Source organism: Mycoplasma sp. 3392, assembly GCF_053851755.1.
On the sequence record NZ_JBSQBF010000003.1, the window covers coordinates 1 to 115,343 of the forward strand.

General features: G+C 31.1%; 103 protein-coding genes, 15 tRNA genes and 1 other RNA gene. 107 read left to right on the forward strand and 12 right to left on the reverse strand.

The window, feature by feature from the left end:
- Positions 1-223 precede the first annotated feature (223 nt).
- The 5 genes from ACWXVV_RS02130 to ACWXVV_RS02150 all read left to right on the forward strand — a co-directional run bounded on the left by ACWXVV_RS02130 (position 224) and on the right by ACWXVV_RS02150 (position 8,685).
- Positions 224-472 carry a hypothetical protein gene (locus tag ACWXVV_RS02130; RefSeq protein WP_456012474.1) on the forward strand — a complete coding sequence of 83 codons (249 nt, stop codon included), beginning with the start codon at positions 224-226 and terminating at the stop codon, positions 470-472.
- A 100-nt stretch (positions 473-572) separates the two neighbouring features.
- Positions 573-3,209 (forward strand): MnuA family membrane nuclease, encoded by a 2,637-nt coding sequence (locus tag ACWXVV_RS02135; protein WP_455984660.1) that lies wholly within the window; start codon positions 573-575, stop codon positions 3,207-3,209.
- Between the two features lie 86 nt (positions 3,210-3,295).
- A complete protein-coding gene (topA, locus tag ACWXVV_RS02140; RefSeq protein WP_455984661.1) occupies positions 3,296-5,137 on the forward strand; it encodes a type I DNA topoisomerase in 1,842 nt (613 codons plus the stop codon).
- A complete protein-coding gene (locus ACWXVV_RS02145) occupies positions 5,121-6,038 on the forward strand; it encodes a hypothetical protein (RefSeq protein ID WP_455984662.1) in 918 nt (305 codons plus the stop codon). Before topA ends, ACWXVV_RS02145 begins: the two co-directional genes overlap by 17 nt.
- Before the next feature lie 139 nt (positions 6,039-6,177).
- Positions 6,178-8,685: a hypothetical protein gene (locus ACWXVV_RS02150; protein ID WP_455984663.1), complete on the forward strand. Its 2,508-nt coding sequence runs from the start codon at positions 6,178-6,180 to the stop codon at positions 8,683-8,685.
- Between the two features lie 84 nt (positions 8,686-8,769).
- On the opposite strand, the gene ACWXVV_RS02155 is transcribed toward ACWXVV_RS02150, so the two are convergent.
- Positions 8,770-9,510 carry a YebC/PmpR family DNA-binding transcriptional regulator gene (locus ACWXVV_RS02155; protein ID WP_455984664.1) on the reverse strand — a complete coding sequence of 247 codons (741 nt, stop codon included), beginning with the start codon at positions 9,508-9,510 and terminating at the stop codon, positions 8,770-8,772.
- A gap of 66 nt (positions 9,511-9,576) precedes the next feature.
- Between ACWXVV_RS02155 and nadE the strand changes: the two genes are divergently transcribed.
- Positions 9,577-10,413, forward strand: coding sequence for an NAD(+) synthase (nadE, locus tag ACWXVV_RS02160; protein ID WP_438341651.1), 837 nt, complete (start codon positions 9,577-9,579; stop codon positions 10,411-10,413).
- On the forward strand, positions 10,392-11,081 hold the full coding sequence (locus ACWXVV_RS02165; protein WP_438341652.1) for a pseudouridine synthase: 690 nt from the start codon (positions 10,392-10,394) through the stop codon (positions 11,079-11,081). Before nadE ends, ACWXVV_RS02165 begins: the two co-directional genes overlap by 22 nt.
- A gap of 125 nt (positions 11,082-11,206) precedes the next feature.
- Here the strand turns inward: ACWXVV_RS02165 and ACWXVV_RS02170 are convergent, their stop codons facing one another.
- The 4 genes from ACWXVV_RS02170 to rpsT form a co-directional block, all read right to left on the reverse strand.
- Positions 11,207-11,926, reverse strand: a complete 720-nt coding sequence (locus ACWXVV_RS02170; protein WP_455984665.1) for a phosphotransferase family protein — start codon at positions 11,924-11,926, stop codon at positions 11,207-11,209.
- 1 nt (position 11,927) lies between these two features.
- A complete protein-coding gene (locus ACWXVV_RS02175; RefSeq protein WP_455984666.1) occupies positions 11,928-13,016 on the reverse strand; it encodes a M20/M25/M40 family metallo-hydrolase in 1,089 nt (362 codons plus the stop codon).
- A gap of 47 nt (positions 13,017-13,063) precedes the next feature.
- Positions 13,064-13,612: an inorganic diphosphatase gene (locus ACWXVV_RS02180; RefSeq protein ID WP_438341655.1), complete on the reverse strand. Its 549-nt coding sequence runs from the start codon at positions 13,610-13,612 to the stop codon at positions 13,064-13,066.
- 67 nt (positions 13,613-13,679) lie between these two features.
- Positions 13,680-13,949: a 30S ribosomal protein S20 gene (gene rpsT, locus ACWXVV_RS02185; protein ID WP_438341656.1), complete on the reverse strand. Its 270-nt coding sequence runs from the start codon at positions 13,947-13,949 to the stop codon at positions 13,680-13,682.
- 82 nt (positions 13,950-14,031) lie between these two features.
- Between rpsT and ACWXVV_RS02190 the strand changes: the two genes are divergently transcribed.
- The 36 genes from ACWXVV_RS02190 (at position 14,032) to ACWXVV_RS02365 (ending at position 50,776) form a co-directional block, all read left to right on the forward strand.
- Positions 14,032-14,757, forward strand: a complete 726-nt coding sequence (locus ACWXVV_RS02190) for a YgjP-like metallopeptidase domain-containing protein (RefSeq protein WP_455984667.1) — start codon at positions 14,032-14,034, stop codon at positions 14,755-14,757.
- Positions 14,750-15,493: a nuclease-related domain-containing protein gene (locus ACWXVV_RS02195; RefSeq protein WP_455984668.1), complete on the forward strand. Its 744-nt coding sequence runs from the start codon at positions 14,750-14,752 to the stop codon at positions 15,491-15,493. The genes ACWXVV_RS02190 and ACWXVV_RS02195 overlap by 8 nt, the downstream gene beginning before the upstream one ends.
- Positions 15,494-15,647: 154 nt before the next feature.
- Positions 15,648-16,166, forward strand: a complete 519-nt coding sequence (locus tag ACWXVV_RS02200) for a hypothetical protein (protein WP_438341659.1) — start codon at positions 15,648-15,650, stop codon at positions 16,164-16,166.
- A 105-nt stretch (positions 16,167-16,271) separates the two neighbouring features.
- Positions 16,272-17,474, forward strand: coding sequence for an AAA family ATPase (locus ACWXVV_RS02205; RefSeq protein WP_438341660.1), 1,203 nt, complete (start codon positions 16,272-16,274; stop codon positions 17,472-17,474).
- A gap of 1 nt (position 17,475) precedes the next feature.
- Positions 17,476-18,420: a phenylalanine--tRNA ligase subunit alpha gene (gene pheS / locus ACWXVV_RS02210; RefSeq protein ID WP_438341661.1), complete on the forward strand. Its 945-nt coding sequence runs from the start codon at positions 17,476-17,478 to the stop codon at positions 18,418-18,420.
- 11 nt (positions 18,421-18,431) lie between these two features.
- Positions 18,432-20,600, forward strand: a complete 2,169-nt coding sequence (locus ACWXVV_RS02215; protein ID WP_438341662.1) for a phenylalanine--tRNA ligase subunit beta — start codon at positions 18,432-18,434, stop codon at positions 20,598-20,600.
- 90 nt (positions 20,601-20,690) lie between these two features.
- Positions 20,691-21,662, forward strand: a complete 972-nt coding sequence (gene recA, locus ACWXVV_RS02220; RefSeq protein ID WP_438341805.1) for a recombinase RecA — start codon at positions 20,691-20,693, stop codon at positions 21,660-21,662.
- 77 nt (positions 21,663-21,739) lie between these two features.
- Positions 21,740-22,552: a TIGR00282 family metallophosphoesterase gene (locus ACWXVV_RS02225; protein ID WP_438341663.1), complete on the forward strand. Its 813-nt coding sequence runs from the start codon at positions 21,740-21,742 to the stop codon at positions 22,550-22,552.
- 13 nt (positions 22,553-22,565) lie between these two features.
- Positions 22,566-22,991, forward strand: a complete 426-nt coding sequence (locus ACWXVV_RS02230) for a transcription antitermination factor NusB (protein WP_438341664.1) — start codon at positions 22,566-22,568, stop codon at positions 22,989-22,991.
- Positions 22,978-23,469: a hypothetical protein gene (locus ACWXVV_RS02235; protein ID WP_438341665.1), complete on the forward strand. Its 492-nt coding sequence runs from the start codon at positions 22,978-22,980 to the stop codon at positions 23,467-23,469. Before ACWXVV_RS02230 ends, ACWXVV_RS02235 begins: the two co-directional genes overlap by 14 nt.
- Positions 23,457-24,194, forward strand: coding sequence for a TlyA family RNA methyltransferase (locus tag ACWXVV_RS02240; protein WP_455968015.1), 738 nt, complete (start codon positions 23,457-23,459; stop codon positions 24,192-24,194). The genes ACWXVV_RS02235 and ACWXVV_RS02240 overlap by 13 nt, the downstream gene beginning before the upstream one ends.
- Positions 24,195-24,197: 3 nt before the next feature.
- The gene (locus ACWXVV_RS02245) at positions 24,198-25,355 is read left to right on the forward strand and encodes an aminotransferase class V-fold PLP-dependent enzyme (protein WP_438341667.1); all 1,158 of its coding nucleotides are present in this window, start codon (positions 24,198-24,200) and stop codon (positions 25,353-25,355) included.
- A complete protein-coding gene (locus ACWXVV_RS02250) occupies positions 25,342-25,770 on the forward strand; it encodes an iron-sulfur cluster assembly scaffold protein (RefSeq protein ID WP_455984669.1) in 429 nt (142 codons plus the stop codon). The genes ACWXVV_RS02245 and ACWXVV_RS02250 overlap by 14 nt, the downstream gene beginning before the upstream one ends.
- Positions 25,763-27,025 (forward strand): Y-family DNA polymerase, encoded by a 1,263-nt coding sequence (locus ACWXVV_RS02255; RefSeq protein WP_438341669.1) that lies wholly within the window; start codon positions 25,763-25,765, stop codon positions 27,023-27,025. The genes ACWXVV_RS02250 and ACWXVV_RS02255 overlap by 8 nt, the downstream gene beginning before the upstream one ends.
- Before the next feature lie 148 nt (positions 27,026-27,173).
- Complete coding sequence (locus tag ACWXVV_RS02260; protein WP_438341670.1) at positions 27,174-28,265, forward strand: nicotinate-nucleotide adenylyltransferase; 1,092 nt, start codon at positions 27,174-27,176, stop codon at positions 28,263-28,265.
- A gap of 121 nt (positions 28,266-28,386) precedes the next feature.
- Positions 28,387-28,686, forward strand: coding sequence for a 50S ribosomal protein L21 (gene rplU / locus ACWXVV_RS02265; protein WP_438341671.1), 300 nt, complete (start codon positions 28,387-28,389; stop codon positions 28,684-28,686).
- 7 nt (positions 28,687-28,693) lie between these two features.
- A complete protein-coding gene (gene rpmA / locus ACWXVV_RS02270) occupies positions 28,694-28,954 on the forward strand; it encodes a 50S ribosomal protein L27 (protein WP_438341672.1) in 261 nt (86 codons plus the stop codon).
- Positions 28,955-29,308: 354 nt separating this feature from the next.
- Positions 29,309-34,153 (forward strand): hypothetical protein, encoded by a 4,845-nt coding sequence (locus ACWXVV_RS02275; RefSeq protein WP_456012475.1) that lies wholly within the window; start codon positions 29,309-29,311, stop codon positions 34,151-34,153.
- A 108-nt stretch (positions 34,154-34,261) separates the two neighbouring features.
- Positions 34,262-34,720 carry a hypothetical protein gene (locus ACWXVV_RS02280; RefSeq protein WP_455984672.1) on the forward strand — a complete coding sequence of 153 codons (459 nt, stop codon included), beginning with the start codon at positions 34,262-34,264 and terminating at the stop codon, positions 34,718-34,720.
- Positions 34,704-35,495 carry a F0F1 ATP synthase subunit A gene (locus ACWXVV_RS02285; RefSeq protein ID WP_438341675.1) on the forward strand — a complete coding sequence of 264 codons (792 nt, stop codon included), beginning with the start codon at positions 34,704-34,706 and terminating at the stop codon, positions 35,493-35,495. The genes ACWXVV_RS02280 and ACWXVV_RS02285 overlap by 17 nt, the downstream gene beginning before the upstream one ends.
- 11 nt (positions 35,496-35,506) lie before the next feature.
- Positions 35,507-35,806, forward strand: a complete 300-nt coding sequence (gene atpE, locus ACWXVV_RS02290) for an ATP synthase F0 subunit C (protein ID WP_438341676.1) — start codon at positions 35,507-35,509, stop codon at positions 35,804-35,806.
- Positions 35,807-35,834: 28 nt separating this feature from the next.
- Positions 35,835-36,368: a F0F1 ATP synthase subunit B family protein gene (locus tag ACWXVV_RS02295; RefSeq protein WP_455968004.1), complete on the forward strand. Its 534-nt coding sequence runs from the start codon at positions 35,835-35,837 to the stop codon at positions 36,366-36,368.
- The gene (locus ACWXVV_RS02300; RefSeq protein ID WP_455984673.1) at positions 36,358-36,891 is read left to right on the forward strand and encodes a F0F1 ATP synthase subunit delta; all 534 of its coding nucleotides are present in this window, start codon (positions 36,358-36,360) and stop codon (positions 36,889-36,891) included. The genes ACWXVV_RS02295 and ACWXVV_RS02300 overlap by 11 nt, the downstream gene beginning before the upstream one ends.
- A 12-nt stretch (positions 36,892-36,903) precedes the next feature.
- Positions 36,904-38,466 (forward strand): F0F1 ATP synthase subunit alpha, encoded by a 1,563-nt coding sequence (gene atpA / locus ACWXVV_RS02305; RefSeq protein WP_438341679.1) that lies wholly within the window; start codon positions 36,904-36,906, stop codon positions 38,464-38,466.
- Positions 38,466-39,320, forward strand: a complete 855-nt coding sequence (gene atpG, locus ACWXVV_RS02310; protein ID WP_438341680.1) for an ATP synthase F1 subunit gamma — start codon at positions 38,466-38,468, stop codon at positions 39,318-39,320. Before atpA ends, atpG begins: the two co-directional genes overlap by 1 nt.
- A 12-nt stretch (positions 39,321-39,332) precedes the next feature.
- The gene (gene atpD / locus ACWXVV_RS02315) at positions 39,333-40,751 is read left to right on the forward strand and encodes a F0F1 ATP synthase subunit beta (protein WP_438341681.1); all 1,419 of its coding nucleotides are present in this window, start codon (positions 39,333-39,335) and stop codon (positions 40,749-40,751) included.
- Complete coding sequence (locus ACWXVV_RS02320) at positions 40,741-41,115, forward strand: hypothetical protein (protein WP_438341682.1); 375 nt, start codon at positions 40,741-40,743, stop codon at positions 41,113-41,115. Before atpD ends, ACWXVV_RS02320 begins: the two co-directional genes overlap by 11 nt.
- A gap of 174 nt (positions 41,116-41,289) precedes the next feature.
- Positions 41,290-42,027 (forward strand): DNA-processing protein DprA, encoded by a 738-nt coding sequence (locus ACWXVV_RS02325; RefSeq protein WP_438341683.1) that lies wholly within the window; start codon positions 41,290-41,292, stop codon positions 42,025-42,027.
- A 46-nt stretch (positions 42,028-42,073) separates the two neighbouring features.
- Positions 42,074-42,820, forward strand: coding sequence for a purine-nucleoside phosphorylase (gene deoD, locus ACWXVV_RS02330; RefSeq protein WP_455967998.1), 747 nt, complete (start codon positions 42,074-42,076; stop codon positions 42,818-42,820).
- 8 nt (positions 42,821-42,828) lie between these two features.
- Complete coding sequence (locus ACWXVV_RS02335; protein WP_438341685.1) at positions 42,829-44,118, forward strand: thymidine phosphorylase; 1,290 nt, start codon at positions 42,829-42,831, stop codon at positions 44,116-44,118.
- A gap of 7 nt (positions 44,119-44,125) precedes the next feature.
- Positions 44,126-44,770 (forward strand): deoxyribose-phosphate aldolase, encoded by a 645-nt coding sequence (gene deoC, locus ACWXVV_RS02340; protein WP_438341686.1) that lies wholly within the window; start codon positions 44,126-44,128, stop codon positions 44,768-44,770.
- Positions 44,771-44,774: 4 nt separating this feature from the next.
- Complete coding sequence (upp, locus tag ACWXVV_RS02345; protein WP_455978741.1) at positions 44,775-45,410, forward strand: uracil phosphoribosyltransferase; 636 nt, start codon at positions 44,775-44,777, stop codon at positions 45,408-45,410.
- A gap of 89 nt (positions 45,411-45,499) precedes the next feature.
- The gene (gene lon / locus ACWXVV_RS02350) at positions 45,500-47,950 is read left to right on the forward strand and encodes an endopeptidase La (RefSeq protein WP_455978740.1); all 2,451 of its coding nucleotides are present in this window, start codon (positions 45,500-45,502) and stop codon (positions 47,948-47,950) included.
- Positions 47,951-48,144: 194 nt separating this feature from the next.
- Positions 48,145-48,996: a 30S ribosomal protein S2 gene (gene rpsB / locus ACWXVV_RS02355; protein ID WP_455984674.1), complete on the forward strand. Its 852-nt coding sequence runs from the start codon at positions 48,145-48,147 to the stop codon at positions 48,994-48,996.
- Positions 48,997-48,998: 2 nt separating this feature from the next.
- The gene (gene tsf, locus ACWXVV_RS02360; RefSeq protein WP_438341689.1) at positions 48,999-49,892 is read left to right on the forward strand and encodes a translation elongation factor Ts; all 894 of its coding nucleotides are present in this window, start codon (positions 48,999-49,001) and stop codon (positions 49,890-49,892) included.
- A gap of 101 nt (positions 49,893-49,993) precedes the next feature.
- Positions 49,994-50,776, forward strand: a complete 783-nt coding sequence (locus ACWXVV_RS02365; protein WP_438341690.1) for a methyltransferase — start codon at positions 49,994-49,996, stop codon at positions 50,774-50,776.
- Between the two features lie 41 nt (positions 50,777-50,817).
- On the opposite strand, the gene ACWXVV_RS02370 is transcribed toward ACWXVV_RS02365, so the two are convergent.
- Both ACWXVV_RS02370 and cdd read right to left on the reverse strand, forming a co-directional pair.
- Positions 50,818-52,209, reverse strand: a complete 1,392-nt coding sequence (locus ACWXVV_RS02370; RefSeq protein ID WP_455984675.1) for a hypothetical protein — start codon at positions 52,207-52,209, stop codon at positions 50,818-50,820.
- A gap of 10 nt (positions 52,210-52,219) precedes the next feature.
- Positions 52,220-52,624, reverse strand: coding sequence for a cytidine deaminase (gene cdd, locus ACWXVV_RS02375; RefSeq protein ID WP_455967986.1), 405 nt, complete (start codon positions 52,622-52,624; stop codon positions 52,220-52,222).
- 191 nt (positions 52,625-52,815) lie between these two features.
- On the opposite strand from cdd, the gene infC reads away from it, so the two are divergent.
- The 8 genes from infC to ACWXVV_RS02415 all read left to right on the forward strand — a co-directional run bounded on the left by infC (position 52,816) and on the right by ACWXVV_RS02415 (position 56,055).
- Positions 52,816-53,463 carry a translation initiation factor IF-3 gene (gene infC, locus ACWXVV_RS02380; protein WP_455967985.1) on the forward strand — a complete coding sequence of 216 codons (648 nt, stop codon included), beginning with the start codon at positions 52,816-52,818 and terminating at the stop codon, positions 53,461-53,463.
- Positions 53,444-53,632, forward strand: coding sequence for a 50S ribosomal protein L35 (gene rpmI / locus ACWXVV_RS02385; RefSeq protein WP_438341694.1), 189 nt, complete (start codon positions 53,444-53,446; stop codon positions 53,630-53,632). The genes infC and rpmI overlap by 20 nt, the downstream gene beginning before the upstream one ends.
- Before the next feature lie 10 nt (positions 53,633-53,642).
- A complete protein-coding gene (rplT, locus tag ACWXVV_RS02390; protein WP_438341806.1) occupies positions 53,643-53,999 on the forward strand; it encodes a 50S ribosomal protein L20 in 357 nt (118 codons plus the stop codon).
- 65 nt (positions 54,000-54,064) lie between these two features.
- Positions 54,065-54,730, forward strand: coding sequence for a 16S rRNA (uracil(1498)-N(3))-methyltransferase (locus tag ACWXVV_RS02395; protein ID WP_455967983.1), 666 nt, complete (start codon positions 54,065-54,067; stop codon positions 54,728-54,730).
- A gap of 266 nt (positions 54,731-54,996) precedes the next feature.
- Complete coding sequence (gene rplM, locus ACWXVV_RS02400; RefSeq protein ID WP_438341696.1) at positions 54,997-55,431, forward strand: 50S ribosomal protein L13; 435 nt, start codon at positions 54,997-54,999, stop codon at positions 55,429-55,431.
- On the forward strand, positions 55,431-55,823 hold the full coding sequence (rpsI, locus tag ACWXVV_RS02405; RefSeq protein WP_438341697.1) for a 30S ribosomal protein S9: 393 nt from the start codon (positions 55,431-55,433) through the stop codon (positions 55,821-55,823). The genes rplM and rpsI overlap by 1 nt, the downstream gene beginning before the upstream one ends.
- Positions 55,824-55,853: 30 nt before the next feature.
- Positions 55,854-55,930, forward strand: a tRNA-Ile gene (locus ACWXVV_RS02410).
- A gap of 50 nt (positions 55,931-55,980) precedes the next feature.
- A tRNA-Thr gene (locus ACWXVV_RS02415) sits at positions 55,981-56,055 on the forward strand.
- A gap of 64 nt (positions 56,056-56,119) precedes the next feature.
- Here ACWXVV_RS02415 and ACWXVV_RS02420 read toward each other — a convergent pair.
- The gene (locus ACWXVV_RS02420) at positions 56,120-56,602 is read right to left on the reverse strand and encodes a dUTP diphosphatase (RefSeq protein WP_438341698.1); all 483 of its coding nucleotides are present in this window, start codon (positions 56,600-56,602) and stop codon (positions 56,120-56,122) included.
- A gap of 50 nt (positions 56,603-56,652) precedes the next feature.
- Between ACWXVV_RS02420 and ACWXVV_RS02425 the strand changes: the two genes are divergently transcribed.
- From ACWXVV_RS02425 to ssrA, 12 genes are all read left to right on the forward strand, one after another.
- Positions 56,653-56,736: transfer RNA gene (locus ACWXVV_RS02425), tRNA-Leu, on the forward strand.
- An 88-nt stretch (positions 56,737-56,824) separates the two neighbouring features.
- Positions 56,825-56,911 (forward strand) — tRNA-Leu (locus ACWXVV_RS02430).
- A gap of 6 nt (positions 56,912-56,917) precedes the next feature.
- Positions 56,918-56,993, forward strand: a tRNA-Lys gene (locus ACWXVV_RS02435).
- Between the two features lie 129 nt (positions 56,994-57,122).
- A complete protein-coding gene (gene ruvA, locus ACWXVV_RS02440; RefSeq protein WP_438341699.1) occupies positions 57,123-57,767 on the forward strand; it encodes a Holliday junction branch migration protein RuvA in 645 nt (214 codons plus the stop codon).
- Positions 57,748-58,689 carry a Holliday junction branch migration DNA helicase RuvB gene (gene ruvB / locus ACWXVV_RS02445; RefSeq protein ID WP_455984676.1) on the forward strand — a complete coding sequence of 314 codons (942 nt, stop codon included), beginning with the start codon at positions 57,748-57,750 and terminating at the stop codon, positions 58,687-58,689. Before ruvA ends, ruvB begins: the two co-directional genes overlap by 20 nt.
- 66 nt (positions 58,690-58,755) lie before the next feature.
- Entirely contained in the window at positions 58,756-61,272 is a 2,517-nt protein-coding gene (secDF, locus tag ACWXVV_RS02450; RefSeq protein WP_438341701.1) for a protein translocase subunit SecDF, read from the forward strand.
- A 9-nt stretch (positions 61,273-61,281) separates the two neighbouring features.
- Complete coding sequence (hisS, locus tag ACWXVV_RS02455) at positions 61,282-62,553, forward strand: histidine--tRNA ligase (RefSeq protein WP_455984677.1); 1,272 nt, start codon at positions 61,282-61,284, stop codon at positions 62,551-62,553.
- A gap of 1 nt (position 62,554) precedes the next feature.
- Positions 62,555-64,252: an aspartate--tRNA ligase gene (gene aspS / locus ACWXVV_RS02460; protein WP_455984678.1), complete on the forward strand. Its 1,698-nt coding sequence runs from the start codon at positions 62,555-62,557 to the stop codon at positions 64,250-64,252.
- Positions 64,253-64,255: 3 nt separating this feature from the next.
- Positions 64,256-64,498 carry a preprotein translocase subunit SecG gene (secG, locus tag ACWXVV_RS02465; protein ID WP_438341704.1) on the forward strand — a complete coding sequence of 81 codons (243 nt, stop codon included), beginning with the start codon at positions 64,256-64,258 and terminating at the stop codon, positions 64,496-64,498.
- A complete protein-coding gene (gene rnr, locus ACWXVV_RS02470; protein WP_456012476.1) occupies positions 64,488-66,647 on the forward strand; it encodes a ribonuclease R in 2,160 nt (719 codons plus the stop codon). Before secG ends, rnr begins: the two co-directional genes overlap by 11 nt.
- Positions 66,625-67,059: an SsrA-binding protein gene (gene smpB, locus ACWXVV_RS02475; RefSeq protein ID WP_438341706.1), complete on the forward strand. Its 435-nt coding sequence runs from the start codon at positions 66,625-66,627 to the stop codon at positions 67,057-67,059. The genes rnr and smpB overlap by 23 nt, the downstream gene beginning before the upstream one ends.
- A gap of 30 nt (positions 67,060-67,089) precedes the next feature.
- Positions 67,090-67,471: a transfer-messenger RNA gene (gene ssrA / locus ACWXVV_RS02480) on the forward strand.
- Between the two features lie 90 nt (positions 67,472-67,561).
- Here the strand turns inward: ssrA and ACWXVV_RS02485 are convergent.
- Positions 67,562-68,293 (reverse strand): nitroreductase family protein, encoded by a 732-nt coding sequence (locus tag ACWXVV_RS02485; protein WP_456012477.1) that lies wholly within the window; start codon positions 68,291-68,293, stop codon positions 67,562-67,564.
- 99 nt (positions 68,294-68,392) lie between these two features.
- On the opposite strand from ACWXVV_RS02485, the gene prfA reads away from it, so the two are divergent.
- From prfA to ACWXVV_RS02525, 8 genes are read left to right on the forward strand one after another with little or no spacing between them, the layout of a single operon-like run.
- Complete coding sequence (gene prfA / locus ACWXVV_RS02490; protein WP_455967970.1) at positions 68,393-69,475, forward strand: peptide chain release factor 1; 1,083 nt, start codon at positions 68,393-68,395, stop codon at positions 69,473-69,475.
- 5 nt (positions 69,476-69,480) lie between these two features.
- A complete protein-coding gene (locus ACWXVV_RS02495; RefSeq protein WP_438341709.1) occupies positions 69,481-70,194 on the forward strand; it encodes a peptide chain release factor N(5)-glutamine methyltransferase in 714 nt (237 codons plus the stop codon).
- Between the two features lie 27 nt (positions 70,195-70,221).
- The gene (gene dnaJ, locus ACWXVV_RS02500; RefSeq protein ID WP_438341710.1) at positions 70,222-71,358 is read left to right on the forward strand and encodes a molecular chaperone DnaJ; all 1,137 of its coding nucleotides are present in this window, start codon (positions 70,222-70,224) and stop codon (positions 71,356-71,358) included.
- A gap of 46 nt (positions 71,359-71,404) precedes the next feature.
- Entirely contained in the window at positions 71,405-71,809 is a 405-nt protein-coding gene (locus tag ACWXVV_RS02505; RefSeq protein WP_438341711.1) for a hypothetical protein, read from the forward strand.
- A gap of 2 nt (positions 71,810-71,811) precedes the next feature.
- Positions 71,812-72,483, forward strand: coding sequence for a (d)CMP kinase (gene cmk / locus ACWXVV_RS02510; RefSeq protein WP_455967963.1), 672 nt, complete (start codon positions 71,812-71,814; stop codon positions 72,481-72,483).
- A gap of 4 nt (positions 72,484-72,487) precedes the next feature.
- Positions 72,488-73,804 carry a ribosome biogenesis GTPase Der gene (gene der / locus ACWXVV_RS02515; RefSeq protein WP_455984681.1) on the forward strand — a complete coding sequence of 439 codons (1,317 nt, stop codon included), beginning with the start codon at positions 72,488-72,490 and terminating at the stop codon, positions 73,802-73,804.
- A complete protein-coding gene (locus ACWXVV_RS02520) occupies positions 73,797-74,792 on the forward strand; it encodes an NAD(P)H-dependent glycerol-3-phosphate dehydrogenase (RefSeq protein WP_455984682.1) in 996 nt (331 codons plus the stop codon). The genes der and ACWXVV_RS02520 overlap by 8 nt, the downstream gene beginning before the upstream one ends.
- 2 nt (positions 74,793-74,794) lie before the next feature.
- Positions 74,795-75,070 carry an HU family DNA-binding protein gene (locus ACWXVV_RS02525; protein ID WP_455984683.1) on the forward strand — a complete coding sequence of 92 codons (276 nt, stop codon included), beginning with the start codon at positions 74,795-74,797 and terminating at the stop codon, positions 75,068-75,070.
- Here the strand turns inward: ACWXVV_RS02525 and recU are convergent.
- A complete protein-coding gene (gene recU, locus ACWXVV_RS02530; RefSeq protein WP_438341716.1) occupies positions 75,060-75,551 on the reverse strand; it encodes a Holliday junction resolvase RecU in 492 nt (163 codons plus the stop codon). The two genes, ACWXVV_RS02525 and recU, sit on opposite strands and share 11 nt — an antisense overlap.
- A gap of 93 nt (positions 75,552-75,644) precedes the next feature.
- On the opposite strand from recU, the gene ACWXVV_RS02535 reads away from it, so the two are divergent.
- The 34 genes from ACWXVV_RS02535 (at position 75,645) to ACWXVV_RS02700 (ending at position 104,490) form a co-directional block, all read left to right on the forward strand.
- Positions 75,645-75,941, forward strand: a complete 297-nt coding sequence (locus ACWXVV_RS02535) for a 4'-phosphopantetheinyl transferase superfamily protein (RefSeq protein ID WP_438341717.1) — start codon at positions 75,645-75,647, stop codon at positions 75,939-75,941.
- A gap of 9 nt (positions 75,942-75,950) precedes the next feature.
- Positions 75,951-76,814: a lysophospholipid acyltransferase family protein gene (locus ACWXVV_RS02540; protein WP_455984684.1), complete on the forward strand. Its 864-nt coding sequence runs from the start codon at positions 75,951-75,953 to the stop codon at positions 76,812-76,814.
- Between the two features lie 5 nt (positions 76,815-76,819).
- Positions 76,820-77,584: a segregation/condensation protein A gene (locus ACWXVV_RS02545; protein WP_455984685.1), complete on the forward strand. Its 765-nt coding sequence runs from the start codon at positions 76,820-76,822 to the stop codon at positions 77,582-77,584.
- Positions 77,571-78,191, forward strand: coding sequence for an SMC-Scp complex subunit ScpB (gene scpB / locus ACWXVV_RS02550; protein WP_438341720.1), 621 nt, complete (start codon positions 77,571-77,573; stop codon positions 78,189-78,191). The genes ACWXVV_RS02545 and scpB overlap by 14 nt, the downstream gene beginning before the upstream one ends.
- Positions 78,184-79,023, forward strand: a complete 840-nt coding sequence (locus ACWXVV_RS02555) for a pseudouridine synthase (protein WP_438341721.1) — start codon at positions 78,184-78,186, stop codon at positions 79,021-79,023. The genes scpB and ACWXVV_RS02555 overlap by 8 nt, the downstream gene beginning before the upstream one ends.
- Positions 79,024-79,032: 9 nt before the next feature.
- A complete protein-coding gene (locus ACWXVV_RS02560; protein ID WP_455967951.1) occupies positions 79,033-79,326 on the forward strand; it encodes an Asp-tRNA(Asn)/Glu-tRNA(Gln) amidotransferase subunit GatC in 294 nt (97 codons plus the stop codon).
- Complete coding sequence (locus tag ACWXVV_RS02565) at positions 79,319-80,638, forward strand: amidase family protein (RefSeq protein ID WP_455984686.1); 1,320 nt, start codon at positions 79,319-79,321, stop codon at positions 80,636-80,638. Before ACWXVV_RS02560 ends, ACWXVV_RS02565 begins: the two co-directional genes overlap by 8 nt.
- On the forward strand, positions 80,638-82,044 hold the full coding sequence (gene gatB / locus ACWXVV_RS02570) for an Asp-tRNA(Asn)/Glu-tRNA(Gln) amidotransferase subunit GatB (protein ID WP_438341724.1): 1,407 nt from the start codon (positions 80,638-80,640) through the stop codon (positions 82,042-82,044). The genes ACWXVV_RS02565 and gatB overlap by 1 nt, the downstream gene beginning before the upstream one ends.
- A 76-nt stretch (positions 82,045-82,120) precedes the next feature.
- Positions 82,121-83,065, forward strand: coding sequence for a YhjD/YihY/BrkB family envelope integrity protein (locus ACWXVV_RS02575; protein WP_438341725.1), 945 nt, complete (start codon positions 82,121-82,123; stop codon positions 83,063-83,065).
- A 37-nt stretch (positions 83,066-83,102) separates the two neighbouring features.
- Positions 83,103-84,107: a hypothetical protein gene (locus ACWXVV_RS02580; RefSeq protein ID WP_456012478.1), complete on the forward strand. Its 1,005-nt coding sequence runs from the start codon at positions 83,103-83,105 to the stop codon at positions 84,105-84,107.
- Between the two features lies 1 nt (position 84,108).
- Positions 84,109-88,896, forward strand: coding sequence for a valine--tRNA ligase (locus tag ACWXVV_RS02585; protein ID WP_455984687.1), 4,788 nt, complete (start codon positions 84,109-84,111; stop codon positions 88,894-88,896).
- Positions 88,897-89,715: 819 nt separating this feature from the next.
- Positions 89,716-89,931 (forward strand): DUF2188 domain-containing protein, encoded by a 216-nt coding sequence (locus ACWXVV_RS02590; RefSeq protein ID WP_455967942.1) that lies wholly within the window; start codon positions 89,716-89,718, stop codon positions 89,929-89,931.
- A complete protein-coding gene (locus tag ACWXVV_RS02595; RefSeq protein ID WP_455984688.1) occupies positions 89,931-90,806 on the forward strand; it encodes a bifunctional 5,10-methylenetetrahydrofolate dehydrogenase/5,10-methenyltetrahydrofolate cyclohydrolase in 876 nt (291 codons plus the stop codon). The genes ACWXVV_RS02590 and ACWXVV_RS02595 overlap by 1 nt, the downstream gene beginning before the upstream one ends.
- 85 nt (positions 90,807-90,891) lie before the next feature.
- Positions 90,892-92,268, forward strand: a complete 1,377-nt coding sequence (locus ACWXVV_RS02600) for a glycine--tRNA ligase (protein WP_438341730.1) — start codon at positions 90,892-90,894, stop codon at positions 92,266-92,268.
- The gene (dnaG, locus tag ACWXVV_RS02605; protein ID WP_455984689.1) at positions 92,255-94,183 is read left to right on the forward strand and encodes a DNA primase; all 1,929 of its coding nucleotides are present in this window, start codon (positions 92,255-92,257) and stop codon (positions 94,181-94,183) included. Before ACWXVV_RS02600 ends, dnaG begins: the two co-directional genes overlap by 14 nt.
- Positions 94,170-95,708, forward strand: a complete 1,539-nt coding sequence (locus ACWXVV_RS02610) for an RNA polymerase sigma factor (protein WP_455984690.1) — start codon at positions 94,170-94,172, stop codon at positions 95,706-95,708. The genes dnaG and ACWXVV_RS02610 overlap by 14 nt, the downstream gene beginning before the upstream one ends.
- A 1-nt stretch (position 95,709) precedes the next feature.
- The gene (locus ACWXVV_RS02615; protein WP_455978717.1) at positions 95,710-96,489 is read left to right on the forward strand and encodes a Nif3-like dinuclear metal center hexameric protein; all 780 of its coding nucleotides are present in this window, start codon (positions 95,710-95,712) and stop codon (positions 96,487-96,489) included.
- Positions 96,490-96,542: 53 nt separating this feature from the next.
- Complete coding sequence (locus ACWXVV_RS02620; protein WP_455984691.1) at positions 96,543-97,700, forward strand: potassium channel family protein; 1,158 nt, start codon at positions 96,543-96,545, stop codon at positions 97,698-97,700.
- Entirely contained in the window at positions 97,693-98,523 is an 831-nt protein-coding gene (locus ACWXVV_RS02625) for a deoxyribonuclease IV (protein ID WP_438341735.1), read from the forward strand. Before ACWXVV_RS02620 ends, ACWXVV_RS02625 begins: the two co-directional genes overlap by 8 nt.
- A 79-nt stretch (positions 98,524-98,602) precedes the next feature.
- Positions 98,603-98,755 carry a 50S ribosomal protein L33 gene (gene rpmG / locus ACWXVV_RS02630; protein ID WP_438341736.1) on the forward strand — a complete coding sequence of 51 codons (153 nt, stop codon included), beginning with the start codon at positions 98,603-98,605 and terminating at the stop codon, positions 98,753-98,755.
- A 25-nt stretch (positions 98,756-98,780) separates the two neighbouring features.
- Complete coding sequence (locus ACWXVV_RS02635; protein WP_438341737.1) at positions 98,781-99,821, forward strand: M24 family metallopeptidase; 1,041 nt, start codon at positions 98,781-98,783, stop codon at positions 99,819-99,821.
- A gap of 71 nt (positions 99,822-99,892) precedes the next feature.
- The gene (obgE, locus tag ACWXVV_RS02640; RefSeq protein WP_455984692.1) at positions 99,893-101,158 is read left to right on the forward strand and encodes a GTPase ObgE; all 1,266 of its coding nucleotides are present in this window, start codon (positions 99,893-99,895) and stop codon (positions 101,156-101,158) included.
- 90 nt (positions 101,159-101,248) lie between these two features.
- Positions 101,249-101,325 (forward strand) — tRNA-Pro (locus tag ACWXVV_RS02645).
- Positions 101,326-101,333: 8 nt separating this feature from the next.
- Positions 101,334-101,410, forward strand: a tRNA-Ala gene (locus ACWXVV_RS02650).
- 4 nt (positions 101,411-101,414) lie between these two features.
- Positions 101,415-101,491 (forward strand) — tRNA-Met (locus tag ACWXVV_RS02655).
- A 23-nt stretch (positions 101,492-101,514) separates the two neighbouring features.
- Positions 101,515-101,591 (forward strand) — tRNA-Ile (locus ACWXVV_RS02660).
- A gap of 2 nt (positions 101,592-101,593) precedes the next feature.
- Positions 101,594-101,684, forward strand: a tRNA-Ser gene (locus ACWXVV_RS02665).
- Between the two features lie 42 nt (positions 101,685-101,726).
- Positions 101,727-101,802, forward strand: a tRNA-Met gene (locus tag ACWXVV_RS02670).
- Between the two features lie 5 nt (positions 101,803-101,807).
- Positions 101,808-101,883: transfer RNA gene (locus ACWXVV_RS02675), tRNA-Asp, on the forward strand.
- Positions 101,884-101,887: 4 nt separating this feature from the next.
- Positions 101,888-101,963 (forward strand) — tRNA-Phe (locus ACWXVV_RS02680).
- A gap of 521 nt (positions 101,964-102,484) precedes the next feature.
- Positions 102,485-103,657 carry an MHO_1580 family protein gene (locus ACWXVV_RS02685; protein WP_455984693.1) on the forward strand — a complete coding sequence of 391 codons (1,173 nt, stop codon included), beginning with the start codon at positions 102,485-102,487 and terminating at the stop codon, positions 103,655-103,657.
- Positions 103,632-104,153: an MHO_1590 family protein gene (locus tag ACWXVV_RS02690; protein WP_438341740.1), complete on the forward strand. Its 522-nt coding sequence runs from the start codon at positions 103,632-103,634 to the stop codon at positions 104,151-104,153. The genes ACWXVV_RS02685 and ACWXVV_RS02690 overlap by 26 nt, the downstream gene beginning before the upstream one ends.
- Before the next feature lie 8 nt (positions 104,154-104,161).
- Complete coding sequence (locus ACWXVV_RS02695) at positions 104,162-104,389, forward strand: phosphopantetheine-binding protein (RefSeq protein ID WP_438341741.1); 228 nt, start codon at positions 104,162-104,164, stop codon at positions 104,387-104,389.
- 26 nt (positions 104,390-104,415) lie between these two features.
- A tRNA-Trp gene (locus tag ACWXVV_RS02700) sits at positions 104,416-104,490 on the forward strand.
- Between the two features lie 104 nt (positions 104,491-104,594).
- Here ACWXVV_RS02700 and ACWXVV_RS02705 read toward each other — a convergent pair.
- A tRNA-Thr gene (locus ACWXVV_RS02705) sits at positions 104,595-104,669 on the reverse strand.
- A 79-nt stretch (positions 104,670-104,748) separates the two neighbouring features.
- Between ACWXVV_RS02705 and ACWXVV_RS02710 the strand changes: the two genes are divergently transcribed.
- Positions 104,749-105,465 carry a pseudouridine synthase gene (locus tag ACWXVV_RS02710; protein WP_438341742.1) on the forward strand — a complete coding sequence of 239 codons (717 nt, stop codon included), beginning with the start codon at positions 104,749-104,751 and terminating at the stop codon, positions 105,463-105,465.
- A 50-nt stretch (positions 105,466-105,515) separates the two neighbouring features.
- Here the strand turns inward: ACWXVV_RS02710 and ACWXVV_RS02715 are convergent, their stop codons facing one another.
- Positions 105,516-106,889 carry an FAD-dependent oxidoreductase gene (locus ACWXVV_RS02715; RefSeq protein ID WP_455984694.1) on the reverse strand — a complete coding sequence of 458 codons (1,374 nt, stop codon included), beginning with the start codon at positions 106,887-106,889 and terminating at the stop codon, positions 105,516-105,518.
- Between the two features lie 412 nt (positions 106,890-107,301).
- On the opposite strand from ACWXVV_RS02715, the gene ACWXVV_RS02720 reads away from it, so the two are divergent.
- On the forward strand, positions 107,302-115,272 hold the full coding sequence (locus ACWXVV_RS02720; RefSeq protein WP_456012479.1) for a hypothetical protein: 7,971 nt from the start codon (positions 107,302-107,304) through the stop codon (positions 115,270-115,272).
- Positions 115,273-115,343: the final 71 nt, after the last annotated feature.

Below are 115,343 nucleotides of genomic sequence, written 5' to 3' on the forward strand. Positions count from 1 at the left end.
TAAAAACACACACTCTTTTTCCGTTTGTGTTATACTTTAGATACCAAGGGTAAAGTTATTACCCATAAAATTCCAACAGTTCAAAAAATTCATTTTACTTACTTTAAAAAACAATTGAACATTTTTCTATGATTATCACAACTCAACAGTTATCGCATATGAAACAAATGATTGACAAAAAGCTAAAGAAGCAAATAATGTAATTTTCAAATGAAGTGACAGTGTGGTGCGTCCAGATGATGGAAATAGATCAAAATACTTCCAAATAACAAGCAATTCAACTCCTTTAGTTGATAACAGCTACAACGGGACCACAACAAAATCTTCAAACAACGTTTTAAATGTAGTTGTAGATGGAAACAATGTTACAGTTTACTATCTAGCTTCAAAATTCGTTGCTTACCATGATGCAATTGTTGCAGGAAATTATTGAAAACAACCTTTGAAATCGACAATCTACAAGATCAACTAAAATAATTCAACATTAATTTGCCCTAGAAGGCAAATTTTTGTTTGCCTTGCTTTCAAAAAGCAAGAAGGCGATTTGTTAAAATTAAAGTATCGGAGAAAAGATGAAAAAGTTCAAGAAGAAAAAACTATTAATGGCATGTTTTGCGCTTGCTGGTGTTTTAATTAGTCCCACTGCGATAGCAAGTTGCAAAAATACTACCACAGATCCAAAACAACCTGAAAAAGATTACAATCTTGACTTAACAAAAGTCAATGACAGTTTAGATTTCAATTTAGTTGATGAAAATCAAGATAATGAAATGCTGTGAGAAGAATTAAGTAAACAAAAAATATTGCTTTTTGACTCAACATCTAATTGTTTAGTAGATGCTGAAAGTAAACAAAAAATATTGCAACTAAACAATAATGAATATCAATTAGCAACTCTCGAAAAAGACACTTTGTCAAATCAAGGTTTGGATTCAAACAATGTAAATAATGACATAAAATATTCATTTGATCCAATAAACGGAATTCTACGAATCAAATACTGATTGGTTGAAAAAAGTTTTGTTAATAATCGACATCGTTTTGACAAGAGACCTTTCGAGAAACATTTTAATTTATCTCGTCACTTTAAAAGATTTAATGATTTTTTTGCTTCAAAAACTCAGAATCATGTTTTGTTAAATAAAAGTAACATTTCTTTATTAGTTAACTTGATAAAAAATCAAAATTCATTGATTTTTGACACTCAAAATAAAACAATTAATACTGAAAATAACCCACTTTTTGTCTTTGATGATGAAATAAAATCATTATGAAAACAAGATTGAATTTTAGTTAACAAGTTATCAGAACAATGAAAAAATCCTAATTTTTTACTAGATTACAAAGTTGAAAACAATACTTTCAAAATATTTTTCAAAGCTGCAATTTACAAAAATAATCAAGTAATTTTTTTAACAAATCAAGATCTAAATTTAAGTGTTGAAATTGACAATTTAGCTAACGTAATTGACACACAAAAACATGGCGATCTTAAACCAATAGATAACAGCAAAAATGAAAATCAAAATACCGACCAAAACACTCCAAAAGATAAAACTGTCGACAATAACGAACAAGATATAAAACAAGTTGATGATCAAGAAAACAAAAAAGAAGATAATCTAACTTCTCCTGACGATAATAAACAGCAAAATGTCAGCAAATTTGATGCAGTTTATAACAAAATTAAAGATTCTAAACTACAAGTTATAAACAACAAAGATGGTAAATTGCAATCACGTCTTCAAGATAGAAGATGTAGACTATTTTTTAGTGATGAATTAAGAACAATATCTTGAACTTTCAGTCGTTCTCAAACTCCAAGTACTTCCACTTTAGAAAACAATGTCTTTATAAATCTTTCTGAAATATTGCCTAAAGATTTTGCTCTAGGCAATGTGTCTAATTCAGAATCTACACAAATTGATTTTGCTTTCAATAATAAGTCAAACAATTTAACTTTGAATTTCAAAATTTTAGAATTCAAAGATGAAGGTAATGTAGAAAGTCCAAAGCAATACTTATTAACCATTAATATTGACAATAAAGAAGTTTCTAATAACGAGTCAGGAAACAGTCAAAACTCCGACAATAAAACAGAAAATCCCATACCACCAAAAGTAGAACCTATTGATAACGAAAATACACAAGTAGACACAAAAACTTCATTCTTGTCGTGAGACAAGTACGAAATTTTAAACATAATGCACTGAAATATAAAAAACTATGGTAATTCTTGAATGAGTGAAAATTCCTTCAAAGTGCAAGCGATTGCTAAAATAATTTCTCAACAAAAACCAGACATTTTCGGTTTGACCGAAATCAATGATGGTAGAAGTGACCAAGTCCAATACATTGTTGATGTTTTAAACAAACTAACCAACAAAAACTACAAATACATTGCTCAACCTGAAAATGAAAGTGTTTCAACCGATCCACGTTACGAAAAAAGCAGAGAATCTATTGCAATAATTTACGATAGCAACAAAGTTGAACCAATTCCATTTTCGACAAATAAAATAGGTTTTTCATTTTTAGAACAAATCGCAAATAAGCGTTACTATGTTCGTCCACCATTTGCCTTGCAATTTAAATTGAAAGCTAATCCAAAAAGAAGCATATCGACCATTTTTGCTCATTTTGATTCGCCAGGAGCAGGAAGAAGAGAAATTGAGAAACCTTCACAATTTTATAAAGGACAAGGAGAGCAAGAAGTTGCTGAAGCACTTTTTATTCCATATTTATTAAATATAGTAAAAAGAATTTCCAACCCAGATTCAGCTATTATTTTTGGTGCTGACACAAATATTATTGAAGATACTATTTTTCAAAAAATCGATCGTGACAATAATGGAGTAAAAGTGTACAATTTCAGAACGGACAATTCCGATTTGACGACTTTAAAAAATAGTGAAAGAGCATGGTCATCTAAATATGATCGTTTCTTATTTATTGAAAGTAAAGATATAGATGTCATAGATAAAAAAGAAAAACATAGTTTAGAAGATAAATACCTTCCTTTTGCTTATCCTTATCGTTACAACATGTGAGATCTTTTTAAAAAGGATTTTGACTACAAAAATGTAAAAACTTGAATTGCAAATGAGAATCCAAACAAATTAAAAGAAGACATTACAAGAATTTATGCTGTTAATTATGTAAGTGATCATGCACCAGTTCAAATCAGTGCTGTAATTAATTTAAGTTAGTCTTATGACTAGCTTTTTTATATTGCCAACTAAAAAAAGTATTTTTTTAACCTATTTAACCCTTTTTGCTATAAACTTTATACATTATGAGTAAATTACTAATTGTTGAGTCACCTAATAAAGAAAAAACTATTCAAAAATATCTAGGTTCTGATTACAAAGTACTTGCTTCAAAAGGACATATTTTAGAATTAAAAACAACAGGAAAAGATCAATTAGGAATTGATTTAGACAACTGAGAACCACTATATGCCGAAGAAAAAGGTAAAAAAGAAATAATCAAAAAGTTAAGAGCTGAAGCAAAAAATGCTTCGGTTGTTTATATTGCAACTGACCCTGACCGTGAAGGTGAAGCGATTGCTCAAAATTTAGTTGATTATTTAGGTGTAGAAGATAAATATCGTCGTGTAAGATATAACGAAATTACTGCTCGTGCTATCAAAGAAGCAATTGAAAATAGTCATGACATTGACAAAAACTTAGTTTCAGCCCAAAAAGCAAGAAGAATGCTAGACCGGATTATTGGTTTTAAGTTGTCAAAACTAATGAAGAAAACAACAAAAAACACTCCAACTTTACCATCGGCCGGAAGAGTGCAATCAATTGCTTTAAAACTAGTTTGTGATCGTGAAAAAGAAATTAATGATTTTGTTCCGGTTAAATACGAAACAATTCAAGCAAAACTTGAAAATGGAGTTGTTGCTGATTTATACTTAAAACCAAGTATTTTTGACAAAAACACTTGATTAAGTTCAGAAATCGCTGCTCAAGCGCTCAAAACAAAAACCCATTACCTAGAAGTAGTTGATTTCAAAGTTAGTCAACGAAAAGACACAGATGTTACCCCTTATAAACAAGCAGTTTTGTATCGTGAAGCCAAATATGACTCAAAAGTTGTACAAAATGCAGCACAAAAATTATTTGAACTCGGACTTATTACTTATCCAAGAACTGATTCAACTAGAATGTCAGATCGGTTTGTTGTTGAAGCTAAAGAATTTGTTGCTAAAAAATACGGTCAAGATTATGTAACAGAAACAGTTAAAGGCTTCAGTGGAGAGCAAGATGCCCATGAAGCGATTCGTCCTACATCACTTGATTTAGATCCAGCAAGTGCTAAGAAAATTAATAATTTATCACCTCAGCAAGCATACATTTACAAATTAGTTTATGACAAAACTTTGATGTCTTTAATGAAGGCACCAGTTCGCGAATTCTATCAATATGATTTAAGAGATGGTTCTTTTAGCTACAAAACATCATTTTCGAAAATAATTTTTCCTGGTTATAGCTTAGTTAAAAAAGATGATGAGGAAAAAAGCATTGACATTCCAAGTTTTGAAGTTGGTCAAAAACTAAAAGTTAGTGAATATATTCATGAATTAAAACAAACTAATCCACCTGCAAGATACACCGAAGGTTCATTAATTCAAATGCTGGATGATATTAAAGTTGGACGTCCCTCAACTTTTGCAACTACTATTAGCGTTATTAAGAAAAGAATGTTTGTTGAAAGACAAGCAACTAGTCTAGTACCAACCAATTTTGGACAAGTAATCAATGAAAAACTAGTTAATAATTTCAGTACTATTATCAATGAAGAATATACATCGCAAGTTGAAGAACAATTAGATAGAATCGCTGAAGGTCAAGAGCAACTAAAAGAAGTAATGGATAATTTTTGAACAAGTTTTAACAAGGTTTATGATAGTGCTTCAAAAACAATGGAAGTCAGTCAACTAGAGCGAGAGTATGTTGGTGAAAAATGTCCTCTATGTGATCATGAATTAGTTTATCGTTATAACAAGTCAAATCGTCAACGTTTCATCGGATGCAAACAATTTCCTAAATGTAAATTTACTAAACCAGATCCAAATGCTAAACCAAGATTTTTCAAACGTAAGGTAGCAAATGAAGAAGAAAATTAGTATTTCACCGCGCATTTTATGACCAATTATTGGAGTTTTTTCAGTTCTTTCACTAGCAGGTATTATTTATTTTGTGTACTACAACTTGCAAACAGTGCATGAAAAAAAATATACTAAAGAACAATATGAAAAAGATGCCAATTCTATTAAATTAACACAAATGGATAAAATTGGTTTAGATAATGCTAAAGAAATTTATCAAAGATATTTAGCTAATGTTAATCCAGATTTAGCGCCTAAATTTACACCGCAAGAAATTAGAGCACAAAAAGAAACACAATCCGAAATTGCTAATGATGCAACAACAGAAGAAAAAGCTCAACCAATTGTTGAAGATGTAACTAAGCAGAGTCCAAATGAATTTATTCGCACAATAATTTCTTTTAATGCTAATTTCACTCAAAATAAAAACATAGATGTAACTTTCACTGCGCTCAACTGGGATGAAAATGAACCTGATTATTTAAAAATTTCTTATTGAGTAAGTGCAAGTCAGGATAAATACTCAAATTTTCCTACATACAAATTCCAAGATGTAAAAGTTAAAATTTTGCAAACTAAAATTAACATCCAGTCTTCCGATTTCATTCTGGCCTTTAACAAAAAATTACCAAGTTTAAAAGCAATCATCAATGATCCAAGTAGTTCAGATTCAACTTACTTTGAGTCACAAGAATTTAAACAACGAATTTTTGATTGATTTAAAGAGTTAATTGATAGTCAAAGACCAAATGTATATCCAGTGAGTGACTATGATTTCAGTAAGCTAGGCAACACAAATTTTGTTACTTATGATGCCAAAAAGGCTAAAAATAATTTGACCGTAAGTTTTTATTTTCGGTCAAAAACTGACCCGAAATTTGATTCGGAAGGTCAAAAGATTGCCTTTTACATTGAATAATCGTTTTCAAGCAAAAACTGTAAGTTTCTTGCTTTTTTATATTTGATTCAAAGCGAAAAACACCTTTTATATAGTGCTAAAAAACTCACATAGGCCTTTTTTGCAGTACAATTTAGTTTAAAAAGAAAAAAGGAGTAATATGAAAAAAACTACCAAATTGAGTGCTTTGTTAGTTCTTTTAACAGCGGTAGCAACAGGTATGTCTATTTCTTATTTGGCGCAAAGCAATCTGGCTAAGAAACAAGAACCAAAAGCAGACCAAGGCGAAATAAGAAAAACTCTTGATGAAATTAAGAGTCTTTTGGAACAGAATAAAGAAAATGAAGCATTCAAAGATGCATTCAATAGTATCAACGAAATAATTGCTAAAACAGAAGAAAGTCTAAATTCATCAACTCAGGATCAACTAGATAAAAATAATGAGAATTTAAAAAGTCTCCTACAAAGATTAAAAGAAGAAATTGAGAAATATAAACAATTAGCTAATCAAAAGGCCATTTTTGATTCAAAAACAAACGACAATAAGAATTTAATAGAAGAAATAAATCAGTGAATTCAAACAAACAAAGTAGATATTGCAAACGACAATAATTATGAAACTTTGAATGCTTCACTTTCTAAAAATAATGAATTAATTACCCAAGCGACAAATGATAATGATTTAGTTAAAATTTCTTCTCAAAATGATGAGCTTAAAACAAATTTTGATAATGCTAAAAACACATACAATCAAATTAACGAACAACTTAAAAAAGAAAATTCAGACTTAATAAATAGAGCAAATGAATTATTAACAAAAACGAGTGAAAATGCTGATAAATATAGTCAAGAAATCACTCAAAATACTCAAGCTTTAGAAGATAAAAATAGCGATTTGGTTGCTAAAAATGATTCATTGAAAACATTAATTAGTGATTTAGAAAATCAAATTACCAAAGAAACACAAGATGCAGAAAACAACAACCAAAACAATCAAAACACTGATTTAGTGACAAAATTAACTGAACTAAAAAAAGCATTAGACTCAGTAAACACTGAAAGTTCACTGAAAGCTTCACAAGATGCCCAAAATGCCTTGGATAAAAATGCAACAGATTTTAAAGAGAATCTACCAATTGAACAAAAACAAGAAATTAACAAGAACCTTGAAACAGCTATAGAAAAAGCGCAAGAAGCTCTTGCTTGAGAACAATATAATCTAGCAGTTCAAAAAGCTAGTGAATTAATGCAAAAACTAAATAATTCAGTTGATGATGTTACCGAACATAAACAACAATTGCAAAAAGTACTAAACGACAATACAAAAAACACTTTAAGCACAACCAGTCAAATTACAAGAGCAACAAACAATATTAATCAAGTTGTTGAAAACATTACCATATTACGTAGAAATGAACTCATTAAAATTAAAAATGAATACTATGCTCTACAAGTTAGTTCAAATGATTTAGTTTTAGAATTTAATGAAATTCAAAAACGTGAAGACAAAAATGAAAAACAACAACAAATTGACACAATTGCTAAAAACTTGTTAGCAACAAACGTTGTGATTTCAGAAGATGTGACACCTTATAAACAAGCAATTCAAACAATTAATGAAACTAATTCAATGATTGAAGAACTTAACTTGTATTTTAAAAATAAAGATGCAAAAGCTTGATATGATCAAAATAAAGGTGAACAACCAAGCCAAACAATGATTGAATTAAATAATCAAATCACTGCTGTTACAAATGCGTTGGAAACTAACGAAAATCTTGATGTTAAAACCTTGTATGATTCGCTAGTAAAAGCTTGAAATAATGCAATGTTAGAACAAATAGTTCAAAAGAGTGATGAATTAATTGCTAATAATACAAAACGTCAAAGCTACATATATACAGATGAATATAAAACAAGAGAAAAAATTAATGAAATAACAGAAAACACAAAGGCAACGAAACAAAAAGCAGTTGAATTGCAAAGCGAAAACTCAGTTCAAGACTTTGAAAAAATCCAAGAAATGTGAAAAGATGCCAGCAGTGGCGACAGTGACGAGTTATCACAAAAATGACTAGTCTTTTGATTGATATATTACTACTACAATAAGCTAGTCGATTTTAATAATGATAACTTTAAATATGACTGAAAAACAGAAGCAACAAGCGAACTTTTTGGTGATCCAAATCAGAAAATAACCGATTATTTTATGAGCGGATTAGGTTGGTACCTACAACAATTACTTGAGCTAAAAGATAAATTTTTTACTGAAAAGGGATTGTTTAAAAAATTAGAATACAAACGCATGGGCTTTGGTCCACTTGAATCTTATTATTTTGAAGTGTATATGTATCTTGATTACTTTACTCAATGACTGATAAAAGTGGCGCCAGAAAATGTAAAACAAAGCCAAGAATATAAGGAATTTTTACCTGATGATAGAGCAGAATTTGCATTTTTACATGAATCTATGGATTGAATGTCAACACATTTTTTCGATAACGGCACATATCTAGACAAAGCAAAAAGCGATGATGAAGTAATAAGTAGAGCATTCCAATACATTGATAAACTTACAAAAATGCTTGCAGAAAATGGAATAGTTGCAAGTCCAGGTGAAGAAATGCCACACTATGAAAGAGTAACAGACGAGTCTTTCTTTGCTTAAAATATAGAATAAATAAAAGTCGCAAACCTAATTGCGACTTTTTTCTTGCACAAAAAAAGATAAGTTTTACCTATCTTTGACAAATTATTCTTCATTCGGGAATTTTGCATTGTGGTAAACTTCTTGTACATCTTCGTCGTCTTCTAGTATGTCTAAAAAGTTTTCAAATTTTTCAACTTTATCAGCAGGAATTTCTACTTCCATGTTTGGAATATAACTGATTTCTGCTGTCAAGAAGTTTTCAATGTTAAATTGTTGTTCAATATTTTTCTTTAGTTCACTAAAATCTTCAGGATTTGAATAAATTACATATTGTTCGTCTTCAGTAATGAAATCAATTGCTCCACCATCTAAAGCAGCCATCATTAAATCTTCTTCATTTAAGTTGTCAGCCTTAGCAATTACTAAAACTCCTCTTTCATCGAAGGTGTAAGGCACTTTACCATTACCCATTTGCCCATTTACTTTGTTGAAGTAGTGTTGAATGTTTGAAGCTAAACGGTTGAAATTATCAGTTAGACAACTTACGATGAAATTGGTTCCACCAAAAGCTGTGGCGGTATAAATATATGATTTAAAGTTAGATCCTTCTCTTGAACCACCTGAACCTTTTTGAACAGCTTTTTCAATATTTGACTTAGGCATTGAACGTGCTTTAGCCTTAGCAATAGCCATTCTTAAAGCAGGGTTAGCATCTGGATCAGGTCCTCCCAATGCAGCAGCAACCATAATTTCTTTTGAGAATTTTTGAAACATTTTACTTCTTTTAGCATCTTGAGCAGCCTTATGGTGTTTTGTTGTTGCTCATTTTGAGTGTCCTGACATTATTTCTCCTTTAAATTAAGCATAAATATAAAAATAATTATAAGTCTTTTTGATTAAAATTAGAGCATGAAAATTCAAGAAAAAACATTAAAAGAGATACAACAAAGCAATTCTTATTCACAATTAGTTGACTCAATTGATAAATTGCAAGAATGATTAGTCCAAAATTTAAAACATTCAAATCAAAAAGGCTATGTTTTAGGACTTAGTGGTGGTATAGATTCAAGCACTTTAGCAATGATTTTAGACAACAAGCCTGAGCTAAAAAACAATCATTTTTATTCGATCACAATAAGCGATTCTTTAAGTGACAAGCCAAATTTGAGTGACGTTAAACAATTAGAAAATCAGTTGTGTACCCAAGTTGAATATGTTGATCTCACTCAAGCATATTTAGATTTAAAAAAGAGTCTTAACACAGAAGATAAACTAGTTTTAGCAAACTTAAAAGCACGGATGAGAATGGTGTTTTTGTATGCTAAAGCACAAGAGAATAATGCACTAGTTTTAGGAACCGATAATGCTAATGAATATCATTTAGGTTATTTCACTAAATACGGTGATGGTGCTTGTGATTTATTGCCACTAAGCAATTTTTTAAAGAGTGAAATTTATCAAATTGCAATGATATTAGGAGTTCCTGACTCTATTGTTCACAAAAAACCTAGTGCTGACTTGTGAGAAGGTCAAAATGATGAAGACGAAATGGGATTTAGTTATGATGAATTCGAAGAAATTGCTTTAGGCAACGCTAATGGAAGTAATTTTGAAACAATTGTAAAAAGAATCAAAATCAATCGTCACAAAGTCGAACCAATCAAACAATTTACACAAACACCAAATTACAAATCTATCAATAAGAATATTGAAAAGGTAATTGCATGCGACTTGAAAAATTCTTAAGTGATGCAACAAACTTAAGTCGCTCTGAAATCAAAAAATTAATTGCTTCCAAACGAGTTTTAGTCAATTCTCAAATGGTAACAAAGACTCAGCAAGTTACTGCAAATGACACTATTTGCATTGATAATGAGATTATAAAATACCGAAAATTTTTCTACTATATGTTAAATAAACCACAAGGTTATGTGTGTGCTAATGAAGATAATTTTCAATCTACAATTTTTGATCTAACAAGTTTAGATAACAAAAAATTCTTTAGTTATGGAAGACTGGACAAAGACACAGAAGGACTAATAATTATTTCGAATGATGGACAGTTAGGACACAATTTATTGTCACCTAAGAAACATGTAAATAAAAAATATTTTGTACAGACTGAAAAACAAGTTAGTCAGGAATATATTTCAGTTTTTGAAAATGGGGTCACGATCGAAGAAAATTTCAAAGCAAAGCCAGCAAAGCTTGAAATTATTAACGAAAATGAGTGTCTTTTGACAATAAGTGAAGGAAAATTTCATCAAGTTAAAAGAATGTTTGAAGCAGTGGGTAACAAGGTAACTTATTTGAAAAGACTCAGTTTTGGTAATCTTCAACTAGACAAAAATTTAGAACTAGGTCAGTGAAGAGAATTGACCGAAAATGAAATAAATATCTTGAAAAACAGTTAATATCTTTTTTGAACTTGATTTTAGCAAACACAAAAAAGATTGATATTTTTACTCAAATACCAGTAGTAAAACTAAATTTTGACACAAAGAAAGACTGAAGGCCAAAAACCTTTCAGTCTTTTAAATTATTTCTTTCAGTATTTGTTAACTAAATTTGTTAGTCTTTGCTTTCAAGCTTCAATATCAATAGGCATTTGGTCCAATGAATAAGCCCAAATAACAATAAAGTAAGCAACCACTATTTTAAAGCGATTGTAAGCCTCAAGATCATAATCTTGATATGCTTGAAGTAGTCATTGTTCTTGTTCTTCATTGAATAAAGTTGCCACAACAACAAAAGCAAGATCTCAGTTTTTATTACCCATTGTGGCATATTCTCAGTCAACAAAATATATCTTGTTGTCAACACCAGTCATAACATTTGAACCATACAAGTCGTTATGAACTGGTCAAGAATCGGGATACATTTCTAAAATTTCATTAACCACATCTTTATAATTATTAACTTCCAAAATGTCCAGATTTTTATTTTTTGTTATTTTTCTGTAATTATCATATCTTGCCGCTAAATTTTTCGGCGGTAACGAGATTTTTGAATCGTGTAATTTTTTAAAATTGATTGCGATTTGACTAATTGTGTATTGATCTCAAATATTTTTTTTATTTTCAATATATTCTCAAACTACTTCTTTTTCAGTGTTTGAAATTAGTTTAGGAATAAAGTCTAAGTCTTTAAAAATTGTGTAGTCAATATTGTGATTTCAACCGTTTAACTTTTTAACTTGAACAAATCTATCATTATCGCGAAATGATGTATTTGTATATCCTTCTTTAATTTTTTGCATCTTATTTGTATGCTAATTTAGCATCAAAACTTTCACTATTAACTTCTTGCACAAACTGCGCTAAAAGTTGACCTGCCGCCATTAAATCATTGATATCACAAACTCCAATTGGTGAGTGTAGGTAACGTTGTGGCAATGAAACCGTCATTGTTGCTACTCCACCTTTTCCGTATTGCAATTCGCCTGCATCAGTTCCTCCACCTGCAGCCACAAATTTATAAGCTCTAATATCATTTTCGCGAGCAACGCTAGCCATTCATTCAACTAAATTTGGATCCATCATAGTTCCACGATCATAAACTCGTAATGCAGCACCGTGGCTTAGTTTTGTTGTTCCTGGAATTGTGCCAATAGTATCATGACTTGAAGTAGTATCTAAGGCAATTGCAATATTAGGTTCAACTAAACTTACAGAGCTTTTTGCTCCCCGTGTTCCAACTTCTTCTTGTACTGTTCCAACTAAATATAAATCACAGTCTAATTCTTTTTTGTCAACCAGGTGGGCTAAGTATTCTAAAGTTGTAACTCCTGCCCGGTTATCCATTGCTTTACCACCGATTAAGTCTTCATTAGCAAAGTGAATAGTTTCTCCAGACATGTAGACTCTGTCACCTACTTCTACACCATTTTGGCGAGCTTCTTCATCATCTTTGAAACCAAAATCGGCATAAATTTCATTATTAGTCATGGCATTTTTAATTTGTTCGTTACTCATAACGTGAATTGAAGTATGCCCAAATAGTCCAGTGAACCTTTTGTTGTCTTTATTGGTTACTAATGTTGCTTTTGTTCCAATTGCAACAGAAGGTCAAATTCCACCAACAGGAGTTAAAAGCATTTGCCCTTTTTTATCGATTAAACGAACTAAATAACCAACTTCATCCATGTGAGCGGTAATCATAACTTTTGGTGCGCTCGATTTTTTTGATTTTTTAAGCATAATTAGTGATCCAAAACCATCACGACTGAAGATGAATGAAGAATCTTTTAGATTTTCTTTTAGCATTTGCACAACTGGCTCTTCATAACGACTCATTGCTTCTAATTCCATGTAAGAAATTAACTTATTTTTAAATGTCTTTTTGTCCATATGTTTCTCCTTTTAAAAAATCAGTACGTTGATGTACTGATTAGTGATTAAAGATATTTTTCAGGATGTTCTTTTTTCATTTTTTCAATGAAATCATCTTTATCCATTGATCCGTATTTATTCATTAATTCAACACATTCGTGGTATTCTTTTTCAGCTCACTCAACATTTTCAAATCCAGTAACTTGAGTAATTCCTTCACGTTTAAAGTTTTTGTAAGTACTGAAGAAGTTTGACACACTTTGTAGTCACATTTGATCTAAGTCAGCTAGTGATTGAATGTGATCTAAACGATAGTCATCAGCATGTACTGCGATTAATTTAGTATCAGTTTCACCATCATCAATCATTTTCATTGCTCCAACTACTCTTGCTTCTAGACTTACTCCAGGCATGAATGTTTCAGATGAGTAAACTAAAACATCTAGTTCGTCTCCATCTCAATCTAATGCTTCAGCAATATATCCGTAGTTTGCAGGATATTTAAAATCTCCTCTCAAAATTCTGTCAACAGCTATCTTTCCTGTTTTACGATTGTATTCATATTTGATTGAGCTTCCTTTTGAAATCTCAATATTTACAGTAATTTTTTTCATAAATTTAATTTTAGTTAAAAACTAATCAAAATAATAAAAAAAGAACCAAAAGGTTCTCTGAATACAATTAAGCTTGTGCTTTAGCTTTAGCAACAAAAGCATCTAAACGAGCAGCTTTACGTGCACCATTATTTTTGTGTAGTACACCTTTTGAAACGGCTTTGTCAATTTCGTGGTGAGCTTTTGAAAGTAATTCACTAACATTTTCTGCATTATTCATTGCAGCAAGTTTAGTTTTCTTGATAGCTGTACGAACTCTTGATTTAATTGCAGCGTTTCTAACTCTTGCTTTTTCGTTTGATACGATAGCTTTCATTTTTGATTTAATATTTGCCATTTATTTGTCTCCTCGATTAGTTGATAAAAGCATTATAACCAAAAAAATAAAACTTAAACATAAATCATATAAAATTTATGTCATGCTTGAAACTGGACTGAGTAATAATATTGTATTACAAATTGGCGAAAAAACCTTTAAATTTGTAATTGTACCAACTAATAATAGTCGCACAATCTTAAGGCCGCGTGATGATTGTTTTGAAATTAGTCTTTCAATCTACCACCAACAAATCGACTGAAACTGAGTAAGAAGATTGGTTGCTAAAAAATATTACGATTACAATTTTGCAACTCAAGCAATTAATATTGAAAAACAGTATTTTTTTTACTTCGGACAACAAATATTTTTTTCAATAACTGATAAACACGTCATTTTTGAAATTAACGAAAAAGTTTGAAAATTGAAATTAACTAAAGATGATAAAGGTGAGATAAGTAAAAAAATCAGTCTTTTTTTAAAAAAAGAGTTAGAAAAATTTATTTTTTTAGCACACAAGTGATGCGAAAACTTAATGCAAATATCGAATTTAGAAAAAAATATCAAAATTGTCAAAGTAACTTCGTTTTGAGGTAAATACATTCTTAAAAATAATGAAAAAACATTCAAATATAATTTAAGATTGATACATTTTGATCCAAACATAATTTACTCAGTCATAATTCATGAATTGGTTCATATTACTCATCACAATCACGGACCAGAATTTAAAAAAACACTGAAAGAATATGTTCCCAATTACAAACAACTCAACAAATATTTAAGCAACAATCAATTTAGTTTAATCGGAGGAAATAGCAATGAATAATTTACTGACTGTACTAAAAGAAGAAATTCAAAATACAACTGTAGAAACTAATAATGCTGCGCCTGTTGCTAATCCAACAATAATAAAAAATGGTTTAATAGCAGCTATGGTTATTTTAATCTTGTTAGCTGTGGCAGGATTTGTAATTTTTCTATTTTATCGTTTAAAAATTAAGAAAAAATTGGGACGGGGAAGAGATTTTGAAAAAGAATTTGCCAAAAAAATTCAACAATGATCTTCTAGCCAAGATTTCTTTTTTATTCCTAGTTCATTACTAAAATATGAAAAGAAACTTTTTGAAGTGGATGGTATATTAATTTCTAATCGTGGGGTTATTGTTATTGAAATGAAGTCGTTTAATGCTGATATAGAAGGTGATTACAACAATAATGTTTGATGAAAAGTAAAACCAAAAGTTCGTTATGAAATTAAAAATCATTTAAAACAAAACGACAAACACATTGAACACTTACAAAACATCATTGGAAAAGATATAAATGTTTATTCTTTTTTAATTTATGAAAATTTTGGAACAAACAAAATAAATATTGCTTCAGTTCCTGACTGAGCTTTGGTATTTAAGGACAATGAATTCGAGTCAAAAATGCAATATTATAAAGAAGCAATTGAATCAAGTTATGATCGTCAAGATGTTGTAGAAACATACAATAAGATTGAAAAAGCTATTACTCATTCAGCAAAAGATAAAGCTAAATTTGCTACTTTCTTTAAATAATAATTAGACACCAGTCTCCCTGTGTGTCTTTTTTTGTGTCAAAATGTGTCAAAATGTGTACTTTTTGAGTAAAAAAATTTTTATTGTGATAAACTTAGTACATATTTTTAAAAATATGAATTAATATAGCATTATAAAATTCGAAAGGAATAAAATGGCAGTAAGAACAAGATTCTACATCATTGAAAAACGTGATGAAGAAAATAACCTAACATGACATTTAAAACGTGCTAAACAAGATAATTACTTTACATTCGACAATTTCCAAGACAGTTTAAATAAATTTATCGAAATTGCTAAAGGATTAGAAGGTGACTCACGTGTTTGATTCCACCAAAATGGTGCTTTCCGTGGAAGCATGGGAATGGAATCAGCTCTAAAAAGTATTGAAGAACTACAAGCAAATAATGTTTCTTCACAAGAAGCAACAGATTACTTGGTTTCAAAAAACCTAATTGAATCTTCATCTAAAAAAGAAGACGAAGAAGAAAAAGAAGAACAACAACAACCAGTAGAAGAAGCAAAACCAGTTTCATATGAAGAACAAAGTCAAACAACAACTGTTGTAACATATGAAAAAGTTCCTAAAGGATACTATGTTCTAGTTTCATTGCTACTTATTTTAGTTCTTGTATGCATTATCTTAGTTGCTGTAGCTTTTGCTAAAAAATAATTAGAAAAATTTAGAATAGTCCGGTTAAGCCGGTCTATTTTTATTGCCTTTCTTATAGAAAGTGTTTAGAAATTACTAAGTAATTAATATAAAATTTATAAATATATGAATTTAGCAAGTTTACGTCGCCCAAAAAATCTCGAAGATTTCATTTGTGAAGACTGACAAAGAGATTTTTTTGCAAGAATTATTCAAGTTAAAGATGATCGTTCATTTTTATTTTTTGGTCCCCCAGGAAGTGGTAAAACAACAATCAGTTTAATTCTTGCTAATGAAATGCAAAAGAGTTTTGCTTATTTCAATGCTGCTATCGATAACAAGCAAACATTAGTCAATTTAATTGAAGAAAACGAAATTTTGATTGTTGATGAAATTCATAGACTAAACAAAGACAAACAAGATATCTTGTTGCCACATCTTGAAAATCAAAGCATCACTGTATACGCAACAACTACTGAAAATCCTTTTTTCAAGGTTAATCCTGCCTTAAGAAGCCGTATGAATATTTTTGAATTCAAAAAGCCGACTGACAAATTGATGCTTGAATATGCAAAAAATATTAATCAAAAATTGGAATTATTCACAGTGGAAAATGAAGATGTTTATCGAGTTTTAGTAAAGCATGCTAATCGAGATTTTCGTATCTTACTAAGTGACTTAGAACTATTGGCTAAATTGTATAGAAAAGAAACAATAGATGTAAATAAAGTAAAACTAATTTTTTCAGTTATCAATTTTGGAATTGATCAAGATGGTAATGAATTTTACAATCATTTGAGTGCTTTTCACAAATCATTAAGAGGAAGTGATCCTGATGGAGCTTTGTATTGAGGATATTTGTTGTATAAAAGCAAAAATTTTGATGATATGTTTAGAAGAATGATTTGCGCCAGTTATGAAGATGTCGGACTAGCTAATCCAAGTTGTGGTTCGCAAACACTCCAAGCCATTGAAGCATTTGAAAGATTAGGTGAAGCTGAAGGTTATCTACCTATCGCTTTTGCAATTCTAAATATTGCCTTAAGTCCTAAAAGTAACAGTGTCATTGAAGCCTGGTCAAACACTTCAGTAAATGTCGAAAATCGTGGTGCATATGATGTTCCTACTCACTTAAAGGACTCGCATTATAAATCGGCAAAAAAATTAGGACATGGTGTTGAATATAAATACCCACATAACTATCAAAATCATTGAGTAAAACAACAATATTTACCAGATGAATTAACAGGTCAAAAATTTTACACTGCTAGTGAAAATAGCTATGAGCAAAAAATTTATAACTACTGAAAGAAAATAAAAGGAGAATAAGATGAAATTTGACTTATCGGAAATCAAAAATTTAGAAGATTTAAAGCAATTAAAAGCAAAATTCAATGCTCCAGATAGTGAAATTGGACTTTTAATGCAACAATTAAAAGAAGCTAGTCCGGATCAAAAAGCTGCTATTGGTAAAAAAATTAAAGTTTTAAAAGAAGAAGCTGAAACGTTTTTTGAAAAAGCAAAAGAACACATTTTACAACTTGAAATTGAACAATCTATCGCTAAAGACTGAATTGATGTTAATGAACCAGTTACTAAGAAAGGTGGAATTCATCCAATCAATTTGATTATCACAAGAATGCAAGACTGATTTAATTCAAACGGATATTTTGAAACTAGAGCGAGTGAAATCGAAACAGACGAATACAACTTCGAACGTTTAAATATTTTAAAATCGCATCCAGCACGTGACATGCAAGACTCACTATTTATCGATGAAAACACATTGTTACGTACTCATAACACAGGAATTAGTGCAAGAGCATTGCAAAAATATGCAAATCAATCATTTAGTCAATATGCTATTGGTAAAGTTTATCGTAATGACGAAGAAGATCAAACACACTCACATCAATTTACTCAGTTAGATTTTGTGTCGGTTGGATATACAAATTTCGGTAATTTAATGTGAACTTTAAAAAGTTTATTGTCATATGTTTTGGAAGAAGAAGTAGAAATTCGCTTGCGTCCTTCATATTTCCCATTCACTGAACCTAGCGTTGAAGTTGATGTATTTTACAAGAATCGTTGAATCGAAGTTTTAGGAGCAGGAATGTTACATGAAAACGTGTTAAAAATGGCAGGTTACACAAATGACATGAATGGTTTTGCAGCCGGAATAGGAATCGAAAGAATAGCTATGATTAAATATGGAATCAATGACATTCGCGAATTCTACACAAACGATGAAAGATTTTTAAAGCAATTTAGATAGGAGAAAACAAGATGTTATTTTCATTTTTAGAATTAAAACGTTTAGCAAATTTAGATGAAAGCATCACAATAGAAGAAGTTGCTAAGGCAATCAATTCAATTGGTTTTGAAGTTGAAGAACATTGACGCTTTGCTGATGTTGAAGGTATCAAATTTGGCCATGTTTTAAAGACTTATCCTAATCCTAATTCAGATCGTTTAACTGTTTGTGAAATTGAATTTAATGACAAAATCAGAACTATTCAAACTAATGCTACCAATGTAAAAGAAGGTCACTACTTAATGGCTTTTGTACCTGGTTCAAGAAGCAAAAAAGATGTTTTTCAGGCTCGTGAAATGCGTTCGATTATTAGTGAAGGAATGTTGGTTGGACTTGAAGAAATTGGTTTTAAACCTGATTCTATTAGCGAAAAAAATATGTGAAATGATGGAATATTCGTCTTTGAAAACAAAGTAGATTTAAACCTAGATCCAATTGAATATTTTGCCTTAGATGACTATATCATCGATATCAGCATTTTATCTAACCGAGCAGACGCTAATTCATATTTAATAATGGCAAAAGAATTAGCTGCTTATTTTGGTACAACTCCTTTATCTTTAAACAAATTGCTAACAAAAGAGTTTCATTCAGATTTCAGTATCAAATCACTGCAAGAAACCAATCACTTTACACTTAGAGAAATTAAAGTTGAAGATATTAAAATTTCTTTACAAGATGAACTATTTTTAATGAAAAATGAGATAAAGTCAATCTCTAAAGCAGTTGATTTATCAAATTTAGTGCTCCTATACGCAGGTCTACCCACTCACGCTTATGATGTAAGAAAATTAAATTCAAAAGATTTTGAAGTGAAAAAATACACAGGCCAAGCAGTAGTTTTTGGTAATAAAGAAGTTGAACTTGACCAAAGCTTATGTGTTTTAAACAACAACAAAGTTGTTTCAGTGGCAGCTGTTATAGGTTGCGAAAATAGTGGTTGCGATAGTCAAACAACATCAGCTTTATTTGAAATTGCTTCTTTTGATTTAAAAGAAGTAAGAAATTCAAAAAAACAAGTCAAAATAGAAACAAATTCAGCTAACCGTGCTTCAAAAGAAATTAGCATGGGATCAATTTTGTTAGCACATGAATATCTAGAATCAAAAGTAAATCAGGCTAGCCAAATTATTGGTTATGAAGATGCCAAACAACACACTTTTGATTATGATGCAGCCTATTTAGATTTTTATGCTGGTTTTGAGATTACAGCAACTGATAAATTTAAACAAACCTTACAAAAATTAAATACTCTTGGCATTGAGATTAAAGACGAAAAAGTAATGGCGCCTGCCTATCGTTATGATTTAAAAACAATGCAAGATTTAACTGAAGAAGTGTTCCGCTTCTATGGTTATGAAAATTTTGCCATTATTCAACCAGAAATTAAGCAAGTTGAAAATGTTACATACAAAGATTACAACAACATTTTAAAAGCAATGAAATATCAAAATGTGCGTACTTTCACCCTGACTAGTGCTAAGGCCAATATTTTAAATCCTTTTGATTTCAATTCAACAATCGATTTAGCAACTTATGCTTCTAGTGATCGAAATCAGTTGCGTCACTCACTTGCTCTTTCACTAGCTGAAGTGTTAGACTACAATCAAAAACGAAGCATTAAAAAAATGTCAATCTTCGAAATTGGAATGATTCAGGACAAAAGCAATGTTTTAGGACTAGCTTCAAACGAAAAAAGTTTCAACGAAATGAAACAAGATATTATCGACTTACTTGATTGTCAAGTTGAATTTATAAAACAAGAAAACAAATATTTGCACCCGAATTATTCAGCCTTAATTTTCAAAAACGGTAAAATGATTGGATATTTAGGTAAGTTGAATCCACAAGTATATCAAAGCGATGCAATTTATGCTGAAATCTTTTTAGATGAAGATAAAGCTAAAGCACCAATCTTTGCAAATTACAAGCATGATCCTTTAAAAACTAGAGATTTTACAATCAATTTACAAAATCATGAAAGTGTTCAAACTGTTTTAGATAAAATTGCAAAACTTAAGGGTATCTATCAAGTTAGTGTTATTGACAAATATCAAAAAGATGACGGTAGTGTCAATGTAACATTTAGCTTTTTAGTCGAAGATTGAGCAATTAAAAAATTAGAAAGTGTTTTGGGTTAAACCAACACTTTTTATTTTGATTTAAAAACTGTGCTAATTTCTTACTTTAATAAGTAGGAGGAAAAAGTGGAAAAAGAACAAATAAGAAGTATGCTAGAAACAACCTTGAAAGAGATAGAAAAAAGATTTGGTAAAGAATCAATCATGTTTTTAGGTAACAAACCAGATCAAAACTGCGAAACTTTTTCAAGTGGCTCTATAGCAATTGATGGTGCGCTGGGTATAGGCGGATGACCAAAGGGAAGAATTGTTGAAATATACGGACCCGAAAGCAGTGGTAAAACAACAATAAGTTTGCATGCAATTGCTGAAGTCCAAAAAAATGGCGGAATAGCAGCATTTATTGATGCCGAGCACTCAATCGATACAACTTATGCTAAGGCTTTAGGTGTTGATATTTCGAATTTAATATTGTCACAGCCAGATAGTGGAGAGCAAGCTCTAGAAATTGCTGATATTTTAATTAAAACAGGACAAATTGACTTGATTGTTGTTGACTCCGTTGCCGCTTTGGTTCCTGAGGCTGAATTAAATGGCGAAATGCGCGACCAAGTTATTGGTGCTCAAGCAAGATTAATGTCAAAAGCACTTAGAAAAATTACCGCTTCACTAGCTAAAAATAAAACAACAATTATTTTTATCAATCAAATTAGAGAAAAAGTTGGAATCATTTTTGGTAATCCCGAAACTACTCCTGGTGGTAAAGCACTAAAATTCTATTCTTCAATTAGAGCTGAAGTAAGAAAGACGCAAAACATTAGTGAAAATAACGAAATAAACGGAAATGGGATAAAAGTAAAAATTGTTAAAAACAAACTGGCTGCCCCATATAAAATTGCTAATGTGGAAATAGTTTTTGGTCACGGATTTGACAAAACTGGCGAACTTGTTTCTTTAGCAGAAGAATTCAAAATTATTGAGAAGAAAGGCTCTTGATACTCGTATAACAATGAAAATATAGCTCAAGGAAAACAAAAAGTTCGTGAATATCTACTTCTTAATAAAGATAAATATGATGAAATAGAGCAAAAAGTCCAACAAAAAATTAAAGAACAAAATTAGGCAATCAAGATTGTGTTGACAATCTTTTTGCTTTTATCTTAGGATTTTTTTGAATTAGTATAAAATTAAAATTAATTATGATAACTAAAAGTAATGAAGACATAAATGTACTATTTTTTGGCGATATTTTTGGTGAACCAGGAATAGAAATAGTTGAAAAATATTTATTTAAACTAAAAACTGAAAATAGCATAGATTTTGTTATCGCACAGGCCGAAAATGTTTCTGGTAGAAAAGGTTTTGTGCCTCAAGATTATGAAAAATTAAAACAAATTGGAATAGATGTTTTTACGCTTGGAAATCATGTTTGAGCTAAAGCTGAAATTAGCGAAATCATTGAAAACAAAGACGTAATCAGACCAGCGAATATAGACTATGCATATCCAGGTCAGGGTTTCGGAATTTTTGAAGTCAAAAATCAAAAAGTTTTAGTAACTTCAATGATGGGAAGACAGTTCAATCCGTTATTGTCACCTTGAAATGAAGAACAAGCAGACTGCTTTTTTGACAAATTCGACGAAATTTATTCACAAAACCAATTTGACTATATGATAGTAGATTTTCATGGTGAAACAACAAGTGAAAAAAATGTCTTCGGAATTTACGTTGATGGTAAAGCAAGCGCAGTTTTAGGGACTCATACCCATGTGCAAACTAATGATGCAAGAATATTACCAAATGGAACTTATTATTGTACTGATGTAGGGATGTGTGGTCCTTACAATAGTGCTATTGGTGCTAACTATGATGAGGTTTATGACAAAATGCGCCACAATGGACGAAGTGCTTTTAAAGTCAGTCCTAATAAGTGTCAGGTAAACGCAATAGTTTTTACTCTGTCAAAAAATAAAGATAATCAAAAAATAAAATTAATTAATATCTATGACTAATTTAGGAAAAAATATGGAAACAGACAAGCAATTAAATGAAATAGCGAAAAAGGTCGCTTTCAATGAGTTAATGATTAAAAAGAGAATGGTTTTCATTACACTTATTTATCAGTCACAACTTTTTAATAAACCACTAAACAGTGAATATATTTTTGAAAACTCAGCATTTAGTGACTCGCAAATGAAAGTTATTGAATTGTTAGAAAAAAATATCCCAACAATTCAAAAAATTATTCAATTCTATCTTTTAGACAATTGAACTTGAGATAGAATTCCAGCCTTAGCAAGAGCGATTTTAATTTACGGTGTTTTTGAAATGCGTAAAAATGATCCTAAAATTGTCATAGATACAATGATTAACATTGCTAAGATTTACAATGTTAATTACAAATTTGTAAACGCTATTTTGGATAAAATTAATAAAGATGATAAAAAGTAACTATATTAAACAAACTGTTGCAAAAATAAACTTGATTTTGGTAAAAAATCAGGTTATTTTAAAATATCGTCAAAGATTTAGAAACAAACAAATGCGCTTCCTGATTTCAAAAATTTTGATTTTATTCGATACTAACTATTCAATTAATAAGCTGGCCGAAGTAGAAATAGAATTAATGAATAGTAATTTCCAAAAGAACATGTTTTTAACTATTTTACTTAATCATGTCAACTCAATCGATGAAAAATTTCAGTCGTGTGATTGAAAATCTTTTGGAAAGTTTCTTTACTACATTTTCAAAACATCAACTTACTATTATGATGTTAAACATCAAGTACCCAACATTTTTGAAATCCATGGAATAACTAGTTCAAATGCTCGAAAAAGAGACTTGTTCAATGATTTTTGTATGTCATTGGAAAAGGTAACTCCTGACTTTAATTATTATGTGAGGTTAATTTTAAAATGAGTAAAATAACCAAACAACGATTAGATATATTGATTAGCAACAAATTTGAATTAGAATTAAGTGAAGCTGATTTTCAAATTCGAATTGGCAATGTTTTGGTTAATGGAAACAAAGAAATTCTTCCTTCATTAAAATTCCGCCCTGATATAAAGCTGGACTTAATTAATCAAAAAGAATTTGTTTCTCGAGGAGCATATAAATTAAAAAAAGCTATCGAAGAATTCAAGATAATACCTAAAGATTTTGTGTGTGTTGATATTGGGTCGAGTACTGGTGGTTTTGTGCAAATTTTATTGCTCAACGGAGCAAAAAAAGTCTATGCAGTTGACGTAGGTTTCGATCAGCTGCACTACACATTAAAAAATGATAATCGAGTCATAAATATGGAAAAGACCAATCTTAAGACTCTAACTAAATCTTCATTTACTGAAAATATTGACTTAGTTGTGACTGATGTTAGTTTCATTTCGCTTAAACACGTGTTTGAAGTTTGTAAAGATTTTTTAGCTTCGAAAAAGCAAATAGTTGCTTTGATTAAACCGCAATTCGAAGCAAGCTCAAAATACGTTTCTGAAGGTGGATATGTTGAAGAACAACATCACGAGTTTTTAATTAATCGAGTAATTGAATATGCAAAAGAGTGCAGTTTCAAGTTCCTGGCAATTCAAAAAAGTCCTATTTTGGGTAATAAATCGAAAAATATTGAGTATATTTCACTATTTGAAAAGGAGTAAAAAATGGATTATAAGAAATTTTTTCCAATGCTGCAAAATAATGACATTGCTTATTTAGATAATGGCGCATTAGGTTTGAAACCGGAAGTAGTTTGTCAAGCTGGTAATGATTTTTATACTAAATTTTCGATCTCAACTCGAACAAAAGACTCAAGACTAGGATTGGAAGTTAGCGACATAGTTAATCAAACTCGTCAAAAAGTCGCTTCTTTTTTTGAAGCTGATTGAAAAAAGACAATTTTTTACTCAGGAGCAAGTGAAGCACTCAACCAAGTTGCTATGATGTTAGCAGATTTAGTCAATGAAGGTGATGAAATTTTACTTTCTTTATACAATCATGCGAGCAATGTTTTGCCATATTTTTATTTCTTAAAAGACAAAAATGTTAATTTTGTATATTTCACCACACAACAAGATTTAATGCAAAAAATTAATAAAAAAACTAAAATTGTTGCCCTTAGTCAGCAAACAAATAATCTTAACGAAAAATACGAATTAGACTCAATTTATCAAGCATGTTTAAAAAATGATGTGTATTTGGTTAACGATGCTGCACAAGCTGCGCCACACACTAAAGTAACTATCAAAAATTGTGATTTTATCGCTGTTTCTGCAAACAAAATGTATGGTCCAACAGGTCTTGGAGTTTTATGTATAAGTGATCGTGTTTTTTCATTTGTAATGCCTAAAAAATTTGGTGGTGGAGCTGCAAAATCGTTCAGTAATCCAAATTATGATATGGACTACAGTGCATATGAAGTAGGAACCTTAAATCTTGCTGGGATTTATCAGTTTAACAAAGCTATTGATTTTATTAATGAAATTGGTTTTGATAAAATGAATGAAAAAATGTATTCTTTATCTACAAAACTGCATGAAAAACTAACTAAAGTGCCAAATATTATTTTGTATTCTAAGCCTGGTGATAATATTTGTTTATTTAACATCCAAAATGTTAGTTCACAAGATGTTGCTTCGTACTTAGGACACCGTGATATCTACGTTCGTAGTGGAACTTTTTGTGCTTATTTACTTGAAATTGATCCTAATTTTCATGGCACAATGGTGAGAGCCTCACTTGCCTTTTACAATGATGAAAAAGATATTGAAAGACTGATAGAAGCTTTAATCAATGGAGGTGATTTTCTTGACTTCATTTAGTGATCAACAAAAAAGGGATTTAATTTATCAACACTATTTGACCCCAAACAATAAAAGTGAAACACTTAGTGGTTTGCAAGGACAAGCTTACTCAAGAAGTGGGTGTGCTGATAATCTTGAAATTGGTTTAGTGGTGGAAAATAACGTTATTAAAAATGCTCAATTTAGTGGTAGCGGTTGTTCTATTTTTATTTCTTCAACTGATTTGGTTTTAGATTTAATAAAAAACAAAAGTACTGAAGAAGTTAAAGAAATTTTGGAAAACTATGAGTCGATGATTAACCAAAATCACACGGAAAACAAGGAATTATTGAATAACTTAGTAGTTTTTGAAAATGTTAAAAAACACTTAAATCGTGTTGAGTGTGCTTCACTTATTATCAGAGCAGTCAAAAAGGCATTAAACCTTGAATAATAAAATTTACTTCCATATTGATATGGATAGTTTTTTTGTATCTTGTGAAAGAGCAATCAGACCAGATATAAAAAATGTACCGATTGCAATTTCTAAAAATACTAAACGTTCAATTGCTACTGCTTTAAGTTCTGATGCTAAAAAATTAGGTGCTAAAGTAGGTGAGCCAATCTACGTTACCAAACAAAAAATTCCTAACCTTTTGGTTTTGGAACCAAGACTAGATTATTATCGTTCTGTGAGTGCTAGAATTTTTGAACTAATAGCAACAAAATTTAGTAAAAACATTGAAGTTTATTCAATTGATGAGTGCTATCTTGATGTTAGTGATGTGATACAAGATTATTCTTCTCCTATCGAATATGCCAAAATCATTCAAGACACAATTTGGAATCAACTTAACATACCTTGTTCAATAGGAATTAGTTACAACAAATTTTTAGCAAAAATGTCTACTAATCTTGCTAAGCCACACGGAATAGTTTTTACTGAAAAAGAAGACATTGCTAATAATTTTTACTCACTAGATATTGGTGATTTTTTCATGATTGGTAGAAAAAGTACACAAAAACTCAAAGCAGTAAATATCAATACAATAGGCGATTTTGTATATTGCCAGAATACTGCTTTATTACGTTCAATACTGGGTGTTAACTTTTACGGCTTTCAGCAAATGGCAAAAGGGATAACAGTTCAATCACAAGAAGCAAAACCAACTGAACTAAAAGGAATAGGTCAATCTACAACCTTTATGCAAGATGATATTTTTGATGAAGAACATCTCAAAAATGTTCTTTTGTCCTTAACTAAAAAAGTTGTAAATCGTTTGAAAATAAGAAATTATCTATGTTCCGTAGTTTCTGTTCAAGTTCGTAATCAAGATAAAAGTTGAAATATTTTTCAACGTAATATCAAGGTACCAACAAACAATCTCGAAGATATTTTTAAAGCTTGTTTTAAACTTCTAAAAGAAAATTGAGATGGTGAACCACTAAGAGGAATAGGATTAAGAGTTCACAATTTAATTTCTTCACAAGACAATGAAACACCTTTTTCGCTTTTCGAACAAGAAAAAGAAAATGATAGCAAAGCCATTATCGATAAAATTAATTTTTCACTTGGCTCAAAAACGCTTTTTACTGGCCAAGAACATGAAAATATGCAAAACGTTCGTGCTGACCAAATCAAATTCAGCATCAATGACTATGACAATAATGATTTAATTGATATTGACCAATCAATTTTGAAAAAATAACTGTGACTATACTTGCAAGTGTAGTCTTTTATTTTTAGACTTGAAATTTTTTATAGTTGTGTAAAATGATAAAAGATATATTTGCCTAACAAACAAATATTGATGTCACATAATAATTACAACTGCACAAAATAAGAAAGGAAACAAGATGAAAATAGGTTTATTTGGCGGAACTTTTGATCCCATCCACAAAGGACACATTTTGATTGCTCAACATGCTTGTAAAACACTAAATTTAGACAAAATTATTCTTATTCCTGCTAATCAAAATCCCGATAAAAAAAATCAACCTTCTGCTTCTAATCAAGACCGTTACAACATGGTTAAAATTGCTATTCAGGATTTTGATAATTTTGAAGTTAGTGATTTTGAAATCAAAAGAACAGGACCTTCATACACATTCGAAACACTGAAATACTTTAAACAAAAATATTCACAAGATGAATTGTTTTTCATTCTAGGTTCTGACAATTTAAGTTCTTTAAACAAGTGACAAGGTGTTAATGATTTCAGTAAGTGAGTGAAACTTGTGTGTTTTCGTCGTACTAAGAATTTTTCTAAAATTAATGCAAAAAAGTATAACGTTTTGATTTTGGATAACCCACTATGAGATTTTGCAGCAACTGAATATCGTCAAGGTAATATCAAAATTGTTGATTCAAGGGTTCAGTCATACATTGGGAAAAACTTTTTATACGCTCGCGATTTAATTCTTAACACTCTTTCAATTTCAAGAAATAGTCACTGCTTTTCAACTGGAGAATATGCAGCTCAACTTGCTAAACAGTTAAATTATGATGTTAAGACTGCTTATTATGCTGGTTTGCTACACGATATTACTAAAGAATGAACTAACGAACAACACGAGCAAATGATTCAAAAATATGGACTAAATGTTAAGGATTATCATCCTTATCAATACCACCAATTAACTGCCTACTTGTTTCTTAAAAATGAATACAAAATCACTAACAAAAGCATTCTTCATGCAATCAAACATCACACTACTTTGAGTATAAAACCAACAACTTTAGAAAAAATTGTTTATGTCAGCGACAAAATTGGTCCAGGTAGAAGATGACCTGGCATTCAAAAATTACGTCAGGATGTAGAACAAAACTTTGATTTAGGTTTTGCAAACTTGGTTGCTTCAATTTGAGAATTCTTAACTTCTGAAGGACAACTTATTGATGCAAAACAACAAAAAATTTATGCTACAAATAGCAAGTTTACATTGTAAAGTTTTTTAGTAACAAAATAACAAAATAATTTATAATTAAAAACGTTACTTGTTGTAACCGTTCCAAACAGGTTTTAAGCATAGCACCTTAAGGGCGAGCCATCAAATAAGGAGGACATCTATGTTCGCTATTATTGAAACTGGTGGAAAACAACTAATTGTTAAACCAGGAGATACAATTTTCATCGAAAAAATCGATGGAGAAGCTGGTAGCAAAGTAACTTTTGACAAAGTAGTTGCTCTAGAATCAAAAATCGGAGCACCATATGTTGAAGGAGCTAGTGTTACTGGAGTTATTGAAAAACAAGGAAAAGCTAAAAAAATCGTTGTGTATCGTCACAATGCTAAATCTACTCACAAACGTAAATTAGGACACCGTCAACCTTACACAAGAGTAAAAATTGAAGAGATCAAGGGGTAATTAGAACATGGCAAAGACAAAAGCAGGTGGAAGTACCCATAACGGTCGTGACTCGGCCGGAAGAAGACTTGGTGCTAAGTTAGCAGACGGACAATTTACATTAGCAGGTGGAATCATCTACCGTCAAAGGGGAACAAAAATTTTCCCAGGAAAAAACGTTGGTAGAGGAAATGATGACACCTTATACGCTCTTGTTGATGGTATTGTAAAATACGAAACAAGAAGAAACCGTAAATATGCTTCAGTTTACGAAGTAGAAGCTGAATAATTTTCAATAACCATCTAAGAGTGCCCATTGTGGCACTTTTTATTTAGAAAATAAAAATTAATTAAAAAAATGCTTGAAATCAGCATTTTTCAATGTCCAAAAATACCATTTTTTATTAAAGTGGGTTATAATTAGAAACGTAAAACAAGAAAATGATAGTTTTGCATAGTAAAACGTTGCTAAGTAAGGTACAAAAAAGTTGTGCCAATTTACTATTATTTTGGGAGTTTTAAATGTTATTAATAATTTGACTTTGAAACTATGTTTTACACTTTTAAAAAATAAAACAGTTTTATTATCGAAATGTTTTTCGAAAAACAAATACGTACAAAATACAAAATAAGGAGACTTTGTATGACAAAAAGTAAAAAAGTCGCAGTCATTACTGGACTTCTTTCTACTACAGCTGTTGGTATCTCGCTAGCATTTTTATCAGCAAGTTGTGGTGCAAGTCAAGAGTTAAAAGACTTAGGTACTAAGTTATTTGAAGCTCAAAAGTTATACGATGACAATTCAGCATTTGCTGAAGACTTGAAAGACTTTAAAAAAGCTATTGATGACGCAAAATCAATCAGCAACAAAGCTTCAAGTGAAGAATTAGTAGCAAAAACAAAAGAGTTAGAAGCTGCAATTGAAAAAGCTAAAGCCATTATTGCTCAAAAAACAAGCGAAGCAAGTGCAATGGTTCAAGAATACAAAAAATTGGTTGACTCATCAAAAGAACTATTAAATAATCTAAAAGCTAAAAGCTTAAGTGCAACCGATTTTGAAAAAGCAATTACAGACTCAGTTGCTAAAACCCAAGATCAAGATGAAAATGGAAAAACTAAAGACAAGGTTGACACAGATTCAGCTTGAAGAGAACAATATGCTGCCTTGACTGAAGCTAAAGCTAAAGCAAACAAACTATACCAAGTTGTTGTTTATAAAGAATTAGATAAAGAAGTTAAAGGTTACTTAGAAGGTTTAAATAAATCTTCATACGAAAACATCAAATCAACTTTACAAGCCGTTAAAGACGAACAAGGTAAAGTTGTTGAAGGTGCAAAAGAAAGTGAAGACGCAAAAGTTGTTGAAGCATACAACAAATTAAGTGAAGCATACAACAAAGCAAAAGAAGATCAAAAAATTATCGACAAACAAGATGAAATTCTTGCTAAAAAAGATGCTATTACATCACTTGCAACAACTGCTGACACTCAAGCACAAACATTTAAAAACGCCAAAGAAAGTCCTCGTTACGACGAAATTGCTGAAACATTGAGCCAAGCAGTTACAACAGCTACAAGTTATGTAGAATCAATCGGTGATGTAAGAACACTAGTTGATAATACTGCTTTAGATGCTAAATTGCAAGAAGTATCAAATCAATATGACACACTAGTAGCTGCTCTAAATAATGCTAAATTAGATGCAGTTAAAGCTGACTATAAAGTTGCTCAAACAGCTGCAAATGACTTATTATCAACAAAACTAAACGATGTTGATACAGATGAAAACATTCTTGATTCAAAGAGAGCATTAGTAAGCTCATACAAACAACAACTACAATCAAAACTAAGTGAAACTGATGCTACTGTTTCAACAGCACAAGCAAACCAATCAGGTTTTGGTGCTGTTAGAAAAGCTGCTATTGAATTGCAAAAACTAGTTGATTCAGTAGATAAAAACTATACTCTACAAGAATTCCTAAAAACAAGAAAAGACGTTGAAGACAGAAAAGCTCAACTAACTGAAGAAGCTTCGAAAGTTATTGTTAACCAAGCAAACTACACAGTTTGAGAAGAAAAAGGATTACCTGCTGATGTTGATAGAGATACAACAATTGACAGAGTTAACAGAAACCAAATTCAATCACAAATCGACTACCTAAGTTGAAGAATGAAAGAAGCTGTTGCAACAGATGAACTAAAAGCATACAAAGACTTGAAAAAAGTTGTAGAACAATGACTTGCTCAAGATAAAAGTAAAAATAATAACACTATAACAGACTATTCACAAGATTTAACAGACAAAAAAGCTGTTTTAGATGGAAGAGTTAATGAAATTTACGAAGCAATTAAAGCTTCAAAAGATGTAGAACAATCAACTGACAAACCAAACACAATTAAAGATGCTACTGACGCTCTACAAAAAGCATTAGACGATGCTAAAGTTGCTAAAAATCTATATCCATACACACAAGCAGTTAAAGCTGCAAATGCATTCATGGATGAAAACAAAGATTACCCAACAGCATTAGATGGTCTAAAGAAAGCTTTAGTTTCAGCTAAATCAAAACTTTACGACGAAAATGACAAACTAAAAGACAGTTATGAATCACAAGTTAACCCTGCTGCTCAAGAAATTCCAGAAGCTATTGAAAAAGCTAAAATTGAAGTAGCTAAAGCAAAATGACAAAAAGCTCTAGCAGACTTGAGTGTTCTACAATGCAAAATTGAAGCTTGAAATGGTAAATATGGTCAATATTCAAGTGCAACAAGTTCAGACACAAATGTTAACTATGATGTTCAAAAAGATCTAAAGGATACTTTTGATGAAAACAAAACAGCTGCAAATCCTGAAACTGTAGCAGATTATGAAACAAAAGCAAAAGCATTAAATGATGCAATTGCTAAAAATATTCCTTTATTCATTGATAATGCAAATAACTATATGCTAACAAAAGCTAGAGAATACTATGCTAAGAAAGAAACTGTAGCAACAAGAAGTCTAGCTAGATTCAATGATGAAGACAAAAAAGTTATACAAGAAAGAATTGATTTATATCGTCAATACGTTGATGAAAAATCAGTCGCTTCAAAAAACAAAAACAACAATATAACATTGAAGAAATATCGTTCAGTTGAAGAGGGCGAAAAAGTAGCTAACGAAATCATTGCTCTTGGAGATGATTTAGAAATCTTTGTATTTGCTCACAAATTACAAACACAAATGAACGATCTAAAAGCTTTAGTAAACAAAGCTTACATCTGATCAAATAAATCAATTAATGTTCAATCAGATGTTGCTGATGATTACAAATCAAACTTAACTATTGTCAAAAATAATGTTCTTGAAACTAATAAGCCTGTAACAGCGGATTCTGAATATGTTCTAGAAAACCTAGACGCTGAAGAATTATTCAAACGTATTTCAGAAAATGTTGATGGATACTCAACAATTAAACAAGAATTAGAAACAAGAATTAATGACTTCTTAAATGTTCTATCTAACAAAATTGATGCACCAGTGGTTGCTCCTACAACAAACGAAACTGAAGGGACAACAGAATCATCAGATACCCAAGCTCAACCTGAAGGTTCAACATACCCAAGTCTAAGATACAAAGTTATTGACTTAGTTGGTGGATCAGCTGCTGCATTAAGAGGTATTAAAGATTCATTTGAAAAAGCAAGAAAAGATAAAGCTTTAATTGATTGCCAAAACTTAATTGTTGAAACAAAAGCAATTTATGCTGAAAACCGAGATGTTGCTGACTTTGTATTTGCTCCATACTGAAAAATTTCAATTAAAGAATCAGTGGACCGTGTAGAAAGCTACATCACTGATAATTCTTACAAAACATGATCATGAGATCAATGAAAACAAATATTATTGTCAATGTACTCAACAAGAAACGTTGCTCAAAGAGCAGTTCCATTTGTTGAATTGAAGAAAATTTATGACAAATGAACAGCTAACGATGGTAAATTCTTCAATGACACACTTTCAGAAGATGACAGTGTTAAAGCTAAAGTTATGACATGAGGAATTGAAAAATATCAAGAAGTTCAAAAACACATGTTCCACACTGACTTATTAAAAAATGGTGTTGACCAAACACTTGCTGACATCCTAGCTAAAGTTAAAGCAATGAACAACTCACTAGTTAACTACCAATCAATGTACGATGATGTAATGACGGAAATTGTTAAAGCTAAAAAAACTGATGCAAGATTATCAAGATACCCTGAAGCAATTGCTATTTTAGATAAAGCTATTACTGATGCAAAAGCATTAGCAGAACCAGAACAACCAATCGTTGAAGATAAATTAAATGAAAAAAACATTCAAGATGCTATTGTTGTTCTAAGAAAAGCTATTGATGATGCTAAAGAAGTTGCAGCTCTAGCAGAAGCTAAAGAAAAATACTTCACAGATAAAGATGATGTATTTAACTTGATTAACTCATTACCAGATGATCAAAATACAAAACTAATCAAAATTAAATACCAAGCTGAATTCAATGAAATTGTTAAAGATGACCAATTATTTACAACATCACAACAATTCAAAGAACACGACGATATGCTACTTGCTCTACAAGTTAAAGCAAGCCAAAACATCGTTGTTAAAGCTTCAGAAGCCCTAAAAGAAATCAAATCAATTATTGACGACAAACTACTAGATTCAACTAACGGATACCAACAAGATATGCAATTTACTCCTTTCTATGGAGAAACATTAAAAGCATTCGTAACAAATACTCTAGAACCAGAATTTGTTAAAAATGCTTCATACCAAGCACAAGCAGATGTTGATCCAGTTAGAGAACTAATTAGCACAGGTGTTCTAAACTCAGTAGTTGACATGTATGTAAACCTATATGCATGAGGACAATCATCAGAATACAATTACTGATTAGCTAAAACTGACAAAGTTGAACTTTTAAACAACTCAGTTGTTCTAGAAGGTGGGCAAAAAGGTGTTCTATCAGCATTTATTGAAAATTACTACAAGCCAACAGAAGATAAATCAAGAATTTTTGCTAAATTGTCTTCAGATATGGCTAAATACTTCTCAAATCAACAATTCTACAATGCTACAAAATACTGACTATTAGATAATGGAAATTCAGCAAGAACAAAAGCAACTTCTGCAACAAGAATTAAATATTCAATGATTTCTCAAGGATACATTAAATTGTTACAAATTAAATATGACATCATGGATAAATTCATGGCATATGGAGATGCAACAAGACATGTAAACCTATCTCTAAAACAAACTCTAACAGATGAACAAATTAGAGATATTGCTGCTTACCGTGCACTATCTGCTGACTTTGTTGCTAGATCAAAAACTGAAGCTAACTTTGATATTTCTTCATTAGAAAATATTGAAAAAATGTATGATTTCTTGAACGGAAAACAAGTTCCACAAATCAACCAAGATGCTTCACAATCTAACCCAAGCGAAGAAAGCGTACAAAACTAATTTTCATTAATGAAAACATGCCAATAAACCGGCATGTTTTTTTAATTTTGCATTTTCATTTCTCAATTAATGGTGCTATAATTCAATTAACCCAAAATGAGACAAGTTATGAAATATTTTGATAAAAGATTTTTAAATTACTTAGGAAGAATTTTATTTTTATTTCACAGCTTTTTGCTTGTTAGTCTATTGGTTTTAGCCTTTGTTAAGACTCAAACCTATACATATTTGTGGGGTTATTTGGTAGGACTAACAAATTCTTTAGCAATATTAGTTGTGGATTATTGAATCTATAACAAGTTTGCAAATAAAAAATATAGTAAATTACAAGCAATCGGAATGGTTTATGTCAGTATTATCTTGACAGCCTGTATCTTGCTTGGACTTTTTTTGTTTAATCGTTATGTCACAAACAAAATCGGTTTTAGCCATTTACATGGTGGTTTATATCCAATCAATATTGTTTTTTATTGCCTTGCAATCACCGTTTTACCACTTTCGTTTTGCCTTGCATTTACTATCAGTAAAAAAAATAAGAGAAAGGAGATAAATGGACAAGATTTTTAATCATGGGCGACTATCTAATCCTCAAGCATGAGGACCAAAAGTATTATCTTTAAACCAATTATTTAGTTTAGCCGTTGTTTTCATCATGATTGTTTTAGCAAGCATAACACTTTACTTCATGATTCGTAAAACAAAAGAAAACGAAGTACCTTCGAAAATTGTTGTTGTAGTTGAAAGTTACATTTATTTTATTGAAGATTTAACTGACAATATGACAGATTCAAAACTAAATAAGTTTTCGCCATATTTCTTTGGTTTATTCATCTTTTTAGCCTTAGGTAACCTAGTCGGAGTCGCCGGACTCGCACCAGTCGGAACATCACTTACTTTCGTCTTGGCAATCACTTCCGTTACTTGAATTATGACTTTTGTTATTGGTATAAGTTGCCAAAAAATAAGATATTTTAAAGAATGATTAAATCCAATCAGTTGACCAGGTATTTTTTCACCTATTCTTTCACTTAGTTTCCGTATGTTCGGAAACATCACTGGTGGTGTTTTATTAATGCTTTTATTGCATGGTTTATTTACTTACTTATGACGTTTTGTTGTAGGAAATAATGAATCAGCTTTGACATTTAACGTTATAGCATTAATTATCATGCCATTTGCAAGTTTGTATTTTGACATGTTTGACTCGCTTCTTCAAGCATTTGTCTTCACGGTTCTGACAATGAGTTATTGAGCGACAGCCGTGGGTGAAGAAGTGAAAAAAGAAAAACGAAAAAAAATCAACCAACAAATGGAAACAATGGTTGTTAATCAAACCGCATAAAGGAGAATTTTATGAATACAGAATTAGTTACAAATTTATTTAACATTTCACAAATCAAAGACAATGGAACTGCTAGCGAAGCAGCAGGTCTAGCTTATGGTCTAGCTTTAGTTGGTGCTGGTATCGCAATGGTCGGTGCTGGTGGAGCCGGAATGGGACAAGGTTATTTAGTTGGTAAAACTGTTGAAGCAATCGGAAGAAACCCAGAAGCAAGATCAAAACTAACCAGCTTAATGCTTATCGGTCTATCATTCGTTGAAACTTCAGCTATTTACTGTTTAGTTATCTCATTCTTACTAATTTTCGTTTAATTTTATGCAAAACACAGCTTTAGTAGTTATGAAAGAAGAAACAGTTTCACAAAAACTAAGAGATATTTTCGAAACTTTTTCTTTCTCATGACCTTATTTTCTTTTTACTTTAACATTCTTTCTTTTAGCAGTCACAATTCTAGTTTTATTAGCATATCGTCCTGCTAAAAAAATGCTAAAAAGAAGACAAAACTATATTCAACAAAACATTGATGACGCTGTAAAAGCTAAAGAAGATGCTTTAAAAATTAAAAATGAAGCAAATGAATCGCTTTTAGACACATACAAAAGAATTGACAAAATGATTAATGATGCCAAAATCGACAGTGAAAAAATCATAGATGACAAAACTGAAGAAGCAAAAAACAAGGCACACTCAATCATCGAACAAGCTAACAATTCAATCACTAAAAGCTGAAGAGATTTTGAAAGTCAACAAAAGAAAATTATTGTTGAAAATGCAATCGAAATCAGCCAGAAAATTTTAGGAAGAGAAATCAAAGATGAAGAAAACAAGAAAATGATCCAACAATTGCTAGAAGAGGCAAACAATGAACTATAGTGAACAAATTGCTAACTATGCATTGGCCATTTATGAACTAGCAGATGAGGATAATAATCTTGAAAATATCTTCAATGATTTTCAAGCTATTGATATAGCAATTAACGAAAATAAAGAAATTTTAAAAATTTTAAAATCTTATTCACTTGAAGATGAGCAAAAATTCAAATTAATTGATGACATTATGCACAATGGACAACCAATCTTAATTGATTTTTTGAAAGTCTTAGTGCGTAATCGTACAATCGGTTTAACATGTGACATTTTTGCTAAATTCCAACAAATGTATTACGAAAAGAAAAATATCGAACAAGGAATTATTTATTCAACAATCAAATTAAGTGAACAAGAAATAAAAGATTTTGAACAAAAAATGACAACCAAATTTAACAAAAACATCATTCTCGTTAATAAACTTGAGCCAAATCTTATTGGTGGTATCAAAATCGTTATCGGGGATAATGTTGTTGACAATTCAATCCTGGCTCAGTTGAAAAAAATGAAGCAAACTATTTTAAATTAAAAGGAGGTAACCATGGCTTTAAAACCAACAAGCTTAAGTGCAATTATTAAAAATCAAGTCAAAAATTTTGCAAAGCAAATTGAAACAGCTGAAATTGGTGAGGTTGTTACCGTTGGAGATGGTATTGCTCTTATTAGTGGTTTAGATAACGCTAAACTAGGAGAACTAATTGCCTTTGAAAATGATGTTTATGGAATGGTTCTAAACTTAGAAGAAGAACTAGCCGGAGTTGTTATCTTAGGAAATGATGAAAAAATTACTGAAGGAAGCGAAGTTAAAAGAACTAATAAAGTTATTTCAACTCCAGTTGGAGATGGACTTTTAGGGCGTGTAGTGGATGCTCTTGCTAACCCAATCGATGGAAAAGGCCCAATTTCTGCTTCTTATTATTCAGAAATTTTCAAAGTTGCTCCTGGTATTATGACTCGTGAAGAAGTTAATCAACCACTAGAAACTGGAATCCTAGCCATTGATGCCTTAGTTCCAATTGGAAAAGGACAACGTGAACTAATCATCGGTGACCGTCAAACAGGAAAAACCGCCATTGCTATTGATACAATATTGAACCAAAAAGGTAAAAATGTTTTATGTATTTATGTTGCAATCGGACAAAAAAATTCAACTGTTAGCCAAATTGTAGAAACTTTAAAAGCTAATGATGCTTTAAGTTACACAACAATCATTAATGCTGGAGCTAGTGAAGCTTCACCATTGCAATATATTGCTCCATACACTGGAATCACTATTGCTGAAGAGTGAATGGAACACGGTAAAGAAGTTTTAATTATTTATGATGACTTATCAAAACACGCTGTTGCTTACCGGACACTATCATTGTTATTGCGTCGTCCTCCTGGACGTGAAGCATACCCTGGAGATGTTTTCTATCTACACTCACAACTTTTAGAGCGTAGTGCACGTTTAAACAAAGAAAATGGTGGTGGTTCATGTACTGCCTTACCAATTGTTGAGACTCAAGCGGGAGATATTTCAGCTTATATTCCAACTAACGTAATTTCAATCACTGACGGACAAATTTTTACTAAAGAAAGTTTGTTCAATTCAGGACAAAGACCAGCTGTTGACGTTGGATTTAGTGTTAGTCGGGTAGGGGGTAGTGCACAAATTAAAGCTATTAAACAAGTTTCAGGTTCACTAAAACTTGAATTAGCACAATACAACGAAATGCAAGCATTTGCTCAATTTGGTTCAGATCTTGATGAAAATACTCGTATGATCTTAGAACATGGAGCTAAAGTTTACGAATTTCTAAAACAAGCACAATACTCACCTTTAGACCAATATGACCAAGCATTATTGCTATTTTGTATCAAATATCGTTTAACTAACCCTATTCCAGTTGAGTATATTGCTTTATTTAAAAATGAAGTACTATCATTTTTCAAGCAAGACAAAAAAGCAATGTCACTAAAAATGAAATTACAACAAGACAAACAATTTGATAATGAATTAGTAGCAAATCTAAAAGAATTATTAACTGATTTTATTCTTAATACATTCTTAAAGACTATTCCTAACTACGATAGTAGTCAATACAACGCTATTCCTGCATAATGGCTGATTTATTAGGAATCAAACACAGAATTGAATCAGTAACAACCACTAAGAAAATTACTAAAGCAATGGAATTAGTGGCCACTGCCAAAATTGCCAAAATCAAAACCGATTTCAATAAAATAAATGTTTACTATGATCGGGTAATGGCTGTTTTTGACAACATTCTCTTACATGCTGAGGATATTAATAAAATCCTTAACTCACAATCTCCTAAAGACACAAAACCACAAAAACTTTATATAGTAATTGGTTCTGATTTAGGTCTTTGTGGTGCATACAATGCTAATTTATACAAAATGATTCGTGATTTAAACGATGAAAAACCATTATTTATTGTTTTAGGAAGTAAAATTCTTAACTTTTTAAACGAAAAATATGGTGATCAAGTTATTCAGTCATTTATTCACGTTGGAGATAGTTTAGACTATTCTTTGACACAAATCATTAGTCAAAAAATCTACGATGTGATTCAAAAAGTTCACATTTCAGAGGTAAATATCATTTACACTCAGTACATTAACTCAATCACTACTGAACCGAAAATTAAACAAATTTTTCCATTGCAGCACACTGGAAGAACACAAGAAATTAATCGCACCGATTTATCAATTTATGAACCAAGTGCAACTAAGATTTTGGCTTCTTCATTCATTATCTATTTTGAAGCAAGTATTTATTTGGCTTTAGCACATGCAAAATTAAGTGAAACTAGTGCAAGAAGAACTGCGATGGAAAATGCAACTGATAATGCAAATGAATTAATTGGCGAATTGCAATTAAATTACAACCGTTCAAGACAAGCAAAAATTACTCAAGAAATCACTGAAATCATCAGTGGTTCAAATTCTTAAGAAAGGAGTTATATGTCAGAAAATAAAAAAACAAACGTTGGAAAAATTGTTCAAATTTTAGGACCTGTTGTCGACGTTCAATTTAGTGAAGGACACGTTCCTTTTATCAACAATGCTTTAGTGCTAAATTTTGAAAATAAAAAGTATGTTTTCGAAGTAGCACAACAAATTGGAAATGACACAGTACGGACAATTTCAATGGACTTAACATTCGGTTTGCGCCGTGGACTAGAAGTTATTGACACTGGAGCGCCAATTAGTGTACCAGTTGGAGCACAAGTGCTTTCAAGAATGTTTAACGTTTTAGGGGATGCTATTGATGGCAAAAATTTCGACTATAGCAATGTTAAATATGAACCTATTTACCGCCCTGCACCTGCTTTTGAAGACCAAAAATCAACAATTGAAATTCTAGAAACAGGAATTAAAGTTGTCGATCTATTAATGCCTTATGTTAAAGGAGGGAAAATTGGTCTTTTTGGTGGAGCTGGAGTTGGTAAAACCGTTCTAATTCAAGAATTAATTAATAACATCGCTACTCAACACGGGGGAATAAGTGTTTTCGCCGGAGTAGGAGAAAGAACACGTGAAGGAAATGACCTTTACCACGAAATGGAAGCAAGTGGAGTTTTAGATAAAACTGCTTTAGTATTCGGACAAATGAACGAGCCTCCTGGAGCTCGGATGAGAGTTGCTTTTACAGCTCTAACAATGGCCGAACACTTCCGTGATCGTGAAAATCAAGATGTGCTTTTATTCATTGACAACATCTTCCGTTTCACTCAAGCTGGTAGTGAAGTTAGTGCTCTGTTAGGGCGTATGCCTTCAGCCGTTGGATATCAACCAACACTAGCAACTGAAATGGGTTCATTGCAAGAAAGAATTACTTCAACCAAACAAGGATCAATTACTTCGGTTCAAGCTGTTTATGTGCCAGCCGATGACTTAACTGACCCTGCTCCTGCTACAACCTTTACTCACCTTGATGCTAAAACAGTTCTTGACCGTAACATTGCAGCTTTAGGAATTTATCCTGCTATTGACCCACTTGCTTCAGGATCACGTCTACTAGATCCACAAGTAATTGGAACAGAACACTACAATGTTGCTCGTGGAGTTCAAAATATTTTACAAAGATTCAAAGAACTACAAGACATTATTGCAATTTTGGGAATGGACGAATTGAGTGAAGAAGATAAAAAAGTTGTTGCTCGTGCTCGTCGTATTCGGAACTTTTTATCACAACCATTCTTCGTTGCTGAAAAATTCTCAGGTTACCAAGGTAAATACATTAAATTAAAAGATACAGTTCGTTCATTCGGAGAAATCTTGGCAGGTAAATACGATGACTTACCTGAAGAAGCTTTCTTGTATGTTGGAACAATTGAAGAAGTAGTGCAAAAAGCACAAAAACTAGCAAATGGCAAGTAGTTTAATTTCAGTCACAATAACCACTCCTTATGGAAGTTTTTTAGAAACTAAAACAGATATTGTTACTCTAAAAACAACTGAAGGATACATTGGTTTACAAGCAAATTGTTTAGAATTTACCGCAGCTATTGTAACCAGTCAATTATTTGTTGGTGGTTCAGGAATTGATGCTTCAGAAAGAAAAGTTTTTTATGTTAATAAAGGTATCGTGCACTCACGTGCTGATAGAATTGACATCATTGTAAATAACATTTCAACAGAACCTTTAAACTTAAAAACTACTTATACTGAAGACAAAGACTCAAAAAAATACTCTTTTATCGAAGAAATCAATATCAAAAAAGCCTTGAACAATTCAAGATAATAGTAATTATCAAGGCACAACATATACTTAAATTTTGATTATAATAAAGTAAAGTCGCAACTTTGGTTTGCGACTTTTTTGCTATTTTTTTAGCTTCAGCAAAGACAACAAAAATATCAAATTTTGTTTCAAAAATGATCGGTTTTTTTTACTTTAATAGGTAGGAGAGACAAAATGAATGAAATTGTAAAATATTTTTCAATTAAATACAATGGTGATTGAGACAAAATTTACCATGCTTTAGAACAACAAGAACCTATTAAAGATGAAGAACTAGAAAATATTGAAGATAAATTTAGCAATTGCTTATCACTTTTTAATAGAAATTATCCCGATGAATTTTTACGTTTAGCTAAACCGCCTTTTACTCTGTTTTATCAAGGCAAAATACAAAATTTACATAATAAGAACAAATTAGCATTTACAGGAGCATATTTAGACACTAAGATAGAAGCCTTGATTGATATGGTGTTTGAAAAATTAAAAAATATTGATTGTAGCCTAGTGACCACAGTTCATAATGAAGTAGAACGCTACATATTTTGAAAATTTTATGATGCAAACAAACCAGTAATTTTAATTTCAACACTCGATACTCAAAGTACACTAGATAAACTAAAAATATCAGCTATAAATGACAATTTGGTGATTATCAGTGAATTATATAAACCAGTTAAGAAATTGGAAAAGAAACATTTTGAAGCAACCAAGCGATTATGTTCTTCGTTAGCAAGTAAGTTAGTTATTTTTTCTTCTTTAAAAGAGGATAAAAATATTGATAAATTGATCGACCATTTCATTGATAGAAATAAAGATGTATATGCATTTCCAAGCACTGAAAACGATGAAAAAAACAACAATAACGAACTTATAAATGAAGGAGCAAAAATGATTACCTCTTTTGAAATTTAGCCTTGTCATACCACCAAGCCGATTGTGTCTTTGTGATAAAATTAATATGGTAGAAAATACCTGAAATTTACAACTATTAGGAGACAAAATGACACCACACATTAATGCCAAAAAAGGCGACATTGCTAAACTAGTTTTGATGCCAGGAGATCCTCTAAGAGCAAAATTCATTGCTGAAAAATACTTAGAAAATCCTCGTTTAGTATCAAATGTTAGAAATGTTTTAATGTATACAGGTAAATACCACGGACATGAAGTTAGTGTCTGTGCCTCAGGTATGGGTATCCCTTCAATCGGGATTTACGCATATGAATTATTTAACTTTTATGATGTAGAATCAATTGTTAGAATTGGTTCAAGTGGAGCCTTCGTTGAAGATTTAGCTCTATATGATATTGTTTTAACAAAAAGCTGTTTTGGAGAAAACACTTCATTCAGAAAAGCTTTTTTAGGAACTGAAGAAAATATTGTTTATCCTTCAGAAGAATTAAATAATCAAATTTTAAAAAATGCTAAACAATTAAACATTCCAGTTCGTTTAGAACACGTTTATTCAGAAGATGCTTTTTACACAGATGTAGCAGTTGATACAAGAATTAAAAATTCACAAGGTGCTGTGTGTGTTGAAATGGAAAGTTATGGACTATTCACTGTAGCTGAAAAACTAAACAAAAAAGCAGCATGTATTTTAACAATTAGTGATAATCTTGTAACTCACCAATATACATCATCAGAAGAGCGTGAAAAAGCATTCAACAAAATGATGGAATTAGCATTATCATTGGCAGGTTAATTATGCGAATGGTAGACTTAATTGATAAAAAAGTAAACAAAATTACTTTAACTAAAGAAGAAATTAACTGAATAATAAATTCTTATACTCAAAATTTAATTCCTGATTATCAAATGTCAGCTTTCTTAATGGCTATTCGTTTGAACTCGATGACCGATAAAGAAACTGCCTATATGACCGAAGCTATGATGAATTCTGGAAAAGTTCTAGATTGATCATATCTAAACACTGATATTGTTGATAAACATTCAACAGGTGGTGTCGGTGACAAAACAAGCCTAGTGTTGATGCCTCTTTTAGCTAGTTTAGGATTAAAAGTAGCAAAGATGTCAGGACGTGGACTTGCACAAACTGGTGGAACTATTGATAAATTGGAATCTATCGAAGGTTTTAAAGTAAGTTTAAGCGACCAAGAATTCAAACAGGCAGTTGAAGAATTAAACATTGCTTTAGTAGGACAAGACGAAAAACTGGTTCCAGCTGATAAGAAAATCTATGCTTTAAGAGATGTTACCGGAACAGTACAATCAATACCTTTAATTGCTTCAAGTATCATGTCTAAAAAACTAGCAACTGGTTCAAATGTTATTTTGTTAGACGTCAAATGTGGTTCAGGGGCTTTTATGAAAAATATTGAGCAGGCTACTGAATTGGGTCAACAAATGATTGATATTGGAAAAAATTTAGGTAAAAAAGTAATGGTTGAAATAACCAATATGCAACAACCTTTAGGTCGTGCTATTGGTAATAAAATTGAAGTTTTGGAAGCAATTGAAACATTAAAAGGGCATGGTCCTGAAGATTTCAAGCAACTAATTTATTCTTCAGCATCAGCATTTTTATTAGAAACTAAAAAAGTTAGTTCAGAAAAACAAGCATACGATCTAATTAAGCAATATCTTGAAAATGGTACTGCTTATAAAATGTTTCTAGCTTGAATTAAAAACCAAGGTGGAAACACTGAAGTTCTTGAATCAAAAGATTGATTTAAGCCACAATATACTTATGAATTAAAGAGTGAAAACGAAGGTTATTTAGAAATTACTAGTGCTCTTGATTTTGGTCTAGCAGCAATGAAACTAGGTGCAGGAAGACAAACAAAAGAAGATATGCTAGATTTCGAAGCAGGAATTTATTTAAACAAAGTGACAAATGAGTATGTTAAAAAAGGTGAAACATTGTTTACTTTTTATTCATCAAAACCAATTAATAATGAGGTTATTGAAGAAATAGAAAAATCATACAAATTCAATCAAAAACCTATTGATAATCCAATTATTTTTAAAAAGATGCGTTAGGAGCAAAATGCAATACAACAGAATGGTGGATCACACCTTACTAAAACCAGAAGCTACTCAAAAAGAAATTGATAAATTAATCAATGAAGCAATCCAATACGATTTCAAAAGTGTGTGTATAAATCCAACTTGAATTAAACATGCCAAAGAAAAATTAGCCAATTCAAATACTATAGTTTGTACAGTAGTAGGTTTTCCATTAGGAGCTATGGTAACACAGGCTAAAGTTCATGAAACAAAATTAGCTTTGGCACACGGAGCCGATGAAATCGATATGGTAATTAATATTGGTCGTTTCAAACAAGGACAATACGATTTTGTTTTAAATGAAATCAAAGAAATTAAAAAAGAATGTAAAGACAAAATTCTAAAAGTAATCATTGAGACTGCTTTATTAACTAACGAAGAAATAAGAAAAGCAACTGAAATAGTTTTAGCTTCAGGAGCGGATTTTGTCAAAACATCAACTGGATTTTCATACCGTGGAGCAAGTTTTGAAGACATCGAAATTATGAAAGATGTTGTAGGTGACAAAATTGAAATTAAAGCAGCCGGTGGAATTAAAACTTGAGAAGATATGGAAAAAATGTACCAGTTGGGTGCAACAAGATTCGGTATGTCAAAATCAGTTGAAATCTTCAAAAAGGACTAATCTTATGGTAAAGATTTTTGATCACCCGCTTATTAAAACGAAATTGACGACAATGCGTCAAAAAGATACACCGCATGAAGAATTTCGTAAAAATCTTAATGAAATTGCTTCATTAATGGTTTTTGAAATAATGCGTGATTACGAACCTAAACAAATATCGATCATTACGCCGACAGAAACGCAAACAACTGGATACATTTTAGATAAAGAAATTGTTATTGTTCCAATTTTAAGAGCAGGACTAGGGATGGTAGATGGAATTTTAAATCTAATTCCACAGGCAAGAGTAGGTCATATTGGCTTATATCGCGATGAAAAAACATTTCAAGTTCATAAATATTTCTACAAAATTCCAGATGTTGCCAAAGACAGTGTTGTAATGGTTGTTGATCCGATGTTAGCAACCGGAACAAGTGCTTACGATGCTATCAATGAGCTAAAAAAAGATGGCTTTAGCAACATTAAACTAGTTTGTTTGGTTGGTGTTGAGCAAGGAATTAAAAAGATTACTTCTTCATTTAGCGATGTTGATATCTTCTTAGCATGTCAAGATTCACATCTAAATGATAAAAAGTACATAATTCCAGGTTTAGGAGATGCAGGTGATCGTATTTTTGGAACCAAGGATTTAAAATTTTAAGCCCAATTTGGGCTTTTTGTATTTTTAGCACATTACATTGTTGAGTGCTAATTTATGCTATAATTAGGACAACTTAGAAAGGAGCAAGAATGCAATACCCATTTATCGGACTAAGAAATGATTTTGTTGCAGTGGGCGAAACTAAAAAAATTAAAGTTGGTAAGACTCGCAGCCTATCGATTTGAAAACATGCTGAAGATCATAATGCCAATGTAATGGCGCTTTTCCCAATTAAACCAAGCAGTCTAAATAAAACTGGTGAATTAACTTTTGATGATTATTTAGAATACGGAACAGTAGTAACTTGAGAACCAGTCAACGGTCAATCAAAAGTAAAAGATATAAACTTCAAAGCACTTAAAAAAGTAAAACTTTTAGAACTAAAGGATTTAACTGTTTTATCAAATGAAGACAGTCCTGAATTAATGTCTAATGCAAGTGCTGTTGTTGAAGAAGTAAGAGAATATGTTTCTGACTTAAATTTAGCTAAAGCATTATTATCAAAACTTGCAAAAGCATTGCAAAAAGTTATCAATAGTGAAAGTTCAGAAGCTTTTACAGCGCCAATTGAAACAATTTATACAGCTGAAGATTTAATGCCTTTTGCTGATATTTTGTTAGGTTCAGTTTCAAAACTGGATTTTGAAGATAGATATAAAATTTTTGAACAAAACGATTATGTTGAAAAACTTTCGTTAGCAATTTCAGGATTTATTAAACTAAGACAATTAAATGTTATTGATGAAGAAATTGATGCTGCTCTAAGAAATGAATTAGACTCACAACAAAAAGAATACTTACTACGTGAAAGAATGAGAATAATTCAAGATTCACTAGGTGGTAATGAAGAAGAAACACAATACGAAAAAACAATCAAAAATAGTGAATTAAATCTACTTTATCCAGATGTTGTTAAAACAACAATTGCCAAAGAAAAAGCACGTATCAAAGAGATGATGCCATCAAGCCCCGAGGCAAATATTGCTAAAAATTATATTGAATTATTACAAGTTTTACCTTGAAGAAAAGTAAAAGCAGAAAATTTAGACATTGAGAATGTAAAAAAAGTTTTAGACTCACAACACTATGGTTTAAAGAAACCAAAAGAAAGAATTTTGGAATTTATTGCTGTAATGAATCACAATAAAGCACAAAATCAACATAAAAATGAATATGTAAAGATTCCTAACGATAAAGATCACCTAATTGACAAAAACTTATTTGTTTCAAAAGAAGGAAGTCTTGTAAATGAAGCAGTAAGACCAATGCCAATCTTGACACTAATTGGTCCTCCAGGGGTAGGAAAAACTACTTTAGTTCGTTCAATTGCTAATGCTCTAGAAAGACCATACATCAAAGTAAGTTTAGGTGGTGTAAAAGATGAATCTGAAATTCGTGGACACCGTCGTACTTATGTAGGGGCAATGCCTGGAAAAATCATTAATGCCATCAAAAAAGCAGGTGTTTCAAACCCAGTTGTTTTATTAGACGAAATTGATAAAATGTCGGCTGATTATCGTGGAGATCCTACTTCAGCACTTTTAGAGGTTTTAGATCCAGAACAAAACGTAAACTTCCAAGATCACTATTTGGACGTTGAATATGATCTTTCGAAAGTGTTGTTTATTGCGACAGCAAACTACTATGATTCAATTCCTGAGGCATTGATCGATAGGGTTGAATTGATTGAATTAAGTTCATACACATCAATTGAAAAACTACAAATTGCTAAGCGTCACTTGCTTCCAAAAGTTCTTGAATTTAACTCATTAACTGAAAAACAATACCAAATTAGCGATGATGTGATTAACTATATCATTAAGTACTACACACTAGAAAGCGGAGTTCGTGAACTAAGTCGTTTACTAGATAAAATCGGTCGTAAAATAGTTGTTAAAATTTTAGACAAAGAAGTAAAAGACGAATTTGTTGTAGATTTAAGTGCAGTTGATGAATTTTTAGGGCCAATCAAATATGATGAGTCTAAAAATGATAAAGAACCACAAATCGGAACAGTTAATGGACTTGCTTGAACTCCATACGGTGGTTCAACACTCCCAATAGAAGTAACAACTTTTGAAGGAAAAGAAGGAATCAAATTGACTGGTTCGCTGAAAGAAGTTATGCAAGAATCGGCACAAATTGCTCTAGGATATGTTAAAGCTAATGCAGAAAAATTTGGCATTGATTTTAAATTTGATGACAACACCATTCACATTCACGTACCTGCAGGGGCAGTTCCTAAAGATGGGCCAAGTGCTGGAGTAACATTTACAACATCGATTATCTCAGCATTGTCGAAACGTCCAGTACCACACACAATTGCCATGACAGGAGAAATTACACTGCGTGGAAAAGTTTTAGCAATTGGTGGACTGAAAGAAAAGTCAGTAGCAGCTTCAAAATTTGGTATCGACACTGTCTTTATTCCACAATCAAACGAAAAAGATTTAGTAAATGTTCCTGATGAAGTTAAAAAAGTAATCAAATTTATTCCAGTCGAACATTACGAACAAATTTTTGACTACATTTTTAAATAATCACTAATCTAGCTTCGGCTAGATTTTTTCTTGCCGGTTTTTGTTATCGAGGCTTTTATGCTAAAATATTTAAGTACTAACCTAGTTGGTACCTATTTTATTAATTTCATCAAGCACCAAAATGGATTTTGATGGTTGTGTCGTATATGATTCCATCATTTCGAAATTTTGGGAAGACAAACAAAGGAAAATTTATGGAAAACAAAAATCAAGAAACAAAAGCTCCAGTACAAGCTGAAGCACAAAAAGAAATCGTTTCAAGAAGTAAACTACTTGAAGCAGGAACATATTTTGGACACCGTGCAAGTGCATGAAATCCAAAAATGAAACCATACCTATACCAAAAAAGACAAGGTATTCACGTTATTGACATTGCTAAAACTCAAAAATCATTAGAATATGCATACAAAATGATTCAAAGAGCAGCGCAAAAAGGTGCTTCATTCATTTTTGTTGGAACTAAAAAACAAGCTAAACAAGCAGTTGAAGAACAAGCAAAAAGAGTTAATTCACCATATGTTGCTGAACGTTGATTAGGTGGAACCTTAACAAACTCAGATACAATCTTCAAAAGTGTTAACTTACTATCAGAACTAGAAGCTAAACAAGCTGGTGGGTATGTAGGATACACCAAAAAAGAAGGATTAAACTTTGACAAAAAAATCGCTAAGTTACAAAGAAACCTAAGTGGTATTCGTCACATGAAAAAAATCCCTAATGTTATGATCGTTGCTTCTCCACTAGCAGATGAAATCGCTATTAAAGAAGCACACAAAAAAGGTGTAAAAGTTTTTGGAATTCTAGACTCAAATGCTGATCCAGATGCAGTTGATTTCGGAATCCCATCTAACGATGACTCAGTAAAATCAATCACCTTAATCCTAACAATCCTAGCTGATGCTATTGCAACAGGAAGAGGACAAAATGCATTATTTGCTTACCAAAATGATGATGCTATTGTTTTACCTGAAGATCCTAAAAAAGAAGTAGCAAACGACCAACCAAAAAGAAATTTCCGTCGTCCTAACAATTCAAAAGGAGAATAATCATGGCCGCAGAACCAAAATTAATTAAAGAACTAAGAGACCGTACCAATGCTGGTTTCCTAGACTGTAAAAAAGCTTTAGAAGAAACAAACAATGACATTGAAAAAGCAATTGTTTGACTACAAGAAAAAGGTGTAGCTAAAGCCGCTAAAAAAGCAGGAAGAGTTGCTGCTGAAGGTATTGTTCGTGCAGCTAAAAACGACAAATATGCTGTTTTATTTGAATTAAACTCTGAAACAGACTTCGTTGCTAAAAATGAATTATTCCAATCTCTAGTAAGTGAAATCGAAAACGTTTTTCTATCTAATGATTTCGAAACTCTAGAAGACGTAATGAAATTAAAAATTGGATCAGAAACTGTTGAACAAAAAGTTACTGATGCAACGGCAAAAATTGGAGAAAAAATTACTCTACGTCGTGTAGTTAAAATTACTCCTGCTGCAGGTGAAGTAGTTGCTGCTTATACTCACGCTAACAATCGTATTGCATCAGCTGTTTTAGTTAAAGGATCAAATGCTGAATCAGCTCGTAATGTTGCAATGCACGTTGCTGCTTTAAATCCAAACTACGATACAGAAAATGATTTACCAGCTGAATTAAAAGCTCAAATTGAAGAAGAAGCTTTAGCAGATGTTAAATCAAATCCAAAATGAGATAAATTGCCAGAAAAAGTGCAAAAAAGTATGCTTGAAGGTAAATTACGTAAAGCTTACGATGAAAAAGGAATTTTATTATTCCAAGCATTTGTTATGGAAGACTCAAAAACTGTTGCTCAATATTTAAATGACAACCAACTATCACTAGTTGAATCATTCCGTATTGAAGTTGGAGAAGGTATTGAAGTTAAAGTAGTTGACTTTGCTGCTGAAGTTGCAGAACAAATGAAAGCTGCTTAATAAAAAAAGATATTTTTTAAGGTAGAATCGTTTGATTCTATCTTTTTTGTTTTCTATGTGCTTAACTTGGACAAGTGAAAAATACTATACAATTAATAATTATGAGAAGTAGTTGAAAAGAAAATAATTTAGGTTATCAAGATGGTTTAAAAATAATGCAGGATAAGGAGATGTTTTCATACTCAGTTGACACTATTTTGCTAGGAAATTTTTGTACTTTAAATCGCTCAGTAACAAATATCCTAGAAGTAGGAACTAACAATGCAGCCTTGAGTATTTTCGTTGCTCAAAGAAGTGAAAAAATCAAAATTGATGCCATCGAAATACAACCAAGAGCAGTAGAAATTGCCAATTTTAATGTAACAAAGAATAATCTTGAAAACAAAATTGCCATAATTGAAGCAGATTTTAATGACTATGCACAAGAATATGCTTATAGAGTGGGCAATAAATTAGCAAAAAAATATGATCTTATAATTTGTAATCCCCCTTACTATAAAGTTGATGCAAACATCAAAAGAAAATCCTCTACTTCTTTTCAAGAAATTGCTACTCATGAGATTTATCTAAATTTAGATCAATTATGTGCTGGTTCAAGAAAAATAATTGAACAAAATGGATATTTATCTGTAGTTTTGCCTATTAATCGTTTTGTAGACTGCCTTGAAGCAATGAAAAAACATGGTTTTGAACCAAAAAGAATTCAATTAGTCTTTCCACGTGTTAGTGCTACTCCTAAATTTTGCTTAATAGAAGCAATGTTTACAAAAAATGTAGGGACTGAATTTTTACCTAACATTTACTTGCATCCCGAAGATAAAAAACAACACGTTTACACTGACGAAGTTAAAAAACTTTACGTTCCGATTAAAACTAAAAAATAACAAAAAAAAGAACAGGAGATAAAAGCCTCTTGTTCTTTTCATTATGCTTGTTGTTTATCCTGTTTTGCTAAATATTTAGCTACTTGTGCATCTTTGTGTTCTATGTAAGAAAGTGCGAATTGCTTTGAAACACGAACCAAAAGGCAAGGAGGCGTTTTTAAAGCAAAACTAAATCTTGCAACTTCATTATTTTCTACTTCGCTGGTTATGTAAGCAACTTTTTCATCATTGTATTCTTGCTTGCTAAAATCAGTATCTAAAGCAATGAAATCAATATATTTATTAGTTTCGGGGTCGATAAATTCTTTTTTTAGTGCTGGATTACTGATATAAATAATTGCTTGAGTAGTAAAATCAGTGTTTTTAACAAAGTCTTCCATCGAAGCTAAGATGGTAACTTCTTGATTGTTGTTAGTATTATTTGAAGAATTTTGTGTATTTTCAATTTTTGCATCCTCACTAACATAATCTTCATCATCAATCACTTTGTTATCCAAAAAGACCATACTGTCATCATACATTTTAGAAGCAGATAAATTAATATCAAAACCACCATAAATTACTTGATTATTTATCGCAAGTGATTTTAGTTCTAAAATGTTGCTATTTTTTGTAACATTAAGTATTGTTGGATTTTGTATTTCTATTTCATTTGGTTTATCTAAACCAGGATAGCTAACAATATATTTACCATTCTCAATCTTAACCATATTTTGTGGAAGATTTATGTATTCATTGTTAGCATCGAAAGCAAAGAGTGTTTTAGTTTTATTTTCTGCAGGATATGTAATTACTTGAAGTTTATTTTTGTTAGTTAGAAATTTGATTGTGTCATCTAAGTTTTTGTGTTGTTCAATCAAGATTTCGTCACCTATTTTCACCAAATTTCAAGGATCCTCAGATAGTGCAATAGATACTTTGTTTGCTTTGGCTTTTTGAACGCTTATTCAATTTGTTATATCTTCATCCTTTTGTTCAAAAGGGTTCAAAATATGAGTAATGAACTTACTAAAAAATGTTTGTGTTCAGTCAACGAATAAAAATTTGATTAGTTTTGAGTTACTAGACAGCTCACCGAGTGCCATTCCCTTCATATATAGTTTTAGTTGTTCAGAGTTGAATGGTAATGTTTGTAATGAACTAGATGTTAAATTTATATCGGCAATTAAACGTCGTTTTTCGATTGGATTGATTCAAAGAGATTTGTTAATGTCTTCTTTCATTTCATTGATTCAAGCGAAATTTTTATCTGTAATTTTTATATCTTCAGATGCTTCAACTGTTTTATCAACTAAATCACTTTCTGGTTGAATTCATTTTTCTTCTTTAACAGGATCTTTTTCATTTGTACTGTTACAACTTATTGCTACTAGTGGCAAAGAAGTAGTTGCAACTGTAATTAAAGGCAGTAAGAATTTAAATTGTTTTTTCATATGTTAATGTTTAACCTACTTTAATAGTTGTTGGTCAGATTGCATTTGGTACTAATTCTTCAAGTTTGAATTTCATTACTTCTTTTGTGTCATTTGAATAACAATATACTAAACTATCAGGTTTCATAAATTCACACATTACTTGACGACATCCAGCGCATGGAAATACTGGTTTTTCAGAAGATGAAATAATGTGAATTTCTTTGAATGTTCCTACTTTGGCACCTTGTACTGGTGCTGAGAATAGTGCACTTCTTTCAGCACATAATCCAGATGGAAAAGCAATGTTTTCACAATTGACTCCTCAGTATTGATTATCATTTTCATCAATTGCTAAAGCAGACACATGAAATTTTGAGTATGGAGCATAAGCTTTGTCAAGATTTTGACGTAATTTTTGTAAATCTATTTTCATACTTTAAATTTTAGCAAATGGTTAATCTAGATTAGGCTAATTAATAATTTTTTTGGACTCGGACGGCAATATATTTTTACAAATTTTTATACTAAATGTGGTATTATTTATAAGCATTCAAAGCAAAAAGAAGATTCATTTCTCACCTGGGTTTTATTAAATCGGGTTGCTACTATATGTTTTTTTATGTAGTGGAGAAGTGGATTAATACCACTTTTTTATTTTTAAAGGAGATAGTTATTCAATCTAACGACAATAAAGACAAAAGACCAAAATCAGAACACGTTTTAAACGAACAAATTCCTTACAAGAAGGTGTTTGTTCTAGATAGTGACGGAGAAAAAATTGGTGTTATGTCACGTGATGAAGCAATCGAAAGAGCAAAAAGCGAAAAGAAAGACTTAGTTTTAATTTCAATTGCTGACAACAAACCAATTACAAAAATTCTTGATTACGGAAAATTTAAATACGACCGTAAGAAAAAAGCTAAACAAGCTAAAGAAAAACAATCAGTCACAGTTAATCGTGAGGTTCGTCTAACTGCTATGATTGGTGATCATGACTTGCAAACTAAAGCACGTAAGTCTCGTGAATTTCTACTAAATGGTGATCGGGTAAAAGTTTCTCTAAAGTTTAGAGGTAGAGAAATGCAAAGACCAGAAATTGGTCAAGAAGTTTTAATGAAGTTTTACCAAGCAGTCGAAGATATTGCTAAAATCACTAAAGAACCTACTCTAACCAATGAAAAATTTCTAGATATGTATTTAGAAAAAGATAAGAAAAAAGTGAAACCAAATTCAAACAAAGGAGAAAACAGCGATGCCAAAAATGAAGACTAAAAAAGCGTTAGCTAAACGTATCAAAATCACTGGTAGCGGAAAAGTTAAACGTGGAAAAGCTTATCGTTCACACCTAGCTCAAAATAAATCAACAAAACAAAAAAGACAATCTCGTAAATCTGGAATGATTTCAAAATCAGATTACAAGAGAATTAAAGAATTAATCTAGAAAGGAACTTATTATGCGTGTAAAAGGCGGAACAGTTACAAGAGCTAGAAGACAAAAATGAATTAAATTAGCTAAAGGATACTGAGGACACAAATCAATCGGTTACAAAGTTGCAAAACAAGCGGTTGTTAAATCATGAACATATGCATTTAGAGACCGTAAACAAGTAAAAAGAGAATTCAGAAAACTATGAATCGCTCGTATTAATGCGGCTTCAAGACCTTTAGGATTAACATATTCACGTTTAATCGATGGACTTAAAAAAGCTAACGTGGTTATCAATAGAAAAATGCTTTCTGAACTAGCAATTAACCACCCAAAAACTTTTGAACAAATCGTTGAAAAAGCTAAAGCAGCTTTATACTAATATTCACTTTGAAAGTAGCAATGTGCTACTTTTTTAATTATAATTTTTACAAAAAAAGGAACAACATGCGCTTTATTGTTAATAAAAAAGAAAATAATTACTTCATTTTAGACCAGGAAACTATTCATCACTTAAGAGTTGCTAGACAATTTAACAAAACATTTATTTGCGTTTATGAAAATGAATTTTATCAGTGCCGCTATGAAGACCAAAAAGCTTATATTATCGAAAAATTAGACTTAAACCATGAGTTCAGTAAGCCTGTTGGTTTAGCAGTTAGTTTAATAAATTGAAAAAACTTTGAATTAATTTTACAAAAGGCAACAGAATTAGGTGTCAGTCATATTTATCCGTTCAAAAGTCGTTACAGCGAAATGAAGGTTGATGATTTTGAAAACAAAAGAAAACGCTTTGAGAAAATTATTTTTGAAGCCTGCCAACAATCATTTCGTAACAAAATACCTTCATTAAGTTCAGTGTTAAATTTTGAAGATGTATTAGCAATTAAAGATTTTGACCACCGTTATATTGCTCATGAAAAAAATCAAAGCGAAGGACATAAATTTTTCTTACCATCTTCATTGTTTTTAATTGGACCTGAAGGTGGTTTTAGTGATGAAGAAGTAAATAAAGCTATTCATGCCGGTTTTGAATCAATTAAATTAACTAAAACAATTCTTCGTGCTGAGACTGCTGCTCTTTATGTAATTGCAAAAGTACATGATGAATAGATAAAAAGTGTGATTTTTTGGTAAAATTAAATCACTAGATTTTGCAAAATTCTAGCTCACGAAATGCGCACAAAAGCTCTAATAGTTCCGAGTAAAAAGCTTTTGTTAGTCCCGAAATGAATAAATCATTTATGCGCTATATTTATTTTTTAAATTAGCACCATTTTGAGTGTTAAACAAGTTTACAAAATTTTAACAAAATTACCTTTTTTTGTTATAATGTTAAAGCATTTATTTTTTTAAATTAAATTACATAAGGAAAGCACATGCGTCAAACTACAATCGTTAAACACTTAGAAGTTGAAAAAAAATGATACCTAATTGACGCTAAAGACTTAGTTTTAGGACGTCTAAGCGCGCAAGTGGCATCAATTCTAAGAGGAAAAAATAAACCTTCATTCACACCAAACGTGGATATGGGAGATAATGTAATCATTATCAACGCTGACAAAGTTAAATTGACAGCAAAAAAAGAAGAAGATAAAATTTACTACAGCTACTCAGGATACCCTGGAGGGCTAAAGAAAATTAATGCTAAAAACCTAAGAGCTAAAAAACCTATTGCTTTAATTGAAAAAGCAGTTAAAGGAATGCTACCACACACCAAATTAGGACACAAACAATTCAATAACTTATATGTTTATGCAGGAAGTGAACACCCACACCAAGCACAACAACCAGAAGTTTTAGAGGTTAAATAATGGCAGATGTAAGATACTACGGTCTAGGACGTCGTAAAAGCTCAGTAGCAAGAGTTTACTTAGTTCCTGGAAATGGAAAATTCACAATCAATGGAAAAGAAGCAAGAGAATACTTAAATAGTGATATACTATTAAAAGATGCTTCTCAACCATTTGGATTAACAGAAACAACTGCTAAATATGATGTTATTGCTAATGTTAACGGTGGTGGACTAAGTGGACAGGCTGGAGCTGTTAGACTAGGGATTGCGAGAGCATTATTAGAAGTAAATAAAGATTTTCGTCCAGCATTAAAACAAGCAGGAATGTTAACACGTGACGCTAGAGTTAAAGAACGTAAAAAATTCGGATTACGTAAAGCGCGTCGTGCAAGACAATTCTCAAAACGTTAATACAAATTGGCGATGTTTCGCCAATTACATGCGAGCGTAGCTCAGCTGGTTAGAGCACACGACTGATAATCGTGAGGTCGATGGTTCAAGTCCATTCGTTCGCACCATTTCATTAAGTTGACCTAAACAGCCAAACGGCTGTTTTCTTTTACAAAGTGCCACTTTAGTTTAACAGGCAAAACGGGTATCTCGTAAGTATCTATCACAAGTTCGAGTCTTGTAAGTGGCACCATATGTCAAAAGGCAAAATAAAAAATCACTCTTTCAGTAAAAAGTACTGTATATGAGTGATTTTTTTAATATTTATTGTGTGCTCTTTGATGATTAATTTGATTCTTTCTCGCAAAACTGGCTAATATTTCTTCTTCACTAATATTAGCAACTTTAGCAAGTCCTAAGTATAGTCTATAGCAATATGTTAAATTTTTACTATTTAATTCATCTAGCAGTTTAGTACTTGCTTTATACACTTCTGCCAGTTGACGACTGAATGTCTTAGCTAATACTAATGGTTCAATAATAGGACTAATATGCATAGATGCGCTTAAAGAACTCAGAAAGTGAATTCCGTCTGCATACTCTTCTAAAAGTGCTTGACGGTTAATATTTTTGTGAACTTTTCAGTATTTAAATTCTTGAAACTCGTTAGCAAATTCACCAATTTCGACAATTAAAGCTATTACACATTTCAATTTTAAATCTTGCTCACCTGGAGCAATATTTTTACTAAATTCTTCATCTAAATCTTTTTGAGCAGCGAAAATATGTTCTAAATTCATGTATTTTATTATATATGATATACGTATTTTTGCTATATAATATTAGTTATGCCCGTGTGGCGAAATGGTAGACGCAGTTGACTCAAAATCAACCGAAGAGATTCATGCTGGTTCGAGTCCAGTCACGGGCACCAAAGCGCAGTAAAGCGACCAAACTTTTTTATTTTTTATAAAATAAAAAATTATATTTGTGTATAATATTAAAGCAATCTAAGCAGAGTTGCCCAGGTGGCGGAATAGGTAGACGCAAGGGACTTAAAATCCCTCGGTGGCAACACCGTGCTGGTTCAAGTCCAGTTCTGGGCACCATGATATGCGCCCTTAGCTCAGCAGGTAGAGCAAATGGCTTTTAACCATTGGGTCAGAGGTTCGAATCCTCTAGGGCGTACCATTTCAAGAAATTGACCAAAATAGCCTTCACGGCTATTTTTTTTGTATCTTTCTCACATTTTTCTCATTTTTTCCCATTTAACAATCCGTGTTGTTTTTGTGTTGTTTAATTAGGTTGAGGTAAACGAAAATGATAATTTATAAATATGGAAAAATTGTTCACACTAATAAAAATTACATTATTTTAGAAAACAACCGAGTTGGAGAACTAATTTATGTTCCAATGGTTGAGAGATTTAAAAAAGACGAAAATATGAAAGTTTTTGTCCATGAGTACGAGACAGAACACTTTAAAACAACGTATGGATTTGAAAATTTCAAGGAATTAGTAGTCTTTGAAGATCTGCTTTCAATACAAGGAATTGGACCTAAAACTGCATTATCAGTACTAAATATAGGTTGAGAAAAAGTAGTTGAATATGTTGCTAGTGCAAACATTAACAAATTGAATTCAATTCCTTATCTAAGTAACCGCTCAGCAAGACAACTGATCTTTGAATATCAACCTAAATATGAAAAATTCTTGCAAAAGAAAACTCCTGAAGATGAAACAGAAAACAATGAGTTTGAAGCAACTAAAGGAGAAAATAAGACTATTGTTTCAGAAAATGCTCATAACATCGAAAAAAGTTTGCGTATCTTAGGGTTTAGAAATAGTCAGATAAAAGAAGCTATGCAAGAAATAAATGTTGATCAAGAACTTGATAAAGCTGTTGAAGAAGCAATTAAAGTAATTTCATCAAAACACGCCAATAATGCAATTATTCAAAATTAGTACTTTCGATGAATTTATCGGGCAAGATAAAATTAAAGAAACTTTGAAGGTTATGATCGATTCAGCAGATAAACAGCACAAGCTAATTGATCATTTACTTTTTTATGGTCCGCCAGGATTAGGGAAAACGTCCTTAGCAACAATTATCGCTAACGAAACTAAGAGAAATATAGTTTTCGTTCAAGGACCTTTACTAGAAAAACGCAGTGATTTAATCACTATGTTTTCATCTATTCAAGAAAACGACATCATTTTTATTGATGAAATTCATTCTGTCAACAAAACCTTGCACGAATTGTTGTATTCTGCAATGGAAGAAGGTAAAATTGATATTGTTTTAGGTGTAGATGGTGACAAAAAAATCATGCGTTTAAAACTTAATAATTTTAGTCTAATTGCTGCTACAACTAAGTTTGAATTTCTCACTCAACCACTTAAAGATAGGTTTGGATACATTGCTAGACTCAAAAATTACAGTAACGCTGAAATATGCAAAATAATTGAAAATTCTGCTTTGAAAACCAATATGAAAATAGACCCAGAAGCCATTAATTTTATTGCAAAAAATTCTCGTTTCACGCCGAGAATCGCTAACAATTTATTAAAGAGATGTCATGATTTTACACTATATGAAAACCATGATGTAATAACAAAATCAATGGTTCAAAAGACTTTTGATTATTTAGGGGTTTTTAGTCTAGGTTTTAGTGATTTACAGATACAATATTTAAAAACGTTAGTTACTATTTTTGACCAAAAACCTGCTTCTTTGGATGCTATATGTAGTCTTTTACGTGAAAGTAGGCAAACAATATTGCATGATGTTGAACCGCATTTATTAGCTAACAAGTTTATTATCAAAACTTTCAGAGGACGAATGATTACATCAAAAGGAGTTGATTACATAAGTCAATACATCTAATTTTTATTATTCTAGCAAGGTTTAATCATAGATTAAAAACCTGGCTTTCTAGTATAATTTAAAAATATGAATTACGAAAACAATAAAAATCCAAAAAACAAGCTAAGATGACTGATTACTTACGTTGGAGTGTTGTTAATTTCGATTGCATTAATAATTGCAGTATCATTAGGTTTTAAAAGTAGTAATTCAAATGCTAATTCAACCGTTAAGCAAGCTAATGTAGTTCTTAAAATTGACACTTCTGACAATGAAAACTTGAGTGAAAACACTTCCTTTTCTAACCAGGAAGTTTTTGGTGGTATTGAAAAGTTGCTTTCATACGGAAACCTTAATGAAAATTATCGTTTGTATGACGGTAATGGAGTTTTAAAATTAGAAACAAATATTAACAATGACTACGATTTAAATGAACTTGTTAATAAATTAGCGAATAAATCATACATTGTTGTAACCGATTCAACAGGAACTCCTTTATTTTACAAAAACCAATATTTCAAACCAGGTTCAAATGACAATGTAAGTTTGGATAAATTGCTTAAGGGTAATGAAGCAGACTTTGCATTGCCTTTAGAAAATAATCCAGCAAATTGAAATACCAAGCAAGCTTCTAATCGAGTATCTTTACTTCTAAGTGACAAAGGTAATCACCAATTAGATTTATTAAAACAGGACTACCAAAATCAAAGAATTTATTTCTGGATTAATCTTAAAAAGTTTGTTAATTTAGCAGAAAATCAATTTGCTTCTGATTGAGCTGCGGCAAATAAAAATCCAGTTAACTTTGCATACGAGAATAATAATGCAGTTGGTTCATATGATCAAACTACTAAAAAAGTTAAAGAACCAGTATTAAAAAATGATTCACTTAATGCAAGTAAATATTTAGTATCAGTTTCTTCTCCGTCGGTGATGACTTATGCAAAACCAGGAGATAAAATCATCTACTTATTCAACAATTATCAAGCATACTCAAACAAAGAATTAAGCGCAATCATTAATTATGCCTATTCACCTTATCAATTAAAAGTTTTAGCAACTAATTACGCGACAAAAACCTTTAATTACCAAGCGATTAAGTTTGTTTTAATTATTGTTTTCGCAATTATTGGTTTCTATCTAATTTTCAATTACAGAATATTAGGGTTGATTTCTTCTTTAGCTTTTGGATTAAATGGATTAGTAATTTATTTAGTGCTAACAAGTTTTGGAATTTCTTTAAGTCCATTATTAATTGCAGGTCTAATAACAACACTACTAATTGCATTTGGACTAATGAATAATTCTTTAGCTAGATTTAAACGTGAAATAGTCAAAAAAATGACACCTTCTAAAGCAATTCAAAAATCACAAAAAACAACTTTGTTTGCTTCGTTTGACACTCTGCTTTGTTTAGTTGTAGCATCAATCATGGCTTTATACCTAAGCATCAATGTTGTTTCTGTCTTTGCTTCAATGGTGATAGTTGCTTCTATTTTTACAACTATAATCATTATTGGGTTAAATAACATTATCATTTATAACTTAACAAATGTTGATCATTTTGCTTACTATCCTTGATTATTATCTTTAACAAAAGAGTTTAGATTTAAATCAAAAATTGCATTAAATTTTGTATCTAAATACAACACAATCTTTTTCGCTTTAGTTTTACCAATTGCTTTCATCATTCTATTTTCACATGGAACTAGTTTTGAAAGATCATTAGATTTATCACCACTATTGCAGACAACAAATAACTATGCAATTACAACCCTTGATGGAATCACACAAAGCACTGCTTTAGCGGTTCAAAAACAGTTAAGTGCATTGAATATCGAAAATGTGCAAATAATGCAAAATTCATTAGATAACAACACATACACAATGTTAGTTTCTTCTTCACAATCGTTAGATTTAGCAACAGCATTGAATTCGACTGATTTAGCAAACAATTTTATTCTTGAAAATTGAACTTGATCAACTAAAGGATTTTTAAGACAATTAGGATTTTCTTGAATACCACTAATTGTGTCTCTTCTTTTAGTAGGTATCTATATCTGAATTCGTTATTCATTGATAACAACTCTAATTTATTTCATCAAAGAATATAATGTTTTTCTATTAACTATTGCTTTAATGATTATTTTCAAAATTAAATTTGATTACAATCTTGCTCTAATCTTCTTTATTGCACATGTTTTTGTTATTTACTCACATTTAATGAGTGCTAATAAAATTAAAATTCTTACTCACCAAGATACAAATCTAAAAAATTACATTTATTCTCCAGAACAAATCAAAACAATTGTCAAAAAATTGATCAATCAATCATTTAGAACATCTGTTTGATTCTTGATTTTAGTGTCGATAATTTCATTGTCATTAGCATTTACAACCAGTGAAATGCAAAATGTGTTTTTAGCAATTTTATTAATCAATCTATCAATTTTTAGTTTTGATTTCTTGCTTGCACCACTTCTATGACAATGAATGTTAACCAACAAGTTTGCTCGCAAACAAAAACGTATTGATACTTTCTATTGATCTACTTCAAAAGTTGAAGAACAAGAATTTAGTACAATCAATGATTTCAATAAGTAAGGAGAAAATATGTATCAAAAAGTAAAAGGAACAAAAGATATTTTTGGTCAGGAAGCAAATTTATATTTACAGATAGTCGATACATTTAAGAATATTTGTCAAAAATATTCTTTTTCTTATATAGAGACACCTATCATCGAACACACTGAATTATTTGTTCGCTCTGCTGGTGAATTCAGCGACATTGTAAATAAAGAAATGTATTCTTTCCAAACACGCGGAGAAAAAATGATTAGTCTTCGTCCTGAAGGTACTGCTCCAGTAATTCGCAGTGTTGTTGAAAACAAGTTAGCAACAAATAATTACTTAAAAGTTTTTTATTATGGCAATATGTACCGTTATGAGCGTCCACAAAAAGGTCGTTATCGCGAATTTAGACAAGGCGGGGTAGAATTTCTTGCTCCCAAAAGTGTTGACACTAATTTTGAAATAATTAAGTTGGCAAGTGATTTTCTAAACCAAATTAACATCAAAGATTTTGTTTTAGAAATTAATTCATTAGGTTCTGATGCTTCGCGTAAAACATACACTCAACATTTACAGAAATATTTTGCTAAGTATCAAGACAAATTGTCTGAAATCAATAAAAAGAGATTAGAAAATAATGTTTTAAGAATTTTAGATGATAAAGAACAAAATGATTTGGATTTTGTCAAAAATGCACCACAATTATGAGATTTTCTTTCACAACATGAAAAAGATGACTTTAATTCATTATGTAAATTATTGGAAAAGCACAACATCAACTATTCTGTTAATAAATCTTTAGTTCGAGGACTGGATTATTACAATGACATAGTTTTTGAATTTGTATCCACTTCACAAGCGCTGGGAACAAAATCTACTATTTTAGCTGGTGGACGTTATGATGGGATGTTAAAACAGTTAGGTGGACCTGATGTTGATTCAATTGGTTTTGCCTTTGGAATGGAAAGATTAGTTGAAATCTTGACACATAACAATTCAAACAAAAACTATTCGCAATACAAAAAAGTTTTAGTGGCTTATTTAAATGAAGATGAAAAAGAGGAAATGACAAATTTAGTTAGTCAACTAAGAAGCAGTAATGCCAAATTGAGTATTGAAATTTTCTATGAGCCTCTTTCAATTAAAAAAATGTTTAAAAAAGCAGAGCAAATTGAAGCAGACATCATCATTTTCAAAGAGTTAAATCAAGCTAAAAATCACTATAAGATTAAATATGTTGACAAAGGAAAAACCTTACTGTCTGAAAAAACAATTGAGCTAAAAAATATCGAACAATTTATTGAGGAAATTTAATATGAAAACAATATTTAACACAAGTTTGACCATTAAAAACGAAGGACAAAAAGTCACTCTTTATGGTTGAATAGCGAACAAAAGAAAATTTAAAAAACAACTGTTCGTTGACTTGAGAGATAGAAGTGGAATTATTCAAGTAATTTTTACTGATGTTTCAGATCCTTTATTAACTAAAGAAAGTGCAATTGAAGTAACGGGAACTGTAACAAAAAGACTGGAAGCTAATCCAAATTTAGCAACTGGAGAGATTGAAGTTCAAGTTGAATCATACAAAATCCTTAACAGCGCGAGTCAAATTCCTTTTGAAATCAATGACAACGAAAAAAATACTGAAGCTAATGAAGACCTTCGTTTAGAATATCGTTTCTTAGATTTACGTCGTGAAAAAATGCAACAAAACATTGCTTTAAGACATAAAGTTTCACTAGAAACCCGTAAATTTTTCGATGCCAATGGATTTTTGGAAATTGAAACTCCTATTCTATGTAAATCAACACCGGAAGGAGCACGTGACTTTTTAGTTCCAACAAGAAAAAAGGGTAAATTTTTTGCACTACCACAATCTCCGCAATTGTATAAACAACTTTTAATGGCTTCAGGGTTTGAAAAATACTTCCAAATAGCAAGAGTTTTCAGAGATGAAGACTCACGTAAAGACCGCCAACCTGAATTTACTCAAATTGACTTCGAAATGTCTTTTTCAACAGAAGAAGAATTGTTTAAACTTGTAGAAAATTACTATCAACACATTTTTAACTCATTAGGTTTAAAATTGAACATTCCATTTAGAAGAATGGATTTCTTTGAATCAATGGATAAATATGGAAATGATAAACCAGACACAAGATACGGATATCTTCTAACTGATTATTCAGAACTACTAGCAAGCGAAGATGCTTTAAAATTTATTGCTTTTGATAAAGATAGTTCAAACGATTGAAAATACATAACCGAAATAGCAACAAAAAATAATGCTAAAAATTTTGCTATTTACAAAATTGAATCTAACAAAATAACAGACCAAATGACAATAGGGAATAGTCTAGACAATAACCAACTTGAAAAACTACTATCGAAAGCAAACATTAGTGATGGTTCGCTATTTGTATGCTTTGGTAAATATAGTGACATAACAAAATCTTTAGGAGCTGTTCGTGTTGTTTTAAATGATTTATATCTTCTTGCTGATCCAAATCGTTATGATTTCTTATGAATCGTAAATTGACCAATGTTTGAATTTAATGAAGATAGTCAAACTTATGAACCAGCTCACCATGCTTTTACTATGATTGATGAAAAAACTATGTCTTATTTTGAAAACAATGAATATGACAAAGTTCGCGCTCGTTCATATGACTTAGTTTTAAATGGATATGAACTAGGTTCAGGTTCAGTTCGTATTAATGATCCAAAACTTCAATCATTAATGTTTGAAAAATTAAATATGTCACCAAAAGAATGTGAATCAAAATTTGGATTCTTCTTAAAAGCATTCAAATATGGTCTTCCGCCGCACTGTGGAATGGCTTTCGGACTTGAAAGAATCTTGATGATCCTAACTAATTCGCAATCAATTCGTGACGTTATTGCCTTTCCAAAAAATGCAAAACAAATTGATTTATTATCAAACTCTCCTTCAATGGTTACAAAAGACCAACTAGATGAGTACTTTTTAGCAATGAAAGGAGAAAAATAGTTAATGACTATTTGATTAGTTTTAATTGCTATAGTGGCAATCATAATCATCATTATTTCTTTTTTAATGTCACCAGATTCAAATGGTTTCAGTGGTGCCCTTGTAGGTAGTGGAGACCTTGACTTATTTAAAGTTTCAAAAGAAAGAGGTTTCAAAAAATTTCTTAAATATTCAATGATGATTTTCGGTTTTTTATTAATAATTATTGCTATTGTCCTGAGAGTTGTAATTCAAAATGGCAAATAGTTATAAACGTTTTAATTTACAAACTAAAGACATTGTTGACTTACTAAAAAAAGAAAAAAAACCACTTCAATTTATCGAAATAGCAAAGCAACTAAAAGTTGCTAAATTTCATAATAAAGAACTGTCCGAATTGATTTTTGAATGCGAAAAGCTAAGGCTAGTAGAAAAAAACCGTGAAGGTCAATATTTTGCTCTTGACTATGTAACAGGTGGTTTTTTTGAAATTTCAATAACTAACAAAAGATTAGGTTTTATTGATTTTGAAGAAGATAAAAGTGCTCTGGCTTTACCATTCCAACTAAACAATGTTTTAGACAAAGATATTGTCCATGCTGATATTTACGGCTATGAACAAGAAGAAAAAACATTTTATCGTGCTTTTGTTACTCACGTTAAGGAACATCAAAAGAAAGTTGTAGTTGGTAAATTTGTAAAAGGTTTTAATGTGCCGACATTCTTTTTTGAAGCTTTTGATGATCGCGACAGAGCCAAATATTTTGTGCAAAAATTGCCAGATGATTTTGTTTACGAAACCGAGCAATTGGCAAAAATGGAAGTCTTAAGTCCTAAAGCAGGTGGGTCACGAGTAGATGTTAAGTTTATTGAATACATAGGTAACATCAATAATCCACGTGTAATAGAAAAGAAGATCATAGCTCAAAATAATATTGAAATAGATTTTGAAACTGAAGTTGAACAGCTTTCAAAATCATTACCAAAAGAAGTTTTAGCTTCTGATTATCAAAATCGTAAAGACTTAACCCAATTATTTACTGTTACCATTGATGGCGATGACACAAAAGATTTTGATGATGCAATTAGTTGTCAAAAAAGATCTGACGGAACTTTCGATTTGTGAGTTCACATAGCTGACGTTTCACATTATGTCAAAGAAAATGATGCAATTGACAAAGAAGCATTGGAAAGAGGAACATCAATCTATCTTCCCGACAAAGTTATTCCTATGCTTCCTTTTGAATTGTCAAATGGAATTTGTTCACTAAATCCACAACAAAAAAGATGTGCAATGACATTGCAAATGCACATTGATGAAAATGGTAAAAATATTTCTTATGAAATTTATCCATCAATAATCGAAAGTAATTATCGTTTAACTTATTCAAGAGTTAACGATTATTATGCTCAAAAACCTCACATTTTTGATTTCGAGACAACTTATTTACTTGACACAGCATTAGATATAAGTAAACTAATTCGAAAAATAAAAAATGACGAAGGGTATGTTGATTTCGAAATAGAAGAGCCAAAAATTATTATGGATGGTGACAAGGTAGTAGACATCGTAATAAAAAGATCAGGCATCAGTGAAATGATGATTGAAGATTTTATGGTTCGTGCCAACGAAACAGTTGCGACCATGATGGCAGACAAGAAAATACCTTCAATTTATCGTATTCATGCCGAGCCAGAACCGGAAAAAATCTTTAACTTGCAAGAAGTTCTAAACTTTTTAAATTTAAATGTTAAAGTTCCTGACACTGGGCTTTCAAAAGATTTTGCCAAAATGATTGACAAAATAAAAGAAAAAGATCATTTTGATGATTTTCTTAAGGCTCACTTACTAAGAACCTTATCAAAAGCAAAATATTCAGAAATAAATATTGGTCATTTTGGGCTAGCAAGCAGTTGTTATGCTCACTTTACAAGTCCAATTAGACGTTATCCTGATTTATTATTGCATCGCCTAATAAGAGATTATATTTTTAATAGTCAGCCATTAAATGATGAAACAAAGGGATTATTAGAAAATAAAATCAGTGACATCGCCCAAAAGAACACTGATTCAGAAGTTGTGGCAATGTCAATTGAAAGAGATGTAGTTGATCTTAAAAAAGCAGAATTTTTTGAAGCTTTTGTTTCGCAAAAATATAAAGCTAAAGTGATCAGTTGTGAAAAATTCGGAGTATTTTTCGAATTGCCAAACTATAAAACCTCTATTCTTCTTAGGTTCGAAGATATTCAAAGAGAAATGGTTTCACAAATCTCACCACTTCTTGCTAAGGGACCAACTTTAGAATTCAAAGCTGACAAAGATTATGAAATTGTAATTGCAAGCGTTGATAAAGCAAAGGGTCAAATCAACGCCTTATTACCAGAGGATTATTATGAAGCAAATAGTAAAAAATAAATATCCTCGTTATGAATATGAAATCAAAGAAACATATGAATGTGGTATTTCTTTACAAGGATGAGAAGTAAAATCATTACGAGCTCAAAATGCCAATTTAAATAATGCTTTTTGCACCATTAAAGGTAATGAAATGTGAATCAATAATTTTTACATTTCACAGTATATGAATGTTAAAGGTGATTTAGAAAGAACTAAAAAGCTTTTACTTCATAAGAATGAAATTATTAGAATTCAATCAAAAGTAGAGAGATTGGGACTGCAAATCATTCCGACTCTAGTCTATTGAAAAAATAATCACATAAAAGTAGAGATTGCTCTTGCTAAGCATTTGAAAGTACATGACAAAAGACAAAAAATAATTCAAGAGGAAAATGATAAAAAATTGCAAAAAATCTTGAAACAATACTAACCATAGCTTATAATTGCTATTGTTATTAATGGGGGTGTAATGGCTTCGACAGGCACAAGCTCCTTAAAAGCGCAGTAGTGTGGCAGACTATAATTGCTTCTAGGCTTTCAATGACCGGAAAAACTAGCGAAAACGAAGAACTATCAGTTTCACCTGTATTCTTCAATCGTCAATCAAATCTATTATTCGCTTAATGAATTTTAGTCAACTTTTCTATGCCCGCTAGAAAAAGTTGTCGTTAGGGCTTAGGTTTCAAAAGTGCAACTATTTTGAAACTGAAAAATGAGTTGCCATTAACAAATTGATTTTGTTGTCTTATTGATTTGTTAATGTATTTCAAAGACAACTAAACTGTAGTACTTGCAAGTAAGTTTGTGTGTGGACCGGGGTTCAATTCCCCGCATCTCCACCATTTTTTTATATCTTTTTTGCTAAAAAGACTGAAAAAGTAACAAAAAACTAGGAAAAAATTATCTTTTTCCTAGTTGTGAGTGTGTTTATTTTATTTGTTTTGTAATTTAAGGTCTCAAATTTCTTCGATTTCTTTAGTATTCATGTTGTATCTAGATGCACTTAGAATCGAGGCTTCATAGTATGAATATGCTTTTTTATCTGGAGCTAGTTTTGTAAAGTAATCTTCCAATTCTTTACTATATCTTTTAGCTTCGATATCTAATGAATCAATGTCATATTTACCTTCAAAAACCCTATTTGGTTTAGGTTTAACACTAACTTCTTCATCAGGATATCCAAGTGCTAAACCGATAACTGGAAATGCCTGACCTTTAATGTTTAATAGTTGTCTTAGTTCTGGAATCATTGTTCTTACTAAACCTAAAAAGCAAGTACCTAAACCATTCGAAATGGCAACGTCTTGTAACATAGTAGCTTGAATGTAAGCGTCTCCAGCAGCAACTAAAAATCCTTCTGTTGTGTGTAAATCATATTTAATTTCTGGGTAGTGCTTCTGAGCTAAATTCATGCGATTGAAATCAGCCACAAAAACAACAAACATTGCACAGCTTTCAACAGCTCGAGCAAATTTATTTGCCTGCCCGATTGCTTTTAGTTGTTCTTTATCGGTGATTATTATTGCACTTGAAGAATGTCAATTAGAAGAGTTAGGTGCCAATTTGATAGCATCGAATAATTTCTTTTTTAATTCATCGTCAATTGCTTTATCTTTAAATTTTCTAATACTTGTACGTTTTAAAATTGCTTGGTATAAATCCATATTTTTCTCCTTTTTTGTTATATTTTAGTCCAAAAAGGTTATTTTTGTCCAAATCTTAGTACCCTAAAGCAAGACAAATTATTGTATAATAATTTAATTATGGAAAAGACAATGCTTTCAAGCCTAAGTGCTATCAAAACTAAATATTTGGATATTCAAGAAGATTTATTAAAACCTGAAATTTACAATGACACCAAAAAATATGCAAAATTGCAAAAAGAACAAAATGCAATTCGTGACATTTATGAAAGCTTCGTAAAATGAGAAAAAAGTAATGATGCTTTTATTCAAGCTAAAGAAGTATTAAAAAACGAAAAAGATGCTGAATTGTTAGAATTAGCAAAAATGGAAATTGAATCGCTTGAAGAAGAAATGACCACTCTTGAAGAAGAACTAAAAATTCTTTTATTACCTAAAGATGAAAATGACGAAAGAGACGTTATCATCGAAATTAGAGGAGCAGCCGGTGGAGATGAAGCTAACATTTTTGCTGGTGACTTGTTTAGAATGTATCAAAAATATGCTGATCTAAATGATATGAAAGTCCAAATGATCGATTCAACATTTGGAGCAGCTGGTGGATTTAGTCAAGTTGTCTTTTCAGTGAGTGGAGATAAAGTCTTTTCAAAATTAAAATTTGAAAGAGGAGTTCACCGTGTACAAAGAATTCCTGCTACCGAAACAAAAGGTAGAGTCCATACCTCAACTGTTACTGTAACAGTTCTTCCTGCTGTCGATGATGATGTCGAAATTGAAATCAGACCACAAGATTTAAAAGTGGACACTTTCCGTTCTTCAGGAGCAGGTGGACAAAGTGTTAATACAACCGATAGTGCTGTCCGTATTACTCACATTCCAACAGGTTTAGTAGTTACATCGCAAGATGAACGTTCACAAATTGCTAACCGTCAACAAGCAATGAAATTAATGAAATCTAAACTATATGAAATGGAAGTAAGAAAAAGAGAAGAGGAGGAAGGAACTATTCGCAAACTTGCTGGTTCAGGTGATAGAAGTGAAAAAATTCGAACTTATAACTATCCACAAGACAGAGTTACAGATCATAGAATAGGATTTTCAACTTCGCTTAAAAATGTTATGGATGGAAACATGACTTCGCTAATTGAATCATTATTAGCTGAAGAAAGAGCAGAAAAAATTGCTCAAATTGGAGAACAATAATTAACATGCCTACACAAGAAGAACTTTTGCGTGAAAAACACCGAAACAATTTAGAACTAAAAGTTTCAAAAAAAGAGCAAAAGCTTCTTAAAAAAGGTTATCCAGTACAAAGAATAATCGGCTTTTGCGAAATGCAAAATGTCCGAATTTTTTTAAATCGATTTGTGCTAATTCCTCGTTATGAAACGGAAGAACTTATTTTAGAAGCTTATAACCACATTAACAAAGACTCGACAGTTTTAGATCTTGGAACAGGTAGTGGTTTCATAGCAATAGCGATACAAAAAAACAAAAAATGCTATGTTGACGCAGTAGAAAAGAACTTTTTTGCACTAAAACAAGCCAAGAAGAACTCTTTTATTAACGAAACTAAAATCAATTTTATTCGCTCCGATTGATTCAAAAAAGTTACAAAAAAATATGATGTCATCATTTCTAATCCGCCTTATCTGAACTATCAAGAAGTCATTAACAAACCAAAATTTGATCCTAAATATGCCTTGTATGCTAAAGATTCAGGCCTTAGAGATTATTTAAAAATTCTTAAAAAAGCACATTTATTTTTAAATAAAAACGGTGTTTTAATATTTGAAATCGATGATTTTGTAGCACCATTTTTCGAAAAAAATTATCCTAAAAGCAACATTATTAAAGACATTAATGGCAAGAAAAGAATAGTAGTCATAACAAAGCAAGAATTAGAAAATTTAGCACTCTAGTCCTTTTTGTGCTAAAATATATTTATTATGGCAGATAAAAAACGTGATTACTATGAAGTATTAGGAATTTCTAAGACAGCAACTGAAAAAGAAATTAAATCAGCATATCGTAAACTAGCGATGCAATATCACCCGGACAGAAATAAAGAACCAGGAGCAGAAGAAAAATTTAAAGAAGTTTCGGAAGCATACGAAGTTTTAAGTGATCCAGAGAAAAGAGCTAAATACGATAAATTTGGACATGCTGCTTTTGACCAAATGGGTGGAGCTTCAGGGTTCTCGAACGCGTCTGATATCTTCAAACAATTTTTTGGTGGATTTTCAAAAGCATTTAGCTTTGATGAATTCGATGGCTTTGGTGATTTCTTTGGTGGTGCCTTTGGACGTTCAAAACCCAATGGTCCAACAAAAGGAGCTGATTTAGAGCAAAGAATAACAATAACATTTCTTGAATCAGTATTCGGAGTCAAAAAAACCTTAAAACTTCAAAAAATCGAGATTTGTGATTTATGTAAAGGCAAAGGAGCTGAAAAAGACGAAGACTTTAAGAAGTGTTCTACTTGTGATGGCGGGGGTAAAGTTGCTTCTTCAATGTTTGGTTTATTTCAAAGTGTAACAACTTGTCCTGATTGTTCTGGTACTGGAAAAATAATTGTCAAAAAATGTTCAAAATGTAAAGGTAATGGTTCAATTAGAACTAATGTTGAACAAGAAGTTGACATTCCAGCAGGAATAATGAGTGGTCAAGTTCTTTTGCTAAAAGGGTTCGGAATTCCATCAAAAAATGGTGGACAAACCGGAGATATGCGACTTGTTATTGAAGTTAAGCGTCATGACTACTACCGTAGAATTGATAATGATATTATTTTAGAAGTTCCTGTATCAGTTAAATCAATAATAGCTGAAGAAACTATTTATGTGCCAACGCCATATGGTGAAAAACCAATAAAACTTGACAAAAAAAATCAAGATGGTGACACATTCATAATCAAAGATTGTGGATTTAAGTTCTTAAACCAAAATAAATATGGAAAAATGATTGTAAGAATTAAAACATTTATTCCTACTTTATCAGATTCAGAGCGAAAAATCGTTGTTCAAGCTCTTGAAAATAATAAAGATAATACCTATGAAAAATGAGTTAAAGAAGTTAGTAAAAAATAGCTAACTTTTTTATTTTTTTAAAGCATTATGTGGCTATAATTCTTTTATGAATTTGCCTAGTAGAAAGCAGCATTTTAAAAATTATCGTGAAGAGCTAAAAAAGACTAGTTCTTTAGTAAAAACTATTAAAAAAACCCGTAAAGAATATTTAAAATTAAGAGATAAGCTAACGGGTTATTTTGAAGATTTTGAAAAAGAATTTAACGATTTCAAAACTTATGTTGAAAATGAGACGATCATTAAAGAAAAAGTGAATTCTGCTAAACCAAAATCTAGTAATGATGATTTCATTACAAAACAAATTGCAAATCTTGAAACCGTTAAACAAAAAAATAAGTTGGATGGTGAAATGATTTATGAGCAAAAATTCTTGCCATTGTTACATGATGCAAAAATCGATGCAATTCAAAATATCGTTGAAACAGAATTAAGTAAACTAAGAGGAGAATAATTATGGAAAAGCGCATTAACATAGCAATTGATGGTCCAAGCGGTGTTGGTAAATCTAGTGTTGCCAAACTTCTAGCCAAAGAATTGGGTTATTTCTTTATCTCAAGTGGTTCAATTTATCGACTAATTGCCCTAAACGCAATTGAACAAAAATTGGACTTAACAAATGAAAGCCAAGTGAATAGTCAATGAAATTTCGAAGACATCAAAATTGATGAAAAAGAACAAGTGTATTTTAAAGGTCGTAATGTTACTCATGATTTAAGAAAAGATGAAGTTTCCAAAGCAGCAAGTGACATTGCAGTTTATCCTTCTGTTCGTAAAAAAGTAGTTGACTTTTTACAATGATATTCTGTTTCTTATAAAGGAATTATAATTGATGGTCGTGATGCAACTTACCGTATTCTTCCTACTGCTGAACTTAAAATTTTCTTATGAGCTGATGCTGACATTAGAGCAAAACGTAGAGTTTTACAAAATGCTGAATTAGGTTTCGATAGTGACTATGACAAAACATTGCAAGAAATTATTGCAAGGGATGAACAAGATATGAATCGCAAAGAAGATCCATTAATATGTTCACCAGGTTCGATTAGAATTGATTCATCGAAAAAAAGTCTTCTAGAGGTTTATGCAGAAATACATGCTTTAGCCTTAGAAAAAATTAAGGAGTAAAAGCATGAAAGAATTAGTAGCAATTGTTGGAAAGCCGAATGTTGGTAAAAGCACTCTTTTTAATAAATTAATCAATAAAAGAAAAGCAATAGTTCATGATCAACCAGGAGTTACAAGAGATCGTTTATACGATGAAGTGACTTGAACTGGAACAACTTTTAAAGTTGTGGATACTGGTGGAATCACGGTGAGTGATGACCAAATGCAAGACCAAATTTCAATTCAGGCGCAAATAGCAATTGAAGAAGCAAATATTATTGTCTTTATGCTTGATGGACGCCAAGATTTAACTAATGAAGATTATTATGTAGCTAATTTGTTGCGTAAATCAGGAAAACAAATTATTCTTGCCATTAACAAGTGTGAAGGCGAGCGTGGTGAATTTAATCCTATTTTTTACTCGCTAGGCTTTGATGAAATTTTTGCTCTTAGTGCCATTCATGGAGAAGGTTTAGGTTCGTTGCTAGATGCGATTGTTGAAAAAATTACCAAAAATGATGAAGATTCTGAAAAGCATTTCAAATTAAGCATAATTGGAAAACCGAATGTTGGGAAATCTTCACTATTAAATGCTCTTAGCGGTTCGTATCGTTCTATTGTTAGTGACGTTAGTGGAACAACTCGTGATAGCGTTAGTGATTTAGTAAAAATAGAAGACCAAACATTTGAAATTATTGACACAGCCGGAATCAAGAAAAAATCTAAGCTTATTGACAGTGTTGAACATTATGCACTAATGCGTGCAATGAATAGTTTGGAAGAAAGTGATTTAACTCTTTTAGTACTAGATGCAACTGAAGACATTAGTCACTTTCACTTACGTATTTCAGGTTTTGCTTTTGAACAAAGAAAACCAATTATTATAGTTGTTAACAAGTGAGACTTAATCGAAAAAGAGACTAATACAATGATTCGTCATGAAGAAATGTTGAGAGAAAAATTTAAGTTTATAGATTGGGCTCCGATAGTTTTTATTAGTGCTAAAAGTCACAAGAGGCTAGACAAGTTGAAAAAACTAATAATTACAGTAAGAGAGAATCTTGAGAGAAAAATACCTACATCAAAACTAAATGAAGCAATAATGCAAATGCAATTGTTCAAGCCAGCACCATCATTAAAAGGTAAACGTTTAACAATAAATTTTGCCCAACAAATCGAAGGAAGAATACCAACATTTGTGTTGTTTGTTAATAATCGTGAGTATGCCCACTTTTCATATTTGCGTTATATCGAAAATCAAATACGTGAGTATTTTGACTTTGAGGGAACTCCGATTAATATTCTGTTAAGAAACAAAAATGAAGGAAGAAATTATGAGTAATAAAATCACTGTTATCGGTTCAGGTTCAATGGGAACAGCTTGTGCAAAAATTTTGCACAAAAACGGTCACGATGTTACTATTTATGGTGTTGATACAACTGAATTAGAACAATTAAAACAAGGCAAAAATTTAAAGTACTTTCCAGAATCAATATATTTACCAAATTTTAAAACAACTAACAATCTCAAAGAAGCACTAAATAAAACTAATTATGTTTTATTAGCAGTGCCATCTAAATTTATGGATCAAGTATTTAATGATGTTTTGGCAAATTTAAATTCTGAAGTTATGTTTATCAATGTTGCTAAAGGTTTTTATCCAGGAACAATTATCCCTTTACACACTGCTATGAAGCAAAAAACAGCTAACAATGCAAATGTGAAAGGTGTTGTTAGTTTAATAGGTCCTTCACACGCTGAAGAAATTGTTAAAGACTCAATAACTGTTGTTGACTCAGTAGATCGCGATGAAAATAAAGCAAAATTGGTACAACAACTGTTTTCAAATGATTATTTCCGTGTTTATACTCAAACAGACGAAATTGGAGCTGAAATCGGTTCGATTTATAAAAACGTTTTAGCTATTGCATCAGGCATTCTGGATGCAAAAGGTTATGGAATTAACACTCGAGCAGCACTAATTACTCGAGGACTTGTTGAAATGCGCAAATATGCAGAAGCTAACGGTGGAAAATTAGAAACCTTGTTTGGATTGACAGGAATAGGTGATTTAATCGTTACTGCATTTAGTGAGTTTTCTCGTAATTTTAGTTTTGGTAAGCTTTACGGTCAAAAAGGTAAAGAAGCCCTTGATACAAAAATGACTGTAGAAGGTTTAACTGCTTTAAAAGCGATTTATGATAATGTTATAAGTAAAAAACAAATGGAATTACCGATAACTGAAGGTTTATATAAAGTAATTTATGAAGATTATGATTTAGAACTAATGTTGAAAAATTTGATTAAAAGAGATCTTAAAGGAGAATAGTTATGAACAAAAAAGAATTAATTAGCGAAATTGCTCAAAAATTAGACAAGTCAATTAGCGAAGTTGAACAATTTTACAATTCTCTTGAAGATGTAATTGTTGAACAATTATTACAAGGAGAAAAAGTTGCTATTTCAGGTTTTGGAACATTCAGCACAGTACACAAAGACGAAAAAGTAACTATCAACACTTTTACAAAAGAACAACTTATTGTTCCTGCTAAGGTAGAACCTAAATTCAAATTTTCAAAAGTTCTAAAAAGTAAAATTAACAAATAAAATCTAAATAATTTAATACCCCAGGAAATATCAATTCTAGCTTGTTTCCTATCTTGTCGAGATCACTCATTTTCAGTGATCTCTTTTTTTCAAAAAACGTGTGTAAATGAGTACTTTTTACTCAATAAAAGACATCATATTTTTTGAAAAAAATTATGTAGAAACCACACCCTTGATGCCGATTAATTAAGTCCAAATATTCGATTTGATGCTTACGTATATTTTGATAGGAAAAAGTGTCACCTTCACATTCTTTTGCTTCGAAAGCAATGAATTTACCTCTATAAATTCCATAGTAGTCGACTGTCGATTTTTGCACTATTTTAGCATCTTCAATCAGTAATTTTTTGTCCTTTTTTACTACTTGTTTGAATTTAATATCAAGATTCTTTTTGTGAATTAATGCAAGATTAAGTAGGGCATAACGTTCATTAGTTTGATTAATTATTTTTTCCAAAAGCATACCTTTATTTTTATTCATATTGCCTCCTACTTATTAAAGTAAGAAATCATAGCCAGAAAAAAATAATTTTTATATTTATTTTAAATATAAACCACAGGTATAATTATAAACATGTATAAGATAGGAATTGATTTGGTAAACATTAATCGGTTTAAAGAAGTAAAAGAACATTTTATTAAACGTTTTCTGTCAGACATTGAATATGTTGACTATCAAAAAAGCGAAAACAAAGATATATTTTTAGCGACAAGATGAGCACTTAAAGAGGCGATTTATAAAGCTGACAATAGTGAATATTCTTTTAAAGATATTTCAATTTCAAAAGATATAACCTATCGTTACAAAAATTTCTCACTTTCAACATCTAGCGAGGGTGAGTTTGTTATTGCTATGGCAATCAAAAATTAAGGAGCAAAAATGAACATTAAGACAAAGATGATTTTGTGTAGCCCATGACTAGGATTAAGAATTCTAGGAATTTTGAGAACGGCTAGAAATTCAAAAAATAATCCAAGCGTCTTTACACTGCAAAAAAGAGTAGATTACTTAGTTAAAAGAGCTAAATGATTATTGAAATTTTTAAAAATCGAATTAGTTGTTAAAGGGTATGATAAATTGCCAAAACATGGCGCAATTTTGTATCCTAACCATGTGTCAAATATTGATGCTATTGCAATAATGGCAGCAATGGACAAACAAACTAAAGATGTTAACGTTGACAATTTAAGACCAACATTTTTAGCAAAACAGGAACTACAAGATAAATATTTAACTCGTAAAACACTTTCAATCATTGATACATTCTACCTAAATCGTGAAAACATTCGTGAAAGCGTTAAAACATTGGAATCCTTTGGTCATTTTGTCCGTGATCAAAGAACTTTGGGGGTAATTTTTCCTGAAGGAACAAGATCACGTGATGACAAATTATTAGAATTTAAAGCAGGAGCATTCAAAGTGGTTAAATCTAATTCTTTTGCAGTTGTGCCAGTGACTATTAATGGAAGTGGGATTGCTTTAGATCCAAAACGAAGAAAAAAAATCACTATTGAAGTAATTTTTCATGATGCTATTGACACTTTGAAAATCAACCAAGCTGAAACAAGTCGAATTGCTAACTTAGTAAAACAAAAAGTACAATCAGAATATCAAAATCAAGAAGTTTACAATTCAAAAAAACAACCTAAAAAACGTAATCCTAAAAAACTAACATACAGCCAAAAACAAGCTAAAAAAGAAGCAAAATTGCAAGAAAAAGCACGTAAACTTGAGGACTTTTAATTTTTATGGAACCAAATGAATCATTAGAACCTTCTTACTTAGACATTAAGCTTTCATCATTCGCAGGTCCTTTGGACTTGCTTGTTACTTTAATTAGAGATAAAAATATTGATATTTGAGAAATTGATCTTAACGAAATTGCTGATCAATATCTAGCAATTATTCACAATCTTAATGAAAATGATTTTGATACCGCTTCTGAATACTTAGTAATGGCTGCAACTTTAATTAATCTAAAAGCTAAAATGATTTTGCAAGATCCAGAAGAACAAGAAGAAGCAAACAAAGAAAAAATTCGTTTGTTGAGTCAAATTGCTGAATATGAACGCTTCAAAGACTTGAGTGTTGTTTTAAAACAGCACGAAGAACAAAGAAAAGATTTATACAACAAAACCATTAGTGATTTACGTCCTTTTGCGCGAAAAGGTGATCCTAATGAACTAGCAGGACACTCATCAGGTTCAAGACTTGCTTTAGTATTAAGAAAAATGTTTGAAAGAACTTATGCTGAAACATTAAAAAATATTTCGCTTTCAACTAAAGCAGTTTCGCCAGAAGAACAAAAACAAAGAATTTTGCAATTATTTGAAACTAAAAACACTGATACTCTAAATTTTGAAGATGTTTTCAGTGTTCCGACATACGGGCATTTTGTAATTAGTTTAATTGCTTTACTAGATCTAGCACGTCAACAAGTAGTTGTTATCAGTGAAAATGAAGAATTAGAAATTGTTGCAATCAAAAAAGGAGAAAAATATGGTCAACAATAAAATTATTGAAGCACTTTTATATGTTCAAGGCGACCAAGGTCTTTCAGTTGAACAAATGAAAGAAGTATTCAATCTAAATAATGAAAATGAAGCTTACACACTTTTACAAGATTTTCAAAAATACTTTAATTCTTTGTCAAGAGGAATTGAAGTTCATGAATTTAACAAAGTTTTCAAATTTTTAACTGCTCCTTTAGCAAAAGAAGCAATCAGCAATTTAGTAAGTGTCACAAAGAAACAAACTTTGAGTCAAGCAGCGGTCGAAGTTGCAGGAATTATTGCTTTCAAACAACCTATCACACGTTCAATGATCAATAACATCCGGGGAGTAATCAGTGATCATATTGTGATAACTTTACTAGCTAAAGGATTGATTGAAGAAGTAGGAGTAGCTTCTACACCAGGACAACCTATTTTGTACGGAATTACCAACAAGTTCTATGATTATTTCAAAATTAAGTCACTTTCAGAGTTACCGATTTTTGAAGAATTCGACAAATACGAAGAAGATGAGCAAAAAGTTGAGGCAGAACGTTACGACTTATTTAATTCACAACGTCGTGATGACGAAGATGCAATAGTTCAGGATTGAGAATATAATGATTAAACTAAAAGCAACAGCAAATGATGAAGGTAGAACTTTATACAAGTTTTTAATCAAGAATTGTAACAATGTTCCAATTTCAAAAATTGAAAAAACATTTCGTCAAAAAGATGTTCGACTAAATGGTAAAAAAACTAATGATAAATCCTTAAAACTAAGCAATGGTGATGAAGTCACAGTTTATGGAATTGACAATGCCAACATTGAAAAAAGAGTGCAAAAAACCAATGTAACTTTCAAAAAAGTGTATGAAGACGACAATATTTTAATCGTTGATAAAAAAGCAAGTGTGACAATGGTTGGTGAAGAAGACTCGCTACAAAATCAAGTTTTAACATACCTAAAATATGAAAAATTTGCTTCTTTTGTTCCTGATTCAATTGGTCGCTTGGATAGAGTAACATCAGGACTGATAATTTATGCCAAAAACTATAAAACATTAGTTGAACTAAAAGCAAGACATAATGATTTTGAAAAAACATATCAATTCATTAGCGATTTTGAAGGTGATGAATTAGTAAGTGTTAGATTAAAAAAAGACATTGAAAAAGAAAAGATGGTAGTAGATCGTGATAACAAATTTGGAGTAAAAGCAACAACTCATTTTTTCACACAAAACGGTAAAAAATTTGCTACTTTAAAAACTGGTAAAAAACACCAAATTAGAGCAACTTTAGCGCACATGCAAGTGCCGATTCTAGGGGACACAAAATATGGTGGCAAAAAATCGCATCGTGTCTTTTTACATGCTTATCGCATTGTTATCAGAAATTTACAACTTCCTGAACTTGATTATTTAAACGACATGGAATTTGTTTCATATCCAAAATGATAGGAGGCTAATGTGGAAAAAGCAAAAATGATTAAACTAGCTAATGACTTATTGTTTGAACCGAAAGAAGAGGTTTTTTTATTGCTAAATGAAGAACATGAAAACATCAAAAAACAACTTGAATTGTTGAATAGTTTTGACTTAGACCATCTTGAGCCCATGACACACATTAACGAAAAAGCTATTGATTTTGATATGTTGCGCGAAGATGAACCTAAACCAGGTATAAGCAAACAAGAATTATTAACCAATGCATACGACAAAGACGACACTTTTGTTAAGGTAAGAAAGGTTATAAATGATTAACAAAGGAAATTTGCAAAAAGCGCTCATAGAAGCAGCAAATGACACAAATAATGCAGTCAGTTATGTGTATCAAGATGCTAGGTTAAATAATGAAGGGACTCTTGCTAATTGTGTTTACTCGCTAAAAAGTAACTACGCAACCAAAAACAGTATTTCACATGCTTCTAGTCATATTCTTGAAAATTTCATTCCTTACTATGATGCAACAATTGTTAAATTATTACAACAAGCAGGTGCTACTTTGGCTTTCAAAACTCATCTAGACGAATTTGGTTTAGGTGGAACCGGACAATTTTCTTATTTTGGCTTAGTTCGCAATCATTTAAACAAAGATTACTTGGCAGGCGGAAGTTCTTCAGGAGCGGCTGCTTCATTTACTGAAAATGTAGGTTTTGCAATAGGTTCAGATACTGGAGATAGTGTGCGTTTACCAGCTTCATACGTAGGTAGAGTAGGATTCAAGCCCACATATGGAGCAGTCAGTCGATATGGTCTTTTTGCCTTTGCTTCTTCACTTGATACTGTTGCTTGATTTAGTCACAATGTCAACGATAGTTTTGAAATTGCGCAAGTGTTATTCAAACAAGATTTTTCAAATGACAACACATCTCTAGATTTAAGTTTTAGCAAAGAAGAAATAAAAACTAAAAAACCGCAAAAGATAGCCTACCTGGATTGTTTTGACTATTTAAGTAAGAGTGTAAAAGAAAGTTATCAAAAATTATTGAATAAATTGTCACAAGAAGGAGTTTCATTACAACCTGTAAAAGTTGATGAAAAATTACTAAAATCAGTGTCTGTTGTGTATCAAATCATTGCTTTTACGGAAGCAAGCAGTAATCTTGCTAATTTAAATGGAACAGCTTTCGGACTAAGACAAGAGCAAGATAATTGAATGCAAACATATATTAAAACTCGTCAATTAGGATTAGGGCCAATGGTTCAAAGACGTTTAATTTTAGGTTCATATTATTTAGAACAAGAAAATCAAGAACGTTACTTGAAAAAAGCTCAGAAAATGCGTCGTTTGCTTGCTAACTATTTCGCTAATATTCACCAAAATTGTGATATTTTCATATACCCAGCAGCTAAAGATGTTGCGCCACGTTTTGATGCTCAATCTGATGAATCATTCATGGATTACATTTTAACTTATGCTAACCTAGTAGGTAATCCTTCTTTAACTTTACCGCTTGGTAAAAATGAAAATAGTATGCCTTACTCGCTTGCGATTGACAGTGCTAAATATCAAGATGTTAAAATGTTGCAGCATGCTTTATGAATTGAAGATATTATCAAAGGAGAAAAATAATGGAATTTGAAGCAGTTATAGGGATTGAAATTCACTTAGAACTAAACACAAAAACCAAAATGTTTTCTTATGCCGCTAATGATTTCAATCTTCAACCAAATGAAGCAGTAAGTGTCATTGATTTAGCATACCCAGGAACACTGCCATTACTTAATAAACAAGCAGTCATAAGTGCAATCAAACTAGCTAAAGCGCTAGATATGCAAATTGATAATGAGCTTCACTTTGATAGAAAGAATTACTTTTATCCTGACTTGCCAAAAGGTTTTCAAATTACTCAACAATTTCGTCCAATTGGACGAGATGGAAAATTGCCAATTCAAATAAATAATGAAACAAAGTATATAGCAATAGAACGTATTCACATGGAAGAAGACACTGCTAAGCAACTTCACGAAAACGGGTCAACTTTTATAAATTACAACCGTGCGGGTGTACCTTTAATTGAAATAGTTTCGCGTCCAGTCATGCACTCAGCTCAAGAGGCGGTTGAATATATTAATATGATTCGTTTGATTGCTTTGAGTTTAAATATCAGTGATGCAAAAATGTCAGAAGGTTCTTTACGCGCTGATGTCAATATTTCGATTCGTCCTCAAGGATCAAATTCATATGGAACAAGAGTTGAAATCAAAAACTTAAATTCTTTAAATAATGTTGCCAAAGCAATAGAGTGGGAAATTGAGTGACAAAAAGCTAAATATTTAGCAAATGAAACCTTTGAACAGCAAACAAAACGTTTCGATGAACAAACTCAGACAAATAAAACTATGCGTAGCAAATCAGGAGCAGTTGACTACAAATATTTTTCTGAACCTAATATTCCATTCGTTCACTTATCAAATGAATTAATTTCAAGCATAAAAATCAATGAACTGCCTTGACAAAGAAGACAACGTTACTTAGATAATAAGTTAAATGACGTGCAAATTGGACAATTAATTGAAAATATTGAATATGCTAATTTTTTAGATGCAATCGCTTCTAATGACTTTAAAAAAACAACCAACATTTTCTTCAGTGATATTGTTTCATTTTTAAATGAAAAAAACATCGTACTAAAAGATTTAAAAATTTCAACTTCAGACTTAAAGCAGTTGATTTTGTTACTTGAAGAAAATAAAATACTGAAAAATTCAGTAAAAATTGTGTTAGAGCAAAAACAATCATCAGATTTGAGTCTAAATGAAATTCTTAATATAAATAACTTATATGCAAAAGATTTAAGTTCCGAAATTGATTCAATTATTGACAATGTTTTACAACAATATCCTGATTTAAAAACAGAATACACACAACGTCCTGAAAGAGTTAACAAATTTGTCATAGGGCAAGTAATGAAGCAAACAAAAGGACAAGCCGACGCACAAAAAGCACAAGAAATATTAGCTAAAAAACTTTCATAACATGAGTCAAAGAAATCGCAGAATTAGATCTCGATCAATACGAAATTCACGCTTTAGCAATCTTATTGAACTAATTATGAAGCGTTTCATTCTTTTGATTGCTAAAGTTGTTGTTCCTTCATCTAAGCTTTCAAAAGATAAATTGAATAAAATTACTGACGAAACTTATACAAGAATAAGAAGTAAAGAATTTGCTTATATTCCAGCTGGAACCGCTCTTTATTTGTTCGTTTCATTTATTCCGATTTTGGTAATCATTAGTACAATCGGACTAATTCCTAGCCCTTATATTAATCAAGTCAATGGCGAGTCAATCACATATGCTAATGTTTTGAGTGAAGACATTCTTGCTCGTTTGATTCCAGGAATTAATAAGGTTATGCCTAACTTGACTGGTTTATTTGCTAAAAACCAATCAGGTGGAAGTTTAATTGCAATACTATTAATTGTCAGTGCAGTGTGAATTTCAAGTCGAGGTTATACTCGTTTTATTGAGTCTATTTCGATTTTTTATAATCACGATAGACCATCAAATTTCTTCAAAACCAAAATTAAAGCCTTGTGAATAGTAATTTGTTTGACTGCATTTTTATATGTTGTGATCTTGCTTTTTACCTTGTTCTTAGCTTATTTACGTTCTGAAGGCTATGATCACAAAGGATGACAATTTTTACTAATTTATTACATATTGATGACCTTTTTTGTTGTTGTCTTCTTTATAATTGGTTACCTACTTTTATTTAAATTTGCAGCCAATTTTAGACTTAAATTTTCTGATATTGCAATTGGTGCTTTTATTAGTGCTATTCCTTCGTCAATTTTTAGTATTACCTTTGGTTTCATTTCTTCGATTGCAAAATATGAAAAATGAGGATCTGTTTCTTCATTTATGTATGTGCAATTGTTTATTTTGTTTATGTCTTATTTTACTTACATCGGAATATTGTTTAATGCAAGTTATTACAAGACCTTTATTTCTAGTGTTACAATTGACAAAAATCTAAAATTATCACGTTACTAATACTTTATGTATTAAAATTATTGAGAAAGGAGAAAATATGGATAAATTGCCAGGTGGAATTCGTCACTATCTAAGTTGACTAAGAGCACAAACTGACATCAATTTTAGTAAATGAAATTCTAAAAAAATTGCCTTTGTTGGAGTTTTAATTGCAATTAGTGTTGTGTTTTTCATCATTAGTGTGCGGATTGTACCAATAAGTGCTTTACCAAGTTTTAAATTCTCTTTTATAGGTTTACCAGTGAAAATTACTGGATTTTTGTTTGGACCTTTCATCGGAGCAATTACTGGTGTTTTGGCTGACTTAATATCTTTTGCGCTAATTCCCACTTACTACAATGTTTTATACACAATTGCAGTTGCAGTAGCGGGAATTGTGCCTGGAATTACTGCTTGATATTACTTTAATGTGGGAGGACTACTTTTCTCTAATCGTTATCGTATTTATCGCTTAAAACAAATTATTGATTACTTTAATCTTCGTCAACAAGAAGCAATCAATAAAGAAGATTTAGATCAAGCACAATATTTTTCCGAAAAAGTCGCTTATTATGAAGTAAAACTAATTTTAGTTGAATCTAAATCTAAACCATATGGATTAATTAATTTTGCTTATTTTTCAACAATGATTATTCTAGCAGTGCAAATCTTGATCATTTTTGCAATCTTCGCTAGTTTATCTGACACAATTTTTGCTAACAACCATTGAATTAAAAGTAAATGATTCTATATTTTAATAACTACTGCTGGATTCGCCACCATGATGGTAGGTGTAACAATATATCGTTTAGTGTTACGAAGAAAATATCAACGTTTCATTGATATGATGGCCATTGTTTCTTTCTGCGCTATCTTAGAATTTTTAAACGTTTTATTACTTTCTTGAGGGGACACAATGTCTCTAAAAGTTGATTTTTGAGTTAACTTAACTTCTCATACTCTATTGAGTCCTGTCAAAATTTGATTTAATCTTTCTGTCATTTATGCAACTTATACTATCGTTTCGCCTTTAATCCAAAAAAGGGAAGTAACTGGTTTCTAACATGGAAAGTTATTCAAAAAAGAAAACTTTCTTACAAGCAATAAGATTAGGTCAAATTTCGCAAAATAAACAATCAATTGATGTTAACGACATCAATTTTTCTCTTTATCCTAATCAAATTCTTTCTATCATTAACACTAACAAAAATACACAAAATGCAATTTTCGATATGTTAATTGCATCACGCAAAAGTAAAAATAACAATTTAGGTTTTTTAGTGTTTAATGATAATTTCATATTCAGTAAAACATCACTGAAACAACAATGAAAAAATTATCGTCATTTTTTAGGTTGGGGCTTCCGAGACGCTTGAAATAATACTGACACAAAAACTAAACTAATTGATTACCTTTATCAATATTTTATTGACAGCGACACTCACAAATTTAATTCCGAAGATTTTCTAAAAGACTGAAAAAACGTTCTTGTTGAGTACCAAACAGCTTTATCTATTAACAGAAAACAAATAGAAGTTGAATACTACAATGATTTAGAAGAGTTATTTAACAACTTCTTTTCTACACTTAATACTTCGACTGCACAATTGAAACAAAACAGTACTGAATATTTGACTGAATTTTTTAATCTTGCAAATGATTTTCTAATTCAGCACTTAAATTTAATTACTAAGACTGAAAAAAATATTATTGAAACTTATGTTAGTTATCAAGAACGTTATCGTGAAGGAAAATTATTTCTCAATTACCAAGAAATAAATAATTTACGGCAAGAAAGAAATGATTTCATCAGTGAGCATACAAGTAATGATGATTCGGATAATTACAAAACTAATGTCGATCAACTACTAAAGTTAGTAAAAACGAAGAAAACAAATAACAAACAAGCAAAACATGTTGTTTTAAAATTTATTAGTGATTTAAAAATAAAAGTTAAATTTTATAAAAATAAGTATTTGGAAACAACTAAAAATCTAGAAGCATTTATTTATTTTTATAAAAAATATTATGCTAATAAACTGATGCTAAAAATTTTGCTATTTCACTATCGTTTAATTACTCGTCTGAGTCCGCAAAATTTAGAATTGTTGTTACTAGAAATTAATGCTAAATTAAATGCAGCAGGTGCTTTAGTTCTTTTCTATCGAAACAATTCACAAAGAAAAGACTTAATCAAAAACATCAAAAAACAAGTTGAAGATGTCGTAAGTTTAAGCTTTAAATCTTTCAAGAGCGATTACAAATCACAACAAAAAGATTATTATGCTAATTTTTTTAGTCGTTTAAGCAATCTTTTCAATATTAGTGGTTTGATTAGTAGTAACGAGAAAGTGAATTTTTCAACTAAAGATCGCTTAAAACTAAGACGTTACGACTTTTTATTAAATGAACTAAACTTAAATAACCGCTGAAATCGTGAAACTACTCTCAAAGAAATTTCATTCAAAGAAAAACAGATTGAAAATCAGTTGTTTTTAGTTAAAAATAATGTTCGTAAGCAAGCTAATCAATTTAATAATTTAATTAAAAACTTCAATAGTGAAATTTTGAAAATTAATCGTTTGCAACCAAGTTTACCTTGACTTTTAGATATCAAACCGAAAGCCAAATATTTAAATTATTTAGATGATAAATTAAAACAATACCATCTTGATTTAAACAAGTTATTAAATGTTATTACTTATAAATCAGAAGTTAGTTCATCTTCAGTTTTATTATTTTTATTCAAACAGTATCTATACAATGTTTTGTCAGTCTATGATTTAAAAGCACACATTTTAGAGCGCAGTGTGGCGAATTTAGATGAAACGACAATTGCAAAAATTAGAGTTGCAAACATTTTTAGTAAAAATCCTAAAGTTATCATCGTCGGTAGTGAAATAAATAAGTTTAGTACTGAAACAAAAGATTGAATTTTAAAAGAAATAAATAAATATGTGTTTGAAAAATCAGCCATGGCAATCTATTTTCTCAATGATATGAATATCGCGGCTAATTTTTCAACCCATTTATTCATAATGCATGACAATATGGTTGTGGAATCTGGTAAAACTTCTTCACTCACACAAAATCCAGTTCACGCCATCACCAAACAATTAATTAACAACCAAAAAGTAATTTTTCAAAATGAACCTAACAAGCAAGTTCAATTATTCAAAATTGACGAAAATCATTCAGTTTATTGCTCGATTAACGAATTTGTAGCTTGAACTAGTCAAAATAGTGAAATTAAAGTCACAAAAAAATCAAAAACCAAAAACATTGTCGATAATAGCATATTAAAAGATACATTAATAATCGATTTAGCAAATAGTAAATATGAAAGGAAAGAAATGGATAAGAATTTTGATCACAAAATCGTTGAAAAAAATCGTTACCAAAAATGACTTGATAAAAAGACATTTCAAAAACACGATGAAGCTAAAAGACCATTTACAATCATTTTGCCACCTCCTAATGTAACAGGACAACTTCACATTGGACATGCTCTTGATACATATATTCAAGACACAATCATTCGTTACAAAAAATTACAAGGATACGATACATTATTTTTACCAGGTACTGATCATGCTGGTATTTCAACACAAGCAAAAGTTGAAGCTATGTTACAAGAACAAGGCAAAAATAAGCACGAAATGGGTAGAGAAGAATTTCTGAAAGTTGTTTGAGAATGAAAAGATAAATATTCAAATATCATTCACGAACAATGAGCAAAATTAGGTTTAGCTTTAGACTATTCTTCAGAGCGTTTTACACTTGACAAAGAAGCTAACGAAGCAGTTCTTAAAGTTTTCATTGACTTATACAACAAAGGAATAATTTATCGTGGTACAAGAGCAATAAGTTGAGATCCAGTTCAAATGACAGCACTTTCTAATGTTGAAGTTTTAAATGAACCAATTGAACAAAAAATGTATTACATTAAATACCCGTTGCAAGATTCTAATGAATATTTAGAAGTTGCAACAACAAGAATTGAGACATTGCCAAGTGATGTTGCTGTAGCATTTAACCCAACTGATGTTCGTTATCAGAAATTCTTAGGTAAAAACATCTTGCATCCTTTAACTAAAAAACTAATTCCAATAATTTCTGATGACTATATTGATCCTAGTTTTGGTTCAGGAGTAATGAAAGTTAGTGCCCATGCTACAAACGATATTGATATCATTAACAAGAATGGTCTTGAAATCAATGAGTGTATCAATAAACAAGGAAAAATGACTGAACTGGCAGGTGAATTTGCTGGCCTAGATCGTTTTGAAGCAAGGGACAAAATTGCACAAAAACTTGCCGACGAAGGTTATTTAATCAAAGTTGAAAAAACAATTTCTAATGTTGGTTTAAGCGAACGTTCAAAAGCACCAATTGAAATTTTAGTGCAACCACAATGATTCTTAAAAATGAACAAAATGTCACAAAACATTTTAGAAAACATTGAAAAAGAAGATGGAGTAAAATTCTATCCTGAAAGATTTAAAGATGTAATTAAACAATGAATGGAAAATGTTTATGACTGAACTATTTCTCGTCAATTATGATGAGGACACAGAATCCCAGCATGATATAAAGGTGAAGAAATTAAAGTCAGCTTGACTAAGCCAGGAGAAGGTTGAGTGCAAGACGAAGATGTTTTAGACACATGATTTAGTTCGGGATTAGCACCTTTCGTTTTTCTAGGATGACCACAAAAGACTGAAAAAGTACAACGTTATTTCCCTACTCAAGTTTTAGTAACTGCTTATGATATTATCTTCTTCTGAGTAGCTAGAATGTATTTTATGTCATTAGAGTTTATGAATAACATACCTTTTGAACATGTTTTAATTCACGGTCTTTTAAGAGATGAACAAGGACGCAAAATGTCCAAATCATTAGGAAATGGTATAAATCCAATTGAAGTAATTGAACAACATGGTTCAGATGTTTTAAGAATTGCTTTATTATTTAATTCAACTCCAGGTCAGGACATAAATTTTGGTAACTCAAAACTTGACACAGCGAAACTATTTGTTAACAAGTTCTGGAATATTGCTCGTTTAGTTAACAATTTTGAAATCAATAAGTCGACAAGCTCAAAATTAGATACCTACGATGCCTATATTGTTGATAGATTAAATAAATTTGAAGAACAAATCAACATCAACATGGATAAATATGAATTCACTGTTGTTTACAAAGAAATTCAAAAGTTTATAGTAAATGAATTTAGTGGTTGATACTTAGAGTTTGCAAAATTTAAAAACAAATCAACTGTTATCCACAAAATCTTTAAAAAAATCTTGATTTTGATGCAACCATTCTTACCTTTCACAACCGATTATTTATTCGAACAAATGTATAATGAAGACTTATATGAAGCTAAAGTTCCAGTTTTTGATGCGGTAAAAGACACAACAAAAGCGGAAAAAATGATTGAAATAATCACTGAGTTACGTAAATACCGTGAACAAAAAAATATCTCGAAAGCTAAAACATTATATTTTGCAATTGACTTAAAAATATTGCAAGAAGAAGATTTAAACATAATTTCCAAACTAGCCAATTTTGAATATCAAGCAAATGAAGACACATTAATTCAAGCAAGTGATTTCAAAATATTTGTAGTAATGGATGAAGAAACAAAACAAGCTGAAATTCAACGTCTAGAAAAAATGATTGAACAAAATCAAGTTGATATTGACCATGCCTCAAAAATGTTAAATAATCCAAACTTTATGCAAAGAGCAAAACCTGAAAAAATCGCTCAAGAACAAGAAAAATTAGCAATGTTTGAAGCTAAAAAAACATCATACGAACAAGAGTTAGATAAACTGAAAAACAAATAATGAATAAAAGCGGGGCGATTCCCGCTTTTTTTTGATAATCGCATTGAAACTTTTAAGTTTATTTTTTAAGAAAAAAGTCGCATTACTGCGACTTTAATATGTTATTTTTTCTTTTGACCAATATTTAATTCAAAAATATGATTAGAATCTACTTATAACATTTTTGTTACTTATTGTGAAATATATTGCTGTTCCCAGAGTGATAGCAAATAGTCCTAAAGACAATAAATTTATTGAAAATATTGCATTATTGTATATAGAAGAATGGGAGCTATTTCTTCTAACAAAGACAAAAAACTTTAAATGTTAAGTAAAAAGCAAAAGATTATTAGTTCCTTTTGCTTGAGTGGATAATGAGAATGTGTGTTATTGAACAATGAAATTTTTACCAAAAACCCAAAACAATAGTTTTGGTCGCAATTTTATGCTATATCAGTGTTAGCATTGATTGCGTTTTTGGTATTAATATTTGTGTTGTTAAAAACCAATTACAAAAAATTTCAAATCCATCTTTTGCCACAATAACGCTTCAACAAAGGACAATATTAGCGCTTTTACATCTTTAGTTTTTCTATATGTTAAAAATGACATTTTATAAAGTGGAGAAATTACATTAAGAGCACTTTTTAATGTAAATTGAATTTTTTAAGATTGTGTGTCTTAACATTAGGTTTAGCAATTCAATTTAATTTAAAATTTAGTAAGTAAACAAGAATGGCTAAAGTAAGAACTTCGGTTCTTGCTTTTTAGTATAATTTTTTTGATAACTTACACGTGAAATACTAATATCAATATAAAACTCAGTAAAGGAGTGAAAAAATGGCTGAAGTAGTAAAAAAAGAAGCGTCAACAGTTTACTATGTTGTCAACCATACTGATTCTTTAGGCAACAAAGGTTGAGGTATCAAGGTTCGTGGTGGAAGAATTCTGAAGCACACTAAGACTCAAAAAGAAGCAATAGACTATGCAAAATCAATAAAAAACTGCGAAACTATTATGCTTCAATCTAAAGAAGGATCATTCAGAAAATTATAATGTCCACAATACTAGATGGTCGAATTATTCGTGACAAGATTAAACAAGATATTCTTGACTTAGCGAAGCAGTATATGGGTAAAATGCCTTCAATGGCCATAATTCAAGTAGGAAACTTATTTGAATCAACTATTTATGTTAATAATAAGATTAACTTTGCCAATCAGTTAGGATTTAAGGCAAAGTTATTTAATTATCCAGATTCCATTCAGGAAAATGAACTAATTGCAGAAATTAGAAAAATTCAAGTAAATTGTGATGGCCTTATTGTTCAATTACCGTTGCCTAAACATATAAATAAGCAGAATGTTTTAGATGCTGTCGACATTGAAAAAGATATTGATGGCTTAAACTCAAAAACTCTTAGCTATTTGGAAAAAAATAACGATGTTTTTTTACCTGCCACTGCACTTGGAGTTGTGTTGCTGATGAAATATTATAATATTGATTTTTACACTCAAGAAATGGGAATAATTGGCCAGTCAAATTTGGTTGGTTATCCATTATATTTGGCACTTAGAAAACATAATTCAAATATCAGTGTTTATACCAAAGAAACACTCAAAAAAGACTGAAATAGACACAAAATTTTAATCGTCGCCACTGGTGTAAAACATTTAATTGATGTGAGTCAAACTAACAATGAGGCAACAATAATTGACGTTGGTATTCATCGTGATGAAAACAACAAAATAACTGGTGATTGTGACTTTAATTCATTGAATGGTTTTGTTAAAAATATCACTCCTGTTCCAGGCGGTGTAGGACCGATGACAATACTTGCACTTATAATTAATTTAATGAAAGCGTTCGGCTTAAAAAACAAGGAATTTTATAATCATTTCAAACAAATAATTGACTTGGCGAAATTGTAGTTTTTGCCATTTTTTAGTATCCAAAGATAAAATTGGTATAATAATAAAATAATTTATTTTATTAGATTTTTTAATTGGGGTTGTGATGGAGAATAATAAGAAAAATATTGCTGAAATAATTAATCACTTAAAAATCAATGGGTTTGTTTACCAAAACTCGGAAATCTATGGTGGACTTGTTAACACATGAGATTACGGACCATTAGCGACAGCAATGATGAATGTAATCAAGAACAAGTGAATTGATTTTTTCATTAATGAAGAATCAAATAATTTTCAAATTGACTCAAAAATTTTAATGAATCCACTAGTTTGAAAAGCAAGTGGACACTTGGATAACTTTAGCGATTTTTTAATTGAAAACAAAGTAAATCAAAAACGTTATCGTGCAGATCACATCATTAAAGATTTGTTTCCTGAAGTTGATGTTGAAAAGATGTCGAGAGAAGAAATGGAAACATTTATTAAAGAAAAGGTTTCCGTTTATGACAACACTAAGTGTGAATGAAATAATATTCGTTCATTCAATTTAATGTTTAAAACCCAGGCCGGAGTAGTAGAAGGCAGTGCAAGTGATATTTATCTACGTCCTGAAACAGCACAAGGAATTTTTGTTAACTTTAAAAATGTTCTAAGAACAATGCGTCCTAAACTACCTTTTGGAATTGGACAAATTGGTAAAAGTTTTCGTAACGAAATCACACCGCGTGACTTCATCTTCAGAACAAGAGAATTCGAACAAATGGAACTTGAATTTTTCTGCTCAGAAGATCAAAGTATGAACTTTTACGAATATTACATTCAAAAATGTTTTAATTTCGTACTAAAAATGGGTATTAACAAAAATTCTATTCGCATTCGTCCACATGAAGCAGAAGAATTAAGCCACTATTCAAAAGGAACAAGTGATATTGAATTTATGTTTCCATTCGGTTGAGGTGAATTGATGGGAATCGCTAATCGTGGTAACTACGATTTAACTCAACACATTAATTTATCAAAAGAAAACTTGTACTATGTAGATGAAAACGGACAAAAGTCAATACCATATGTTATTGAACCTTCAATTGGTTTAGATCGTTTACTATTAGCAATTTTAGTTGAAGCATATGAAGTAGAAAAAGTTGATAACGATGAAGACAGAGTTATTTTAAAAACTTCATACGATCTTTCTCCATATCAAGTTTGTGTTATGCCATTAGTTAAGAAATTAAATAATGAAGCTGACAAAATTTATCAAATGTTGAGAAAAAATAAAATTAGAGTATCGTGAGAAGAAAGTGGTTCAATAGGAAAAAGATATCGTCGTCAAGATGCAATCGGAACCTATTTTGCAATTACTTTTGATTATGATTCTTTAAACGATAATAAAGTAACTATCAGAAACCGTGACACAATGCAACAAGATCGTATTGATATTGACAAGATTTTAGATTACTTGAATCAATATGCAAGCAAATAATCAAAGTATTTGAAAAGATGTAGTCGATAAAACAAATATTGTCGATGTCATTGGTGAGTATGTAGCATTAACAAAAAAAGGAACTAATTACACTGGTCTTTGTCCCTTCCATGGTGAAAAAACACCATCATTTGTAGTTAGTGAGAAAAAACAATTTTTCAAATGTTTCGGATGTTCTAAATCCGGAAACGTCATTAAATTTATTGAATACATTGAAAACATTAAACCTTTTGAAGCACTAACAAAATTAGCTAAAAAAGTTAATGTCGATGTATCACAATTCCAAAAATACGAGTATGTAGAAAATTTAACAGATGCTGAATTACTAGCGATAAATAATGATGCATTGAACTTTTTTCAGCGTAATTACCTAAAAGAAAAAAAGAAAAATAACATTTCTTTGGTACAAGCAATCAAAAACCGCCATCTAGAAGATTTAACTTTTGCAAATTTAGAAATTATTAACCATTTCAAAGTGGGTTTTGCTCCCAGTGATATTTCTATTTATGATGAATTAATAAATCGAGGTTATGATGAGCAAAAAATTGTTGAAGCAAGTTTAATTTCATCCCACAACGTAAAGCAAAATTTTTTCAATAATCGAATCATTTTTCCTATTTTTAACGATCAATTGCAATGTGTTGGTTTCAGCGGGAGAACTATTGATGCACATGATGATGTTAAGTATTTAAATACATCAGAAAATAGCATTTTTCACAAAAACAGTTTGTTTTTTAACTGACAAAATGTTAAAAATAACTTGATTCGTGATAAAAAAGTTTATTTAGTTGAAGGACAATTCGATGTCATTGCTTTGTACCGTGTCAAAATAATTAATGCCTTAGCAGTAATGGGTACTGCTTTAAGTTCAAAGCACTTGCAAATGCTAAGAAATTGCCACATTGTTTTGTTTTTTGATGGTGACAAAGCAGGACAAAATGCAACCATTAAGAATTTGAAAATTATTTTACAAAACAAAGAGAAATTCAAACTTAACGTTGGCATAATCGAGAATATCACTAAAAAAGATCCTGATGAGCTTTATTTTTCTTTGCCAGGCGGTAAAAATCTTGTATCAGTAATTGAAAAAGAAATTTCTTATTTAGATTACATTTACGCTGTAAGTTTTGGCCAAATTGATGCCACTTCTTCATTGGAACAAAAGCAAGAAGCAATTAGTAAATACCAAGATTTTTATCCATTTCTATCTGAAATTGATCGTGAATATATTAGCCAAAAAGCCAAAAATCAATTTCAGGAATTAACTAAAGTTATTGACTTAGCAGAACAAGAAGCACTCAGTCATCAAACTAATTTGGTGACACAAGATGATAATACATACCAACCAAACATTCCACCAGTTATTAGTGATGATTTTATTGAACAAATCAACCGCGAAAACCAATACAATCGATATGAAAATAATAATTCTTTTAGACAATATACGAGAACAAAAGCAAACTCAATTTTGCTGCAACGTGAGACAAAAAAACTAAATCGTTTTTACTCAAATCGAGAAATCACGGAAGCAAAAGTTTTATATCATTGCCTTAAATATCCAGATAAACTGAAATGATTAGTAAAACTTTTTTCTGAAGAACAAAATTTACTTTTAATCATTAATCCTCCTTTTTCAAAGGCAGTCAAAAATCAAATTTTAAGCTTTGCAATCGAATTAATAGAAGTAAAAAAAGAATTAACTTTTGAACAAATTTATTCAGCTATTGAAAATTATTCTTACTGAAACCTAGAAACTAAGCAAGAAACGCTAATTGAAATTGATAAATGTAAAAAAATTTATCAAGATTATCACGGTTTTGCAGGTGATGATGAATTTGTTACTACATTTCAACGGGTTGTAAATGACACCAAACAGCGTTCAAAATCGAAAGGATTACGTTATGTCAACAAATAAAGATGAAAAACAAAGTTTAAATAATTTAGTAAAAGGTCTTAAGACTCACTTAGAAAAATTACAAACTAAAAACAAGAAAAAAACCGCCCTTAGTCAAGCAGAAATATTTGAGTTTTTTGATAAAAAGAAAGTCTTTTTAGATGAAGATGTTACAGTTGAGTTATTTGACTTACTAGCAGACGAAGGTTTATTAGAAGATGAGCTAAGTGAAGAAGATTTAGCAGAAGTAACTGAAAATGATTTGCTAAATGATATTAAAAGTGACAAAAAAAATAAAAATAAAAAACAAAGCAAAAAATCACTTGATGATGATGAAGAAATAATGAGTGACGATCTAGATGAAGACGGTTTAGATTTTGAAGATGGTGACGATCTAGATGATGAAGACTTTGACGATAGTGATGAATTAAATCTAGACGAATATCACGATGATTCAACTACTCGTGATGAAGATGAAGACAGCGACGAAGATCAAGAAGAAGATGACACAGAAAAATATGCTGATGTTGATTCACACGGTATTTCTTATCTGGATGATGATGAAGAAAATGTTGAAGATCTTTTAAAAGACTATGACGATTATTATGATGAAAGTGAGAGTGATGAGGACACATTATCTAATAATCTAAGTGAAACTAACGATATTGTTAAATGATACATGCGTTGAATTGGAAAATACGGTAAGTTGCTAACTCCAAGTGAAGAAAGAGAATTAGCCGAAACAATGGCTAAAGCAAAGGAAAGTGGTAACAGACGTAAATTCAAAAAAGCGCGTGATACACTGGTTAATCGTAATCTTCGTTTAGTAATCAACAATGCCAAAAAATACAAAAATAGGGGATTATCATTTATCGATTTAATTAGTGAAGGAAATGCCGGAATTTTAAAAGCTGTTGATAAATACGACTACACTAAAGGATTCAAGTTTTCAACATATGCGACTTGATGAATTCGTCAAGCAATCACTCGGGCAGTAGCAGATCAAGCAAGAACTGTTCGTGTGCCAGTCCACATGGTTGAAACAATCAACAAAATTATCAAAATTGAAAGAGAATTGCAACAAGAAACCGGAAATGCGCCAACAGATGATGAAATTGCTCGTCGTTATGGTGGTGATATGGATGCTGACAAAGTTCGTTACATTCGTAAAATCAATATTGATCCAATTTCATTAGATAAATCAATTGGTAAAGAAGAAAACTCAAATTTCAGTGACTTTGTTAAAGATGAAAATGTTATTAATCCAGTTGATTTTTCAGCAAAAGAAGAACTTTCAGGAATCATTGATGACATGTTAAGAAAACATTTAGATGATGATGAAAGAGTCTTAATTCAAAAACGTTATGGTGTGGGAACAGACGAAAATGGTATCCCATATCACGTTCATACACTTGAAGAGTTAGCACGTGAGAAAAATATTTCAAAAGAAAGAGTTCGCCAGCTTGAAACTAAAATTCTTCGTAAACTAAAACACCCACAAAAACGTAAAAAATTAAAAGAGTTTTACCAATCTGAAAGCGAATAAGATGTTAGTTAAAGATTTTGTTTTAAATCTAGCTAAAGAATTGAAAATTGCTGAAGCAGAACCTTGAGATCCTGTTGGTTTTTCAATCTCACCACGAGGAAGAAAGAAATTAACTAATGTTTTAATCACTTTAGACATTGACCAAAATGCCATCGATATAGCAATCAAAAATAACGTTAATTTAATTATTAGTCACCACCCATTCATTTTTTATACAAAAGAAAAAGAATTTGCTTTTTCTCAAGCAAAACAAAAACAGTATGAATTACTAAAACAACACAAAATTTGCACTTATTCATTTCATACGGCTTTTGATAAAACAAGACAATTGACTGCTAAATCAATCGCTTTAGGGCTTGGTTTTGAAGAAAAACAATTTATCAAAAAAACACAAGAAGAATTCGGTGAATTTGTGTTGTTTGTTAAAGCAAATATTGACACAAAAGAATTGATTCAGAAAATAAAAAGACTGAAAATAACACATATTCAAGCCAATTTTGACACTGAAAATCAACAAATCAAGACACTCGCAATCTTCCCGGGTTCTGGTCCTTATTTTGAACTAATTAAAGCAGCTAAGAAAGCTCAAGTTATTGTTTCTTCAGATGCTAAATGAAGCGATTTAGTAGCTTACAAGAATGAAGGTGTAAGACTAATTAATGTTAGTCATAGTCTCGAAGCGCAATTTATTAATTCAATGTTACCATTTGTGCAAAAAGTTATAAATAATGAAGGTCAAGTGTTAGTTTCTTGACCGCAAGACTTGCTAAAAAACATTTAGCAAGTTTTTTCTTTAAGAACAAAAAAAGCATTCATTTGTAGTATTATTTTTGTATGAATTTAGCAACCAATATTAACACTAAAATGCACAAAACTAATCAGCCTAGAATCACATTTTTGACTGAATGTTTAAGAATTATTGTGTGAAGTGAAGCTAAAATCGCTATTCACTTGAGTGAGTACAAGACGAGAATTAGGATATTACGCTTCATTTATGCACTTTTAATTAGCTTTTCTTGTTTGGTATCAGCCTTATCATTGATTAATCCGTCACCAAGTTTTCGCAATACATATTTAGAAATTGTCAAGTTTTCGCAAATATTTACTTTTTTTGTTTTTATTATTGACTTTGTTTTACACTTTATCACTTATCGTTACCGCAAGTCGATGATAGGTGCTAATTTATGAAAAGCTAAATATGGTTTTGCTATAACATTTTTAGGAATAATTTTATTGATTTGCATTCTAGGTTCAGTACATGTTGTGCAATATTTTGGAGCCGACACTGAATCAATAAAAGGTTTTAATTTCTTCCGTTCACTGAATGTCGCAAGATTTGTGAGATTGTTTTTTATTCTTTCTTTATTTTCACCCTTTGGAATTATTTTGAATGTTTTTCAAAAACAAAAGAGAATTTTGATTGTTGCTTTTGTGATGATAATCATTCTAATTTTGATATTTTCACTAGTTGTCTGAAATAATGAATCTGCTTATCTGAGTCAAAAGCAATACGAATTCTTGCTTCCTGAAATTCGTAAACTATATACCGAAGCACCTTTAACAGTAGTAAGAAATAACTCCAGTCCAGAAACGTTGCAATCAATTGTTTCCACTTGATTCAACAGTAACATTGACACATTCATAAACAGCTTAAAAACTAAAAATGATATCTTGACCTATATGCCGCTTTGGTATGAAAAAATTAGTCAAAATGATGATTTCCAAGCCTTAGGAAATGGAGTAATTCAAACATTTTATGATGCATTCTATTTTATGACTATCACTTTAACAACAATTGGGTACGGAGATTTTGCGCCTCACGCTTTTGAGTCTCGAGCAATAGTGATTGTTGTTGCTTTACTAGGAGTTGCGATCATTGCTATTCCTTCTGGAATTGTAGCGGGAGCATTCTTGTCAAATATGCAACAATATTACACAAAAGAACCAGATAACACTGAATCTAACACACAAAAGGAGACAAGCAATGATTAAATTAGGTAGCCATATTTCCTTTAAATCGCCAGATTATTTAGTTTCTGCTTGTGAAGAATCAATTGCTAATAAAGCAAACACCATGATGATTTATTTAGGTGCACCACAAACCACAAAAAGAGTCGATGTACAGCTATACAATCTAAAAAAATACCAAGAAAAATATTCATCACAAATTAAAGCTGAAGACATCGTAGTTCACGCACCTTACATTGTCAATATTTCAAATCCCGAAAAAGCTTTATTTGGAATTAATTTTCTAGTTCAAGAGATTAATCGGATGAATTATATTGGTGCTAAATACTTAGTTTTACACCCAGGAGCGTCAACAACATTTACTCGTCAAGAATCTTTGGAATGCTTAATTGAGTCATTAAAGAAAATCTTGTCGCTAACTAAAGATGTTGTTATATGTTTAGAAACAATGTCAGGTAAAGGAACTGAAGTCTTTATTAATTTTGAAGAAATGAAATATGTTATCAAAACATTGAATGAGTCAAGGATCCAAATGTGTTTAGATACTTGCCACATTTGAGATGCTGGCTATGATATTAAAAATTATGATGATTTCAAAAAACAATTAAAAGACTGAGATTTGTTACAACATATCAAAGTAATCCATCTAAATGACAGTCTAAATGATTTAAATTCCCACAAAGATCGCCATGCTAACATCGACAAAGGATACATTGGACTACAAACACTGCAAAAATTTGTTTTTGACCCAGATTTTGACAACATTCCAATTATTCTTGAAACACCGTGAGTTGACAATAAACCAATTTATGATGAAGAAATTAGTATGCTTCTAAATAAAAAATAGCACTATCAAAATACCTTATTAGGTTATAATATTAAATATTTCAATTACCAAATATCGATATTTTAGTAAAGGAGTAAAAATGCCAAGAGATGGAATCACTTTAAGATGTGAAGAATGTAAAATGGAAAATTACATTACCAAAAAGAACAAAAAGTTACATCCAGAAAAAATGGAAGTTAAAAAACACTGCCACAAATGTAACTCACACACAACTCACAAAGAAAAAAAATAATTAGTAAGTAAAAAAAGGACGCAAAATGCTAAAAAACGAATTATTAAAAACCTTTGATAACCTAAAATTAGATGCCATTATTTCAGAAGCGCCTGAAACAAGACTATGAATGGCAGAAGTACAAACAACAGATGGTGTTTTAGTTATTGAAAGAAATAATGCTTACCTATTTGTTGATGGACGTTACATTGAATATTGTCAATCAAAAGCTCGTAATGTCGAAGTTAGATTATTACAAGCAAATTCATTAAAAGAATTTTTAAGCCAAAAAAATTACCAAAACGTTGGAGTTGAAAAAGACTATCTAAAATTAGATATGTTCAATCGTTTTAAAGCAATGATGCCAACAGCTAATTTCCATGAAGTTGTTGGACAACAATACCGGATTAAAAAAGATAGTCGTGAAGTTTCAATCATTGAAGAAGCATGTAGAATTTCTTTAGAAGCTTTATACGAAGTTAAAAAATACCTAAAAGTTGGAGTTTCTGAAAGAGAAATCGCTAACAAATTAGACTACTTAATGCGTTTATTTGGAGCTGAAAAAGAAAGCTTTGAATCAATCGTTGCTTTTGGTAAAAATGCAGCTGAACCACACCATCACCCAACTGAAGCTACTCTAAAAAGTGGTGACATTGTTAAAATCGACTTTGGAGCTCAATATGCAGGTTATGCAAGCGATATTACAAGAACATTCTTCTTTGGAAATGCTAGCGATGAAAAATTAAAAGAAGTTTTAGATGTTGTTGTTGAAGCACAAAGACTGGGTCGTGAAGCCGTTAAACCAGGAATGAAAACCAAAGATATTGACAAAATTTGCCGTGACTACATTGAACAAAAAGGATATGGTGAATATTTCACTCACTCAACAGGACACGGAGTTGGAATTAATGTGCACGAATTACCAAATGTAAGTGCTTTGAGTGATTTTGTTCTTGAAGAAGGAATGATCATCACTGTTGAACCAGGAATTTACATTGAAGGTTTAGGTGGGGCTAGAATTGAAGATACAATTTTAGTAACTGCAGATTCACACAAAGTTTTAAGCCGTCCAGAAGATTACAAGTAAGAGAAATCACTTCGGTGATTTTTTCTTTTGCCTTAAAGGGTTAAAATCGAATTTATGGTATTATTTTTATTATGAAATTTATAGATGATGCAAAAATTATTGTAAAAGCCGGAAAAGGTGGAAATGGACTAATCAGCTTTCGTCGTGAAGCCCATGTTGATCGTGGAGGTCCTGATGGTGGTGATGGCGGTAAGGGTGGAGACATTTATTTTGTTGGTGATGCCGGAGTTAATACTCTTCTAAATTTTCACTACCAAAACAAAATCACTGCTGAAGATGGTGAAAATGGTAAACGCAAAAACGCTTACGGACGAAATGGAAAAGATACTTATGTAAAAGTACCATTAGGAACATTAGTTTTTCACAAAAAAGAATTAATTGCTGATATTGTTGAACAAAAACCTTATTTAATTGCTAAAGGCGGAAGAGGCGGAAGAGGGAATGTTAAGTTCAAAACTTCTTCTAACACTGCTCCACGGCTATCGGAAAACGGTGAAGAAACTAAAAACATTGAATTATATTTAAGTCTTAAAGTTTTAGCTGATGTCGGATTAATTGGAAAACCTAGTGCAGGGAAAAGTACATTACTTTCTTCCCTTTCTAATGCTCGTCCAAAAATTGCCGACTACGATTTTACTACCTTAGTACCGCAATTGGGATTAGTTAAATATCATGAAAATAGCTTTGTAATCACCGATTTACCTGGACTAATTAAAGGTGCAAGTGAAGGAAAAGGATTGGGACATCAGTTTTTAAAACACATTGAAAGATGTCGAGTACTTTGCCATGTTATTGATTTTGGTAGTGCTACTAAAGATCCAATCAAGGACTATGAAGAAATTAATAATGAGTTAAGCAAGTACAACCTTCAACTTGAAAAAAGAACTCAAATAGTGATTGCAAACAAAAGTGACTTAGAAGATTTTAATGCTAAATATCAACAATTTAAACAAAAATATTCAGATTTAAAGATTATCAAACATACCTTTTTAGATGAGAAAAAATCATTGGATGAGATAAAAAACAGTCTATGAAATGCAATTAAAGAAGCAGAAGATCTAATTTTTGCAGAAACTAAACAAAAAGAAGTCACAATAACATTACCAGAAGATAATTTCAAAGTAAGAAGAATTAACATTGACCACTTTGAAGTAACAGGTGACAAAGTTGTTGAAATTTATCAAAGAATTCCGTTAAATTCACACGATAATTTGTTAAGATTTAATAGCAAACTTAAAAATTTAGGGGTTTGAGAAGAATTAATGCGAATGGGTATCAATGAAGGTGATACTGTTCAGATTGAAGGTTATGAATTTACCTGAAATAATGAAGATTAGGTCAAAAAATTCATAAAAATAAATTACAAAAAATTTAAAATTGTGTATAATAATATAGCAATTATTAAATGAAGTAATTAGCAATGTTGTGGAGAAGTAGCTCAGCTTGGTAGAGCACTTGACTTGGGCTCAAGCGGTCGCAGGTTCGAATCCTGTCTTCTTCACCATTTGTTATGGGGGGGTAGCTCACCTGGCTAGAGCGCCTGCCTTGCACGCAGGAGGTAGAGGGTTCGACTCCCTTCCTCTCCACCATTATGGCTCTGTAGCTCAGTTGGTTAGAGCGTCCGGTTCATACCCGGAAGGTCAAGAGTTCGACTCTCTTCGGAGCCACCAAACGGATATACTCAATAGGATTTGGACCCATAGCTCAATTGGTTAGAGCAACCGGCTCATAACCGGTCGGTCGCAGGTTCGAGTCCTGCTGGGTCCACCAATGGGCAATTACCCAAGAGGCTGAAGGGAGCAGTCTTGAAAACTGCCAGGGGCTTCACGGCCCGCGGGGGTTCAAATCCCTCATTGCCCGCCATATATTTACAGAAGGCCAAAGCCCAATGTAAATTCCTCATATAGCGGAGTGGAGCAGTCGGCAGCTCGTTGGGCTCATAACCCAAAGGTCGCAGGTTCAAGTCCTGCCTCCGCAACCAAATACGGTCCAGTGGTAAAGTGGTTAATACGTCTCCCTGTCACGGAGAAGATCGCGGGTTCGATTCCCGTCTGGACCGCCATTATGGCTCTGTAGCTCAGTTGGTAGAGCAACGGACTGAAGCTCCGTGTGTCGCTGGTTCGATTCCTGCCGGAGCCACCATATCAAGCTGATCAAAAATATTAACACCGCAAGGTGTTTTTTTTTCTTACTTTTTTGCTCATTTTTTCCCAAAACGCAAAATATTAATAATTTGAAGGTAATAAGTGAAATAAAATAAAAATAGAGTTGATATTCGTTGTAAAAGACTCAGTCATTAAAATTAAATTTGAAAAGGGGAATAGAATCAAATTCACACTCAAGTGAATTATCACTATCAGAACATCGCAAACAAATTCGTGAATATTGTGCCTTTCTGAAACTTAAGTACCATGATGAAATAGTAAAAAATCGTCGTAATTTTATAGAAAGTGCAAAAAACAAAGCTAGTTTGAAAACGAGATATAAGACGTATGTAGCCATAATAGATTATTTCAGCCAAACACTATCTGAAATTGATAGGCTAATATTTTTCAATGAGTTCTGAGAAGTGAATGAAGATCAATTTTGATTCCTTGACTATTTTTCAAAGAGTACATATTATCGTCGTATCAAATCGGTTATAAATTCATCTTGAAGGTATTTTGGACACAGTAACCTATAATCAAAATTATCAGCAACGCGAATTTTTAGATTGTTTGATTGCCAAACATTTTTTAATTAAGATTAAAAGCGAAAAATTGAGCCAAGATTTATCCGATCATAACAAACTAAAAATTCGTCTTAACCGTGAATTACCAAGCGATATATTACACTTTGATTTTGAGTACCAAAACACAAGCGGTAGGCAAATTTTTATAGTTGTTCAAATTAACAACGATATTCTTCCAGTTTTTGATTCATGAAGTGTCGAAAACAAATTTAGCTTCTATTCAGGCAAAGAATTAGATAAAAAAACCAAGATTAAAAACTACAAATTCCAAGACATAAGGCATATAAATGTTGATATTTATCAACAAAATGGTTCACAACGTAAGCTAATGTGGGCAAATCACATTGAAATCAATCATCTCAGTCAAGCAAATAGTGCTCCTGATACAACAGGAAAATATAATGTTAGTTTTCCAAAGATGCTAGATTTTGATATCAATCCCGGTTCTTATCAAGAAGAAAATGATAGCCGTATGATTGATTTTGAATATGTTGATTTGTATTTTAAGGCCAATAAATTACTCCAAAACATTAATAACAAAGATATTTATGACATCAGTGGAGCAATAAAGAATGGTAACAGAATAATTCGACCAGTTTATTTTGGTGAACTAAAAAACTTCAAAGTAAAACAATTCATAGTTAATGGAGAGGTTTTTAAAGACGTTAATATTAGCCTAAATATTCAAAATTCACAACAATTGCCAACTGGTGAATTTGTGATTGGTCAAATTGAAATCTTGAGTCCATTTTACTATGATTACCAGAAACGCAAAACAGTGTCAGGGTTCAATCTAAATAGTGATTTTGGTTATATGATACCTTTAGATTTCAGTGGTATTTTGTCACACACGATGGCATTTTCTATTTTCGACGAAAAGTCAATTTTCGTTGTCGGCTACCAACAAGAAATCAAACGTCCTTTACTCAATATCCGTTCTGGATTGGTGAAATTAAAGATTGAAAAAGATGTTGCAACTGCTAACCACATGTACTGGCTAAAAATAAAGAATGCTGATTTTTACCAAATCTATCAAAATGAACTAACTTTAGACAATTTAATAGACATAAGTAGAAATAATGCCAATGCGAAAGCTCTCAATTAAGAAAAAATACATCTTTATCTTTATTTCCTTACTTTTAGCCTCTGCTGGAGCAACATTGTTATATTATTTTTGACCTTTTAGTCTCAAAACCACTCAAGATAAACCTAAAAAACCGATTGACGATAAAGTGAATAATGATGAACCTAAAATAGAATCTAAGGATAATAAGAGTCCTGAAACCGATAACAAGCCTAAGGTTATTAAAAAAGAAACAATTGACAAAAATGCCTTGCAAGCTGAAAATATTTTTCCCGATATTTCCATTTCTGATTATTATGATTTAATTCGCATTGAAAAAGGTATGCCAGTTATTACTGATGACATGATTGCTTATATTATTCAAGATGTGATTAAAAAATTATCAGTCAATTATGGTGATGTTGAAGCCGGATATTTCCAACCTACTAGGCAACAACTCCACCTTGATTTTGTATGGAAATATAAAAATCAAGAGGTCAACAGAAAGTATTTATTTACAGTCGGATATGAAGTATAATTAAAGACATGAAAAACATTGAAAACACTGTTATTGAAGAACTAAAAACCATGACCCGCAAACCTATTTCACGTGATTCTGAAATTAAAAGTTTAGGTATAGATTCACTAGATTTAGTGCAAGCGGTCACTGAATTGGAAGAAAAATTAAACATTTCTATAAGTGATGAAGAGCTTTTATCAATCAAAAAAGTATCGGACATCATTGATTTAATTAATAAAAAGCAAGCTAAATAATGTATAATATCTTAGCATGCTTATTTAGGGGTATAGTTCAATGGTAGAACAACAGGCTTCAACCCTGTGTGTTGTGAGTTCGAGTCTTGCTACCCCTGCCATTATTGATAGATTTAGAATCGGCTAAAAGCCGGTTTTTTGTTTGTTTTTTATCCAAAAAAGCACAAAAAAAGTAGCTCTGGCTACCTCGGACAATTTCTTGAAATGGTGCCGTCAACTGGATTTGAACCAGCGACCCCTTCCTTACCATGGAAGTGCTCTGCCCCTGAGCTATGACGGCAACTAATTAATAAATTAATTATACTTGAAAAGTCTAAAAAAATTAGTTTTTAACTATAATTATTATCTAAAGAGGAGCTATGCAAAATAATCAAAGTGAAAAGTTACAGAAATTTATTTCAGCATCAGGGTTGATGTCAAGAAGAAAAGCCGAAGAAGAAATTCAAAGAGGAATGTTTAAAATCAATGGCAATGTGGCAAAATTAGGTGACAGAGTAACAAAATATGATGCAGTTTTCTACAAAAATAAAAAGCTAGTAATTGATAAAAAAAGAGTTTATGTTTTACTGAATAAACCTAAATACGTTATTACTTCCGTTAGCGATCCGCAAAACCGAAAAACAGTTAAAGACATTGTCAATCTTAAAGAATATATTTACCCAGTAGGAAGACTGGATTTTGATACGTCCGGAATCATTTTGTTAACTAATGATGGTGAGTTAACTAATAATTTATTGCATCCGAGCAATGAAGTTGAGCGTGAATATATTGCTACCTTACAAAAACCTTTATCTGATTCAGAACTTAATTTTCTTAATTCAAAAGATGTTTTCATTGAAGGAAAACGTTCACTTCAAAATGTAACTCATATTCAAAACAATGATTATTCAGTAGTTTTAAAAGAAGGACGTTACCATCACGTTAAAAACTTGTTTTTAGAAGTTAATAATAAAGTTACTTCACTACATCGTCAAAAATTTGCTACTTTAACCGATAAAGGTTTGAGAGTTGGAAAATGAAGATTTCTAACTGATCAGGAAGTCAATAATCTCAAAAAAATGATAGTAAAAAAATAAGTCCCAACCGGAGAAACGGTGGGACTTTTTCTATCTTTAAGCTATGTTAACTATTTTTTGTATTTTAGACCTAAAGCGTGTAGCATTGGAACTAAGAAGAAGTTGAATGGTTTGTTGAAGTGTGGTAAGAAGTAAACGTCTGTTAGAGCGATTTCTGGAAGTGTTAATCCTTTTTGTAGTGCTAAAGCAAACATGTAAATTACTTCAGTGTGGATTGCTTTACCTCAAGAACCAATTTGAACTCCTAAAAGTTTAAAGTTTTTAGGGTTGTAAACGATTTTACATGAAACTTTTTCATAGTTTGACATAAATTCTGGTCTGTCGTTGTCTGTTCATGATGATTCAGCAACTTCGTCTTCTTTAAATCCTAGTTTCAGAGCCATTTGTTTTGTCAGTCCAGTTGATGCATAGTGACAATCAAATACGTTAATAGCATTTGTTCCTGCAACTCCTGGGAATGGAACGTTTAGTCCTGCTAGGTGTAAAGCAGCAACTAGTCCTGATTTAACTGCGTTTGTTGCAAGTGCTGTGTGTGCGTAGTTGTGTAGAACAACGTTTCGCATTGCAGCTGAATCTCCGATTGCATAAATATCTTGATCTGAAATTGATCTTTGGAATTCATCAACTTTGATTGCTCCGTTTGGTAATTTTTCAACTCCGTCAATAGCATCTGTACGTGGTTTAAATCCGATACATAGAATTACTAAATCAGCTTTGTATTCACCTTTGTCAGTAACAACACTTGAAACGTGTTCTCCATCTTTTGATTTGAATTCTTTAACTGATTCACCAAGATGTAATTTAACTCCAGAAGCTTTCATGTTGTTTTCCATTACATCTGTAAATTCTTTATCAAAGTAGTTAGGTGTTACTCTGTCTTGTAGGTCAATTAGAGTTACATTTTTACCTTTTTGGTGGAATGCTTCTACTAATTCAACTCCAATGTATCCTGCTCCTACAACAACAACATCTTTAATTTTTTCATCGTTAGCTTTTTCAACGATTTCTTCAGCGTGTTGGAATAGTTTTGAAAGTAAAATGTTTTTGTATTGACGTCCTGGGAATGGAGGTTCGATTGGTCATGTTCCTCCAGCAAAAACTAGTTTGTCATAACTATCTTCGAACTCTTCACCAGTTAAAACATTTTTAACAACTACTTTTTTGTTTGCACGGTCAATTTTAATTACTTCATGGTTGATTTTTAGATCAACTCCGTACTCATTTCTTAGAATATCTGGTGATGAGTAGAATAATCCAGCAGGATCAGTAAATTCTCCCCCAACTCAGATTGCGATTCCACATCCTAAAAATGATGTGTTATTGTTACGGTCATAAGCAACTACATGAGCATCAGGATTAACAGTTTTTAAAGTTCTTAAAAATGATGTTCCAGCGTGGTTTGCTCCAACTACTAAAATTTTCATAGTTAGTTTCCTTTCTCTTTAAAAATTATTTATACATATTTGTAACCTAATTTTATTACAAATGTAAATTGATATTATCAATTTTTTATATGTAAAAGACTCAACTAATGCATCGTTTTAGCGGTCTTTGTCCTGATTAATATTGATAAAAAATTAAAAAGTAGTTTTTTCAGTGTTTTTTTACACAAAAAACCGCTTTTATAAAAATATTAAATCTGTTTGATAGTGCAACAAAAAATTAAAAAGACTGAAAAAAATGAATTGTTTTCAAAATTGAAATTGTTTTGTTTTTAATGGCTAAATAGTCAAATTTCGAAGCATTTAAAGGCTGTAAGTAATGTATAATTAAAGATATTAAAAATTACATTTTTATTTATGTTTACAAAACATTAATTTATTTAGGAGTAAAACAATGAGTAAAAGCAAAAAAGTTTTATTGAGTAGCTCTGCTGTTATTTCAACAATTGCCCTATCAGGAGCAATGTTGTCTGCAACAACTTCAGAAGACAATGCAACTTTAGAAGCGGCAAGACAACGTGTTCTTGATTATTTACCTAATGCAGGATTAGGAGATAAAGAAGAGACATTTGCAGCTAAAATTCGTGAAGACAAAGTTGAAAATTTCACAAACGGTGGAAAAAAATGATTTGACGCCGTTAACGCTTATGCTTCACTAGCAAACGAAGCACAACAATTAATTAACAAAATTGATGATGCTACAACTACACAAACAAACATTAAAAGCAATTCAGAAGTTAGTGCAATTTTTGATGGTAGTGCAGATGTTAAATTATTAGAAGCTTTAAACAAAAAATTTGCTAGTGAAAATGCTAAAACATCATTTAGTGCAAAAACAAGTGAAATCAAGCAATCATTACAAACTTTAGCACCAGAATTTAATACTGACAATCAAGGGAGTGTTTCATATTCTAACAATGATGCAAACCAACAACTTGTATCAAAAGCTCAAAACGATTATCAATCAGCATCATTAGCTTTAGATGGTCTAAGCACTTTAAAATCAGCTCTTGAAGTTGTTAAGAACTCAGACTTGTCAGATGATATTAAAGGATTTTTAAACTTAGTTTTAGCAAATGCTCAAAACTTAGAAACTTTAAATTCAAGTCTAGAAACTACAAAACTTTACATTACTGCTTTAGACAATGCTAAACAAGCATATCAAGACTATGCAAAAGTTCGTAGTGAAGATAAATACAAAACATTACGTGACTCTTCAACTCAAGATAAGTACTCAGTATTCAATGGTTTATTGAGTCAATTAGGTTCTTTAGCAACTGCAGATCAAACTTTCAATGCACGTAGTTATCCAAGTCAATCAATCGAACAAGTAAATTCTGAAGTTGACAAATTATCAGCTAAAACTAGCGCTGTTGTGAAAGCATTTGCTACTTTGGATGGAGACAAACAAAAAGCTAAAAATGACATTAATGCTTTAGATCTAGAACAAAGTAAAAAAGATGAATACTTACAAAAAGTTCAACAAGTTGCTACCAACACTCTTTTAACATATGATGCAAATCAAGAAACATTAAATTCAATTGTTAAAGAAGCAACTGAATTTTCACAGTCATATTTAAATTCACTAAAACAAGAATTACAAAAACAAATTGACAATATTAGATCACTAACAAGCGAAAAAGAAGAATTCTTAAAACCTTATGTTGAAAAAGTAGCAAGCCAAACAGTAAGTGGCAGCGATTTAAAAATTGCAGTTGACGAATTAACAAAAGTATTCTATGAAACAAAACTACAACAAGCATTAGATAAAGCAAGCAAAGTAGAAAATCAAAGTGCTTCACTTTCACAATCAGTAGCTAGCGTTCAAGCAACTCTTCAAAATTTAAATGATGTTTACAAAACTGAAGGTGCAGTTGACCAAGTTTTAACTAATTTCGAACAGGCATACAACAAAAACAACTTAGAATTAGCAGTTGAAAAAGCAGAAGCAAGTGCAAAATTAGCAGATCAAAAAGTTGATGCTTTAGAAGAAAATAGTGACGTTAAAGCAAAACTTTCTACCGCTTTAGAAACATTTAAACAAAATATTACTGAAGCAAAAGAAGCATTAAGCCAAGAAGGTGCTACTGAAGAACAACTTAACCAAAAAGCTGACCAACTAAATCTAGCAAATGCTGTTTATGGAGCAAAACAAGATATTGAATTAGTAGTTAAACAAACTAATCTATCTCAAGATCCAATTTCAAGCCAAGTAAGTCAAGGATTAGCAAATCTAGAACAACTACTTTCATCTTCAAATTCAGTTCAAGAAATCGAAAAAGCAGACCAGGATTTAGTACTTTTAAGTGAAAAGAACCTATTACTATACGCTGTAGAATCAATTGAAAAAGTTCAAACTAGAAACACTACTCTTGAAGAAGCATTAGGTTTTGCAAAACAAAGACTAAACGAGCAAACAAGAGTTCTAAGTCAATGAAGAGCTTGAGGTCAAGAAGCATTAAACACATTAAATACATACAACTCACAAGTCGATAAATCAAAACAAAGACTATTAAACTTAATTTCAGTTGCTCAAGATACTGTTAATAGTGACAAGTCTAAAGAATTTTTAACTGCTAAAATCACTGAAGCAAATGAAGTTGCTAACAAAGAAAATCAAAGTCCTGAAGACTATCAAAATGCTTACTTCAGTCTATTTGTTGCTATTGCTAAAGATGCTTTAGTACAAAAAGTTTATGAGGCAAATCAAGTTGCTGATTTACAAGCAGAAACTAAAGAAGCTATTAATGAAGCAAGCCAAGTTATCGAAGTTGCTGATAGTGAAATCAGTCCAAAAATGGTTTCAGATGCTATTGCTAAAATTGACAGTGCACTAGTTAAAAATGCTTTATATGTTCTAATCCATGCAAGTCATGACAAAACAAACCCATATCTAGAAAGCAAATTGTACTTTGCAAGAGAATTGGCTAAAAAAGATGCTGTAACAGAAGCAGAAATTCTTGTAATTACAGCAAGAATTACAGATGCCGAAGCAAAACAACCACTATATGATGCTTTAGAAGATGCTTATGATGTAGTTAACAAGTCAAACAATTTAAAACAAAACATCACAAAAGCTACTGATTACTTAGCAAATCCACAAAGAGCAACCCGTTCAGCCGAAGATTATCAAAATGCTGCTAAAAGTTTACAAAGAGCAATTAAACTAAACGAAGCATACTTAGAATTAGCAAACAAACAAAACTCAGAACACTTTGGTCTACATCTATACAAAGCAGTAACAGAAGCTCAAAACAAACTTGCTGATTTAACTAGCACTGATGAAAACTTAGCAAACGATGTTATTGCAAGCTTAGTTTTAGCTGAAAACCAAGACATTATTAGCAATGAAATTGATAGAGTTAACCAGGATCAATTGGCAGCTAAAGCATTGCAAAATGAATTACAACAAGCAAACAAAGCTTTAGAAGATACAAACCTTGACAATCAGAAAGCAACTGAAATTGCTTCAATGTTACAAAATGCTTTAACTAACTATGCACTATCAAGATCTTCAGCTTATAAACAACTACAAGATACTTACTTAGCAAATGTTCAATATCAATGAAATTCAGCTGCTAAATTAGTTTTAGATGAAGCTAAGAAAATGTTAGACGACAGCAATAGTTATGAAGCAAGTGACTTTGAAAAAGCAACTCAAGCAATTGAACAAGTAGTAATCAAAATTAAATTACAACAAGCAATTACTAATGCTAACAATCAAGCCACTTTAGATAAAGGACTAAGCTCACAACTTTCACAAGTTATTGCTTCAGCTGCTAATAGTATTGATGAAAGTGTTGAAAATCTAAACAACATCATTAGCCAAATCCAAACAGCAACTGCTAAAAACAGTTTAAATCTAGCTTTAGATAAAGCACTAGCAATAGAAAATAAAAACCCACTACTAGTACAAGAAATTGCTACTTCACAAGCACTTTTGGCAAAAGATGGACAAAACTACAGCCAACAAGCGCTAGCACTTGAATTACAAATAAGCAGAACTAACTTAGTAAACGCTATTAATCTAGCAAGTATCTGAGTAATTGAAAATAACGACCAAAATTACTATGCTAATTCAGATCTAAAATCAGTTATTGACTTTGCATACAATGAACAATACGAACTATTCTTAGAAAATGTAAAAAGATACACTGCTCCTTCGCGTGAAACAATTCAATATTATGATCAATTAACAACTAATGTAAAATTAGCTGTACTCAAAGCTAAATTACAAACTGCTTTAAAAGTAGCTTCAACTGCTTATGGACTAAACCACTTAGACGAAGTTAAACAAAATGCTAAAAACTTACTAACAACATTCAATTCAGAAATGTTAGAAGATAGTCAAAAAGCAGCTCAAATTCAAAAAGCTACTGACGACATTTTCAAAGTTTTAGCTACTCAAGAACTACAACAACTTTCAGATACAATTGATAAAGAAGAAAATAGTCTTCCTGAAAACGTAACAAGCTTAAATAATGAAGCAAAACAACTCCTAAATAATGTTTTAGAAGACTCAACCAAAACACAAGATTTCTTGTCAAAAGCAAAAGAATTACTAACAGCCTACACAAACTTCTTAAAAGAAAATAACTTATTAAAAGACAAAAAGGCTGTTACAATCAACTACTTCAACACTTTAATTTACAAACATTCAGCAAGTGATTTAACCAAATTAGTAAATGAAGTTAATGCTAGCCAGGATGCTAAGAGTGATAAATTAAATACTGAACTACAAAATGCTCAACAATTGTTAACAAAACAAGATGCTACAATTGAAGAAATCGCAACTCAATATAATAATTTACAAAAAGCACTACTAAGAAATGAAGTAAACGACATAATCAAAGACGGACAAGAACACAATGCTTGAATTCACAAAACACCTACTTCATTAAAAGACCGTGCACAAGCAATTGTTAATGACGAAAATGCTTCAGTTTCTGATTTAACTAAAGCTCTTGCATATACAAAATACTACCTAGAAGATAATAAAGTTAATGTTTTAGACAAAAGTTTAGACCAAGTTGAAAAAATTAGTCCTGCTTCTTCAGAACTAAAAACTTGACAAACAAAAGCAAGTGAATTACTATACTCAATTCCTTACTATGCAATGGCAAAAAGCCTAAACTCAAGTTCTGATTTATTAATTACTCGTGCTTTATATGAAGCAATTAATGATGCAGCACCAAGCCTAAAATTAAACGATTTACAAATTCAACTTGATGCTTATAACCAAGAACTAAAATCTCAAGCAATTAACTCAACATTGACTGATTTATTCAACTCATTAATTGCCAAAGCTAATGAATATGTTGCAAATCCAAACCAACCAAGTGTCGAAGAAGTGCAAACATTAGCAAACCAAATCAAATCAGCCCTATTAGTTAATGAATTAGCAAACTCAGTTTCACAAGCCAACATCTTAGTAATCTCAGGTGCTTTACAAACTGCAATTGATGCAAGTACACAATTAGTAAACAGCCAAAAAGAAGCAATTCTAAACAATCAAGATTTTGCTGCTAACAATACAAAAGTTGAAAACCAAACAACTGAATTAAAATATGCAATTGCTTCGAATAGATTGGCATTAGTATTACAAAAAGTTGCTACTTTACCAAAACTAGCTACTGCTTTAGATGCTGAAAATAAAAAAGCACAAACAACATACGAAAACAAAGCACTTACTCAAAATGATTACACAGTTGCTTCTGAAGAATTACTATCAGCTTACAATGCAGAACTAGAAGCAAAATCTGAGGCAATGGAACAACTTCAAAGTTTAATCAGCGAAGCAGATCCATTAGCAAACAAAACTGATGAACTAAGCAAACAATTACAAAGTGCTAAAGAATTATCTAATGATGCAACAAGTGAAGAAGTTAATACTCAAATCAGTGATCTTGAAAAAGCAATTCTACGTTCAAAAATGACAAACAATGTCACTGTTGCAAACCAATTAAGCGCGCAATCATCAAACTTAAGAAAAGCTGTTACAGAAGCACAAAACGCATTACAAAATGCTGAATCTAACACAACAGCATTACAAGAAGCACACAAAACATTAGTGCAAGAATTACAGCAAAACAAACTAAAAACCGCAATCGAAAAAGCACAGCATGCTCAATCACAAATTACTAAAGATTTAGCAAGAGATATTCAAAGAGCACAAAATGTATTGCAAAGCTCGCAAGTAATTAATGATTGAAATAAAGCAGCTGACAACTTGAATTTAGTTGTTGACAAAGAATTGTTACGTAATTTAGTAACTAAAGCAAATGAAATCGCTAACCCAACTCCTAAATTACAACTTCAAATTGATTTAGCCACTCTATATCTATATGAAGTTCCAACAAAAGCAACACACGTTAGCGAAGCATTAAAAAATTTAGATAAAGCAATGCTTGCTGAAGACTTACAAAAAGCTATTAATAAAGCAAAACTATATCTATCAGTAGACGCTAAAAATGATGAAGAACAAGCTAAGAAAGACAGTGTTGCTAAAGAATTAACTCTAGCTGAAGCGATCTACAATAACGAACAAACTCTAAGTGCTGCTTGATACAACTACGAAGCACAAAAACTAAATAATCTTCTAGATGGAAAAGAAGAACAAACCAATTTAGCTTCAGAACTACAAACTATTGTTGATAATGCTAAGAAATACATTGAAAACCCTACTCAAGAACAACAACAAGCAATCCAGGATATTCAACAAGCAATCACAAACAATCAAATTACTAGTGAAATCGTTGCTAAAGCAAATGATTTACAAAGACAAACAAATATTGCAAGAATGGCAAAATTATTAACACAATTGCAAGGATATGAAGACTATCTACCTAATGCTTTACCTAAACTAGAAAGTGACTTCAATGCTTATGCAAATGGTTACACAGATGACTATCAAACAACATATAACCAATTGCAAAATGCAATTAACTTGCTAGACTACATCAGCAAATGAAACAACTACAAAAATAACATTGTTGTTCCAAATCCAAGTGTTGACAGTGTATTTAACGCTTCAAAAGGTATCGATTCAATCAGTGGAGACAAATTAGTTCTAAATTCTAGCGATGAACTAACAAATGAAACAATAAGCAAGTGAACTAGCGCACTTGAAAATCAAGCACAAGCTGCTCTACTACAACTAGCAGTTGATCAAGTACAAACAATTGCTAAAAAATCAAACGATTTACAAACTGCTTTAAACGAAGTAAACAATGTTTTAGATCAATACAAACATGCTTCAGACTCAGAACACAATCTAGATGCACAAATGCCGGCAACAGTACAAGAATTGCAAGATTTAGAAGCAAAACTAAGTACAAAAGCTGAAAATAATGCATACATGACCAATGTAGAATTATTGCAATCAGTAAAACCTTACATTGATGAAGCTATTGATGCAAAAGCAAAAGAACTAGAAACTAAGGTTAACACAAATCTAGATAAAGCATTGAAACAAGTAAGTGGACAAAAAGTTGAAAATGCTCCGAGTGCTGATGATCTATACAATTTAGCAAATGAAGTTGTCACAATGATTTCTTCACAAAAAGAAGAACTTAAAACTCTAGTAGTTTCAGCAAATGAAATTCAATCAAAATCAATGGACTTAACTCCTGCTATTAACAGAGCTCGTTTAGTATTGAATGATATTAACGCAACCAGTGCTGAAATTACAAAAGCACAATCACAATTACAAGATGCTGTTAATAAAAATGTTCTAACTGAAACAATTAACATTGCAATGGAATTAGAAGATCGCTCAGACTTCTTAGAATCAAAACTAAATGAAGCATTAGACGTTTACAAAAACTCAAGTGCTACTCCAGAACAAATCAAAGTTGCCTTAGAAAATCTTCTAAAAGCGCTAAGCGGTCAAACAGTGGGAGATAAATTTGCTAAACTAAGCTTCAACCATCTAAATAAGGGTCAAAAAGCTGCATTAATAAATGAAGCTTACCAAGGTGAAAAATCATTTGATGATTTAAATAAAGAAGCTACTGATTTAAATCAAGCAATGAGTAAATTAAAAGACACTATTGCTAATAAACAAATCGACAAAGACAACCTAAAACACTTATCTGCTAAGAGTTTAGCTGAATACAAACAAAACTTAGCTGATTCACAAGAATTAGTAAAAGCCGATTCAGAAACAAATGCAACTTTAGATGATGTTAAAGCTAAAGCAGAAGCATTCGATAAATTCAATGATGAAGCAAGCAAAAACAAAGCTAAAGCAATCAAAAATAGAAAATACATGATCTGAACTCTAGCAACATTACCATTCATCGTTTTAGGAGCTGCAATTTACTCACTAGGACTAGTTAGAGCCAAAAACAAAAGAAACAAATAATAATTTCTAGTTAAAGTGCCTGTCGGGCACTTTTTCTTTGTCCTGACACAAAAGCAACAAAAATTAACCTA